This is a genomic window from Pseudomonas sp. DTU12.1 (genome assembly GCF_009873475.1).
Lineage (GTDB): Bacteria > Pseudomonadota > Gammaproteobacteria > Pseudomonadales > Pseudomonadaceae > Aquipseudomonas > Aquipseudomonas proteolytica.
Window position 1 is genome coordinate 2,320,001 of sequence record NZ_CP045254.1, and the last position, 115,343, is coordinate 2,435,343.

General features: G+C 62.2%; 58 protein-coding genes and 2 rRNA genes (2 of these 60 running past the window's edge). 27 read left to right on the forward strand and 33 right to left on the reverse strand.

All coding sequences use genetic code 11. From position 1 onward, the window contains the following. From GDV60_RS10380 to GDV60_RS10405, 6 genes are all read left to right on the forward strand, one after another. Positions 1–470, forward strand: a 23S ribosomal RNA gene (locus GDV60_RS10380); it begins 2,424 nt to the left of the window's first position. A 150-nt stretch (positions 471–620) separates the two neighbouring features. Beyond that, positions 621–736: ribosomal RNA gene (rrf, locus tag GDV60_RS10385) — 5S ribosomal RNA — on the forward strand. 222 nt (positions 737–958) lie between these two features. After that, complete coding sequence (gene mrdA / locus GDV60_RS10390; RefSeq protein WP_104912023.1) at positions 959–2,851, forward strand: penicillin-binding protein 2; 1,893 nt, start codon at positions 959–961, stop codon at positions 2,849–2,851. Between the two features lie 115 nt (positions 2,852–2,966). Beyond that, on the forward strand, positions 2,967–3,479 hold the full coding sequence (locus tag GDV60_RS10395) for a sigma-70 family RNA polymerase sigma factor (RefSeq protein WP_029293247.1): 513 nt from the start codon (positions 2,967–2,969) through the stop codon (positions 3,477–3,479). After that, on the forward strand, positions 3,476–4,450 hold the full coding sequence (locus GDV60_RS10400; RefSeq protein ID WP_159907047.1) for a FecR domain-containing protein: 975 nt from the start codon (positions 3,476–3,478) through the stop codon (positions 4,448–4,450). Before GDV60_RS10395 ends, GDV60_RS10400 begins: the two co-directional genes overlap by 4 nt. A 110-nt stretch (positions 4,451–4,560) precedes the next feature. Beyond that, positions 4,561–6,975, forward strand: coding sequence for a TonB-dependent siderophore receptor (locus tag GDV60_RS10405; protein WP_256679367.1), 2,415 nt, complete (start codon positions 4,561–4,563; stop codon positions 6,973–6,975). A 1-nt stretch (position 6,976) separates the two neighbouring features. On the opposite strand, the gene GDV60_RS10410 is transcribed toward GDV60_RS10405, so the two are convergent. The 6 genes from GDV60_RS10410 to GDV60_RS10435 all read right to left on the reverse strand — a co-directional run bounded on the left by GDV60_RS10410 (position 6,977) and on the right by GDV60_RS10435 (position 14,829). Then, positions 6,977–7,948 (reverse strand): cyclase family protein, encoded by a 972-nt coding sequence (locus tag GDV60_RS10410; RefSeq protein ID WP_159907051.1) that lies wholly within the window; start codon positions 7,946–7,948, stop codon positions 6,977–6,979. A gap of 28 nt (positions 7,949–7,976) precedes the next feature. Beyond that, complete coding sequence (locus tag GDV60_RS10415; protein WP_159907053.1) at positions 7,977–8,735, reverse strand: SDR family oxidoreductase; 759 nt, start codon at positions 8,733–8,735, stop codon at positions 7,977–7,979. A gap of 32 nt (positions 8,736–8,767) precedes the next feature. Continuing rightward, positions 8,768–10,216, reverse strand: coding sequence for an aldehyde dehydrogenase family protein (locus GDV60_RS10420; RefSeq protein WP_159907055.1), 1,449 nt, complete (start codon positions 10,214–10,216; stop codon positions 8,768–8,770). 2 nt (positions 10,217–10,218) lie between these two features. Beyond that, positions 10,219–11,325, reverse strand: a complete 1,107-nt coding sequence (locus GDV60_RS10425) for a tartrate dehydrogenase (RefSeq protein WP_159907057.1) — start codon at positions 11,323–11,325, stop codon at positions 10,219–10,221. Positions 11,326–11,441: 116 nt separating this feature from the next. Continuing rightward, positions 11,442–12,329, reverse strand: coding sequence for a LysR family transcriptional regulator (locus GDV60_RS10430; RefSeq protein WP_133715649.1), 888 nt, complete (start codon positions 12,327–12,329; stop codon positions 11,442–11,444). Positions 12,330–12,597: 268 nt separating this feature from the next. Further along, on the reverse strand, positions 12,598–14,829 hold the full coding sequence (locus tag GDV60_RS10435; protein ID WP_159907059.1) for a TonB-dependent siderophore receptor: 2,232 nt from the start codon (positions 14,827–14,829) through the stop codon (positions 12,598–12,600). Between the two features lie 227 nt (positions 14,830–15,056). On the opposite strand from GDV60_RS10435, the gene GDV60_RS10440 reads away from it, so the two are divergent. From GDV60_RS10440 to GDV60_RS10465, 6 genes are all read left to right on the forward strand, one after another. Next, entirely contained in the window at positions 15,057–17,414 is a 2,358-nt protein-coding gene (locus GDV60_RS10440) for a DNA polymerase II (RefSeq protein WP_159907061.1), read from the forward strand. Between the two features lie 51 nt (positions 17,415–17,465). After that, positions 17,466–18,098 carry a glutathione S-transferase N-terminal domain-containing protein gene (locus GDV60_RS10445; RefSeq protein WP_133715646.1) on the forward strand — a complete coding sequence of 211 codons (633 nt, stop codon included), beginning with the start codon at positions 17,466–17,468 and terminating at the stop codon, positions 18,096–18,098. A gap of 164 nt (positions 18,099–18,262) precedes the next feature. Beyond that, positions 18,263–18,817, forward strand: coding sequence for a DUF4174 domain-containing protein (locus GDV60_RS10450; RefSeq protein WP_104912034.1), 555 nt, complete (start codon positions 18,263–18,265; stop codon positions 18,815–18,817). Between the two features lie 155 nt (positions 18,818–18,972). Beyond that, positions 18,973–19,488, forward strand: a complete 516-nt coding sequence (locus tag GDV60_RS10455) for a sigma-70 family RNA polymerase sigma factor (protein WP_029293221.1) — start codon at positions 18,973–18,975, stop codon at positions 19,486–19,488. Further along, on the forward strand, positions 19,485–20,444 hold the full coding sequence (locus GDV60_RS10460; protein WP_159907063.1) for a FecR domain-containing protein: 960 nt from the start codon (positions 19,485–19,487) through the stop codon (positions 20,442–20,444). The genes GDV60_RS10455 and GDV60_RS10460 overlap by 4 nt, the downstream gene beginning before the upstream one ends. Positions 20,445–20,526: 82 nt before the next feature. Continuing rightward, entirely contained in the window at positions 20,527–22,947 is a 2,421-nt protein-coding gene (locus GDV60_RS10465) for a TonB-dependent receptor (RefSeq protein ID WP_070995577.1), read from the forward strand. A 264-nt stretch (positions 22,948–23,211) separates the two neighbouring features. On the opposite strand, the gene GDV60_RS10470 is transcribed toward GDV60_RS10465, so the two are convergent. The 12 genes from GDV60_RS10470 to GDV60_RS10525 all read right to left on the reverse strand — a co-directional run bounded on the left by GDV60_RS10470 (position 23,212) and on the right by GDV60_RS10525 (position 38,400). After that, positions 23,212–24,618 carry a lipid II flippase MurJ gene (locus tag GDV60_RS10470; RefSeq protein WP_159907065.1) on the reverse strand — a complete coding sequence of 469 codons (1,407 nt, stop codon included), beginning with the start codon at positions 24,616–24,618 and terminating at the stop codon, positions 23,212–23,214. Next, entirely contained in the window at positions 24,618–25,439 is an 822-nt protein-coding gene (locus GDV60_RS10475) for an acyltransferase (protein WP_029293213.1), read from the reverse strand. The genes GDV60_RS10470 and GDV60_RS10475 overlap by 1 nt, the downstream gene beginning before the upstream one ends. Further along, positions 25,436–26,839 carry an O-antigen ligase gene (locus GDV60_RS10480; RefSeq protein WP_070995580.1) on the reverse strand — a complete coding sequence of 468 codons (1,404 nt, stop codon included), beginning with the start codon at positions 26,837–26,839 and terminating at the stop codon, positions 25,436–25,438. The genes GDV60_RS10475 and GDV60_RS10480 overlap by 4 nt, the downstream gene beginning before the upstream one ends. Continuing rightward, a complete protein-coding gene (locus tag GDV60_RS10485; RefSeq protein WP_092235396.1) occupies positions 26,839–27,942 on the reverse strand; it encodes a glycosyltransferase family 1 protein in 1,104 nt (367 codons plus the stop codon). The genes GDV60_RS10480 and GDV60_RS10485 overlap by 1 nt, the downstream gene beginning before the upstream one ends. Beyond that, a complete protein-coding gene (locus tag GDV60_RS10490) occupies positions 27,933–29,147 on the reverse strand; it encodes a glycosyltransferase family 4 protein (RefSeq protein WP_159907067.1) in 1,215 nt (404 codons plus the stop codon). Before GDV60_RS10490 ends, GDV60_RS10485 begins: the two co-directional genes overlap by 10 nt. Positions 29,148–29,172: 25 nt before the next feature. Further along, positions 29,173–30,513, reverse strand: a complete 1,341-nt coding sequence (locus GDV60_RS10495; protein ID WP_029293205.1) for a beta-xylosidase — start codon at positions 30,511–30,513, stop codon at positions 29,173–29,175. After that, on the reverse strand, positions 30,510–31,691 hold the full coding sequence (locus GDV60_RS10500) for a glycosyltransferase (protein ID WP_133715641.1): 1,182 nt from the start codon (positions 31,689–31,691) through the stop codon (positions 30,510–30,512). The genes GDV60_RS10495 and GDV60_RS10500 overlap by 4 nt, the downstream gene beginning before the upstream one ends. Next, the gene (locus GDV60_RS10505; protein WP_092235408.1) at positions 31,691–33,670 is read right to left on the reverse strand and encodes an exopolysaccharide transport family protein; all 1,980 of its coding nucleotides are present in this window, start codon (positions 33,668–33,670) and stop codon (positions 31,691–31,693) included. Before GDV60_RS10505 ends, GDV60_RS10500 begins: the two co-directional genes overlap by 1 nt. A gap of 76 nt (positions 33,671–33,746) precedes the next feature. Further along, positions 33,747–34,580, reverse strand: a complete 834-nt coding sequence (locus GDV60_RS10510) for a polysaccharide biosynthesis/export family protein (RefSeq protein ID WP_133715640.1) — start codon at positions 34,578–34,580, stop codon at positions 33,747–33,749. Between the two features lie 6 nt (positions 34,581–34,586). Next, positions 34,587–35,498 (reverse strand): glycosyltransferase family 2 protein, encoded by a 912-nt coding sequence (locus GDV60_RS10515; RefSeq protein WP_029293197.1) that lies wholly within the window; start codon positions 35,496–35,498, stop codon positions 34,587–34,589. Further along, positions 35,498–36,961, reverse strand: coding sequence for a mannose-1-phosphate guanylyltransferase/mannose-6-phosphate isomerase (locus GDV60_RS10520; protein WP_133715638.1), 1,464 nt, complete (start codon positions 36,959–36,961; stop codon positions 35,498–35,500). The genes GDV60_RS10515 and GDV60_RS10520 overlap by 1 nt, the downstream gene beginning before the upstream one ends. Beyond that, a complete protein-coding gene (locus GDV60_RS10525; protein ID WP_092235420.1) occupies positions 36,961–38,400 on the reverse strand; it encodes an undecaprenyl-phosphate glucose phosphotransferase in 1,440 nt (479 codons plus the stop codon). Before GDV60_RS10525 ends, GDV60_RS10520 begins: the two co-directional genes overlap by 1 nt. Positions 38,401–38,895: 495 nt before the next feature. On the opposite strand from GDV60_RS10525, the gene GDV60_RS10530 reads away from it, so the two are divergent. Continuing rightward, positions 38,896–39,525: a LysE family translocator gene (locus GDV60_RS10530; RefSeq protein WP_029293185.1), complete on the forward strand. Its 630-nt coding sequence runs from the start codon at positions 38,896–38,898 to the stop codon at positions 39,523–39,525. A 124-nt stretch (positions 39,526–39,649) separates the two neighbouring features. Here GDV60_RS10530 and inhA read toward each other — a convergent pair whose 3' ends face one another. Beyond that, on the reverse strand, positions 39,650–40,330 hold the full coding sequence (gene inhA, locus GDV60_RS10535; protein ID WP_070995585.1) for an isonitrile hydratase: 681 nt from the start codon (positions 40,328–40,330) through the stop codon (positions 39,650–39,652). A 90-nt stretch (positions 40,331–40,420) separates the two neighbouring features. On the opposite strand from inhA, the gene GDV60_RS10540 reads away from it, so the two are divergent. Continuing rightward, on the forward strand, positions 40,421–41,389 hold the full coding sequence (locus GDV60_RS10540) for a GlxA family transcriptional regulator (RefSeq protein ID WP_159907069.1): 969 nt from the start codon (positions 40,421–40,423) through the stop codon (positions 41,387–41,389). 589 nt (positions 41,390–41,978) lie between these two features. On the opposite strand, the gene GDV60_RS10545 is transcribed toward GDV60_RS10540, so the two are convergent. Next, on the reverse strand, positions 41,979–43,805 hold the full coding sequence (locus GDV60_RS10545) for a glycoside hydrolase family 15 protein (RefSeq protein WP_092235426.1): 1,827 nt from the start codon (positions 43,803–43,805) through the stop codon (positions 41,979–41,981). Further along, positions 43,798–44,598 carry a glucose 1-dehydrogenase gene (locus GDV60_RS10550; RefSeq protein ID WP_133715635.1) on the reverse strand — a complete coding sequence of 267 codons (801 nt, stop codon included), beginning with the start codon at positions 44,596–44,598 and terminating at the stop codon, positions 43,798–43,800. The genes GDV60_RS10545 and GDV60_RS10550 overlap by 8 nt, the downstream gene beginning before the upstream one ends. 162 nt (positions 44,599–44,760) lie before the next feature. Here GDV60_RS10550 and GDV60_RS10555 point away from each other — a divergent pair, with 162 nt between their 5' ends. The 4 genes from GDV60_RS10555 (at position 44,761) to GDV60_RS10570 (ending at position 49,761) form a co-directional block, all read left to right on the forward strand. Beyond that, positions 44,761–45,507, forward strand: a complete 747-nt coding sequence (locus tag GDV60_RS10555) for a helix-turn-helix transcriptional regulator (protein ID WP_029293175.1) — start codon at positions 44,761–44,763, stop codon at positions 45,505–45,507. A gap of 114 nt (positions 45,508–45,621) precedes the next feature. Then, entirely contained in the window at positions 45,622–47,100 is a 1,479-nt protein-coding gene (locus tag GDV60_RS10560) for an efflux transporter outer membrane subunit (protein WP_159907071.1), read from the forward strand. Continuing rightward, positions 47,097–48,248: an HlyD family secretion protein gene (locus GDV60_RS10565; RefSeq protein ID WP_092235435.1), complete on the forward strand. Its 1,152-nt coding sequence runs from the start codon at positions 47,097–47,099 to the stop codon at positions 48,246–48,248. Before GDV60_RS10560 ends, GDV60_RS10565 begins: the two co-directional genes overlap by 4 nt. After that, entirely contained in the window at positions 48,238–49,761 is a 1,524-nt protein-coding gene (locus GDV60_RS10570; protein ID WP_092235438.1) for an MDR family MFS transporter, read from the forward strand. Before GDV60_RS10565 ends, GDV60_RS10570 begins: the two co-directional genes overlap by 11 nt. Before the next feature lie 171 nt (positions 49,762–49,932). Here the strand turns inward: GDV60_RS10570 and GDV60_RS10575 are convergent, their stop codons facing one another. Further along, on the reverse strand, positions 49,933–50,517 hold the full coding sequence (locus GDV60_RS10575) for a TetR/AcrR family transcriptional regulator (RefSeq protein ID WP_070995594.1): 585 nt from the start codon (positions 50,515–50,517) through the stop codon (positions 49,933–49,935). 142 nt (positions 50,518–50,659) lie between these two features. Here GDV60_RS10575 and GDV60_RS10580 point away from each other — a divergent pair, with 142 nt between their 5' ends. Further along, positions 50,660–51,832: an MFS transporter gene (locus GDV60_RS10580; protein ID WP_070995595.1), complete on the forward strand. Its 1,173-nt coding sequence runs from the start codon at positions 50,660–50,662 to the stop codon at positions 51,830–51,832. 1 nt (position 51,833) lies between these two features. On the opposite strand, the gene GDV60_RS10585 is transcribed toward GDV60_RS10580, so the two are convergent. Then, positions 51,834–52,199 carry a type II toxin-antitoxin system HicB family antitoxin gene (locus GDV60_RS10585; protein ID WP_029293163.1) on the reverse strand — a complete coding sequence of 122 codons (366 nt, stop codon included), beginning with the start codon at positions 52,197–52,199 and terminating at the stop codon, positions 51,834–51,836. Next, positions 52,196–52,447 carry a type II toxin-antitoxin system HicA family toxin gene (locus GDV60_RS10590; protein ID WP_029293161.1) on the reverse strand — a complete coding sequence of 84 codons (252 nt, stop codon included), beginning with the start codon at positions 52,445–52,447 and terminating at the stop codon, positions 52,196–52,198. The genes GDV60_RS10585 and GDV60_RS10590 overlap by 4 nt, the downstream gene beginning before the upstream one ends. Positions 52,448–52,643: 196 nt before the next feature. Between GDV60_RS10590 and GDV60_RS10595 the strand changes: the two genes are divergently transcribed. The 7 genes from GDV60_RS10595 (at position 52,644) to GDV60_RS10625 (ending at position 80,888) form a co-directional block, all read left to right on the forward strand. Then, a complete protein-coding gene (locus tag GDV60_RS10595; protein WP_159907073.1) occupies positions 52,644–64,940 on the forward strand; it encodes a non-ribosomal peptide synthase/polyketide synthase in 12,297 nt (4,098 codons plus the stop codon). Continuing rightward, entirely contained in the window at positions 64,933–70,671 is a 5,739-nt protein-coding gene (locus GDV60_RS10600) for a non-ribosomal peptide synthetase (protein ID WP_256679368.1), read from the forward strand. The genes GDV60_RS10595 and GDV60_RS10600 overlap by 8 nt, the downstream gene beginning before the upstream one ends. Next, complete coding sequence (locus GDV60_RS10605) at positions 70,668–73,838, forward strand: amino acid adenylation domain-containing protein (RefSeq protein ID WP_159907077.1); 3,171 nt, start codon at positions 70,668–70,670, stop codon at positions 73,836–73,838. The genes GDV60_RS10600 and GDV60_RS10605 overlap by 4 nt, the downstream gene beginning before the upstream one ends. A 125-nt stretch (positions 73,839–73,963) precedes the next feature. After that, positions 73,964–74,470, forward strand: coding sequence for an RNA polymerase sigma factor (locus GDV60_RS10610; RefSeq protein ID WP_224791175.1), 507 nt, complete (start codon positions 73,964–73,966; stop codon positions 74,468–74,470). After that, the gene (locus GDV60_RS10615; protein WP_159907079.1) at positions 74,467–75,411 is read left to right on the forward strand and encodes a FecR family protein; all 945 of its coding nucleotides are present in this window, start codon (positions 74,467–74,469) and stop codon (positions 75,409–75,411) included. Before GDV60_RS10610 ends, GDV60_RS10615 begins: the two co-directional genes overlap by 4 nt. Positions 75,412–75,518: 107 nt before the next feature. Continuing rightward, positions 75,519–78,044, forward strand: coding sequence for a TonB-dependent siderophore receptor (locus tag GDV60_RS10620; protein WP_177410437.1), 2,526 nt, complete (start codon positions 75,519–75,521; stop codon positions 78,042–78,044). Between the two features lie 336 nt (positions 78,045–78,380). After that, complete coding sequence (locus GDV60_RS10625; RefSeq protein WP_104912059.1) at positions 78,381–80,888, forward strand: TonB-dependent siderophore receptor; 2,508 nt, start codon at positions 78,381–78,383, stop codon at positions 80,886–80,888. A gap of 71 nt (positions 80,889–80,959) precedes the next feature. Here the strand turns inward: GDV60_RS10625 and GDV60_RS10630 are convergent, their stop codons facing one another. From GDV60_RS10630 to pvdM, 7 genes are all read right to left on the reverse strand, one after another. Further along, entirely contained in the window at positions 80,960–81,922 is a 963-nt protein-coding gene (locus GDV60_RS10630) for an alpha/beta hydrolase (protein ID WP_159907082.1), read from the reverse strand. Positions 81,923–81,979: 57 nt separating this feature from the next. Next, positions 81,980–93,787, reverse strand: a complete 11,808-nt coding sequence (locus GDV60_RS10635; protein ID WP_159907084.1) for a non-ribosomal peptide synthetase — start codon at positions 93,785–93,787, stop codon at positions 81,980–81,982. Continuing rightward, on the reverse strand, positions 93,787–106,116 hold the full coding sequence (locus tag GDV60_RS10640; protein ID WP_159907086.1) for a non-ribosomal peptide synthase/polyketide synthase: 12,330 nt from the start codon (positions 106,114–106,116) through the stop codon (positions 93,787–93,789). Before GDV60_RS10640 ends, GDV60_RS10635 begins: the two co-directional genes overlap by 1 nt. Before the next feature lie 354 nt (positions 106,117–106,470). Then, positions 106,471–108,120, reverse strand: coding sequence for a cyclic peptide export ABC transporter (locus GDV60_RS10645; protein WP_070995218.1), 1,650 nt, complete (start codon positions 108,118–108,120; stop codon positions 106,471–106,473). A gap of 138 nt (positions 108,121–108,258) precedes the next feature. Continuing rightward, entirely contained in the window at positions 108,259–109,137 is an 879-nt protein-coding gene (locus tag GDV60_RS10650; protein WP_159907088.1) for a formylglycine-generating enzyme family protein, read from the reverse strand. Between the two features lie 28 nt (positions 109,138–109,165). Then, positions 109,166–110,437: an aminotransferase class V-fold PLP-dependent enzyme gene (locus tag GDV60_RS10655; RefSeq protein ID WP_159907090.1), complete on the reverse strand. Its 1,272-nt coding sequence runs from the start codon at positions 110,435–110,437 to the stop codon at positions 109,166–109,168. After that, a complete protein-coding gene (gene pvdM, locus GDV60_RS10660) occupies positions 110,434–111,795 on the reverse strand; it encodes a pyoverdine-tailoring dipeptidase-like protein PvdM (RefSeq protein WP_159907092.1) in 1,362 nt (453 codons plus the stop codon). Before pvdM ends, GDV60_RS10655 begins: the two co-directional genes overlap by 4 nt. Before the next feature lie 194 nt (positions 111,796–111,989). Here pvdM and GDV60_RS10665 point away from each other — a divergent pair, with 194 nt between their 5' ends. Further along, positions 111,990–113,618 carry a PvdJ/PvdD/PvdP-like protein gene (locus GDV60_RS10665; RefSeq protein ID WP_159907094.1) on the forward strand — a complete coding sequence of 543 codons (1,629 nt, stop codon included), beginning with the start codon at positions 111,990–111,992 and terminating at the stop codon, positions 113,616–113,618. Between the two features lie 246 nt (positions 113,619–113,864). Here GDV60_RS10665 and GDV60_RS10670 read toward each other — a convergent pair whose 3' ends face one another. Then, complete coding sequence (locus tag GDV60_RS10670) at positions 113,865–115,265, reverse strand: efflux transporter outer membrane subunit (RefSeq protein WP_159907096.1); 1,401 nt, start codon at positions 115,263–115,265, stop codon at positions 113,865–113,867. Positions 115,266–115,272: 7 nt separating this feature from the next. Then, positions 115,273–115,343, reverse strand: partial view of a MacB family efflux pump subunit gene (locus GDV60_RS10675; RefSeq protein ID WP_029293127.1) — the 3' end only. 1,903 nt of this gene lie beyond the right edge of the window; only the last 71 of its 1,974 coding nucleotides appear in the window; its start codon lies off the right edge, out of view — the gene reads right to left on this strand; its stop codon occupies positions 115,273–115,275.

Sequence of the window (115,343 nt, forward strand, 5' to 3'; positions counted from 1 at the left end):
AGGTACTCCGGGGATAACAGGCTGATACCGCCCAAGAGTTCATATCGACGGCGGTGTTTGGCACCTCGATGTCGGCTCATCACATCCTGGGGCTGAAGCCGGTCCCAAGGGTATGGCTGTTCGCCATTTAAAGTGGTACGCGAGCTGGGTTTAGAACGTCGTGAGACAGTTCGGTCCCTATCTGCCGTGGACGTTTGAGATTTGAGAGGGGCTGCTCCTAGTACGAGAGGACCGGAGTGGACGAACCTCTGGTGTTCCGGTTGTCACGCCAGTGGCATTGCCGGGTAGCTATGTTCGGAATAGATAACCGCTGAAAGCATCTAAGCGGGAAACTAGCCTCAAGATGAGATCTCACTGGAACCTTGAGTTCCCTGAAGGGCCGTCGAAGACTACGACGTTGATAGGTTGGGTGTGTAAGCGCTGTGAGGCGTTGAGCTAACCAATACTAATTGCCCGTGAGGCTTGACCATATAACACCCAAGCAATTTGCGTCGAAAGGCCAGATTGCGGTGTGTGAAGACGAAACGAACCGAAAGTTCGATCTTGCAAAACACCGACTTCTATTACATACCCAATTTGCTGAAGCGAGGCCAACTGGCCACGACTCAGTACCCGAATTTCTTGACGACCATAGAGCATTGGAACCACCTGATCCCATCCCGAACTCAGTAGTGAAACGATGCATCGCCGATGGTAGTGTGGGGTTTCCCCATGTGAGAGTAGGTCATCGTCAAGATTAAATTCCGAAACCCCAATTGCGAAAGCAGTTGGGGTTTTGTTTTGGGCGGTAGAAAAGCAAAGGGTGCTCTTGACGCTGTTGGTACCCACTTGAACTGCCGTTCGGGTAATTCAATACAAAGTGTTTCGGCATTTTTGGTATGGTGCAGCACCTGTTCCAAGGACTGATCTTTGCACCGCAGGAAGCGGCATTGTCCCTGCTCAACGAGATGCTGTAGAAATGCCCGAAGCCATACCGATCAAAGACCACGAGAAAGAACATCGCCTGGTCAATAAACGCCTGTTGGCCTGCGCAATACTGGTGCTTGGCATCACCTGTGCCTTGGTCGCCCGCATGTATTTCCTGCAAGTGGTCGAGTTCGACTATCACTCCACCATTTCCGAAAACAATCGTGTCCATGTCTTGCCCATCACCCCGGCCCGCGGCCTGATCTACGACCGCAACGGCGTGGTCCTGGCCGATAACCGCCCCAGTTACAACCTGACCATCACCCGCGAGCGGGCTACCGATCTCAAAGGCGAACTGGATTCGATCATCACTCTCCTGCATCTGCCGCCCGAAGACCGCGCAGTTTTTGACAAGGCCTTGAAACAGGCGCGTCACCCGTTCGTGCCCGTAACGTTGTTCTATGAATTGACTGAAGAACAGATCGCCATATTGGCGGTCAACGAATTCCGCCTGCCAGGCGTGGATGTGGAGCCACAGTTCGTGCGTCACTACCCGTTGGGCGCACACTTCGCGCACTCCATTGGCTACGTGGGCCGTATCAACGAAAAAGAGTCAAAAGAACTGGATTCGGTCGAGTACCGTGGCACGCAATCTATCGGTAAAACCGGAATCGAGCGTTTCTATGAGGCGCAATTGCACGGCCATGTGGGTTATGAGGAAGTCGAGACCAATGCCCAGGGCCGAGTGCTGCGGGTGCTCAAACATACCGACCCGATTCCCGGTAAAAACATTGTCCTGAGCCTGGATATCAAGCTCCAGGAAGCCGCCGAAGAAGCCCTGGGCGACCGTCGCGGTTCAGTGGTTGCCCTGGATCCACAAACCGGCGAAGTCCTGGCAATGGTCAGCAAGCCCAGTTTTGACCCCAACTCGTTCGTCACCGGCATCAGTTTCAAGGAATATGCCGCTCTGCATGATTCCATTGACCGCCCCTTATTCAACCGGGTGCTGCGCGGGCTGTATGCGCCAGGCTCGACGATCAAGCCGGAAGTGGCCATCGCCGGTCTCGACAGTGGTGTCGTCACCGCACAGACACGGGTCTTTGACCCCGGTTACTACCAACTGCCCGACTTTGATCACAAATACCGCAACTGGAACCACAGCGGCGATGGCTGGGTAGATATGGACGCTGCCATCATGCGTTCCAACGACACCTACTTCTATGACCTGGCCCACAAACTGGGGATCGATCGCCTACACGACTATATGGCCGAATTCGGCCTCGGCCAGAAAGTCTCCCTGGATATGTTCGAAGAGTCGGCCGGCCTGATGCCGTCCCAGGCCTGGAAGCGTGCGACGCGCCGCCAGCCGTGGTTCCCGGGCGAAACCGTGATCCTTGGCATCGGCCAGGGCTATATGCAGGTCACGCCATTGCAACTGGCCCAGGCCACCGCGCTGATCGCCAACAAGGGTGTGTGGAATCGCCCGCATCTGGCCAAGACCATTGACGGTGTAGCGCCCGTGGATGAACACCCCATGCCCAATGTCGTGCTTAAGAACCCCCGCGACTGGGACCAGGTCAACCACGGCATGCAAATGGTGATGCACGATCCGCGCGGGATCGCCCGTGCATCGGCCGCCGGCGCGCAGTACCGGATCGCCGGCAAGAGCGGGACCGCACAGGTGGTGGCGATCAAACAGGGTGAGCGCTACAACCGTCTGAAGACTCGCGAGCGCAACCGCGATAACGCACTGTTTGTCGGCTTCGCTCCGGCGGAGCATCCCAGGATCGTGATTTCAGTGATGATCGAAAACGGCGAGGCGGGCGGCCGCGTGGCCGGCCCTGTGGTCCGCCAGATCATGGATGCCTGGCTGCTTGATCAGCAGGGCCACCTTAAGCCGCAGTACGCGGCGCCCGCCAAGGCTTCGGGTGATCCGCGCGTCTGAAAGAAGGTTTTACTCCACCCAGAGAGCGGGACCGCCCGGTAGATAAGCGATTGCATTTAGCCACAGCCTGCGCAGATAATGAGATGAATTATCATTAACGTCTGTGGCTGCCCGCGTGTCTACTCCTACCGATCCCAAGGCTCTTCTGGCAACGCTCTATGACGACAACCATCGCTGGCTACGCGCGTGGTTGTATCGTCAGCTCAAGTGCCCGCAGGATGCAGCGGACCTGACCCAAGATACGTTTATCCGCATTCTGGATGCGCGCCAGCTCAACCAACTCGATGAGCCCCGTGCGTTTCTCAGTACCGTGGCCCGCCGGCTGTTATTCAGTTTCTGGCGCCGCAAGCGCCTGGAGCAGACTTACCTTGACAGCCTGGCGCAACTGCCGGACGCCTATACACCGTCGGAAGAAGATCTGGCCCTGGTACGCGAGGCGCTCGAAAGTATCGACCGCCTGCTCAATGGCCTGCCGCCCCGTGTCCGGCAGATCTTTATGCTCAACCGTCTCGAGGGCTTGTCGCAACCGGCTATCGCCCAGCAACTGGACGTGTCGCTGGCCACAGTGGAGCGCGATCTGCGGCGGGCTTTCCTGCACTGTCTGGCCGAGTCGGCGGACCTGACATGAGCCAGTCCAAGGTTGACGCCACCACCCGCGCTGCCGTGGATTGGTTGCTGCGCCTGGAGGCGGCCGCTGATGATCCCTCTGTGCGTCAAGCCTTCGAAATGTGGTTGCGGGCCAACCCCCAGCATGCCATTGCCTGGCAGCGGGTCGGCAGTTTGCTGCAGCAGCCGATTGCCGACTTGCAGCGCGTCGAAGCCCGCAGCCCCGGTCAGTTACGTGCCGTGACCCAAGCCCTGGCAGCCCCGGATTCGGAGTCGCGGCGCAAGGTGCTGCGTGGTGGCTTGGCACTGGTGTTGTTCGGCGTCAGTGGCGCGGCGATCTTTGACCGCGACCAGCCACTCACAGGTCTGTGGGCCGACCGCCACACAGCCACCGGCGAGCGGAAGACCTTCGCCTTGGCCGATGGCAGTCGCCTGAGTCTCAACGCCCGTAGTTCGGTGGATATACAGTTCAGCGACAGCCGCCGCCTGGTACGTCTGCGCGAGGGCCAAGTGTTCGTCGATGTCGCCGCCGACCCGCGCCGACCGTTTGTCATCGCTACCGCCCAGGGAGAAGTCCAGGCCCTGGGAACACAATTCATGGTGCGCCAGGAGGCCGCCGGCAGCTTGACCTCGGTGCAACTGCATAGCGTGCGTGTCACCACGCTCGGCGGCAGCCAGCGCCGTGTAGAAGCGGGGGAGGCGGCGTGGTTCAGCGACAGCGATGTGCGTCCAGTACCGCTCTCGGTGCGCAGCCGGGCAGATTGGCGCGATGGCCGCGTCGACATCCGTGATGAACCCCTGGGCCTGCTGATCGACGCCCTGCGCCCGTATCGCCGCGGTGTGCTGCGGGTCAGCGAGCAGGCCGCAAAAGTACGCGTCTATGGCGTGTACCCGCTGGATGATCCGGCGCAAACCCTGGAGTCGCTGGCCCAGACCTTCCCCCTGCGCATCAGTCACTACGGTCCTTGGTTGACCCTGATTGATGTGCGCTGAGTGGCCGATGGGAATTATTTTCAATCAGCGTGAGGGGATCGCTGATCTCGCGAGTCAAGGTTAGGGAACGCCAACCTGACAATGAGCATCCTCACCCTATGGCACCCTTGATGATCCGTCCCTGCCTGTTGACCCTGGCCGTAACCCTGGCTGTGATTGGCCAGCCCGCTGTGGCCCTGGCCGACACCGCCGCCAGCGCCCAGCAATATTTCAATCTGCCCGCTGCAGCCCTCGGCGATAGCCTGAGCCGGCTGTCCCGGGAAAGCGGGCGCACGCTGTCGGTCACCCCGGCCTTGCTGCAAGGACGTCGCGCACCCGCATTGCAGGGCCAATACAGCCCGGAGCAGGCCGCGCAACACTTGCTGGCCGGCAGCGGCCTGGGCTTGACCGTCACCGAAAACGGCACATGGAGCCTGTATCTGCTGCCTGAGGGCGCGCTCAATCTTGGCGCCACCATGGTCACTGGCCAAGTCGCAGAAAATGCCTGGGGCCCCGTCGATGGCTATGTCGCGACCCGCAGCGCCACGGCCACCAAGACCGATACACCGATCCTGGAAATCCCGCAGACCGTCAACGTGGTCACCGCCGACCAGGTCAAGGTCCAGGGCGCGCGCAACCTGACCCAATCCCTGCGCTATACCCCGGGCATGGACACCAACGGCTACACCGACCGTAATACCATCGCCGATGAGTTGGGCAGCCGTGGCTTTTCTCCCACGTTGCTGTACCTCGATGGTGCCTACCTGCCTTACGCCGGCAGCCTCGGCGGTGCGCCACAAATCGACCCCTACACCCTGGAACGTATTGAGGTACTCAAGGGGCCGGCGTCGGTGCTGTTCGGGCAGAACCAACCGGGCGGGATGATCAACCTGGTGTCCAAGCGTCCCACCACCGAAGCGCGACACCAGGTCAAGTTCGGCGTGGGCAGCTACGACCGGGTCAACGGCGCCCTGGATTTCAGCGGCCCTATCGATGACGCGAAAACCCTGAGCTACCGCCTGATCGGCCTGGCCCGCGACGGCAACGAGATGGTCGACCACGCCACCGACAGCCGTACCTTGCTGGCCCCCAGCCTGACCTGGGCGCCGACCGAAGACACCGCCCTGACCCTCTACGCGCAGATCCAGCGCGACAAATCCCTGGCCGATTACCAGGCACTACCCGCCATCGGCACGCTCTATCGCAACTCCAAGGGCCAGCGCATCGACCGCGACACCTTCCTCGGCGATTCCGATTGGAACAACTACATCCGCGATCAATATGTGCTGGGCTATGACTTCTCCCACGCCTTCAACGACAACCTGGAATATCGCCAGACCGCACGGTTTACCGACGTCAACGATCGCTATAAAGGCTTCTACCTCAACCGCTTCGCCGAACTGCCCGACGGCAGCACCGACGATACCCGCGCCAGCCGCACCAAACTGGACTGGCGCCAACACAACAGCGCCTACACCCTCGATAACAACCTGCAGGCCAAGTTCGCCACCGGTGCCCTGGAACACACCTTGCTGGTGGGCTTCGATCACCGCGAGTTCACCCGTAAATACCAGGGTTACAACCTTTATGGCGCGGAAATCATCGACCTCTACAAACCGTCCAACTACCACACCTTTGGCCAGCCGCAACTGACCACCAAGTGGAACAACACGGTCAAGCAGACCGGCCTGTATGCCCAGGACCAGATCAGGTTTGATCGCTTCATCCTCACCATGGGCCTGCGTGAAGACTGGGCCGAAGTGATCAACCGCGACCTGCTGGACCGCAGCACGGTGTCGCAGAAAGACAAAAAACTCACGCGTCGCGTGGGCCTGACTTACCTCACCGACTTCGGCCTGGCGCCCTACGTCAGCTATGCCGAGTCGTTCCTGCCAAGCGTCGGCCGCTTGGCCCCGGAACGCGGTGGCGGCGCCTACAAACCGGTGGAAGGCGAGCAATATGAAGCGGGGGTCAAGTACCAGCCCAACGACCAGTCATTGCTGACCTTGTCGGTGTTCCAGATCAAACAGAAAAACGTCCTGACCGGCGATCTGGTCTATCGCGAATACCAGTTGCAGGAAGGTGAAGTGCGCTCACGCGGCGTCGAATTCGAAGGCAAGGCACGGTTCGGCCAGGTGGAGTTGATCAGCGCGCTGACGTACCTGGACGCGATCTATACCAAGAGCAACTACGGCGATGAGGGCAACCGCAGCGAGGCGCAAGCCCCGTGGAGCGGCAGCGTCTGGGCCGACTACCATTTTTCCAGTGATGCCTTGGCCGGCCTGACCGCAGGTGGCGGTGCGCGTTACACCGGGAAGAAATACGGCGACTCGTCCAACACCTTCAAGACCCCGTCGTTCGTGGTTTACGACGCTACGGTCAGCTACGACCTGAGCCGCCTGGGCCCCGCATTCAAGGGCGCCGAAGCCAGCCTCAACGTGCAGAACCTGTTTGATCGCGAGTATGTCTCGTCCTGCAACTACGCCTTTGGTTGCTATTACGGCCAGGAGCGCACTGCGTCCCTGGCCGTGTCCTACGACTGGTGAGCTACTTGATCACCACCGGGTTCACCGGCGCGCCGCTGCCACCGACAATCTTCAACGGTGCGGCGGTGTAGAGGAACTTCCACTGGCCGTCGTCGGCACAATCGGCGGCCAGATCCTCCAGCAGCACGATCTCGGTAAAGGCGATGCCGAGGTTGCGCATCAGCGCGCAATGCAATGGAATCTGCACCCCCGACACCGGATCGGTGATCACCTCATTGGCGATGGTGTCGGTCACCAGGTTGGGGATTTCCATGGCATGGAACCACTCCACCAACTCCCGGCTGTAGGTCAGGCCAGGCTCCACCAGGTCCTTGAAGAACTCAGTCTTGCCATACTCGTAGAACGCGCCCATGGAGCCGGTACGGATGATCAGGATGTCGCGTTTTTCGATGGTCACGCCCTGGGCCTTGGCGGCCGCCAGCAAGTCCAGGTGATTGAAGGTTTCGCCACGGCCCAGGTATTTCTTGCCGCGATGGCGGGCCATGTCGATCAGCACCGCGCGCCCGACCACGCCACGTTCGGCAATCGCCAGCACACTGGCCTTGGCCATGCCGCCGACGGTGCTCATGGCGTCGTAGCCGTTCCACAGTTGATTGTCGTACCAGGCATGCCCGAGGGCGTCGTACTGGGTCGAGCCTTGCAACTGCATGAAGATCACATCGTCGCAATACGCTGCGCCGCCGGTCATTTCGGGTTGCTTGCCGAAGTGATAGTGGCTGTGATCCAGGGTATTGAAGCGCATCGACGGGTTGCGTGCCGGCCACATCGGGTCGCCGCCCGGATGGCCGATCTGCACTTGCAACGTGAAGGTCTTGCCTTGGCGCACCGAGGCCACGCCGCGCAGTACTTCGGCTTCGGTCAGGTAATTGAGGGCGCCGACCTCATCGTCCGCTCCCCATTTACCCCAGTTCTTTGGCAGGCCATCGAGTAATTGCTTGGTGCTCGGTTCGTTCTTGTTATGTAAGTCACACATATCGACTCCGATCCCTATGGTCGTTGAGTTACACGCAGCGCCCACCATCGACTTCAAGGCAAGTGCCGGTGATAAAAGCCGCTTCGTCCGAGGCCAGGTACAGGCAGGCATTGGCCACGTCTTGCGGGGTGGAAAAACGTCCCAGGGGGATAGTCGCCATGAACTTCTGGCGGTTTTCCGGGGTGTCCGGCACACCCATGAACTCACTGAGCAGCGCCGTGGCGCCGACCACCGGGTTCACGCAGTTGACGCGGATATTGTCCGGGCCCAGTTCCGCTGCCATGGTCTTGCTCATGACCACCACCGCACCCTTGCTGCCGTTATACCAGACCAGCCCCGGGCGCGGGCGGATCGCCGCAGTCGAGGCAATGTTGACGAACACGCCGCCGCCCTGGCCGCGAAAGTGCGGCACAAAATGCTTGGCGCTGAGGAAGATACTTTTGACGTTGACCGCGAACACCCGGTCGAACTCGGCCTCGTCCACTTCCAGCATCGGTCGGTTGCGGTGGGTGGTGCCGGCGTTGTTGATGACGATATCCAGCCCGCCGAATTGCTCCAGGGTCGCCCGCAACAGGGCGCCCACGCTTTCGTCGTTGGCCACGTTGACCTCGACGAAGTGCGCATGGCCGCCGCTGGCCGCGATCTCATTGACTACCCGCTGGCCGCCGGTGGCGTTCATGTCGGCGACGATAACCCGCGCACCCTGTTGGGCGAAGGTCTTGGCGATGCCTTCACCAAAGCCGGAGCCGGCGCCAGTGACGATGGCTACTTTGTTTGCGAGACGCATGGAGTGTTCTCCTTTCTTGTTGTTGTAATGGCTTAGCCGTGTTTGATCGCAATGGTCTTCAAGGTGGTAAAGCCCAGCAGGGCCTCGAAGCCTTTTTCCCGGCCATAACCGCTGGCCTTGACGCCGCCGAAGGGCAGTTCAACCCCGCCGCCGGCCCCGTAGTTATTGATGAAAACCTGGCCGCAGCGCAGCTTGCGCGCCAGGCGCATTTGCCGGGCGCCGTCGCGGGTCCAAACGCCGGCGACCAGGCCGAAATCGGTGCCGTTGGCCAGGCGGATGGCCTCGGCTTCGTCGTCGAAGGGCATCACGGCCAGTACCGGACCGAAGACTTCCTCCTGGGCCAGGCGGCTGTCGGGCGGCACGTCACGAAACAGCACCGCTTCCTGGAAGTAACCGCCACTGCCGGCTTCCGCCACCACCTGGCCGCGCGCGGCAACGGTGATGCCGGCCTGCTCGGCTTCGCGGACGAACTCGCGCACCAGGCGTTGCTGCTTCTGGTTGATCAGCGGCCCCATATCCAGGTCCAGCGCCGAAGGCCCGGTGCGCAATTGGCGGAAGCGCTGGCTGAGCTTCTCCAGCAGCGTTTCATAAATACTGCGCTCTACCAGCAGCCGGCTGCCCGCCGAACAGGTCTGCCCACAGTTCTGCACAATGGCATTGACCAGCACCGGCAAGGCTTCATCCAGGTCCGCATCGGCGAACACCAGTTGCGGTGATTTGCCGCCCAGTTCCAGGGTCACCGGGCAATGCCGCTCAGCGGCCGCTTTCGACACCGCCGTGCCGGTGACTGTGGAGCCGGTAAACGAGATGTGATCGATTCCAGGATGAGCGCACAACGCAGCGCCGGCTTCATAGCCGTAGCCGGTCACCACATTGATCGCACCGGCCGGAAAGCCCACTTCGGCGGCAATCTGCGCCAGGCGCAGCAGCGACAGGCTGGCATCCTCGGCCGGCTTGACCACGCAGGCATTGCCCGCTGCCAGGGAGGCGCCGACGCTGCGGCCGAAGATCTGCATCGGGTAGTTCCACGGGATGATATGCCCGCTCACTCCATGGGGCTCGCGCACGGTGAGCACCGTGTAACCGTTCTGATAGGGCAGGGTTTCGCCGTGCAACTTGTCGGCCGCGCCGGCGTAATATTCAAAATAACGGGCGAGGGCAGTGGCATCGGCCCGTGCGACTTTCAGCGCCTTGCCGGTGTCCCGTGCTTCGATCTGCGCCAGCTCTTCGTGGTGTTCCAATACGGCCACGCCGAGCCTGGCCAGCAGGCGGCTGCGCTCCAGGGCCGACAATCTGCCCCATGGGCCATCAAAGGTCTCGCCCACGGCCAGGCGCGCGGCGCTGACGGCGGCGTCGATATCGGCGGCGGTACCCCGGGCGATGCTGGAGTAGGTTTCGCCGCTGCTGGGGTCGATCACCGGGATATCTTCAAGTGAGGTCGAGGCCTGCCATTGGTTGGCGATGTAGTGTGCATTGATCATGTTCAGCTCCTGTTCCCGGCGATGCATTCGGCGATGGCCACGCCCACTTCAATCGTACTGGCACTGCCGCCCATTTCCCGGGTGCGTGGACCCTCGGCAAGTACCGTCTCGATGGCCGAGACAATGGCGGCTGCGGCCTGTTGGTAGAGCGGGTTGCCATTGCCCAGATGCTCGATCATCAACGCAGCCGACCAGATCTGGCCGATGGGGTTGGCCACGCCCAGCCCGGCAATATCCGGTGCCGAACCATGCACCGGCTCGAACAGCGACGGGTAGCGTCGCTCGGGGTTGAGGTTGGCCGATGGGGCAATACCGATGGTGCCGGTACAGGCCGGGCCGAGGTCGGAGAGGATGTCGCCAAACAGGTTGGAGGCCACCACCACGTCAAACCAGTCCGGGTGCTGCACGAAGTGTGCACACAGAATATCGATATGGAATTTAGCGGTCTTGACGTCCGGGTAGCGCTGGGCGATCAGGTTCACCCGCTCGTCCCAGAACGGCATGGTGATGGAAATACCGTTGGATTTGGTGGCGGCCACCAGGTTCTTGCGCGGTCGCTGCTGAGCCAGTTTGAAGGCATAGTCCACCACGCGGTCCACGCCTTCGCGGGAGAAGATCGACTCTTGCACCGCGATCTCGCGCGGCGTGCCTTCCCACATCCGCCCGCCGACGCTGGAGTATTCGCCCTCGGTGTTTTCCCGCACCACGATAAAGTCGATATCCCCCGGCACACGGCCGGCGAGCGGGCAGGGCACGCCAGGCATCAGGCGTACCGGGCGGATGTTGACGTACTGGTCGAACTGGCGGCGGATCTTCAGCAGCGACTCCCACACTGCCGTGTGGTCGGCGATGATGTCCGGTGCGCCCACGGCACCGAAGAAGATCGCGTCATGGCTGCCGATCTGCTCGGCCCAGTCGTCCGGCATCATGCTGCCGTGGGCCAGGTAGTGTTCGCTGCACCAGGCAAAGTGATCGAACTCAAAGGCAATCCCGAAACGCCGGCTGACGGCCTCCAGTACACGCAGGCCTTCGGGCACCACCTCGCGGCCGATACCGTCGCCGGGAATCACGGCAATACGATGGGGGGGGCTGGTCGTGGAATTGGACACGCCGTGTCTCCTGTTTTTGTTGTTGTCAGTGAGGCGGGGACATTCTTGGCACAGGTGCAACGGTGGGGGAATTGCTGATTGTGGAAGTGGCCTTCGCAAAATTCGAAGGCCGGCGGTTATGCGCGATTACAGGCACCGAGGTAGTCGAATAATGCCAGGCTTGTAGGAGAGGGCTGTTGCTGGCGCATGCACAGGTACATCTGGCGGTCGGCCCAGGGGTCGTCGATTTCGATAAAGCGCAAGGCCATTTCCTTGCGAAAGATCTGCACGGCGCCCTGGGGCAGCACGCCAACCCCTTGGCCGGCGGCAATCAGCCGGCACACGGCTTCAAAGCTGCGTACCTGGACCCGCAGGCGCAGGGGCATGCCAATCGCCGCAGCGGCTTCGGTGATCAGCGTGGTGATGGCGGCGTTATCTTCCAGGCCGACAAAGTCGTAGCCCAACAAATCCTCAAAGCGCGCATGGCGCATCTTGAACGGATGATCATCGGGTACCAACAGGCACAGGCGGTCCTGGCAGTAAGGGACAAAGCGCAGTTCCTCGCCGCTGGGCTGAGTGGTGACGATCCCCACATCGGCCACGCCATCACGCACCGCTTGCAGGATTTCGCGGCTGCGTTCCTCGCGGATATCCAGGCGGATACCAGGATGCAGGGCGTTCCATTGGGTCAATTGGCTGGGCAGTTGCTGGCTCATCGCCGAGCTGTTGGCATACAGGCACACGCGGCCAGTGGCGCCCTTGGCGTAGTCGGCGAGGTCGGCATGCATTACGTCGACCGCCCGCAAGATCGACAACCCATGCTCCACCAGCACTTCCCCGGCCGCCGTCGGTGAGACGCCGGTCGAGGAGCGGTGCAACAGGGCGACCTTGAAATGCTGTTCGAGCAACGACAGACGCCGGCTGGCCGCCGACAGCGAGAGGTGCGACTGCTCGGCAGCCCGGGACAGATTGCCCAGCTTGACCGTCTTGAGGAACAGCTCGATGGAGGTGAGGTCGGGGGCCATGCCAGAGTCCTTGTGCGCGGTCTGTGAAAACTACGCAGTTGGGGCCGGGCTGTCCAATAGCCTGCCAACTCAACATACTTTGTGAATGCTGTTTTCGGCCTGATACAGACCAAAATGTGGGAGCTGTCGAGCGTTAGCGAGGCTGCGATAGCGGTGGCGCAGGCGATATTTCTGGTACCTGTGCCGCCGCTATCGCAGCCTCGCAGGGCGAGACAGCTCCCACAGGAGCTTAGCGCTGGATCCGGGATTTCAGTCTGTAAGGTGGGGCTCAGAATTCAATGCTTGCCGACAGCTTGGCCACCCGCGGATCGCCTTGGGTCAGATAGCCGCCCATCGCCGATTCCCAGTATTTGGTATTGGCCACGTTGTCCACGGTAAGTCCCAGGGTGACGTCGCGCTGGTCCATCTTGAAGTTGTAGCGTGCACCCAGGTCAAAGCGGTTCCAGGCCGGCAGGCTGAGCTTGTTGGCGGCATCGACATACTGCCCGCCGGTGCGCAGCATGCGCCCGCTGAGGGTCACGCCTTGCAGGCCTGGCACATCCCAATCCACCCCCGCATTGAGCTGGAACGACGGCACGCCAATCGCGCGGTTGCCGTCGTTGGCGCCGTTCTGTGTGCCCTTTAGCTCGGTTTTCATGACTGTCACACCGCCCAGCAGGCGCAGGCCGGCCAGCGGTTCGCCGAATACGTTGAGTTCCACGCCCTTGTTGATTTGTTCGCCTTCACGCACGAAACGCGCGGTGGTGGCGTCGATGATCTCGCTGTAGCCGGCGCCGGGCTGCTCGATGCGATACACCCCCAGCGTTGCGCCGTAGGTGCCCATGTCGACCTTGACCCCGGCCTCGACCTGCTTGGAGCGTGCCGGGGCGTACACCAGACCAGCGTTGGTCACCGTGCGAACACCTAGTTTCTCTGGTGCGGTCGGCCCCTTGGCCAATCCTTCAATCCGATTGGCATACAGCGACACATGCTCCCAAGGCTTGAACACAATGCCGTACACCGGCGTGGTAATCGACTGATCGTAGTTGGCGGTGCGGCTGGCGCTCATGTAGTTGTAGCCCTGCACCACCATTTGCTGGCGGCGCAGGCCGAGCGTGACCAGCAGGCGATCATCGACAAAACCAAAGGTGTTGGAGACCGCCGCGCTGCGCACGAAGGTCTTGGCGGTGATGGTCGGGTCGCTGAAGTCGGTGCCAGGGGTATTGCGTGGGCTGTTCAGGCGCGGTTCGGCGCCGGTCACCGGCTGGTAGATATTGGTGGGGGTCTTGGCGCTGTCGAACACATAGGCGTTACGTGCCTCGGTCCAGATCCCCGCCAGGCCGAAGTTCAGGCGATGGCTCACCGGGCCGGTCTGGAAGTTGCCGTTCAGGCCGGCCATGGCGCTGCTGTTGTCTTCTTCGTGGGCGATGGTCGAAGCGCTGGTCTGGGCGTTGCCCAGGTTGTCGTTGATGGTCACCGATGAGTACTGGCCCATCTCCCGAGTGTGCTTGACCCCGCCCGCCGCGTAGGCGGTCCAGTTGTCGTTCAGGTCATATTCGGCGCGCAGCATGCCCAGGGTGTCTTCAATATTGGTCGCACTCCAGCGCGGTGCATAGTTGGTGTCGGCCGACGGTGCGTCGGGTACCTGGGTCACGGCTGTCCCCAGGAACACCGAGTTGCGCCCGCCATTGACGCGCTGCTTCTGATACGCGAAATCCCCCGACAGACGCAGTGCATCACCCTGGTAATCGAGGCCCGCGGCAAACAGCTTGGAGCGCTGGTTTTCATTGTCGGTGCCGGTATCGCCTTCACGCTGGGACAGGTTCACCCGTGCGCCAAAACGATTGTCTTCGCCAAAGCGCTGGCCGATATCCAAGTGCTGGCCAATCCGGCCTTCGCTGCTGATATCGGTGCTGAAGCGGCGCAGCGGTTCATCGCCGGCGCGCTTGGGTTGCAGGTTTACGCCGCCGCCGATACCCGAGCCGGAGGGCGTTACCCCGTTGATAAAGGCGTTCGGGCCCTTGAACACTTCCACCCGCTCCAGAGCGTCGGTGGACATGATCTGCCGGGGTAGGATGCCGTAGAGGCCGTTGTAGGAAATATCATCGCCATTCAGTGGCAGGCCACGAATCACGAACAGTTGCGACTGGTTGGCGTAACCCGACGCCTGGCGCACGGATGAGTCGTTGAGCAGTACATCGCCCACGGTCTCGGCCTGCTGGTCGCGAATCAGTTTTTCGGTGTAGGAGGCCATGCTGAATGGCACGTCCATGATGTCCTGGTTGCCCAGTACCCCCAATTGCCCGCCGCGCGCCACTTGGCCGCCGGCGTACACCGGGGGCAGGGCGCCGGGGATGATTGATTCGGCGCTGATGCTGGTTGCCCCCAGTTCCAGGGCCTGGCCGTTGCTCGCATCCTGCGGGGTTGGTTGGGGGGCGCTGTGGGAGGCAAAGCTCAGGGAGCAGCACAGGGCGAGCAGGGTCGGGCGAAACGGCACGGCAAGTCGGGCACAGGTGGGCATGGTCGATCCGGACGGTGAACCGTCAGTGTGAGGAAGGGGGCAATGGCGTTGCGCTTCCTCATTGCGCGAATACGACTCCGGTGCAAATGATAATAAGTGCTAAATGGTGTTTTACAAACTGTTTTGTGCTGTCCGACTTTTCTGAAGGCCAGAAAATTTCTATTAAGGCCTTACGGCGGATGCCGAGTAGAATCGCGCCCTGAAAGCGATTCCTGAGGTGCGGCAAGGTGGATTTACAGCAGGGTTTTGTCCTGACCCGGCATTGGCACGACACCCCGGCGGGCACGCAGGTCAGCTTCTGGCTGGCCACCGACCAGGGGCCGCGGTATATCCGTCTACCGGTGCAGCCTTCGGTGATGTTTATTCCCGTGGCCCATCGTGAGCACGCGCAACGCGTGCTCAAGGGTGAGCGCGATGTGGATCTGCGCCCGCTGCAGTTGTGTGACTTCCATCACCGCTCGGTCCTGGGCCTCTATACCCGCCAGCATCGCCAGGCCATGGACCTGGAAAAACGCCTGCGCCAGGCCGGCGTGGATGTCTACGAAGGCGATGTACGCCCGCCTGAGCGCTACATGATGGAACGCTTTATCACCGCGCCCGTGGCGTTTGACGGCACACCGGGCGAGGGCGGGACGCTGCTGGAGGCGCAGATGAAGCCGGCGCCGGACTACCGTCCGGCGTTGAAGCTGGTCTCTCTGGATATCGAAACCACCGCGCGCGGCGAGCTGTACTCCATCGCCCTGGAAGGTTGTGGTGAACGCCAGGTGTATATGCTCGGCCCGCCGAATAAAACCGACGCGGTGGATTTCCAGCTCGAATACTGCGACAGCCGCGCCCAACTGCTGGAGCGCCTGAACCAATGGCTGGCACAACACGACCCCGACGCAATCATTGGCTGGAACCTGGTGCAGTTCGATCTGCGGGTCCTCCATGAGCATGCCAAGCGCCTCAACGTGCCATTGCTGCTCGGCCGTGGCGGCGAGGCCATGGCCTGGCGCGAACATGGCAGCCGTAACCATTACTTCGCCGCTGCTGCCGGGCGACTGATCATCGATGGCATCGAAGCCCTGCGTTCGGCCACCTGGACCTTTGAATCCTTTAGCCTGGAAAACGTCGCCCAGACCCTGCTCGGCGAAGGCAAGTCGATCTCCACGCCCTACCAGCGCATGGACGAGATCAACCGCATGTTCGCCGAGGACAAGCCCGCGCTGGCGCGCTACAACCTCAAGGACTGCGAGCTGGTGACGCGGATTTTCGAAAAGACCGAACTGCTCAAGTTCCTGCTGGAGCGGGCCAGCGTCACCGGCTTGCCGGCGGATCGCAATGGCGGTTCGGTGGCGGCGTTTACCCATCTGTATATGCCGCTGATGCATCGCCAGGGCTTTGTCGCGCCGAACCTGGGGGACAAACCGCCCCAGGCCAGCCCCGGTGGTTTTGTCATGGACTCGCGGCCCGGCCTGTACGAGTCGGTGCTGGTGCTGGACTACAAAAGTCTCTACCCGTCGATTATCCGCAGCTTCCTGATCGACCCCGTGGGCCTCATCGAAGGCCTGCGCCATCCCGACGACAGCGAGTCGGTGGAAGGCTTTCGCGGCGCCCGTTTTTCCCGCACCCGGCATTGCCTGCCGTCGATTGTGGCGCGGGTCTCCGAAGGCCGCGAGGTGGCCAAGCGCGAGCATAACGCGCCGCTGTCCCAGGCCCTGAAAATCATCATGAATGCCTTCTACGGCGTGCTGGGTTCCAGCGGTTGCCGGTTCTTCGACACACGACTGGCCTCGTCCATCACCCTGCGCGGCCACCAGATCATGCGCCAGACCCGCGAACTGGTCGAAGCCCAGGGCTATGAAGTGATCTATGGCGACACCGACTCCACCTTCGTCTGGCTGGGTAGTGCCCACTCCCAGGAGGAGGCCACACGCATCGGCCAGGGCCTGGTGCAGCACGTCAACCAATGGTGGCGCGAACGCCTGCAGAGCGAATTCGGTCTGCAAAGCGCCCTGGAACTGCAATACGAAACCCACTTCAGCCGCTTCCTGATGCCGACCATTCGGGGTGCGGAGGAGGGCAGCAAGAAGCGTTATGCGGGCCTGGTGACCCGGGCCGATGGCAGTGAAGAAATGATCTACAAAGGCCTGGAAACCGTGCGCAGCGACTGGTCGCCCCTGGCCCGCCAATTCCAGCAGGAGCTGTATCAGCGCATCTTCCATCGCCAGCCCCACCAGGATTACGTGCGTGACTACGTGCGCCGCACCCTCGACGGCGAACTCGATGAACTGCTGATCTACCGCAAGCGCCTGCGCCGGCAACTGGGCGACTACGAGCGCAACGTGCCGCCCCATGTGCGCGCCGCGCGCCTGGCGGATGAGTACAACGACCGCCAGGGTCGTCCACGGCAATACCAGAACGGTGGCTGGATCCGCTATGTGATCACCGTCAACGGCCCCGAACCCCTGGAGGTGCGCCAGGCGCCGATCGACTACGACCACTACGTCACCCGGCAATTGCAGCCGGTGGCCGATGCGATCCTGCCGTTTGTCGATGACGATTTCAGCACCTTGGTCGGTGGTCAGATGGGCTTGTTTTAACGGCGGGAAAGCGTTTCACTCTGGACGCTGAACCGGTCGGAGGAACGCCCCATGTACACGCTCTACGGCACGCAAAGCTCAGGCTCATGCATCGTTGAAATCGCCCTGCAACGTTGCGGCGTGCCCTGGCAACAGGTCGATGCCAGCCCCTGGGGCGACACGGCGGGGATGGAGGCTCTCGGGCAGATCAACCCGCTGCGACAAATCCCCACCCTGCAACTGCCCGACGCCAGCGTGCTGACGGAAAGCGCGGCGATCCTGATCCATCTGGGCCTCGAGTATCCGGCCAGCGGACTGCTATCTGGTAACCGCGCCCAGATCATTCGCGGCCTGGTGTACATCGCCGCCAACTGCTACTCGGCGATCACCATCATTGACTACCCACAACGCTTTCTCGACGACGCCGACGAGACGGTGCAGGCGCAACTGATTGCGGGCACGCAACAGAAACTGCATCGAACCTGGCAGGTATTTGCCGAGCAGTTTGCCGGGCAACTTTTTACCCCGCAGGGGTTGCCCAATGCCCTGGGCATCATGGCGGCCGCCGTGTCCCGTTGGGAGGGCGTGCGGGACGTCCTGCAGCATTCCCACCCCGCGTGCGCCCAGGCTCTGGCGCGGGTGGATGGCGATCCGCAGGTGGCTCCGGTCTTTGCCTGGCACTGGCCGGATTGGCCCGCGCAGTGAGCCCTGGCAATCAGAAGAAACAATGAGGCCCGATGGGCCTCAAACCCTTGCGTCGCGGGCGTCCTAGCCTACTCTTTCTGATAGTCGCGTAGGAATCATCCTTGAAATTGACTGTCGCAGACATGAAACTCAAAAACTCTGCATGGAATTGGAAGGAGGTACGCATGCTCGTCCGGTCGCTGACCCTGGCTACCTTGATGGCGTTTACGGGGCCGTTGTTGGCTGCGGATAACCGAGGCCCGCTGGAACAGGATCAAGGCAAATTTCGCCCGCTGATCGTGATTGCACCCAGCTCTATCGACCCGACTCAGGTCCAACTCAAGAAAGATCTTGAACAGCCTGAGAACAAACAGAAGTTCGCCGAGCGCAACATGGTGCTCTACACCGTGAACTACACGAGCATCGGCACCGTCGGCCAGCGCGACGGCAAGGACCTCGGCGCCCAGGACACCAACGCGCTGATCCGTGCCCTCAAGCTTGGCGCAAGCGCCGGTACCAAAGTGATCCTGGTGGGCAAGGACGGCGAGAAGAAAGTCGAAAAGACCGTACCCCCCGATACCCTTGACCTTGCAGAATTTTTTGCCGCAGTCGACAAAATGCCAATGGCCGAAAAAGAAGCCGCCGCACCCGCCGAACCAGAACCTGCCGCACCGGCTGCGGGCAAGCCTGGCGCCAAAGCCAAGCCTGGCAAGCACGCGCCGCAACCCCTGGAAGATTGACGCTTTCGGAACAACCCTTTGTAGGAGCCGGCAAGCTGGCTCCTACAGTGGACACGTTGGCAAGCCCTACAAGCCGTGTGCCACTTGCAGGCATTGCGCCATGAAGCATATGATAACCGTTATCATTTACGGCTTACCTCCTGTGCGCGTCCTCCATGCCTCCGATTCCTGCGACAAGCCCCACTGACCTCGCCACCCTGTATCAGCAGCAACACCGCTGGCTGCAGCACTGGTTATGGCGTCGTTTGAACTGTTCGCAGAGCGCTGCTGACTTGGCCCAGGACACCTTTCTGCGCCTGCTCGCCAAGAATCAACCCCTTGAGGTCCAAGCCCCCCGCAGCTTTCTGGCGAAAGTCGCACAAAGCGTGCTGTCCAATCACTTTCGCCGGCAAAAGCTGGAAAAGGCCTACCTGCAAGCCCTGGCGCTGTTGCCAGAAGAGGTGGCGCCCAGCGCCGAGACCCAATGGCTGCTCCTGGAAACCCTGATGGCCCTCGATGAAGTGCTCGGCCGCCTGGCATTGCCGGTGCGCCAGGCCTTCCTCTGGTCGCAGCTCGATGGCTTGAGCCACGGCGAAATTGCCGAGCGCCTGGGCACCAGCATCACTACGGTCAAGCGCTACATCGTCAAGGCCGGTGCGCAGTGCATTGTGCTCGACAGCCAGCGCCCATGAATCCGTTGCCCCTGACCCTGGAAGCTGCTGAGCAGGCCATGCACTGGCAATTGGAGTTGCAGGCAGCGGACGTTACTGAACAGACCCGCGCGCAATGGCTGGCCTGGCGCCAGCTAGATCCTCTCAACGAGCAGGCATGGCAGCATTCCCAGCGGTTTTTCCAGCGCATGCACGAGGTGCGAGACCCCGCGCACCAGGCTCTGGTCAGCGCCACCCTGTTACCGGCGCTGTCCCGTCGTCGGGTCCTGAAAAACCTGGCCCTCTTGCTGGCCGCCGGCAGTGTGGCGTGGACCGCCCGGGATGCCGGGCTGTTGCAGCCCTGGACCAGCGATTTCAGCACCACCGTCGGTGAGCAATGGCGTATCGACCTGGCGGACAATACCGAGATCCAGCTCAATACCGACACCGCTATCGATGTGAACTACAGCCCCGACCAGCGCCTGATCCATCTGTTGCGCGGGGAGATCCTGGTAGTACCCAACCCGTTGGACGCCCGCCCGCTGTGGGTGAAAACCGCCGAAGGCCTGACCCATGCCGCAGGCGGGCGCTTCAGCGTGCGCCAGCGCGATGGGTTTACCCAGTTGGGGTCCGACCGGCAGCCACTGGCGGCGCAGATTCCATCGCGCAGCCTGAGCCTTTCGCCCGGCGAGATCGTCAGCTTTGACCAGCAAACCCTGTTGGCGCGACGCCCGCAGCGCGCCGGCGAACTGGCCTGGGGCCGCGGCATGATCGTCGCCGAGGGCCTGCGCCTGGAAGACTTCCTCAATGAATTGAGCCGCTACCGACGCGGGCATCTGGACTGTGACTCGAGCGTGCGCGAGCTGCGTGTGTCCGGCACCTATCCGTTGGCCGACACAGACCGCATCCTCACTGCGCTGCAACACACCCTCGAGCTGGACGCGCAGCATTTCACGCGGTTCTGGGTCACGCTTAAACCGCGTCGGGCGCAGGTATGAATTTATTTTGCATGCATGTGGTCCGTTTCCGAATCTCACGAGACTTATATCCCCAGACACTCACTTATCTGGGGAACAGCGCATGCATCCGCAACGCACCATTCGGGCAACACTGAAAAAATCACTGGCTGTGGCCGTCGTCCGCGGCATTGCCAGCTTTGCCGGGGCAGCACCGTTGTTGCTGGCGCCCGCCTGGGCCATGGCGGCGCCACAGCAGGAGTTCGACATTGCCCCAGGCTCCCTGGCCGGTGCGTTGAACCAGTTTGGCCAGGCCACGCATATCTTGCTGTCCTACCCGGCCGCGCTCACGCAAGGGCAGACCAGCCCCGGCCTGCAAGGGCGACATGACCTCGACACCGGCCTGGCAATCCTGCTCAGTAACAGCTCGCTGCAAGCGGTGCGCGGCAGCGGCGATAACTACTCCCTGCAACCCCGTCCTGCCGACGGCGCATTGCAACTGGGCACCGTATCGATCTCCGGCAAGGCGCCGGGGTCGACTACCGAGGGCACCGGCTCCTACACCACGCAGTCGTCCAGCAGCTCAACCCGCCTGAACCTGACGCCCAGGGAAACCCCGCAATCATTGACCGTCATGACCCGCCAGCGCCTGGACGACCAGCGGCTGACCAACCTGTCGGACACCCTGGATGCCACCCCCGGCATCATTGTGTTGCGCGACGGCCTGGGTTCGGAAAGCGACGCCTATTTCTCCCGTGGCTTTCAGATCCAGAACTTCGAAATCGACGGTGTGCCCACCGTCACCCGCATGGACAACTACACCCAGAGCATGGCGATGTACGACCGGGTGGAAGTGGTGCGCGGCGCCACCGGCCTGATCAGCGGCATGGGCAACCCCTCGGCCACCATCAACCTGATCCGCAAGCGCCCGACAGCCGAGGCGCGGGCTAGCGTAACCGCCGAAGCAGGCAACTGGGACCGCTACGGCAGCGGCCTCGACGTATCCGGCCCCCTGACCGAAACCGGCAATGTGCGCGGGCGCTTGGTGGCCGACTACAAGACCGAACACGCCTGGGTCGACCGCTACAAGCAGCAGACCCAGTTGCTGTACGGCATCACTGAATTCGACCTGACCGAAGACACCTTGCTGACCATGGGCTTGAGCTACCTGCGCACCGACGTCGACGCCCCGGCGCGCTCCGGTTTGCCCACACGCTTTACCGATGGTTCGCGCAGCAACCTCAGCCGCTCCCTGAATACTGCGCCGGCCTGGTCCTATAACGACCATGAGCAGACCAGTTTCTTTACCTCCATCGAGCAGAAGTTCGACAGCGGCTGGAGCGCCAAGGCTGAATTCACCCATTCGCAAAACAAGTTCGATGAGGTGTTCAACTACGTCAACGGCAGCCTCAACAGTGATGGCAGTGGCACCACCCAGTTGCCAGTGCGATTCTCTGGTACCCCGCGCCAGGATAATCTCGACCTGTACGCCACCGGCCCGTTTGACCTGCTGGGCCGTGAGCACGAGTTGATCGCCGGCGTGACCTTGTCCAAGTACAAGGAAAACGTGCCCAGCCATGGCGGCTGGAACTATGCGTATTCCGGCTCCCCGGCGGGCGCCATCGACAACCTGTTCAACTGGGACGGGCACTCGGCCAAGCCGGACTTCCCGGTGACCGGCAAATCCTCGGTGGATGAAAGCCAGTACGCCGCCTACCTGAGTACCCGCCTGCGCATGACCGACGATTTGAGCGTGATCCTCGGCAGTCGGGTCATCGACTGGAAGCGCGACACCCAGGACAGCCCCTACGGCGGCGTTGCCACCCGTACCAGCGAGTCGGAAACCGGCGTGTACATTCCCTATGCCGGGGTGGTCTACGATCTGACCGACAATTGGTCGGCCTACGCCAGCTACACCAAGATCTTCAATCCCCAGGCCAGTTGGGTGCGCGACATCAACAACAAGGCCCTGGAACCCATGGAAGGCAAGGGCTACGAGCTGGGCTTGAAGGGCAGTTTCTTCGACGAGCAGTTGAACACCAGCCTGGCGCTGTTCAAGTTGGAACAGGACAACCTGGCGATCTGGATCGACACGCCGGGCGGCAACACCTATCGCAACGAGAAGGGCACCACCACCGAGGGTGTCGAACTGGAACTCAACGGTGAGCTGGCCGAAGGCTGGCAAGCCTCGGCGGGTTACGCCTATGCGGTCAGCACCGATGCCGACGACAAACGCATCGTCACCACCTTGCCGCGCCAGAGCCTGAAAACCTTCACGACCTACCGCCTGCCGGGAGCGTTGAGCAAGGTGACCGTGGGGGGGGGAGTGAACTGGCAGAGCAAGGTCGGTGAAGACCTGCACACGTTCAGCCAGGGTAGCTACGCCATCACCAACCTGCTGCTGCGCTATGACGTGACGCCGCAGCTAAGTACCTCGGTCAACCTCAACAACCTGTTCGATCGCGAGTACTTCAGCTATGCCGGCAACCACGGAATGTACGGCGCGCCGCGTAACCTGATGACCAGCATCAAGTACGACTTCTAACCCTGCCCCCGATCCCCTGTAGGAGCGGGCTTACCCGCGATAGCAGTAGTTCAGGCGCTGTTACTGTCGACTGACACACCGCCATCGCAGGCAAGCCAGCTCCCACCTTTGATTGGTGTCACGGCCAAAATACTGCACCCGACAAATATCCCCTGTAGGAGCGAGCTTGCTCGCGATAGCGGCGTATCAGCCACCGAATCTATTGGCTGATCCACCGCTATCACAGGCAGCAGCTCCGCGCGTTGCCTTTTTGCTATGCGCAGCTCACGCCTTCCACGGCTTGAGCCACAGCCCCAACCCCAGCAGCACTCCGGCGCCTGCCAGGGTGCTCAAGCCCAGTTGCCAGCCATCGCTGTGCATTGGGTGCAGGACCAGCGCCGCTGCTCCCAGCAACACCACACTCAGCCCCCACTGCAATGGCCAGCCCAGTTGCCCGAGCAGGTGTTGGCGTTGCATCAGCAGCAGGTTGGTGACGATCACCCCACCCAAGGCCGCCAAGGCGATGCCCGGCAGGCCGAAAAAGTACGGCAGCACTACCAGCAGGCCGGCATTGACCAGGCTGCCCAGCAGTTCGCACTTGAGCGGCAGGCGCGTATCGCCGCTGGCGTAGGCATAGCGGGCGAGCATGGCGTTCCAGGCGCCGAACACCAGGGGCGTGGCGAACCAGGCAAGCAGGGCGGGCAGCGGGCCGTCGGCACTTTGCGCCGGCATCAGCAGGTGAATCAGCACGGGGCTCGCGCCAATCAGGCCGAGGGCGGCCGGCAGGCTCAGTAGGGTTGCGGCATCCAGGCCACGGCGCAGCAAGGCCAGGCGTTGTTGGCCCTGTTCGCCGCTCATCAGCCCCAGCAGCACCTGGTTGAGGCTCATCAGCGCAATCAATGGCAGGTTGATCAGTTTGCGCGCCAGGTTGACCCAGGTCACCGCGCCTTCGCCCAGGTAGCTGGCGATCAGCCGTTCGAGCAAGGCCAGGCCCTGGCTGGCGACATTGCTTGCCAACAGCGGCCCGATACGTCCCAGCAGCTCGCGGCCGGCCTGGGCATCGCCCTTGAGCTGCCAGGGGCGCCAGCCGAACGACCAGACCGGTGCCAGCAGCGGCAGGCACATCAACACGCTGCCGGCAAAAAAACACAGCGCCAGTTCTTCGCTGTCGCTGGCCGTGCCCTGGATAAACAGGTACAGCACCGGCGGCAGGTTGAACAGTAACGAACCCAGCCCCGGCAGCACAAAGCGCTGGCGCGCCTGCAACGGAATACTGAACAGGCCATGCATCACCAACCCCGGCGCACAGGCGGCCAGCCAGCGCAGGTTGGCCGCGGCCTGGTCGTGGGCGGCGGCATCCAGCCCCGGGCCGATCAGCCGTACCCACAATGGCGCGCCCAGTGCCAGCAGGGCGAACAGACCCAGGCCCACGCCGAGCAGGCGCGGCGACAGGCTGGCCAACCACGCTTGCTGGCGTTGCCCATCACGTTGTTGATAGAGGGGCAGGGCAGCCGCTGCGAGCAAGCCGGCAGCCAGGGTCATGCGTAGCGCTTCGGGCAGAAACACCGCCACCAGGAACCCATCGCTGCGGCTGCCCGCACCCCAGGCCGCGACCAGCAGCCATTCCCGGGCAAAGCCGGCCACCAGCCCGGCGAGGGTCGCCAGGGTCAGCCACAGGGTGCTGCCAAACATCAGTGCAACAGGGTGAACAGGCCCTTGCCACCCACCTTGTAGTTCAGCCCGCGAACGCGTTCGCCCATGACTTTGGCACCGGTGCCGCCGACAATTTTGTACGGCGCGACGGTTTTGGCCACCACGGTATTGGCGGTCACCACCGAGCCTTCGCACAGATGGGTGCCGAAACCGATCAGTGCCCGGCTGCCAATCCACACGTAGTCGTCGATGTAAATCGCCCCGGAAATCGACCAGAACTCCGGCGCCTGCAAGTCATGGCTGCCGGCGATGATCAGCACATGGGAGGCAATCGCCACATGGTTGCCGATCACCAGGCCAGAGCGCGCATCCACCTGGCAATGCCAGCCGATCACGGTGTCGTCGCCCACTCTGAGGTTGTGGATGCCCAACACCTCGGTGTTGCGCCACAGGCTGGAGCCCTTGCCGATCTTCGCGCCGCCCAGGCGCAGCCAGCCGATACGGATGTGGTGGCTGGGGATCTTGTTGATCAGGATGTTGTAGGCCATGTCCCAGGCGCTGCGCCAGCGGTCCTTGAGGGTTGCCCAGTTCTTGCCATAGATCGGCAGGAACTGCGCCGGGATATCCTGTTTCATGCGATGGAACAAGCGGCGTGCCACCGGATGTCCAATGGTCGGCTCCACGTCGAAAGAGGTCATCCAGAAGAGTTTGTTGCTGCCTTCGCCTTCTTCAAAAACCACCTCGTTGGCCAGGCACCAGGCCAAGCCATCTTGCAAGTCTTCCAGGCTCACACCGAGTTCGCTGGCCAAGGCGGGCAGGCGGTCACGCAGGTCGGGGGAGTGAATAGTGCGATGTTTCATGGTTGGCTATCCTTTGGCACGGAAACAGGAGCAGAAGCGGTCACGGTCGGGTTCAGGCGCACCTGTTGCAGGCTGATGCCCATCAACAGCCAGAACAGCGCGATCAATACAAAGGTGAAGCTGAAGTAGTGGTCGAAGATCCCGGTCAGCAGCGCCGCCAGTACACCGCACACACAGCCCAGCCACAGTGCGTTGTCGGCGGTGACTTTACGCACCGAGCCCAGCGGCCGAACCTCACGCCACCACAACACGGTGACGGCGATAAACAACAGCATCCCGGGAATGCCGATCTTGTAGATGAAGTTCAGCCACAGGTTGGAAATCCCCAGCAAGTTGCTGCCCGGCACCGGTGGGTCGATCTTGAAGCCGATGCCCAGCGGGTACTTGGCCATGACATCGGGGAACCCGGCGTACTCGTCGAAGCGGATCTCGGTACTGGCGTTGGTGGTCGAGAACATCGTCATCAAACGGTCCTGCAACGGCGGATAGAACATCACCAGGGCGATCACAAAAGCGACGCCGATGCCGATAATCCGCCCGCTGTGGGGCACGCGCTTGTAGGTCAGCCAGATCAGGATCAGCGCCAGGGCCACAATCGCGCCCCGGGAGATGCTCAGCAGCAGGCCGGCGCAACCGAGCACCGCCACCGCCAGGCCCAGGGCACGGCGCCAGCCGGTGCGGGTCCAGCCGTAAAACAGCGCCAGAGGGATGAACAGCACCAGCACGCCACCGGTCAGGTTCGGGTGGACCCAGGGCGAGGCCATGCGTTTGTAGTTGGCCGAGAAGATGTCCTTCACCGCCTCGGGGTGGGCGTATTTGAGGTCGGTGAGGATGTCGATCATCGACATCGCATTGCGCGTCTTGAGGAACATGAAGATCGACAGCGACAGCATCGCCAGGTTGCCCAGCAGCAGGGCGACCACCACTTTGTCGCGGTCGGCATCGGTGCGCAGCAGCAGCGGCACGATAAACAGCAGCGACAGGTTCATCAGCCAGCGCACCCAGTTGACCGGCCCGTTGCCCTCGGCGTGGATGATGATCATGCCCCAGATAAACGGGATGGTGCTGAACAGCATCAGCCACATCAAGGCCCGCTCCGTGGGGCGCCAGACCATGAAGCCACGGGTCTTGCCGATAAACGATTGCCAGAACACCCCGGCCCAGGTCAGGCCCAGCACCGCTTCGCTGATGGTGGTGCGGATCCCCAACTGCAAGGTGGTGTAGGGAATACTGGTGGCCAAGACGGCAAAGATCAGCAGCCCCCACAGGGGTTTGCGGATCAAGGTCAGCGCCACGCCCAGGCCGACCACGATCATAAAGACCTTCATCGGCGGCAGTGCCAACAGCAAGCCACCGAAGATCAGGCCCAGGAGCAGACTAACGAGTTTTCCTGGCAGCATTAGCGGTTCAATTCCTTGAGCAGTTTATCCAGGCGCAGGCGGTAGGCCGGTTCGGCAAATTGCCGGGCCCACGTGCGTTGCAATTCGGGGTCGGCCTTGGTCCCGGGCGCTGCCAGTGACACCATCAATGTTTGCAGTTGCCCGGCGTCGTCGGGCGCAAAGCGCGCCGCCGTGGGGGGCGCCACTTCATCCAGGGCCGAACCACGGGCCACCGCCACCGGCGTGCCGACACTCAGTGCTTCCACCACCGGCAGGCCAAATCCTTCGGCATAGGAAGGCTGCCACAGGTACGCGGCATGCCGGTAGAGCGCCTGCAACTGGCCGTCGGACAGACCGTTGCGCCAATGCAGGCCGGGCAAGTCGCCGAGGGGCGCCGGCACATCGCTGGCGTGGCCGACCAGCACCAGGTCCGGCACGTTCGGGTCCCTGGCGCGGCTGGCTTGCCATTGCGCAAGAAAGAACGCCATGTTCTTGCGTGGCTCACGGGTGCCCACCACCAGCCAGTAGCGCGCGGGCAAGCCCTCGGGCAGCGGCTCGGGGGCTTCGGTGAACTGCGGCACCAAGTTGTGCAACACCCGGAACTTGGCCCGCGCCCAGGGGAACAGGCGCGCGGCTTCATCGCACGAAAACTGCGACGGGCACCACACCCGGTCCGCCTGCCACACCGACCAGGCAATCGACGCGCCATCGATCAGGCGGTAGGCCACGGCCTTGAGCCGGGAGCGATGGAAGTTGCGATGGGTCAGTTGGAACAGGTCGTGCAGCACCAGCACATAGCGGGTGCCGGCGGGTTTGCGGCACAAGGGCAAGCCCATATTGGCGGTGGCGATGTACAACTCGATCCGCTGTTCGTGGATCCCCCGGGGCAAAAAACCGCGTTCAAAGCGCAGCCGTACCTGGGGGCGTTGCAGGCCTTCCAGCGGGCTGGCCCAGGGCGGGCAAACCGCTGTGTCGCGCTGGGGATGATCCAGCGGCGCCTCGCTGAACAGCACCACTTCAGTGTTGTCCCGGGCGCGCAAGGCTTGCTCCAGGGCCAGGACCTGACGGGCGATGCCCGACGAAGGCGCGACCGTGGCGGGGCGGTAATCCAGGGCTACGCGCATGCTTGGGGCTCCTGATGGGTGGGCAAGGTGCGGTAGATCTGCTCCAGTTCGTTACCGGCCACCGCCCAGTCGTGATAGTTGCGCGCGTAGTCCCGCGCGGCATCCGCCAGTTGGCTGGCCAGCGCCGGCTCGTCCAGCAGGCGCACAATGGCGTCGGCCAGGGCTTCGGTGGTTTCGCCAGGCAGATAGTGTGCTTGCGCCTCGACCGCCAGCCCGGACACGCCCTGGGCGGTGCTCACCAGCGGCAGCCCGGCGGCCATTGCCTCCAGCACTTTGAGTTTGGAGCCGCCGCCATGGCGCAGGGCGGCGACAAAACCTGCGCAGCGGCGTTGCAAGGCGGTCAAGTCGGGGACAAAGCCCTGCCATTCAATACGTTCGTCCGGCCAGCGCTCACGCCAGTGCTCGGGCAAGCCAAAGCCAGCTACCGCCAGGCGGGCGCTGGGGCACTGCAACCAGACCCTAGGGAAGATTTCGTCGAGCAGCCACTGCACCGCATCGAGGTTCGGTGCGTATTCGTAGTTGCCGACAAACAACAGGCGCTGGCTCTGCGCATCGGCGCTGACCGTGCTGAACGCACGGCTGTCGACCCCGTTGACCACCACGCTCACCGGGGTGGCGGTCAGTTGGCCGATGGCCTGGGCGTCGGCCTGGGTCACGGCCACCACATGGCACGCCGCATCAAACGCCTTGCGCTCCCACTGCCGGCAGCGCCACTGGTCGTAGCGCACGAACGGCCCGGCCCACTTCGGGAAACGGTCATAGGTGGCGCCGCCCAGGCTGGATTCCAGGTTGTGCTCGGTGAGCACGAAGTCCCGCGATTGCTGGCGCAGGACACTGAAGTACGGTTGCAGGCTGTAGCTGTGCTCGACCTGGATCACATCCCAGGTTTCGTCCAGCAGTTCGCCAAAGCGCGCCTGCAACACCGGTGACAGGCCGTTGACCGTGGTCAGCAACGGCCAGGGCGCAAACACTCCGGCGAGCAGGGTCATGGGGTGTTTGAGCGGTCGGCGTGGTACCACGATCAAGCGTTCGAGCAAGGGCTCGAGGGCGGCGTGCACGGCGGCGTCGGCCGGCGTCTTTGATTGCACCAGCAAGGTGATGCGGTGCCCGCGCTCACTCAAGGTACGCAGCAAATGGTACTGCCGGGTCTTGCCGCCGCTGGTCATCGGCCACGGCAGATAGGGCACAATCCACAGGATTCTCACGTGCAGCTCTCCATGCCTGGGCGTGCTACCACACCAGTATCTGCAACGACGGTTTCACCACGGGGCGAATGCCGTTGTAATCGTTAAGGGCCTGCCTGGCGCCGGTCAGCGGGTCCAGCAACTCGGCGCGCTGTACCTTGGGCAAGGTGATGCTGGTGCCTTCAGCGCTCCAGTACATCAACAGGTGTTTGCCGTCTTCGCGGGTCCAGGCCACGCTGTAAAAAGTCTTGGGTACGTCTTCCAGCACCGGGGTGACGCCCGGCTTGAGCGTCGGCCCGGTGATCTCGAGGAAGCGGGCGAGGGCGCTGTAGACCGGCTTGGGTTCGCCGTTGAGGTCGAGCAGGCCGTAGTGCTGGTCACGCACGGAGGCGCGTTCATCCAGGTCGGACAGGGCAAACAGGAAAATCTTCTGGTAGTCCTGGGACGCCATCAACGCCAGGCGGCGCAAGGTGAAGTCGGCCTGGCCGTCGACGCCGATCAGGTCCTGCATTTCCTTGGGCCCGCTATAGCTGGACCAGCCCCACTCGGTGGCCCAGACATCCTTGACCCCGGCACCGTGCAGCACCGCATTGAGCTGGTCGCCGCGCAGCAGGACTTCGTTCTTGCCTGGTTCGTCGGTTTCAGGGGTCATCGAATACGGGTGATATGCCGCCACCATGCCCAGGGTTTGTACGCCCATTTTGCCGAGGGCTTCAAACATCAGGGTTTTGCCGCGCGGCGGCATCTGGCTGTAGTAGGCCATGCCGCCCATCACCTGGATTTTGTCCGGGGCGGCGATATTCAGTGCCTGGTGACTGGCCAGCAGCAAGCGCGCGTATTCCTCGGCATTCACTTGCGGGCGCCAATTGTTCGGCAGGTTCTGTTCGTTCCACACCTGCCAGGCGTTGATATTCGGGTAGCGCTTGGCCAACAGCGCCAGGCGCAGGGCGTACACGTTGGCATCCCGTGGGCGGTACTGGTCCTGGAATTCCGCGCCCCTGGGGGCTGTGGTGATGAACGGCGCCGAGCCCACCAGGTAGAACACCGAGCGGATCTTCTCGGCGGTCAGGGTGCGGTCCAGTTCATCGAAGGTGCTCAGTTGATAGTCTTCCTCCTTGGGTTCCAGGCGGTCCCAATGCAGGTCGACGCGCACCCAGTCCAATCCCAGTTTCTGGTATTGGCGGATCTGCTTCTGGTACTGCTCGGGCTTGAACCACAGAAAGTGCGCGTTCACCCCCAAAAACTCGCGCCACACCACGGTGCGCTGGGGCGCCAAGTTGACCGGCTCTGCGTCGACCTTTTCACTGAGCAGCAGCGCGCCGCCCACGGCCAGGGCAATGACCAATGGCAAGTAGCGCCACATCGGGCGAGTAGAGGACGTGTTCATCGCAAAGGCTCCTTGACTACGGCCTGGAACAACTCGGCAAAGCGTTGGGCGGTGCTGGCCCACTGGCGCTGCCGGCCGATATCGGCAGCGTGGTCGGCCCACTGGCGGGCCTGTTGCGGGTCGAGGATCAAGCGGCTCAAGGCATCGCTCAACGAGGCGATATCCCCCTGTTGATAGGTGATGCCATTGCCACCGGCGACTTCTTCGGCGAAGGCGCGGGCGTTGGAGGTAATCACCCCGCGCCCGCAGGCATTGGCCCAGGACAGCGCGCCGCTGGTGCCGCGCATCTGGCCGAGGAAGCCGAGCTTTTTCGATTCGCGGTAAGGCAGCACCATCACATGGTGCGCCTGGATCGTGTGCGGGATATCGGCCGAAGGCAGGTCCAGTTGCCAGTCCACCACATCGCCCAGGTGCAGGGTGGCGATCAGTTGGCGCAGGCCATCGAGGTAGTTGCCGGCCGGGTCGAAGGTCATTTCCGGTGCGGTGCCACCGGCCAGGGTCAGGCGCACCTGGCCACGGCATTGCGGGTGGGCGGCCAGGGTGCGGGCCAGGGCCTGTAGCAGGTCTTCGATGCCCTTGCCCCGGTAGATAAAGCCGAAGTACAGCAGGCGCAGCGGTTGCAACGGCGGCAAGGCCACGGGGGCGATGGGCAGGTTGCCGTGGGCAATCACCGCCACTTGCTCGGGCTTGAGGCCCATGCGCTGGCGCAGGCAGTCGCCGCCCAGGCGGGTGAGGGTGATCAGGCGGCGCATGCTTTTGGCCAGGCGCCGTTCTTCGTAAAGGGTCAATGGATCGGCCAGCAACGCCGTCGCCTGGGGCAGCGGGTGGGGCAGGCGTTCGAGCAGGGTCAGCGGGAAAAACAGCTTGGCCCGGCGCCAGATCAGGCGTTCCGGGTCGTGCACGGTGGCGGTCAGCGGCAATTGCGGTTGGGTGCGGCGCAGGTAGTTCAGGGCCTGGAACTCGGCAAAGCGCCCGCCGCCCAGCTCGGCATGCACCAGGTCCACGCCGCGCCAGTCAAAGGCTTGCAGGCGCTGCAGCTGTTGCGCCAGGTCCAGGCAACCCTCCAGCGGCGTCAGCACCTCCAGGCCTTGTTCGCGCAACGCGCTGCGCAAATGCGCAGCGTAGTCGGCGATCCCGGTCTGCTCCGGCGGCAGTGGCGCCAGCAGCGCAATGCGCATCAGGCCGCACCGCGCCAGCTGTTGATCCGCGCCAGGACATTGGCCGGCACTTCAAAACGGCGGCGGTTGAGGATCATCCCGTCGACTTTGCCGAACGCGGTGGTCAGCAACGACAGGGCGTTCTCGATGGTCGGCACGGTACTGGTGCGGGCTTCGATCACCAGCACAATCTGGTCGGCGCGGCGCAGGGTGAGGAATGCCTGCGGGTTGGACGACAGGGCAGACGCGTCCAGCAGCAGCACTTCACCCGGCTTCGCGGCGTCGCTGCCGTTGACCGAGACCCGGTGGCCGCGTTCTTCCAGCAGACGCTTGAGTTGCTCGATGATAAAGCTTACGCCTTCGCCATGCCGTGCCGAGGTCAGGCCCAGGGCAAAGCCCTCGCTGGCGATGCGCTCGGCGGGCAGCAGGCTGTACAGGCGATAGATGCTGGCGGTGAGGGCTGCCGGCGTGGCGTGTTGCACATCGGGGATGCTGCTCCACAGCGGTACACCGAACACTTCCTGCAAGCGCGCACCATCGTGGATGCGCTGGTCCAGCAGATACAGCACATAGATGGTCAGCAAACCGACGGCCAGGCCGGCGGGAATGGTGAACAACAGAATCAGCAGGCTCTTGGGAAACACGCGCGCCGGGTTAAGGGTGGCGTGTTCGATCAGGGCGATGTTGCTGATCTGGCTGCTGTCCAGTTCGTGGTCGATGCGCGCCTGTTCGAGGTTTTCCGAGTACAGCGCGTAGCTTTTCTCGGCGGTGCGCAGTTGCTGGGTCAGCTTGTTCAGTTCGGGTTCATCGGTCATCGCCTGGTCACGCTGGGCGCGCAGTTCGGCGAGGGTCTTGTCGTAGTTCTCGATTTCCCCGGCCAGTTTGCGCTCCTGCAACTGGGCGTCGATGATCTGCTGCTTGACGTTGATCACCAGGCTGTTGGGCGCGGTGTTTTGCGAGCGTTCCAGGCGTGTTGCTTCCTGGGCGCTGAGAGCTTCCATGTCGCGGATGTTCTGCTCGATCTGGTTGACCTGCGGCGTACCTGGCAGGTAGGTGCGCAGCAGGCGTGCGCGTTCCACTTGCAGGGCGTTGAGCTGGCGCTTGAGGTCAAGCTGGGTCGGGTTGAGGCTGGTTTCCCGGGCCGTTACCACTTCCGCTGGCTGGTTCTTGATCTGCTGGCTGGCGTTGGCCAGGAAGCTGCGGATCCCCGCGATCTGGTTTTGTGCGGTGACCTTGGCGTCGGTGACGCGGTCGATCTGGTTGGTCAGGTTTTTCAGACGCGCGTCCACGCTGATCGAATCGATCTGCTTCAAGCGACCCTGCAGTTCATCCTTGAGCCCCTGGATGTTGGTGGCGACCTTGGTGCGCTCGGCTTCATAGAAGGTATGCAGGCTCTTGCGCCCGAGAATCCGCGCCCGCTCTTCGAGGTAGGCATCGACCCAGGTCTCGACGACCTTTTGCGCGATGACCGGATCGTCCCAGGTGAAGGAAATCTCGATCACCGAGGAGCCTGGTTCGTGACCGGCTTCGAAGTTCTTCTCCAGCTTGGTCGCCAGGCGTTCCAGCGGGCTTTGCTTCTCGGCAAGACCCACGAATTGCAGGACGCTGCGCACCGCATCGAGCACTTCACCCGCGGCTTTCTTGACGTAGAACTTGGTGACTTTCCAGAAGCCCTGTGGCGGCTCGGACGTCATCGCCAGGTAGCGCTCGGCAACGATATGCACGATGGGCCGGCCGGTGAGCATCTTCTCCTCATCCACGATCGGATCGTGTTGGGTGCTGGGTGCAATCAGCGTCTGGCGGTTGGCGGCTTCGATCGGCAATGTGGTGTTGTCCCGCCCTGGCTTGACCAGCAAGCGCGCGTCGGACTCGTAGCGAGCCGGCAGCAGGAAGGCACCCAACACGGCCACCACAATCGTGGTGATCACGGCCAGTTTGAATTCGCGGCGGAAGATGAAAAACAGCCGCAAGAGGTCGCGTAGAGAGCGGATTTCGATCACAGGATCACTCCATTGATAGGGAGGTGAAGATGGGGCTTGGGTGCAGGCATCGAAGTTTCAAAGACGCGTTCCATTGCTAAGGGACCCCAGGGATGTTGACGTTGTCGATGCTGGTGTTGTTGGTCGTATTCCCGCTGTTCTTCACGCCGCTGTCGTTGAGGTCGTAATTCAAGCCAATACCAATACCCTTGTTGATCGGGAACAGGCGGGTGAAGTACATGTCCACCGCCTCCACGGTTGCGCCAATGCCCGACTGCGGCACAAAGATCAAATCGCCACGTTGCAGCGCAACCCTGGGATGGTTCGGGTTGGTCAACATGCTGTTCAGACTGATGAAGTACGTCCGGTACTTGCCATCCGGGCCGGTGCGCATTAACGCCACATTGGAGCTGTCCGCTGATGGCAATACCCCGCCGGAACTCAGCAACGCCTGCTCCACACTGACATTCCCCGCCAGGTCGAAAAACGCCGGATTAGGCACCGCACCACCGATAAACACCTTATTGCTTGGGGCACTGGCGATGTTCACCGTCACTGCTGGCTCGCGGTAGATGCGCTTGTACTTGTCGGTAATTTCCTTCCCAAGGTCTTCAGGCGTGCGCAATGCCGCCTTGATCCGACCGATGTTGGGCATTGAGATCACCCCGTCGGGACGCACGACAAATACCGTCATGTCGTCGGCTGCCGCGGGCTCCTGCGCATCGCGCACGATGCGCAACAGGTCGCCACTCTGGATCAGCACCTGTGGGGGCGGCAGGTCGGCCAAGGTCAGCGCCGCTTGATGGCCGGCCTTGAGCGTATTGTCATCAGGAAGCGGCACCCGCGCAGGGGTCGAACAACCAGCCAGCCAGATCGAGGCAGTCAACAGGCTGAACAGGGTAAGACGGGAACGTCGGTTGGTAGTCTTCATGACGGCTCAAGTCCAGTAGGTGGAAAACATGCCCAGGCGCTGCTTGAGCGATTTGGGCAGGTAGCGTTCAAGGTGGCCGAGGCGATAGCCCAGCAATTTAAAGGCACTGCGCACCACCACTTCGGGGGCGCGGTGCAAGGCGTTGGCCTCGCGCAAGGCACGTAATTCGGCCAGTACATAGCGTTTACCTTCGCCGCCGGCGTCGCCGAACGCTTGGCGAATCCACGGCTCGCGGCCGTAGAACACACCAATGTCGAAGTAGCGGTGAAATTCATCCATGAGTCGGTAGTCGTGGGAGTGATAAACCCGGGCGCTGGCCGCGTACTGCACCTTCCAGCCTGCCAGCAGCATGCGCGCGGCGACGTAGGCGTCCTCGCTGCCGATCACATCGGCCGGAAACCCGCCCACGGCCTGCAGGGCGCTGCGCCGGTACACGGAAAACGAGTCGGAGCTAAAGCACGTCTTGATCCCCAACTGCGGCGCATCGGCCAGGCTTTTGCTGCGGCTGTGCGCCGGGTAATTGAAGTGCCGCGACTGCGCACCCAGCACCCCGGCACCGGGGTGCGGCAGTTGCCGGCCGTAGGCAACACCATTGAGTGGGTCCAGTTGCAGCTCTTCGAGCAGCTTGGCGAACGTCTCGGGTTCGGCCGGGATCGCGTCCTGGGTCATCACGATCAGGGCGTCGCCGCCCACCTGTTCGCTGGCCCAGCGCCGCGTACCGCCGTGGTTGAAGTGGCGGGCGTCGATCACTTCGACACGGGCGCCGAACTCGCGAAAGCGCGCCACCGTGTCGTCGCTCGATGCGCTGTCGACCACCAGCATTTCGTCGGGTTGCACGGTTTGCATGCGCAGCGCCGGCAGCAGCCGGTCGAGGTGGCTGGCGGCATTGCGGGTCGGGATGATCAAGGAAGTACGCATCAGGGCTGGGGCTCGCTGCCGGGCGCGCGGCCGTAGATATCATCGAAGCGCACGATGTCGTCTTCGCCCAGGTATTCGCCGCTCTGCACCTCGATCATTACCAGATCGATGATGCCGGGGTTGGTCAGGCGGTGTTTGTGCCCGGCGGGAATGTAGGTGGACTCGTTCATGTTGAGCAGGATCTCGCGCTCACCATTGGTGATCATGGCGGCGCCGCTGACCACTACCCAGTGTTCGCTGCGGTGGTGGTGCATCTGCAAAGACAGCGAGCCCTTGGGCTTGACCACGATGCGCTTGATTTTGAAACGGGTGCTTTCCTCCAGCACTGTATAGGTGCCCCAGGGCCGGGTGACGGTGCGGTGCAGGCTGAAGGCCGGATGGTTCTGGCGCTTGAGCTCGGCGACGATATGGCGCACGTCCTGGCTGCGGTTGGCGTCGGCAATCAGCAGGGCGTCGGGGGTGTCGACGATGATCAGGTCACGCACCCCGACCGCCCCCAACACGCGCTTGGGTGAGTCGATGTAGCAGTTGTGCACGTCGTGCAGGATCGCTTCGCCATTGATCTGGTTGCCGTTGTCGTCGCTGGGGGTCAACTGGCGCACGGCCTCCCAAGAGCCGATATCGCTCCAGCCAATGTCACAGGGCACCACGGCGACCTGGGCGGATTTCTCCATCAGGGCCACGTCGATGGAGATGTCCGGCGCGGTGCCAAAGCCTTGCGGGTTCAGTTCGCGCTGGCGGCTGCTGCTGTTCTGCAGGCTGGTGCTGTGCGCCAGCGCGGCTTTGGCGGCGTCGAGCACGGCTGGCGCGTGGGTCGCCAGCTCGTCGAGCACGGTGGCGGCCTTGAAGCAGAACATCCCGGCATTCCACAGGTGCTTGCCGCCGTCCAGGTAGCCTTGGGCGGTGGCCAGGTCGGGTTTTTCGACGAAGCGCTGGACGCGAAAACCCTGTGCCAGGGCCGAACCTTGTTCGATATAGCCAAAGCCCGTTTCGGGGCGGTCGGGCTGGATGCCGAAGGTCACCAGGTAACCCGCTTCGGCCAGTTCGCGGGCCTGGGCCACGGCCTGGGCGAACGCGCTTTCATCAAGGATCAGGTGGTCGGCCGGCATCACCAGCAACTGTGCGTCGCCGCCGAAAAACTCTTGCACATGCAAGGCCGCGACCGCGATGGCAGCGGCGGTATTGCGGCCAAACGGTTCGAGCAACAGGTCCAGGCCCAATTGGGCCGTGTTGACCGCGCGGTAATCGTCGAGGGTGCGAAACAGCAGGTCGCGGTTGGTTACCGTCAGCACGCTGTCGACCCCCGGCAGGTTGCTGGCGCGCAGGAAGGTTTTCTGCAGCAGGCTCTGGTCGTCGCGCATACGCATGAACGGTTTGGGCATGTTCTGCCGCGAAACCGGCCACAGCCGCGTGCCCGAGCCACCGGAAATGATGCAGGGAATCAATCCGTTGAGGGTGTTCATCAATAGACTTCCTTGGTGGAAAGGACGGCCGGGACCGTCATGAAAACGATGTACAGGTCAAACCACACCGACCATTTGGCGATGTATTCCAGGTCGTATTCGACCCGTTTCTGAATTTTGAACAGGGTGTCGGTTTCACCGCGGTAGCCATTGATCTGCGCCCAGCCGGTGATGCCTGGCTTGACCCGGTGGCGCGAGCTGTACTCGCTCACGGCTTCCTCGAAAGGAATCCCGGCGGCCTTGGTGGCAGTGGCATGGGGGCGGGGGCCGACCATCGACATGTTGCCCAGCAACACGTTGAACAGTTGGGGCAGCTCGTCGATGCTGGTCTTGCGGATAATCCGCCCGACGCGGGTGATGCGCGGGTCGAGGCGGGTGGTCTGGCATTCGGCATTGCGGTCGGTCTGGTCGACGTACATCGAGCGGAACTTGAACACCCGGATCAGGTTGTCGTTGTAGCCAAAACGCTTCTGGCGAAACAACACCGGGCCCTTGGAATCGAGCTTGATGGCGATGGCCGTCACCAGCATGATCGGGGAAAACAGCAGCAGCCCGGCACTGGCCAGCAACAGGTCTTCGCAGCGCTTGATAAAGGGTGACCAGCCGCGCAGTGGCAGTTGCGAGGTGTTGAACATCAGGATGCCGCCGACATCGGTGATGCGGTTGTGGCCATAGCGCAGGGCAGCCATGTCGGGCACGAGCATGACGTTGACCGACATCTGCCGCAGGCGCTTGACCAGCCCGTTGATGCGCTGCTCGGCGGCCCAGGGCAGGGTGATCATCACCTGGTTGACCTGTTCGGACCTGATCAGCTTTTCCAGGTCGCGGGTGTTGCCCAGCAACGGCAGGTTGCTCAATTCCTTGGGGATGCGTTCGGTACGGTCGTCGATAAAACCGATCAGGCCGGAACGGATATCACTGTTGCGCGACAGGTGTTCGGCCACATGCACGGCGGTGTCGGTAAAACCGAGGATCACCGTGCGCTGCAGGAACTTGCCGTTCTTCATCAGGTTGCGATACAGGCGCAGCATCAGGATGCGTTCCACGCCAAACAACATCAGGCTCAGGGTGAACCAGAACATCAGGTTGCGCGGGCTCAACTGCGGGAATAGCAGCAGGATCTGGTACATGAACAGCAGGATGCAAAACGCGGAAATCCAGGCGACCAACATCACGCGAAAACGCAGGCGGTTGCTGAACAGATCCTCGGAGTACACCCCCAGGGCCTGGAACAGAATGATGGTAAGAATCGCAAAGAACAGTAGCAGGCCAAGGTAGTGGCTACGCATTTGCGGGTCCACCGGATCCGGATAGAACAACAGGATCATCGCCGGCAGGACCGCCGTCAGGCCGTGCAGTAATTTGACGAAAACCACGAAGAATTCAACAAAGCCGGTACGAGTCAGAAACAGGCTGTCGACTGACGACTTGTCACGCATAAATCATCCCTCAATGCACCACCAGGACTTCCCTGTTCGTATGCTCATCCATAAGGCAGGTTTGCTTTATAAGTGGTGCAATGCGAACGACTGCTTTCGCTGGGTAAAACGCAATTACCTGTCTGCTCGCAGGTATTTTTGCTCGGTAATGTCTAAATGATGGCTCCTTCTGATAGGTTCGTCAAGGTTTTGACTTTTATCAGGGTTCTCGCCGTCGAGCTTCATAAGATACTCTTGTTGTGACGGTTTGTTGACATGTTTTGTGGGGGTTCTCAGATTTATCGAGAATAAGTGATGGCTTTTTGGAGTGTAGGAACAAAAACGGGAATTTTCCTGCGGGGAGGGAAATCCATTTTTTGACGGAGTGTAGGAGGGGCCCGGGCCGAATTTTGGGCTGGCGCCTACCGTTACGGTTTCGGGGGCGGTATCGCCTGTGCTGGTATCGGTGGCTGGGGTAGGACTAATCTACGGTTTTCCCTGGCGGATGAGCTGAGCATGATCGATCTCGCAACCCTGGCGGTTTTCTCTGGTTCCGTGTTGCTGTTGTTGCTGTCGCCCGGGCCGAACATGGCCTTTGTCATCAGCCATGGCGTGAGCTACGGCTGGCGGGGTGGGGTGGCGGCCGGCCTGGGGATCGGCGTGGCGGACCTGCTGCTGACCGCGTTGACTGCTACGGGCGTCACCGCCCTGGTGGCCAGTTGGCCTCCGTCCTTTGATTTGATTCGCTATGCCGGCGTGGTCTACCTGCTGTGGCTGGCGTTCAAGACCCTGCAGAAAAAGCCGTCCCTGGACACCGCCCAGGTTGTGCGGGTGCGCCTGGGCGGGGTGTTTATGCGCGCCATGCTCAACAGCTTGCTCAACCCTAAGGCGCTGTTGTTTTTCATGGTGTTCCTGCCGCAATTCGTCAAGCCTGAGGCCGGTCCCATTGCCCTGCAATTGGTGCAATTGGGCTTGGTCCTGACGTTGATTGCGGGCGTGTTTCACGCGGTGCTGGGAATTTTTGGCGGGGCGATCAGCCGGTTTTTTGCTGGCAGTGAGAAGACCGCAGGCCTGCAAAAATGGGGGCTGGCCACTGTGTTGACGGTGCTGGCCGTGCGCCTGGCGTTGATGCCGCGCACGGTGTAGATGGCGCGCAGGTGTATCTCCTTGTGTGAGCGGGCTTGCCCGCGATAGCGGTGGGTCAGCCAATACATTCGGTGACTGACACGACGCCATCGCGGGCAAGCCCGCTCCCACACTAGTTCGGCCTTCAGCCCAGCCGCGCCGCTGCCCGTGCGGTAATTTCGCCGCGGGTCTTGCGTGATTGCGCGGTGCGCTTGTTGGCCTCGTCCAGCACAGGCTGTGGTGCGCTGTCTGGCCGCCCGGCGTTGAAGGGCGGGGCCGGCGCATATTCGAGTTGCAGTTGCACCAGTTGCGCGGCCGCCTCGCCGTACAACTCGGCGGCCAGGGTCAGGGCAAAATCAATCCCCGCCGTGATGCCGCCACCGGTAAACAGGTTGCCGTCGCGCACCACGCGCTCCTGCACCGGGATCGCGCCCAGGGTGGCCAGCATGTCGTGATAGGCCCAGTGCGTGGTGGCCCGCCGCCCGCGCAGCAAGCCCGCCGCACCCAATACCAGCGAGCCGGTACACACCGACGTCACATAGCGTGCGGTCTGGGATTGCTGGCGCAGAAAGCCCAGGGTCGGCTCATCTTCCATCAACGGTCCTACCCCTGAACCGCCCGGTACGCAGATCACATCCAGCACCGGGCAGTCGTCGTAGGTGATGGTCGGGCTGAGCACCAACCCGCTGCTGGAGGTCAGTGGCGCCAGGTCTTTCCAGATCAGGTGCAGCTTCACATCCGGTAATGACGCCAGCACGTCGTAGGGGCCGGTGAGGTCCAGTTGCTGGATGCCGGGGAACAACACAAAGCCGATCTGCAAGGTCATGGTGAAACTCCAGGAAAGAGGATGGACGGCTTCACTCTAGTGGCCTAGGCTTTGGCGCATACGCCATTGAGCCCACGAATCACGCCAATCATGCCGAAAATCATCCACGTACTCGCGTTTGCCAATGTGCAGGTGCTCGACGTCACCGGCCCCTTGCAGGTGTTTGCCTCGGCCAACGACCTGGCGCGCCAACAGGGTTTGCCGTTGCCCTATGCGGTCAACGTGATTGCCGCCCAGGCCGAGCCGGTGATGACCTCTGCCGGCCTGGCCCTGGTGGCCGAGCCGTTGCCTGGCGCCGAGACGCCCTGCGACACCTTGGTGATCGCTGGCGGCTGGGGAGTGTATGGCGCGGCCGAAGACCCGGACCTGGTGGCCTGGGTGCGGGACAAAGCCAGGCACTCACGGCGCGTGACGTCGGTGTGTACCGGCGCCTTCCTGCTGGCTGGCAGCGGCCTGCTGGACGGCTGCCGTGTCGCGACCCACTGGACGCGCTGCGAGGAACTGGCGCGCAAATACCCGAGTCTGCAGGTCGAGGCCAATCCGATTTTTATCCAGCAGGGGTCGGTCTGGACCTCGGCGGGGGTCACCGCCGGTATCGATTTGTGCCTGGCCCTGGTGGAAGAGGACCTGGGCCGCGCGGTCGCCCTGGAGGTGGCGCGGCACCTGGTGGTATTTCTCAAGCGCCCCGGTGGGCAGTCGCAGTTCAGCGTCACCCTGTCCCTGCAAAAGGGCGGCAGCCGCTTCAGCGAGTTGCACGCGTGGATTGCCGAACACCTGCACCTGGACTTGAACATCCCGACCCTGGCGGCGGCGTGCGGCATGAGCGAACGCAGCTTCGTGCGCCATTACCGCGCCGAGACCGGGCAAACTCCAGCGCGAGCAGTCGAGTTGATCCGCGTGGAAACCGCACGCCGGCAACTGGCCGACAGCGCCGTAGCAATCAAGCGCATCGCCGCGCAATGTGGTTTTGGCAGCGAAGAGACCATGCGCCGCAGTTTTCTGCGCGCCTTGTCGATCACCCCGCAGGTTTACCGCGAGCGGTTTTCGGCGCCGGCTTGAGTCAGCTCAATGCTCGTGTGACAGCAGTGACCAGGTAAGGCGGCCGCATACCCGTCGGTCGCGGCACGCCAGTCGGGTACGTGGATGAGGATGGAGAGAATGGGGGACAGCCGAGCATTATCGGGCATCATGTTTCTTCCTTGAACACAGGAGGAGCGGTATATACCTGGCTTTTTCCGATTATGAAAGAAGTCGAGGTTCTGCGATGCCAATGGCAAGCGGGCTTATTGTGGCGAGCTGGCTTGTCGTGGCGAGCGGGCTTGCCCCGCGCTGGGCTGCGAAGCAGCCCCAATAGGGCCACCGAGTTCCCTCAGGCAGATCGCGAAAACAGGTTTTGGGGCTGCTTCGCAGCCCAGCGCGGGGCAAGCCCGCTCGCCACAACAAGCCCGCTCGCCACGGCCAGTAAGCTGCAGCGCTGTAAAGCCAGCGGATCAAGGCGGCCACACTGTTTTCTCTGCACTCAGCTTGCGATCCGTTGCCTGGTTTAAGTTGAAATTCTGATGGCAAGCACACTTATTGTGGCAAGCCCGCTCGCCACAACAAGCCCGCTCGCCACAGCCAGTGAGCCCAGCGCTGTAAAGCCAGCGGATCAAGGCTGCCACACCGTTTTCTCTCCACTCAACTTGCGATCCAGAAACGTCGCCGCGCTGATCAACGCCAAATGGCTCAGGGCCTGTGGCGTGTTGCCCAGGTGTCGCGCCTGGCTGTCGAATTCCTCGGCATACAACCCCAGCGGGTTGGCATAGCGCAGCAGTTGTTCGAATTCCAGGTGGGCCTTTTCCACTTGGCCTGCGCGAGCCAGGCATTCGACATACCAGAATGAGCAGGCAGTAAACGCCCCCTCAGTGCCTTGCAGGCCATCAATCTGGCTGTCGTCATTGCGATAGCGGTACACCATGCCGTCGCGCACCAGGCTTTTCTGGATGGCCTCCAGGGTCGACAACCAGCGCGGGTCGGTGGCTGCCACGAAGCGCACCAGTGGCATCAACAGCATCGAACCATCCAGGGCGGTGCTGCCGATGTGCTGCACGAAATGCCCGCGCTCCTCGTTCCAGAAGTTGCTCCAGATATCTTCATAAATCGCCTGGCGGGTCTGGTCCCAGCGGGCAAAAGGTGCCGGCAGCGAACGCTTGGAGGCCAGGCGGATCGCGCGGTCGAGGGCGACCCAGCACATCAGGCGCGAGTGCAGGAAGTGATGTTGCTCGCCTCGCATCTCCCAGATGCCGACGTCTTTCTGGTTCCAGGTCTCGCACACCTGGTCCACCACTTCCAGGGTATGTTTCCAGCCCTCATGGGAGATGGCTTCGCCGTACTTGTTGACCAGGTACACCGCGTCCATCAGCTCGCCGAAAATATCCAGTTGCACCTGGTCAAAGGCCTCGTTGCCAATGCGCACCGGTTGCGCGCCGCCATGGCCGCTGAGGTGGGTCAACTCGGTTTCCGGCAGCTGTTGGCGGCCGTCGATGCCATACAGGATGTTGATTTTCATCGGCTGCCCGCAGCAGTCGCTGACGCGCCCGCGCAACCAACGCATGTAGTCATTGGCTTCCTGGACAAAACCCAGGCGCATAAAGGCGTAGACGGTGAACGAGGCGTCGCGGATCCAGGTGTAGCGGTAGTCCCAGTTGCGTTCGCCACCTGGGGCTTCCGGCAGGCCGAAGGTGGCCGCAGCGAGGATCGCGCCGTGTTTGCGTGAGGTCAGCAACTTCAGGGTCAGGGCCGAGCGATTGACCATTTCCCGCCAGCGCCCGCGATAGTTGGACTGGGCCAGCCAGCCGCGCCAGAACGCCAGGGTGTGCTGCAGGCACAGGTCGGTGCCGCTGCTGTCGACGCGCACATCGTCCAGGCCGCCCAGGACAAATTCGGCACCTTGGTCCTGGTCCAGGGTAAAGCAGGCGACGGCGGCGTCATTGTCGATCTGCAAAGGCTGGCTGCTGGCCAGGCGCAGGCCAGGCAGGCCCGCTGCTTCGAAGCACACATCAGCGTTATCGGCCGTGGCCCGCGTGGGTGCCCTGGCATAGTCATGGCGCACCGCGCAGCGCATGTGCAGGGTGGCCTTGCCGCTCACCACGCGCACACGGCGGATCAGCAGGGGCAGGTCGTCGACATCGTCGCTGATGCTCAGCAGGTCGGTGATTTCCACCACCGCTTCATCGCTCAACCAGCGGGTTTGCAGGACATTGGTGTCCGGCAGATAGATCTGTTCCCGACGCGCCTGGGGCAGGTCCGGCGTCAGTTGGAAGATCCCGGCGGCGGGGGAGTCCAGCAGTGAGCAGAAGATCGACGGGCTGTCGAATTCCGGCCAGCAGAAAAAGTCGATGCTGCCCTGGTCGTTGATCAGTGCCGCACTGCGCATGTCGCCGATGATGCCGTGGGCATCGATGGCGCTTTGAGCTTCGTTTTTCAGATCAACCATTGTCTTTGAACTCCGGGTAGAGGCTCATGCCGCCGTCGATAAACAAGGTGCTGCCCACCACATAGTCGGAGGCATCACTGGCCAGCCAGACCACGGCGTTGGCCACATCTTCGACGTCACCGACGCGGCCATAGGGGATCAGTTTCAGCAGCGCCTGCTCGGCATCGCCCTCGGTGGCGGCGCGGTTGATGGCCGTGCGGATCGCCCCCGGCGCGATGCCGTTGATGCGGATCCGTTGGTGGCTGACTTCTTGGGCGAGGCTGCGCATCAACATCTCGACGCCGCCTTTGGACGCGGCGTAGTTGACGTGGCCGGCCCATGGGATCAACTGGTGCACCGAGCTCATGTGGATGATTTTGCCGGCGGCCCGGGATACGCCTGCTCGCACGCCCTGGCGGTTGAAAATGCGCAGGGCGGCGCGGGCGCAGAGGAACTGCCCGGTGAGGTTGACGCCGATCACCGTGTTCCACTGCTCAAGGGTCATGTCGCTGATGGCGGCGTCTTTTTGCAGGCCGGAATTGGCCACCAGAATGTCGAGATGACCGAAGGCGTCGAGGGTCTGCGCAAACAGGCGCTCGACATCGTCCTCCCGGGACACATCGGCGCCGATGGCCAGTGCCCGGCCGCCACTCTGGTTGATCTGCGCCGCCAGGGCCTGGGCGGGCTCTGCCTGACGGTTGTAGTTCACCACCACCGCCGCGCCGGCCGCGGCCAAAGCCCTGGCGGCGCCCGCGCCGATGCCGGAGCTGGCGCCGGTGACCACGGCCACTTGTTGTTCCAACGAGATGCGCATTGTCCACCCAACCTTTATTGCGGGAGTCCATTGAGCTGACTGACGGTGCGCGGCACAAGTTCAGTGGCTTGTCCGAAATGCGACGATGGCTGTCTATATCTATCGTTTTCGCCATTGGGCTTTTGGTTAGAATCACTGGCTTAACGACGTGAGACGCTGCCCATGACAACTGCGCCCCGGCCTTGGCTTGAGGCTTATGCCGACAACTACCGCAACGACGAAGTGGTCCATCCCCATTGTCATACCCAGGCGCAACTGATTCACGGCGTCACCGGGGTAATGGTGGTGAGTACGGCCCAGGGCAGTTGGCTGGTGCCGTCCGGGCACGCGTTGTGGGTGCCCGCCGGGACGCCCCACGAAATTCGCATGGCCGGCGAGGTGCACATGCGCACCTTGTTTCTCATGCCTGAGGTGGAGCCTAGCCTTGGCCGCACGTGCCAGGTGATCGAGGTGTCCGCGCTGTTGCGGGAGCTGATCGTGGCCGCCACGCTGATCGCCGGTCAGGTCAACAACCCGCGCCTGCTGGCGATGGTGGAGTTGATCCGCATGGAGTTGCTGGCCGCGCCGGTGGTGGCGATGCACGTACCGGTGCCCGGCGACGCACGGCTGGCCAGGTTGTGTACGCGGTTCATCCGCAACCCGGCCGATGACAGCAGCCTGGAGTCCTGGGCCGACACCCTGAATATGAGCGCACGCACCCTCAGCCGGATTTTCCAGCGCGAGCTGGGCATGAGCTTTGGCGAGTGGCGCAAGCGTGCGCGCCTGGCGTTGAGCCTCAAGTTACTGGCCCAGGGCGCCTCCATTCTGGAAGTAGCGCTGGAGCATGGTTATCAAAGCCCCAGCGCGTTCAGTGCGATGTTCCGTCGTTCGCTGGGGTATCCGCCGAGTCATTTCCGCCCTGGGGCCTGATGTTGCTTCATGTAACCCTATTGTCCATTTGGCGACGATACATGGCCCTGGCGCGGGCGAATCCGCCAGGGCGCATGCCTAATCTGCAAAGCTCATTCTTCAGCGAGCTTTGTGATGCCCAGCCTTGTCGTTCATCCCCCCACTAGCAATCGATTCCCGGCAGCCCTGACGCTGCTTCTGCTGGGCGCGCTGGCCGGATGCAGCGGCCTGCCCGACGAACCTGCAGCGCCGTTGGCGGCCCAGGCGATACCGCAATTGTCCAGCGGGTCGGCAACCCAGGCGCTGCCCCAGCGCTGGTGGCAGCTTTACCGCGACCGGCAACTGGACCTGTTGGTCGAGCAGGCCTTGCGCCACAACAAAGACCTTGAGGCCGCCGCCGCGCACGTCGATGCGCTGCTGGCCCGCCTGGAGCAGGTCGACCGCCAGCGCCAGCCCTCGACCTTGCTGACCTACGGCGTGGGCTATGGCCGCAGTCGCGACGACCAGACCCTGGCCCAGGCCACCGGTGAACATGCCGATGCCGAGTGGAGCCATGCTCCCGGATTCTCCCTGAGCTACACCCTGGACCTGTGGGGCGAGGTGCGTTACCGCCTGGCTGCCGCCCGCGCCGATGCGCAGGCAGCGCGGGCGCTGGAGGACGAGTGGCGGGTGACGGTGGCCGCGCAAACCACGCGGGCCTATGGCCAGGCGTGCGTCTATGCCTTCAGCAGCCAGGTGCAGCGTCATTCGGTGCAGGTGTTGGAGCGCAGTGTCGAAGTCACTCGCAAACTGCAGCAGGCCGGTGCGGCCACCGCTCTGGACCTGGCGCGCCTCAATGGCCTGCTGGAAGAAACCCGTGCGCCGTTGCCCATGTTGACTGCCCGCCATCAGGCCGCACTGTATGAATTGGCGGTGCTAAGTGGCATGCGGCCCCAGGACGTGGCCCGCAACAGCTGTGCCCAGCCCCCGCAATTGCAGGCGCCGCTGCCCGTGGGGGACGGCTGGGCGCTGGTGCAACGGCGTGCCGATATCCGGCGTGCCGAGCGCCAATTGCAGGCGGCCACGCTGGCCATTGGCGTCGCACGCGCCGAGTTGTACCCGCGAGTGACGTTCGGTGCTGCACTTGAGTCTTCGGCGAGCAGCCTGGGCAAGTTGGGGGACAGTGAGGCGCTGGTGTATTCCGTGGGGCCGTTGTTGTCCTGGCGCTTTCCCAACCGCGGCGTCGCCCAGGCCCGGGTGGGCCAGCGCCAGGCCCAGGCGCGCGAGGCCCAGGCGCGTTTCGACGCCACGGTACTGAGCGCCTTGAAACAGGTCGAACAAGCCCTGGCGCTGTACCAGGGCGAACAGCAGCGTCGTCAGGCCCTGCAAGCCGCGCTGGACAACAGCCAGCAGGCGTTTGAACTGGCCACCCGCAGTTATCGGGCCGGTGCCCTTGATGCCCTGCAATTGCTCGACAGCGAGCGCAGCCTGGTCAGCCTGCAGGCCACCCTGGCCCAGGCAGACCTGCGCTTGGTCAACCGCCAGATCGAGCTGTTCCAGGCTCTGGGTGGCGGCTGGCAACGTGACGATCAACCTCAACCCTTACCCCTTGCTGCCCTTGGAGCCAAGCCATGAACCAGGCTGTTGAACCCGCCATCCTGCAATCCACTCCCAGCTTGATGCAACGCCATCGCCGCGCACTGCTCACAGGCGCCTCCCTGGCGACGCTGCTGGGGCTGGGGCTGTTTGCCGGGTATTGGTGGCAGTGGGGGCGGTTCCTTGAAGAGACCGACGATGCCTACGTCCGTGCCGACTGGGTGGCGGTCAGCCCGCGCATCGCCGGCTACGTGGCCCAGGTGCTGGTGGAGGACAACCAGCCGGTGAAGGCGGGCGATGTGCTGGTGCAGTTGGATGACCGGGACTTTATCGAGCAGTTGCGCAGCTCCGAGGCGAAGTTGCAGCAAGCCCGGGCAGCGGCGACGGCGCGCCAGTCCAGCCTGCATACCCTGGACGCGCGGCTGGCCGAGCAGCAGCAACGCATCGCCCAGGCCCAGGCGGCCTTGCATAGCAACGAGGCCGAGGCCCATCGTGCGCGCCTGGACTACCTGCGTTATCGCGATCTGGTGGACCAGCAGATCGCTACCCGTGAGCGCCTGGAAACCGCCAGTGCCGGCCAGGCCAAGGCTCTGGCGGCGGTGACCGAAGCCCGTGCCCAAGTGGCCCGGCAGCAGGCTCAGTGCCAAGTCTTGCAGGCGCGTCGCCAACAGGCCCAAGCGCGCATCGCCGAATCCCAGGCCCGGGTGGGCGAGGCCCAGGCCAATCTGGCCCTGGCCCGCAATGCCTTGAATGACACAGCAATCCGCGCGCCGTTCGACGGGGTCGTGGGCCAGCGCAAGGTCCGTCGCCAGCAGTACGTGATGCCGGGCCTGCCGTTGCTGGCGGTGGTGCCGGTGGAGCAGGCCTATGTGATCGCCAATTACAAGGAAACCCAGTTGCAGCACATGGCGCCGGGGCAATCGGTGGATATTGCGGTGGACAGTTTTGCCGGCCAGCGCTGGCGCGGCCAGGTGGAAAGTATCGCCCCCGGTTCCGGCGCGGTATTCGCCTTGTTGCCGCCGGACAACGCCACCGGCAATTTCACCAAGATCGTGCAGCGTTTTCCGGTGAAGATCCGCCTGGTCGCGGACGAGGTCAACGGCCCCGCGATCTTGCCGGGAATGTCAGTGATCGCCACGGTGGATACGCGTCCGGCCCGCCAGCAGGACAGTTCCCATGGCGGCTGATGCGCGCAGCACTTCGACGGTATCGTTTCGCGCCTGGGTCGCGGTGATCGGTGGTCTGTTCGGTTGCTTCATGGCTGGCATGAACGTGCATGTCACCAGTGCCGCGTTGCCGGAAATCGAAGGGGCCCTGGGCGCTACGTTTGAGGAGGGATCGTGGATTTCCACGGCCTACCTGGTGGCGGAAATCATCATGATCCCGCTCACCGCATGGCTGGTGCAGGTGTTCTCGTTACGGCGGGTAATGCTGTGGGGCTCCGGGGTCTTTCTGGTGGCCTCGGTGGCCTGTTCGATGGCGCCGAACCTGCCGGTGATGATCATCATCCGTGTGATCCAAGGGGCCGCAGGAGCGGTGCTGATTCCGCTATCGTTCCAGTTGATCATTACCGAGTTGCCCGCCAGCAAGATCCCGCTGGGCATGGCGCTGTTCAGCCTGGCCAACAGCGTGGCCCAGGCCGCAGGGCCGTCTATTGGTGGCTGGTTGACCGATGTCTATTCGTGGCGCTGGATCTTCTACCTGCAGCTGTTCCCCGGCATCGCGCTGTTGGCGGCAGTGGCCTGGTCCATCGATCGCCAGCCGATGAACCTTGGGTTGTTGCGCCAAGGCGACTGGCTGGGCATCGCGTGCATGGTGCTGGGCCTGGGCGCGTTGCAGATCGTGCTGGAGGAGGGCGGGCGCAAGGATTGGTTCGGCTCGGCCTTTATTGTTTGGATGAGCCTGGCGGCGGTGGTCGGGCTGGCAGGGTTTATCGGTCGCCAATTGTGGGGCAGCAAAAGCTTTATCAACCTGCGATTGTTGGCGCACTACAACTTTGGCGTGGCCAGCGTGGCGATGTTTATCTTCGGTGCCAGCACCTATGGCCTGGTATTCCTGGTGCCCAACTACCTGTCCCAGATGCAGGGCTACAACGCCAGCGAAATCGGCATCAGCCTGATTGCCTACGGCATGGTGCAACTGGTGCTGGCGCCGTTTTTGCCGCAGCTGATGAAGTGGTTTAGCGCGAAAATCCTCGTGGCTTCAGGTTTCGCGATCATGGCCCTGGGCTGTTGGATGGGCGCGCATTTGTCGGCCGACAGCGCCAGTAACGTGATCATCCCCTCGATCGTGGTGCGCGGCATCGGCCAACCATTGATCATGGTGGCGCTGTCGGTGCTGGCGGTGCATGGGCTGGCCAAGGCCGAGTCTGGCTCGGCCTCGGCGGTCTTCTCGATGTTGCGTAATCTGGGCGGCGCAGTGGGTACGGCCCTGCTGGCACAGTTGGTGGTGGTACGCGAGCAGGTGCATTCGGCGCGGATCGGTGAATCGCTGAACATTTTCGAGCCGGCCTTGCAACAACGCTTGCCGGGCGGCGGTTTGCTGCAGGAACAATGGCCGCAGCACCAGCAGGTGCTGGGGTTGCTGGATCAGGGCGTACGGCACCAGTCCTTCTTGATGGCTTACAGCGACGCGTTCTACCTGGCGTGTGTGGCGCTGACGTTGTGTGCGGTGGCGGCGCTGTTGTTGCGGCGAACCTGAGCCTCGTTTCCAGGGGTAGTTGTAGTTAGGGGCCTACTGTGGAGAGGGGCCCTGTTGTGGCGAGGGGGCTTGTCCCCCGCTGGACTGCGCAGCAGGCCCATTTTTTGGGGTCGCTGCGCAACCCAGCGGGGGACAAGCCCCCTCGCCACTGCAGCCCCCTTTGCTAGGGGCTCAGGCCACAGGCTTCAACCCCCGAAGCAGCAAATCCAAGCCTTGCAGCGCTTGCTCCAGGCATTCATCCGGGCGTTCGGCATGGGCAATCCATTGCGCCGTATCCACCAGGCTGCCATTGATCAATCGGGCCAGCGCCAGGCTGGGGGCCTGTTCAATCAATCCGACCTGCATCAATCCCTCCAGGAGCCGACGCAGTGAGTCGATGCATTGCTGCTGGGCGCCGACGTCAGCACCCAGCACTGCCGGCGCATCTTGCAGCACAATGCGCTGGATTTCCGGATCCTGGGCCATGCGCAAATACGCGCGACAGCGTTCGCAAAAACCCTCCCAGGGGTTTGCGGCCTGGGCGCTGATTTGTTGCAGGTGCTCATCCATTTCGCTGTCGAGTTGCGCGACCACCGCTGCCAGTAAGCCTTTTTTGTCGCCAAAGTGATGGTACAGCGCCCCTCGCGTGAGGCCGGCGCGCGCGGTGAAATCGTCCATGGAGGTATGGGCAAAACCTTGGGTCGCAAAGGCGTGGCGGGCGCTGGCTAGCAAGCGGGCGCGGGTTTCTTCGATCATCTCGGCGCGGGCTCGGCTCATGGAAAATGCTCGTCCTGGTCAGGTGGGTAGTTGACATACGCCGCGTATGTTACTCATGATTTGTCACATACGCACCGTATATATTTCGCCCGGATTGCCTTGAATGGCAAGCTCCAGGGCTCCCAGCAAGAGGACACGCACCATGGCAAACCCCTACGCCGAGCTGTTTCAGGCGCCAGGTTCCAGGGCTTTTGTATCGGCCGGCATGCTCGCGCGCATGCCGATTTCCATGACCGGTATCGGGTTGATCACCATGTTGTCCCAGGTCCGCGGTGGTTATGGGCTGGCGGGCGCAGTGGCGGCCACCTTTGCCTTGGCTACGGCGTTTTGCGCGCCGCAGGTTTCACGGCTGGTAGACCGTTACGGCCAGGGCCGCGTATTGCCGGTGGCGGCCGTGATTGGCGGGGGCGCGCTGTTGATGCTGTTGTTGTGTACCCGCTTGCAGGCACCGGACTGGACGCTGTTTATCTTCGCCGCCCTGGCCGGTTGCATGCCCAATATGTCGGCCATGGTGCGTGCGCGCTGGACCGAGATCTACCGTGGCCAGCCCCGCTTGCAAACCGCCTTTGCCCTGGAGTCGGTGCTGGACGAGGTGTGCTTTATCCTTGGGCCACCGATATCGGTAGGGCTGTGCGTGCTGCTGTTTCCCGAAGCCGGCCCGCTGGTGGGGGCGATCTTGCTGGCGGTCGGCGTGACCACCTTCGTCCTGCAAAAACAGACTGAACCGGCTATTCACGCTCAGCTTGAGCAGCAGGGCCGCTGGTTGATTACCCAGCCTTCGGTATTGGTGCTGATGATCCTGCTGATGGCCATGGGCACCATTGTCGGTGTGGTGGACGTGGTCAGCGTAGCGTTCGCCCAGCATCAGGGCCAACCGGCAGCCGCGAGTATTGTGCTGTCGGTGTATGCCATTGGCTCGTGCCTGGCGGGGCTGGCCTTTGGGGCGTTGAAATTGCACATGCCGTTGCCCCGGCAGTTCCTGCTCTGTGGCCTGGCCACGGCGTTGACCACGCTGCCGTTGTTGTGGGTGGGGGATATCCTTGGGCTGGCGCTGGCGGTGTTTGTGTCCGGGCTGTTTTTTGCGCCGACGCTGATTGTGTCCATGGCGCTGGTGGAGCAGGTCGTCCCCCCCAGCCGCTTGACCGAAGGCATGACCTGGCTGATCACCGGCCTGAGCATCGGCGTGGCCATCGGTGCGGCAAGTTCCGGCTGGATGATCGATCAATTCGGCGCCCCCAGCGGGTTCTGGGTGGCGCTGGTGGCCGGGGCGGTGGTGCTGGCGGCCGCCGTGCTGGGCTACCGCCGCCTGGGCTAAGTCACCCCAGGGCGGGGTGACTGTCTGCCGCATGATGACGCAGGAACTCGTTCAAGGCCTGGCGCGTCAGGTCGTTGAGTGTGACCTTTTTCTGCGTCGCCGCCAGGGCTGCGGCCAGGTGCAGATCATGGCCCACCCGTACATTGAATGAGCCTTTGCAGGGCTTTTCTGGTGCCTGGCCCAAGGTCTGGCACGTAGCCAGGTAATCCTCCACCGCCTCGCGAAAGGCGGCTTCCAACTGGGCCACGGTCTGGCCTTCGTAGCTGACCAGGGCGCGGATAAACAGCAGCTTGCCGAATAGGCAATTGTCCTCGACGCTGGCTTCTATGGAGCCGATGTAGCCTTTGTATTTCAACTGGTTGCTCATTGAAGCAAGCCTCCTGATTCCAACTGTTCAATGATCTGGCGCCGAATGTAGTGTTTCAGCTCATTGCCAGGGTGGGGCTTGTGCAAGGTGATCATTGCACTCGGGTCGCCGATGTCGAACTTGACGCGGCTCCCAGCCCCTTCGATTTGTCGATAACCCAGCCAGCCCAGCAATGTGACGAGCTCAGGCCAGGTGAATGCCATCTGCAGGTTGAGCAGTTTGGCGAGCAGCTTTTCATTTTTGGACACGGCGTTCCCTGCGTGTAACTAAATGTAGTTGCAAATATGGTTGTGCGTCAATGATAGGACCGCTTTGCGGACTTCTCCCGGCTTTGATGTAACGCCTGATGACTGCACCCGCCTGCGCTAATTTTTCCCGTCTGGATTCGTTTTATAGGGACGACGTGCCTTTGTGCTTCCTGCCTATTGCTCCGGATCCCAAGAAATGAACGCTGAAGACTCCTTGAAACTTGCTCGCCGGTTTATCGGGTTGCCCCTGGAAAAACGCCAGATGTTCCTCCAGGCGCTGCAAAAAGAAGGGATCGACTTCTCGCGTTTTCCGATTCCGGCCCAGGTCGAGGCCGAGGATCGCCAGGCGTTGTCCTACGCCCAGCAGCGGATGTGGTTTCTGTGGCAACTGGATCCGGCCAGCGCCGCCTACAACCTGCCGGGAGCGGTGCGTCTGAAGGGGCGTTTGAGCCTGGCGGCGATCGAGCAGGCGTTTGCCAGCCTGATCGCGCGACATGAAACCCTGCGCACGGTGTTCCAGCGCCAGGCCGATGAGCGCCTGTTGCAAGTGCCCTGCGAGCCTGCGCTGGCGATCGAACCTCTGGATCTTTGCAACTTGCCGCCGGCCGAGCGCGAACAGGCGGTGATGGCCGCCGCCACCGCGCAATCGCTGCAGCCCTTCGACCTGGCCACCGGCCCGTTGCTGCGTGTGCAATTGCTCAAGCTTGCCGAGCAGGAGCATGTGTTGCTGTTGACCCTGCATCACATCGTCTCGGACGGCTGGTCGATGAACGTGCTGATCGACGAGTTCATCCGTTGCTATGACGCCTTTGAACGCCAGCAGTCGCCGCAATTGCCGGCCCTGCCGATCCAGTACAGCGACTACGCCCTGTGGCAGCGCCGCTGGCTGGAAGCCGGGGAGCAGGCGCGACAACTGGATTACTGGCGCGAGCAACTGGGCGATGAGCACCCGGTGCTGGAGTTGCCCCTGGACTTTGCGCGTCCAGCCGTGGCCAGTCATCAGGGCCAGCGTTTTGAGTTCGCGGTGCCGGCGCAATTGGCCGAGGGCGCGCGCTTGCTGGCGCGCCAGCAGAACGTGTCGTTGTTCACGGTGTTGCTGGCCGCCTTCAAGGTCCTGCTGTTTCGCTACACCGGCCAGACCGACCTGCGGGTGGGCGTGCCGATTGCCAACCGGCACCGGGGTGAAACCGAAGGCTTGATCGGCCTGTTCGTCAACACCCAGGTCATGGCGGCGCACGTCGATGGGCAGGCGCGGGCCAGCGACTTGCTGCAGGTACTCAAGGACGTGGTCAATGGTGCCCAGGCCCACCAGGACCTGCCGTTCGAACGCCTGGTCGAGGCCCTCAAGCCAGAGCGCAGCCTGAGCCACACGCCGCTGTTCCAGGTGCTGTACAACCACCAGCCGCAAGTGGCTGATCTTGAGGCGCTGGTGCTGGAGTCCGGCCTGTCCCTGAGCCTGGTGGAGTGGCAAAGCCGCACCACCCAATTCGACCTGAGCCTCGACACCTGGGAGCAGGGTGGCACCCTGCGCGCCGCGCTGACCTTTGCCACGGACCTGTTCACATCCGCCACCATCGAACGCATGGCCCGTCATTGGATTCACATATTGGGCGGCATGGTCGACAACGTGCAGCAGCGTGTGGCCGAGTTGCCCATGCTGGATGCCGCAGACTACCAGCAGCAGATTCATGACTGGAACGCCACCGCCTCTGAGTACCCGCAACAGCGCAGTATTCATCGACTGATCGCCGAGCAGGTGGAGCGCCAGCCCGACGCCCTGGCCCTGACCTATGGCGCCAAGACCCTGAGCTATCGCCAACTGGACCGCCAGGCCAATCAACTGGCCCACAAACTGATCGAGCTGGGCGTGGGCCCCGAAGTGCGAGTCGGCGTGGCCATGCAGCGTTCCGACGCCTTGATCATCGCCTTGCTTGGCGTGCTCAAGGCCGGTGGCGCCTATGTGCCGCTGGACCCGGATTACCCCGCCGACCGTGTCGCCTACATGCTCGAAGACAGCCGCGCCCAGGTGCTGCTGACCGAGGCCGAGCTGCTCGCAGACTTGCCCGAGACCCAGGCCCAGGTGCTGTTGATGGATGACCTGGCCGACTACCCGCTGACGGCACCCGTCACGCAGGTCGAGCCCGACAACCTGGCCTACGTGATCTACACCTCCGGGTCCACCGGCAAGCCCAAGGGCGTGGCGATTGCCCATGGCAACGTACTGGCGCTGATCCACTGGTCGCAGCAGGTCTACAGCCGTGAAGATATCCAGGGCGTGCTGGCCTCGACCTCAGTGTGTTTCGACCTGTCAGTGTGGGAAATTTTCGTCACCCTGGCCAACGGCGGCTCGCTGATCCTCGCGCGCAATGCCCTGGAGCTGCCGGACTTGCCGGCCCGCGACCAGGTGCGCCTGGTCAACACCGTGCCGTCGGCGATCAATGCCTTGCAGCGTGCCGGGCAGATCCCCGAGAGCGTGCGCATCATCAACCTCGCGGGTGAGCCACTGAAGCAGTCGCTGGTCGATAGCCTCTATCAGCAGCCGTCGATCAAACAGGTCTATGACCTGTACGGCCCCTCCGAAGACACCACCTATTCCACCTGGACGCCCCGCGAAGCCGGGGGCCAGCCGTGCATTGGCCGACCGTTGAGCAACACCCAGGGTTACATCCTCGATGCCGACTTGCAGCCCGTACCCACCGGGTCCGCTGCCGAGTTGCACCTGGCCGGTGCCGGGATCACCCGGGGTTATCTCGGCCAGCCAGCCTTGACCGCCGAAAAGTATGTACCCAACCCATTTTCCACCACCGGCGAGCGCCTGTATCGCACCGGCGACCTGACCCGTTACCGCCCTGACGGCGTCATCGAATACGTCGGGCGCATTGACCATCAGGTGAAGATCCGCGGCCTGCGTATTGAACTGGGGGAAATCGAGGCACGTCTGCTCAGCCACCCGCAGATCAAGGAAGCGCTGGTGATCGCCCAGGATGGCCGGTTGCTGGTGGCCTATGTGGTGCCGGCGGCCATGCCGCAGGATCAAGCGGCGTTCGAACAAACCTTGCGCGCGCACCTGGCCGACACCCTGCCCGAATACATGCTGCCCACGGTGATCATGGCCTTGGCGCAATTCCCCGCGACCCCCAACGGCAAGCTGGACCGCAAGGCCTTGCCACGGGCCGGCGAGGCCAAGGTGCAGGCGTTCAGTGCGCCTCAGGAGCCCCGGCAGTTGCTGCTGGCCGGGATCTGGCAGGACATTCTGGGGCTGCCGCAGATCGGCCTGGATGACAACTTTTTCGAGTTGGGCGGCGACTCCATCGTGTCGATCCAGGTGGTCAGCCGCGCCCGTCAGGCCGGCCTGCAACTGGCGCCCAGCGACCTGTTCCGCCACCAGACCCTGCGCAGCCTGGCCGCGGCTGCCCGCGAAGTGTCGTCGCTGACCATCGAGCAAGGACCGGCCCAGGGCCCGGTGTTGCTGACCCCGGTCCAACAATGGTTCTTTGCCCAGGATATTCCGGCCCGCGAGCACTGGAACCAGTCGCTGCTGCTCACCCCCCGGCAGCCGGTCAACGTCGCGGCACTGGCGGCCGCGTTGCAGGCACTGGTGGCCCAGCACGATGCCTTGCGCCTGCGTTTCGTCGAGCGCGGGGAGGGCTGGGAGCAGGCGCACGCGGAATCGGCCACGGTGGACTTGTGGCAGCGCCAGGCCGCCAGCGTCGAGGCCTTGCGTGAGCAATGTGATCTCGCCCAGGCCAGCCTGGATCTGCAACGCGGCCCATTGATGCGGGCCATGCTGGTGGACATGGCCGACGGCAGCCAGCGCCTGTTGCTGGTGCTGCATCACTTGGTGGTGGATGGGGTGTCCTGGCGTGTGCTGCTGGAAGATCTGCAGCGCGGTTACGCCCAGGGCGTGGCCGGCGAACCCCTGGTGCCGGCGCACAAGACCAGTGCCTACCAGCAGTGGGCCGCGCGCTTGGACGACTACAGCCGCAGCCCGGCGCTGCTGGCCGAGTTGCCGTACTGGCGCGAGCAATTGCAGGGCCTGGCAACCGACTTGCCGCGGGATAACCCGCAAGGCCGGCAAACCCAGGCAGTGGCTGAGCATATCCGCCTGCGCCTGGGCCGCGAACAGACCCGGCAACTGCTGCAACAGGCGCCTGCGGCCTACCGCACCCAGGTCAACGACCTGCTGCTGGCAGCCCTGGCGCGCACGGTCTGCCAATGGACCGGCCAACCCTCGGCGCTGATCCAACTGGAAGGCCACGGTCGCGAAGAACTGTTCGACGATATCGACCTGACCCGCACCCTGGGTTGGTTCACCAGCCTGTATCCATTGCGCCTGACTCCCAGTGGCGAGCTGGGCGACACGCTCAAGGCGATCAAGGAGCAATTGCGCCAGGTGCCCCACAAGGGCATTGGCTACGGCGTGCTGCGCTACGGCGCTGCGGCTGACGAGTTGGCGGCGCTGGCCCAGCCACGGATCACCTTCAATTACCTGGGGCAGTTCGACCAGCAGTTTGGCGAGGATGCGCTGTTCGTGCCGGCCAGCGAAGGCGGCGGCCAGGCCCAGAGCCTGGAGGCGCCCCTGGCCAACTGGCTGAGCGTGGAAGGGCGGGTATACGCTGGCGAACTGGAACTGGACTGGAGCTTCAGTGGCGAAGTGTATCGTCGCCAGACCATTCAGGCCCTGGTGGACCACTGCGCCCAGACCTTGCACGAGTTGATCGAACATTGCCTCGATCCACAACAGGGCGGCGCCACACCTTCGGACTTTCCCCTGGTCAGCCTCGACCAGGCGCAACTGGAAGGCTTGGGCCTGCCCCTGGCGCAGATCGAGGACCTCTATCCGCTGTCGCCGATGCAGCAGGGCATGCTGTTCCACAGCGCCTACGACGCCGGTGGCGACGCCTATATCAACCAACTGCGCCTGACCATCGATGGCCTGGACGTGGAGCGGTTTGGCCAATGCTGGCAAGCGGTGCTGGAGCGCCATGAAGTATTGCGCGCGCGCTTCGTCTGGGAAGGCCAGGCGCAGGCGTTGCAAGCGATCCAGCGCTCGGTGCAACTGCCGCTGACGGTGCTGGACCAGGCCCCCGACGACCTCGACCGATTGGCCCTCGAACAACGCAAACAAGGCTTCGATCTGCATCAGGCGCCGTTGTTGCGCCTGGTGTTGGTACCGCTGGCGGGCCAGCGTTATGAGCTGATCTACACCAGCCATCACATCCTGATGGATGGCTGGAGCAACGCGCAGTTGCTTGGGGAAGTCCTGCAACGTTACGCAGGGCACGTGCCTGCGCCGGTCAGCGGGCGCTACGCCGACTATGTGGGCTGGCTGCTGGCCCAGGACGCCCGCGCCAGTGAACAGTTCTGGAGCGCGCACCTGCAAGCGCTGGCCGCGCCGACCTTGCTGGCCAACGCTTTGCCGGCGCCGCGCTCAGGCAGCGGCCATGCCAGTCACCACCTGTTGCTGGATACCCACACCACGGCGCGCCTCGGGGCGTTTGCCCGGCACAACAAAGTCACCTTCAACACCCTGCTGCAAGCGGCATGGGCGATTTTGCTGCAACGTTATTGCGGCCAGCCAAGCGTGGCCTTTGGCGCGACGGTGGCCGGACGTCCGGCCCATTTGCCGGGGATCGAGCAGCAAGTCGGGCTGTTTATCAATACATTGCCGATCATTTGCAGCCCGGATGCCACCCATAGCGTCGCCAACTGGCTGCAACAGGTGCAGGCGCACAGCGTGGCCCTGCGTGAGCACGAGCACACGCCGCTATACGACATTCAGCGCTGGGCCGGGCAGCCCGGCAGCGCACTGTTCGACACCTTGCTGGTGTTCGAAAACTACCCGGTGTCCCAGGCGCTGCAAGCCGGTGCTCCTGCCGGCTTGAGCTTCAGCGGGCTGCACAACCATGAACAGACCAGCTATCCGCTGACCCTGGGCATCGAGTTGGGTGAAACCCTGAGCCTGGATTTCAGCTACGCCCAGGCCGACTTCAGCCCGCAACAGATACACGCTATCGGCACGAGTCTGCTGCAATTGCTTGCGCAGTTTGTCGAGGATAACGGCCAGGCATTGGGCAGCCTGAGCCTGCGCGATCCAGCCTTGGAGCAAGGCGCAGTGCAGCCGGCGCTCGACCCACTGCTGGCGCACCAGCGTATCGAACGGCGTGCCGCGGCGACCCCGGATGCCCTGGCCTTGATCAGCGGTGACGAGCGCTGGACCTACACCGAACTCAACCAGCGCGCCAACCGCCTGGCCCACCGCCTGCGCGAGCAGGGTGTGATGCCCGGCCAGCGAGTCGGGCTGGCGGTGCGTCGCGGAGGGGCGATGATTGCCAGCCTGCTGGCGATCCTCAAGGCGGGTGCCGCCTATGTGCCGCTGGACCCTGATTACCCGGCCCAGCGCCTGGCCTACATGATTGATGACAGCGCCATGGACTTGCTGCTGCGCCAGCCTGGTGTGCTCGACGACGCCCTGGCCGATGCCCGCGTGCCGTGCCTGCTGCTCGACGGTTCGGAGCGCGACTACCCGTGTACCAACCTCGTCAACCTGGCGCTGGCCGAGCACCTGGCCTACGTGATCTACACCTCCGGCTCCACCGGGCAGCCCAAGGGCGTGTCCATCGCCCATGGCGCGCTGCGCGAGTTCTGCACGATCGCCGCCGAATACTCGCAACTCACCCCACAGGAGCGGGTGCTGCAGTTCGCCACGTTCAGCTTCGACGGGTTTGTCGAGCAATGCTTCCCACCGCTGTGCGAAGGCGCCTGCCTGGTGCTGCGCGGTGACGACACCTGGGACACCGCGACCCTGTACGAGCAGATCATCGAGCATGGTGTGACCCTGGCCGACTTGCCGGCGGCGTACTGGTTCCTGCTGGCCCAGGACTGGGCAGCGGACCCGCAGCGCAGTCGCGGGCAATTGCGCCAGGTGCATGTCGGTGGCGAAGCAATGTCGGTGGAAGGGCTCAAGCTCTGGCACGCCGCCGGCCTTGGCAGCGTGCGCTTGCTCAACACCTATGGCCCGACCGAAGCCACGGTGGTATCCAGCACCCACTTGTGCCAACGGATGGATGCCGACGCGGCCAATGGCGTGCCGATTGGCCGTGCCTTGCCGGGGCGGGCGCTGTATGTGTTGGATCGCGACGCCAACCCGCTGCCCGATGACGTGGTCGGTGAGTTGTGCATTGCCGCGTGCGAGGGCTTGGCCCAGGGTTATCACCAGCGTCCGGCATTGACTGCCGAGCGCTTCATTCCCGACCCATTCGCTGCCGTGGCTGGCAGCCGCGTGTACCGCAGCGGCGACCTGGCGCGCCGGGACGCGGCGGGCGTGGTGCACTACTGCGGGCGGATCGACCATCAGGTGAAGATCCGTGGGTTTCGTATCGAGCTCGGCGAAATCGAATCGCGGCTGCTGCAACAACCCGGTGTCCGTGACGCAGTGGTGCTGGCCCATCAGGGCGCAAGCGCCCAGCAACTGGTGGCCTATATCGTGCCGGCGCAGGCCGAGCCGGCCTTGCGCGAGCGGCTCAAGGCCAGTCTCAAGGCGAGCATGCCGGACTACATGGTGCCCACCTACTGGATGCTGCTCGACCACTTGCCGCTGACCCCCAACGGCAAACTCGACCGCAAGGCCCTGCCAGCGCCGGACGCCAGCTTGTTGCAACACGATTACGTGGCACCGGTCACGGCGCTGCAACAGCAACTGGCGGCTATCTGGCAAACGGTGTTGAACCTGCCGCGCGTGGGGTTGAACGACAACTTCTTCGAACTGGGCGGCGATTCGATCCTGTCGATGCAGGTGGTCAGCCGAGCCCGTCAGGCGGGCCTGCACTTTACTGCCAAGGCGTTGTTCGAGCAGCAGACCATTCACGGCCTGGCCACTGTAACCCGCAGCGGCGATGGCTTGCCGAGCATCGATCAGGGGCCGGTGGCCGGTGGCATGCCGTTGCTGGCGGTGCAGCAGGCCTTTTTTGACGAGGATATTCCCCAGCGTCAGCACTGGAACCAGTCCGTGCTGCTGACGCCCCAGCAGCCTTTGGACAGCGCACGACTTGCCCAGGCCTTGCAGGTGCTGGTTGCCCATCACGATGCGTTGCGCCTGAGGTTCCAGCACGACGGCGAGCAATGGCTCGCCAGCCACGGCGAGGCGTCAACCCCCGCGCTGCTGTGGCAGCACCGGGTCAACGATGAAGCCGAGCTGCAGGCGCTGGCGGATCAAGCCCAGGCCAGCCTGGACCTGCAACACGGCCCGCTACTGCGCGCGGTATTGTTCGATAAGGCCGATGGCAGCCAGCGCCTGCTGGTGATCATCCATCACCTGGTGGTCGACGGCGTGTCCTGGCGCATCCTCCTGCAAGACCTGCAGGGCGCGTACCGCCAGCCCGCTGTGGGCCTGCCGGCCAAGACCACCGCGTTCAAAACCTGGGCCGAGCAACTGCAGGGGCTTGCCCGCAGCCCCGCGCTGCAAACCGAGATCGCGTTCTGGCAATCACTGCACGCAACCGCCAACCCTCTGCCGGGCGCCAAGCCTGGTGCCAGCCTGCGCAGTCGCGATGGCGTGACGCTCGACACCCGCCTGGATGCCGACCTGACCCGGCGTTTGTTGCAGGAGGCACCCGCGGCCTATCGCACCCAGGTCAATGACCTGCTGCTGACGGCATTGGCGCGGGTTATCACGCGCTGGACCGGGCGCCACGAAGTGCTGATCCAGCTCGAAGGCCATGGCCGTGAAGAGCTGTTCGACAACCAGGACCTGACCCGCACCGTGGGCTGGTTCACCAGCCTGTTCCCGGTACGCCTGGCACCTGCCGAGGCGCTGGGCGATTCGATCAAGCAGGTCAAGGAGCAACTGCGCGCCATTCCCAATCGGGGCGTAGGCTTTGGCGCCTTGCGTTACCTGGGCGACGCTGCCGTGCAGCAAACCCTGGCAGCACTGCCGGTGCCGCGTATTACCTTCAACTACCTGGGCCAGTTCGACAGCAGCCTCGAAGGCGGGCAAGCAGCCTTGTTCGTACCCAGTGGTGAACACGCCGGGCTGGAACAGCATCCGGATGCGCCACTGGGCAACTGGTTGACCCTCAACGGCCAGGTGTTCGACGGCGAGCTGTGCCTGGGCTGGACCTTCAGCCAGCAGATGTTCGACGCCGCGACCATTGAGCCACTGGCCGATGCCCTGGCCGTGGAACTCAAGGCGCTGATTGAGCATTGCACGACCCGTGGCGAACACGGCGTGACGCCGTCGGACTTCCCGCTGGCGGCGTTGACCCAGGTGCAAGTGGATACGCTGGCTGACGTGCCTGTAGCCATCGAGGACATTTATCCGCTGTCAGCCATGCAGCAAGGCATGTTGTTCCACAGCCTGCTGGAGCAGGGCGGCGGCGATTATGTCAACCAGATGCAGGTCGGCATCGATGGCCTCGAACCCGAACGCTTCCGTGCGGCGTGGCAGGCGGTGGTCGATGCTCACCCGATCCTGCGCACGGCCTTCGCCTGGCAGGGTGGTTTGCCGCAGCCGGTGCAGGTGGTGCACAAGCAGCTTGAAGTACCGTTCAGCGTGCTCGACTGGCGTGACCGCAACGATCAACCGGCGGCACTGCAAGCGCTGGCCGCTGCCGAGTTGGCCCAGGGCTTTGCGTTGAACCAGCCAGGGCTGTTGCGCCTGGTGCTGGTGCGCCTGGATGAGCGTCGTAGCGAGCTGCTTTACACCCACCACCACATCCTGATGGATGGCTGGAGCAACTCCCAACTGTTGGGCGAAGTGCTGCAACGCTATGACGGCCAGGTGCCGACGCCGTCGGTGGGGCGCTATCGCGATTACATCGCCTGGTTGCAACGCCAGGATCAACAGGCCGGCCAACAGTTCTGGAGCGCCAACCTGGCGGCACTGGAAGAGCCGACCTTGCTGGCCCAGGCGGTCAGCGCCCCGGGGCCGGCGCTTGGCAGTGGCCATGGCGATCACTACCTGACGCTGGATGCGGAGCAAACCCGCCGTCTGGGCGAGTTTGCCCGCCAGCAGAAAGTCACCCCCAACACCCTGGTGCAAGCCGCGTGGCTGCTGCTGTTGCAACGCTATACCGGGCAGGACTGCGTGGCCTTTGGCGCCACGGTTGCCGGCCGCCCGGCAGACCTTGCGGGTATCGAGCAGCAGGTTGGATTGTTTATCAACACCTTGCCGGTGATTGCCAGCCCGCGCGCCGAGCAAACCGTCAGCCAATGGCTGCACGCCGTACAGGCGCAAAACCTGGCCCTGCGCGAACATGAGCACACGCCATTGTTCGATATCCAGCGCTGGGCCGGGCACAGCGGTGACGCGCTGTTCGACAGCCTGCTGGTGTTTGAAAACTACCCAGTGGCCGAAACCCTCAAGCGCGGTGCGCCCCAGGGGCTGGTGTTCGGTGAGGTACGCAGTGTCGAGCAGACCAACTACCCGCTGAGCCTGCTGGTCAGCCTGGGTGAGACGCTGACGGTGCATATGCGCTTTATCCATGCGCATTTTGGCGTCGGCACCATCGACGAACTCAGCGAACATTTGCGTCACCTGCTGCTGGGCATGCTCGATCAGCCCGAGCTGGCGCTGGGTGGTTTGTCGATGCAAGGCGCTGCCCGCCAACGCCAGGTGGTCGCGCAATGGAATCCACCAGCGGTGGATTACCCGCGCGAGCAGTGCATTCATCAGTTGTTCGAGGCCCAGGCGGAGCGCGCGCCCGATGCCGTCGCCCTGGTATTTGGCCAACAGTCGCTGACCTATGGCGAGCTGAACCGCCAGGCCAACCAACTGGCCCACCGGCTGCTGGCCGAAGGTGTCGGGCCGGACCATCTGGTGGGGATTGCGGTGGAGCGTGGCTTGCCGATGATCATCAGCCTGCTGGCGATCCTCAAGGCCGGTGGCGCCTACGTGCCGCTGGACCCGGCTTACCCGGCCGATCGCCTGGCGTATATGATGCAAGACAGCGGCCTGGGCTTACTGATTACCCAGGCGCCGCTGCTCGGTGCGCTGCCGATTCCGGGCGGTGTGCAGGCACTGGTGCTGGAGGGCGAGGCGGGCTGGTTCGCCGGTTATCCGAGCCACAACCCTCCCGCGTCGGCGGGGCCGGACAACCTGGCCTATGCGATCTACACCTCCGGTTCCACCGGCAAGCCCAAAGGTGTGATGGTGGCCCATGGCGCCCTCGGTAACTTCATTGCGAGCATGGCCCGCGCACCGGGGCTTGCGGCGGGTGAGCGGATCCTCTCGCTGACAACGTTCTCGTTCGACATCTTCGGCCTGGAGATCTACCTGCCGCTGACCGTCGGCGCCTGTGCGGTGCTGGTGGACAAAGACACCACCCTCGACCCGGACGCGATCCTCACCACGGTCGCGACCCAGCGCGTCAACACCCTGCAAGCCACGCCCTCGACCTGGCGCATGTTGCTCGACAGCCCGCAGGTGGCGGCATTGCAAGGCTGCACCTTGCTCTGCGGTGGCGAAGCCCTGGCCGATGAACTGGCGGCACGCATGCTCGCCCTCGGCGGCGTGGTGTGGAACCTCTACGGGCCGACCGAAACCACCATCTGGTCGGCCGCCCATCGCCTCGACGGCCAGCCATGGCTGGGCCGGCCCATCGACAACACCGCGTTGTACATCCTCAGCCAGGACGGCGCGCTGGCCCCGGTCGGCGTGCCCGGCGAGCTGTTGATCGGCGGCGATGGCCTGGCGCGCGGCTACTTCCAGCGCCCCGGCCTGACTGCCGAGCGCTTCCTGCCAGACCCATTCGGTGCCCCCGGCCAGCGCCTGTACCGCACCGGCGACCTGGCGCGTTATCGCGTCGAAGGGGTGATCGAGTACCTCGGACGCCTGGACCACCAGGTGAAAATCCGCGGCTTTCGTATCGAACTGGGGGAAATCGAGGCGCGCATCCAGGCCCAGGACACGGTGCGCGAAGCGGCCGTGGTGGCCCTGGACGGCCCCAGCGGGCCACAACTGGTGGGCTATGTGGTGCTCGCCGAAGCTACCGATAGCACCGAACAACACGCAGCGTTGCGCGAGTCGATCAAGGCCGGCCTCAAGCAGCACCTGGCCGACTACATGGTCCCGACACACCTGGTGTTTGTCCCCCAGATGCCCCTGACCCCCAACGGCAAGCTGGACCGCAAGGCCCTGCCGGCCCCGGACGTCAGCCAGATGCAACAGGCCTATGTGGCGCCGGTTACGCCGCTTGAGCAGCAACTGGCCGAGATCTGGCAGCAAGTGCTCACGGTCGAGCGCGTGGGGCTTGGCGACAACTTCTTCGACCTCGGAGGGCATTCCCTGCAAGTGGTGGTGATGCTGTCCCGGGTGCGGGCGGTGCTTGGGGTGGACGTGGCCGTGAAGGACTTTTATGCCCAGGGCAGCCTTGGGGCGTTGGCCCAAACGTTGGCCGACGCGGTCCAGGACGACGGCCTGGGAGATGACTTTGACCTGATCTTCGATGCCCTCGATGAGCTGGAGCAGGAAAACCTGGAGGAAAGCAATGCTTAACAAAACTGCGGAACTGGTGGCGCGCATCAAGGACTTGAGCGCACCCAAGCGCGCGCAACTGTTCAGCAAGCTGGAGCAACAGGGCGTCAACGTCGCGCGTTTTCCGATTGTGCCGGCGAGCGAAACCGGGCCTCAGCAACTGTCGTATGCCCAGCAGCGGCAATGGTTTCTCTGGCAGTTCGACCCTCAGGGCAGTGCCTATAACATCTGCGCGGCATTGCGTTTAAAGGGCCAGCTGGATGTCGAGGCGCTGCAATGCAGCCTGTCGCAGCTGTTGGCGCGCCATGAAGGCTTGCGCGCCGGCTTTGTGCAGCAGGATGAGCAGGTGCGTTGCATTGTCCGGCCCATCGAAGCGCTGGAACTCGTGGTAGAGGACGCTGCGGCGGGCGACCCCGTGTCCGCAGTCAAGGCCTTTGTCCAGGCGCAGAGCAGCCAGCCGTTCGACCTGCAACACGATCTGCTGCTGCGTGCCGCACTGTTGCGCCTGGCGGACGATGAGCATGTGCTGGTACTGACGCTGCACCACATCATCACCGATGGCTGGTCGATGCAGATCATGATCGATGAGCTGCTGGCGCTGTACATCGCCCAGGTCACGGGTACGCCCTGTGAGTTACCGGCGCCGGTCATTCAATACGCCGACTACGCCGCCTGGCAACGACAGTGGCTGGAGGCCGGGGAAGGGCGTCGGCAGCTGGATTATTGGCGCGCCAAGCTGGGCAGCGAGCACGTGTTGCTTGAGCTACCGGTGGATCGCCCACGCCTGGCGCCGCCGGACCAGCGCGGCGCGACACTGCCGCTGGCGTTGGACCGCGCCTTGAGCGACGGCCTCAAAGGCTTGGCGCAGCAGCAAGGGGTGAGTCCGTTCATGCTGTTGCTGGCGTCGTTCCAGGTGCTGTTACACCGCTACAGCGGCCAGTCGGATATCCGGGTCGGCGTGCCCACCGCCAACCGCAACCGGGCCGAGACGGAGCGGGTCATCGGCTTTTTCGTCAACACCCAGGTGATGCAGGCCACGCTCGACAGCCAGCAGCCGTTTGCGGACTTTGTGCAAACCGTCAAGGCCGCCGCCCACGAGGCCCAGACTTGGCAGGACCTGCCGTTCGAGCAATTGGTGGAGGCGCTGCAACCCGAGCGCAACAGCCTGCACACGCCGTTGTTCCAGGTCATGTTCAACCACCAGATGGAAGCCGGGCGGTTTGCCGATGGCCAGCCCTTGGGGGGGCTGCTGTGTACACCCGTCGACTCGGAAAACCTCAGTGCGCCGTTCGACCTGACCCTCAACACCTTCGACGGCCCCGACGGCCTGTCGGCGGCGCTCACCTATGCCACCGATATCTTTGACGCCTCGACCGTCGAGCGCATGGCGCGGCACTGGCAGGCCTTGTTGCAGGGCATGGTCGATGATCCCCGGCAGCGCATCGGCCAATTGCCGATGCTCAGCGCCGCCGAACAACACCTGGCGCTGCAAACCTGGAACGCCAGCGCCGCCGACTACCCCCGTGACAGCGCCATCCACTCGTTGATCGAGTCCCAGGCTGCCCGTACGCCGGATGCGTTGGCGTTGGTGTTTGATACCCAATCGCTGACCTTTGCCCAGCTCAACCAGCAGGCCAACCGCCTGGCTCATCGCCTGATCGAAAGCGGTGTGGGCCCGGATGTGCTGGTGGGCATCGCGGTGCAGCGCAGTGTCGACCTGGTGGTCGGGCTGCTGGCGATTCTCAAGGCCGGTGGCGCTTATATCCCGCTGGATCCGGCGTACCCCGAGGATCGCCTGGCCTACATGATGCAAGACAGCGGCCTGGCCCTGCTGCTGACCCAGGCACCGTTGCTCGCGCGCTTGCCGATCCCGGCCGGGGTCACTGCGCTGGCCCTGGACCAGCCGGGTGCGTGGCTCGATGGCTACAGCGTGGAAAACCCGCTGCCGCGCAGCACCGCCGAACACCTGGCCTACGTGATCTACACCTCCGGCTCCACGGGTAAACCCAAAGGGGTGATGGTGCGCCATGGCGCCCTGACCAATTTCGTGTGCAGCATGGCCCGCCAGCCGGGGCTGGACGCCCATGATCGGTTGCTGTCGCTGACCACCTTTTCGTTCGATATTTTCGGCCTGGAAATCTACGGGCCGCTGCTGGTCGGCGCCACCCTGGTGTTGACCGGGCAGGACATCAATCTCGACCCGCAAGCCTTGCTCACCCTGGTCAAACAGCAGCGCATCAGCGTGTTGCAGGCCACGCCTTCCACATGGCGCATGCTGCTCGATCACCGCCAGGCGGATGCCCTCAAGGGCTGCAAACTATTGTGCGGCGGCGAAGCGCTGCCCCTGGAACTGGCGACCCGCCTTTTGGCGCTATCGCCCCAGGTCTGGAACCTCTACGGGCCGACCGAAACCACCATTTGGTCGGCGCAGTACCCACTCGCGCCAACCCAGCCACAGCCGTGGCTCGGCGGGCCGATTGCCAATACCAGCCTGTCTATCCTCGACGATAACCTGGCGCCGGTAGCGGTCGGGGTCGCCGGCGAGTTGTTGATTGGCGGCGACGGCCTGGCGCGGGGTTATTTCCAGCGTCCGGCACTCACCGCCGAGCGCTTCCTGCCCGACCCGTTCGGCGCTCCCGGTGCGCGCCTGTATCGCACCGGTGACCTGGCGCGCTACCGCGCGGATGGGGTGATCGAGTACATCGGTCGGGTGGATCACCAGGTGAAGATCCGTGGGTTGCGGATCGAACTGGGGGAAATCGAAGCGCGACTGCTGGAGCAACCTCAGGTGCGCGAAGCGGCCGTGGTGGTGCGGGACGTCGCAGGCCATCCGCAGTTGGTGGCGTACGTGGTCGCCATGCACGCGGTGAGTGATGAGCAGGCGCTGCGTGACGCTTGCAAGCGTCAGCTCAAGGGCGACCTGCCGGAATACATGGTGCCCAGCCATTGGGTGTTCCTTGATAGCCTGCCGCTGACCCCCAACGGCAAGCTCGACCGCAAGGTGTTGCCGGCGCCGGATGCCAGTGCCTTGCAGCAGCACTACATCGCGCCGCGCAACACCCTGGAGCAGCAGATCGCCGAGGTCTGGCAACAGGTGCTGGGCCTGGCACAGGTGGGGGTGAGCGACAACTTCTTCGAGTTGGGCGGGCACTCACTGCTGGCCACCCAGGTGATCGCGCGGCTCAAGCCCATCCTGGCCAGCAGCCCGGGTTTGCGTGACCTGTTCAATGCCCCGGTGCTGGAAGACTTTGCCGCATTGCTGGCAAGCCGCTCGGCCGCACCCCCGGCGCAGATCGCCTTGCACGCCCATGGCCCGCGCAGCACTGCGCCCTTGTCCCTGGCCCAGCGCCGCTTGTGGGTGGCCGAGCAGTTTTCGGCCGGCAACGGCGCGTATGGCATGCCGTTGGCGTTGCGCTTGCGGGGCGAAGTCTCGGTGCCGTTGCTGATGGAAAGCCTAAAGTGCGTGGTGCAACGCCATGAGGTGCTGCGCACCGCTTATGTCGCCGACGATGACGGCGATCCCCTGGCGGTGATCGCACCTGACGTGACGGTGGACTTCGCTCTGGTCGACCTGTCGCACATGGACCGTATCGAACAGGAAGCCCAGGTCGCCCAGGCCACTCTCGACAACACCCGGCGCCCGATCAACCTGGCACAGGCGCCGTTGTTCCGTGGGCAGATCCTGCGCCTGGGCGCCCATGAACATGTGCTGCTGTATTCGATGCACCACATCATCTCCGATGGCTGGTCGATGGCGGTGCTGGTGGGTGAGCTGGTGCAGCACTACGCCGCGCTCAAGCAGGGGCGTGGCATCGATCTGCCGCCGCTGCCGGTGCAATACAGCGACTATGCCCAATGGCAGTTGGAGTTGGAACAGGCCGGGGTGTTGCAGCAACAGGCCGGCTACTGGAAGGACGCCCTGGCCGGTCACCCTGGGCAACTGCTGCTACCGACAGACTATGCGCGGCCGCCGATGCCGTCGTTCGAGGGCTCCAGCGAGTCATTCAGCGTGCCGCCGGCGTTGGGCGAGGCACTGAAAAGCCTGTGCGCACGCCAGGGTGTCACGCCTTACACCACGTTGTTGGCCGCATTCCAGGTGTTGCTGCACCGCCTCGCCGCCAGCGACGACCTGCTGGTGGGCGCCGATGTGGCGGGGCGTCAGCATGCCGAGCTGGAAGGCCTGATTGGTTTCTTCGTCAACATCCTGCCCCTGCGTTCGCGCTTCGACGCCAAGGCGCGGTTCAGCGATTTCCTCGCTGCTGCCCGGGAAACCACGCTTACGGCCTTCGAGCACCAGGACTTGCCCCTGGACATGATCGCCGAAGCCAGCAACGTGCCGCGTCACAAGGGCTTCAACCCCTTGGTGCAAGTGCTGTTTGTGATGAACAACCTGCCGGTGCACAGCGCGGGCCTGGCGGACATTGCCGTGGAAATGGTGCCCAGCCTGGGCGGCTATTCCAAGTTCGATATGGCGCTGTTTATCGACGAAGAGGCTGGGCAGTGGCAAGGCACCTGGCAGTACGCCAATGACTTATTCAAACAAGAGCGCATCACCGAACTAGTGAGCGCCTGGATGGGAATTCTTCAACAGATTGTCATGGATCCAGACATCCGATTAGGGGACATCATCATGCCGTCGAATACCGCTGTTGCTCCTGCCACTCCTGCCAGCCCGAAGGCCGACAAGCTGGGCAAGTTCCTCAAGAAACCGTCGAGCCCGGTGGCCAGGGCGCCGCTGCCGGTCATGCGCGAGTCACTGTTGAACGCCGACCAGGTGTTCCCGTTGCTGATGGAGCCCAACGACCCGGGGCTCGACCTGGTGACCTGGGTCCAGGCCAATCGCGCCCTGGTCGAAGAGAAACTCGCGCGGCACGCGGGGATCCTGTTCCGTGGCTTTGCCATGCGCGATATCCACGATTTCGAGGCCTTTGCCGAAGCGGTCCAGCCGGGCCTGTACGGCCAGTACGGCGACTTGCCGAAGAAAGAGGGCGGCAAGAATACCTACCGCTCCACGCCGTATCCGGAAAAGAAAATGATCCTGTTCCACAACGAGAGCTCGCACCAGGATCGTTGGCCGCGCAAGCAACTGTTCTTCTGTGAACAACCGTCGCCCGTGGGCGGGGCCACGCCGGTGGTCGATTGCCGGCTGATGTACCAGCGCCTACCGCAGGCGTTGCGCGATACCTTCGAAAGCAAGGGCCTGCTGTATGTGCGCACCTTCGCCGACAAGCTCGACGTGTCCTGGCAGCACTTCTTCAAGACTGAAGATCGCGCCCAGGTCGAGCAGCGCTGCGCCCTGGCCGGCATCCAGTGGACCTGGCTGGACAACGACGAGCTGCAAATCCGCACCCCGTGCCCGGCGATCATCACTCACCCGAGCACCGGCGAAAAAACCTTCTTCAACCAGGTGCAACTGCACCATATCTACTGCCTGGATCCCGACGTGCGCGACGACCTGCTGGGCCTGTTCGGCGCCGAGCGCATGCCGCGCCACGTGTATTACGGCGACGGCAGCCCGATTGAAGACGAGGTGATGCAGCAACTGGGCGAACTCTACGAGGCCTGCGCGGTGCGCTTTGACTGGCGCAAGGGCGATGTGATCCTGCTGGACAACATGCTCGCCGCCCACGCCCGCGACCCCTTTGAAGGCCCGCGCAAAATCGTCGTGGCCATGGGCGAAATGATCGAACGGCGCGACCTGGAAACGGTAGCGCCCTCCACACGTATGCAAACTGAAGGGACTGACGCATGAGTACGCTTAACGATGCAGGCCTGGCGCTGCTCGCGGAACAGCAACAGCGGGTACTGGACGCCCAGGACGGCGCGAGCTGGGGCGATATCGCGCACCTGCTGACGATCCAGATCAGCGGCGCACTCGACGTGCCACGCCTGCAAGCGGCTATCAACGGGTTGCGTCAGCGTCACACCGCGCTGGCCGCGCGTTTGGCGAACGCCCCCGGTTACCGTGGCCTGCGGCAGTTCTTTGATGCCGGTGCGGCGAATGACGCATTGACGGTGGATGAGGCCAGCAACACCGCGCAGGTCTTGGCGCTGTGGTGCCAGCGCCCGGTGAGCCTGGCGTCGAGGCTGTTTTTCGAGGGCCTGTTGCAGCGTATCGACACCCAGCAGTGGCAACTGACCCTGGGCCTGGCGGGTTTTGTCGGCGATCAGGCGAGCCTGGGGATCCTCTATCAAGACCTGTGCACAGCCTATGAGCAGGGCAGTTGCAGTGTGGACGAGGAACTGGGGCAGTTTGCCCAGTACCTGGAGTGGCACGCAGAAGTGGTGCTGGACGAAGACGCGCACACTGCCAAAGCCTATTGGCAAGCCTACCTGCCGGGAGCGGGCGCGCTGGCACCGGACTTGCCGGGCCGCTACGCCAATACTGTGCAGGGCAACGCTGCAGGCCAGTCCTTGAGCAGCGACCTCGACCCGAGTGTGTTGGCGCGCCTGGGCTCGCTCGCCACCCAGCACGACACCCAAGTGACCACGCTCTTGCAAGCCGCGTGGTGGGTGCTGCTGGCGCGGATCAGCGGCCGCGAAGGGTTTGTCGCTGGCCTGCGGCATGACGCGCGCCAGGACTATGAGTTCTTCGCACCGACCGTGGGCCTGCTGGAAAGAACCCTGGCGCTGAACCTCAACCTGGCGCCGACGGCCTCGTTCAGCAGCGTATTGGCGCAGTTGGCGGGCGTGCTGGACAGCCATGGCACCTGGCAGGAATATGCGCCGCTCGACGCGGGCCTGCCGCTGACCCACGGCTTTGGCGTGCGCCAGCAACCGGCCCCGCGCACGCAGGGCACCAGCGCCTGGCGCTGCGCCTACCGTGCTGATAGTCGGCCGCTGTTCGAACTGGCGTTGACCGTCAGTGTGGAGGAGGGCGGTGCCGTCTGCGGCCTGTCGTTGGACTATGCCGCGGCCGTGTACAGCCAGGCCGCGATGCAGACGCTGCTGGCACAGTATCAAGTGCTGCTGGCCAGTTTGCTGGCGCAGCCAGACGCAGCCATCGCCACCCTGAGTCTTTTGGGTGAGGCGGAACGCCAACGCCTGTTGGCCTTAAACCCAGCGCCGCAAGTGCTGGAAGAGCGGGTGCTGTTGCCCGAGCATATTCGCAACTGGGCCGAAATCACCCCGGATGCAGTGGCGCTGGTCGCGGGCGATCAAGCATTGACCTATGCCGAGCTGGAGGGCGGGGTGCGTCAACTGGCCAGCCGCCTGTGCGAGCATGGCGTGACCGCGGGGAGCATCGTCGCCCTGGCCTTGCCGCGCGGTGTCGCGCAGGTGCAGACCATTCTCGCCGCCTGGCGCACAGGTGCCGCCTACCTGCCCCTGGACCCGAGCTGGCCGGCGGCGCGCCAGGCCCAACTGGTGGAACAGGCTGGCGCGCAATTGCTCGTCACCCAGGGCACGGCGCTGGCTGGTTTGGGCTGCGCAGTGCTGGACCTCGATCAACCGCTGCAGCAGCCATTGCCGGAAGTGCCCAGCGCCAACCTGCAAGGCCACGACGCGGCTTACGTGCTGTTTACTTCCGGCACCACCGGTGTGCCCAAGGGCGTGGTGGTGGAGCATCGGCAATTGCTCAACTATGTCGCGGGTGTCAGCAGTGAACTGGACCTGGCCGCCTGCCGGCACTTCGCACAGGGCTCCACGGTCGCCGCAGACTTGGGCAATACCAGCCTGTTCGGCGCGCTGTACAACGGTGCCACCTTGCATATCGCTGATGAAGCCACGATGCAGGACCCGCAGGCCTTTGCAGCATTCATCCAGACCCAGGGCATCGACTGCCTGAAGATCGTCCCGTCCCATCTCGCCGCCTTGCTCGAGGCGCCGCAGCCGCAAGTGCCGGCCACCCTGATCCTGGGCGGCGAAGCAATCGGCCAGGGGTTGGTGGAGCGCATCTTCAACCTGCGCCCCGATTGCCGCCTGTTCAACCACTACGGCCCCAGCGAAACCACCGTCGGCGTCGCTGTGCATGCGATCCGCCCGCAGGACTTGCAGCAACTGGGCGTTCCCCTGACTCGGGTCCTGCCCAACAACCAGCTTTATATCCTCAACGAGGACCAGCAACTGCTGGCCAGCGGTGAACTGGGTGAGCTGTATATCGGCGGGCAGCAATTGTGCCGTGGCTATCTCAACGACCCGGCGCAGACCGACGCAGCGTTTATCAACAGCCCGTTTGCCCCTGGCGAGCGCCTCTACCGCAGCGGCGACCTGGCCCGCTACCTGCCCCAGGGCGGTATCGTGCTGTATGGCCGGCGCGACCATCAGGTGAAAGTGCGTGGGTTCCGTATCGAACTGGCAGAGATCGAACAACACCTGCTGCGCGCCCCTGGGGTGAGCGAAGCCGTGGTGTTGCTGGCGCAGGATGAGCCGGTAGCCTTTGTACTGCCAAGCCAGGACGCGCCTGCCGAGTGGCTGCCAACCCTCAAGCAACACATGACCGAGCACTTGCCGGCGGTGATGGTGCCGCGTCAGTACCAAGTGGTGCAGCACATGCCCCGCCTGGGCAATGGCAAAGTCGACCGCCAGGCCTTGCAGCGCCTGGAACTGATCGAAGAAGACGACAGCTTCGTCGAACCCCTGGACGCCCTCGAGGCCCTGCTGGCCAGCCGCATGGCCCAGTTGCTGGGCCGCGAACGCCTGAGCCGCGACCGCGACTTCTTTGCCGCTGGCGGCCATTCGCTGCTGGTGATCAAGTTGGTGGCGGGGATTCGCAAACTGCTGCACTGCGAAGTCCACCCTGGCATCGTGTTCGACCACCCAAGCCCCGGTGCACTGGCCCAGGCCCTGCGTGCCCAGGAAGACAGTCCCGGCCAACTGGAGAAACTGGCCCAGGCACGTTTGCGCCTGGATGCATTGAGCCCAGAAGAGAAGGCCGCATTGCTGGAAAGGGCGCGCCAACAGGCGGCGGTGCAGAGCTAAGGCAGTGGCGGGCGCTGGCGGTCAATCAGCGCCCGCTAATTTTATGCTGTTGCGAACGATTCTCATAAATTGTAATCTAGCGCCCCCTATGTGTGCCCTGCACACGGATGCTCATGGAGTGTGCATTGGATCATCTGGATCGGTTGTTTCGCCTCTATCATCGCGAACTGCAGCAGATTGCCTACCGGCGCCTGGGTGACCGGGAAATGGCGGCAGACCTGATGCAGGACGCGTTCGTACGTTATGTCGGCCTTGACCGGCAGCAGCGCACCCATACCATCACCAATCCGCGGTTCTTCCTGATTCGCGTCATGCGCAACCTGATCATCGACCTGGGCCGCAGCCGTACGCGGCGTGGGCCTATGGATTCGCTGGAAGATGTGCAGCACGAGCTGCTCGACCCATGCCCGGGCCCTGCCGCACTGGTGGAGATGCGCCAGCAGTTGCAGCTGTTGCAACAGGCGTTGGGAGAATTGTCCGATAACAGCCGCCAGGCTTTGCTGCTCAACCGCCTAGACGGCTTGGGCCATGCGGCGATTGCCAAGCAACTCGGGGTGTCTCCCAGCATGGTCAGCAAATACATCATGAGCGCGGTGCTGCATTGCGCCCGGCGTCTTGGGATGACCGAGTGACGCGCGAGCCTGCCCCGGATAAACCTTCGCCGCTGCTCACCGAGCAAGCATTGCAATGGTTGGTCGACCTGCATTCGGGCACCGCCGAGGCACCTACCTGGGACGCCTACCTGCAGTGGTGCGAAACCTCGCCCGAACACCAGCGTGCCGCCCACGCGGCGGAACGCTTGTGGGAGAGCCTGGGCAGCGCACTGGAGCGTCCACCCGGCTCATCACGCCGCTTGCTGCAACTGGGGCTGGTCGTCGCATTGGGCCTGGCCGGCGGTTTGTCCTGGCAGGCAGAACACCAAGGCTGGATGGCGGACCAAGTGACAGGCCTGGGCGAGCACCGCCGCGTGACATTGGCCGACGGCTCGCACCTGGAGCTGGCGCCGCGCACCCGCGTGGATATCGACATGCAAGCGGGTCGCCGGGTGTTGCATTTATATAGCGGCGAGCTGTTCGTCCAGGTCGCCCCCGACACCCAGCGCCCATTCGAAGTACGCGCCGGCCGTGGCAGCCTGCGCGCGCTGGGCACCGGCTTCGACGTGCGGCGCGAGGGCGAGCAAGTGCGCATGGTCGTCACCGAACACACCGTGCGCGTGACATTGGACGGCGACCCGCAGACCACCGATGTGGACGCCGGGCAGGCCGTGCAATACGGCCCGGACGGCCTCTCGCGCAGCCAACCGGTTGACGTCGCCACCGCTACCGCCTGGCGCCGCGACAAACTGGTCTTCAACCGCCAACCCCTGGGCGAGGTGCTGGAACAACTCGGCCGCTACCATCGTGGCGTGATCTGGGTTCGCGACAACAGCCTGCGCGACCTGCCCGTGACCGGCATCATCGCCACCGACGACACCGACGCCCAACTGAAACTGCTGCAACGCACGCTGCCACTACGCGTGCGCCTGCTGCCATGGCTGACCGTGATCGAACGCGACGACTCGCCGCGCCAGTAACCCCGGGTTTAAAAAATACGCTGGCTGCCGCTGTCGGGTTTCAGAAGGCTGACGTCTTTCCTGTTGAGATTGATTTTTATTTGGCTGATTTCAGCAGGGGGAGCGTTATGCAGCATCTGATCAGGCACACCGCCTTGAGCCTGGCACTTGCCACGGCCAGTGCCGTGGCAATGAGCCTGCCGGCACAGGCCGCGCAGCAACAGAAGACCGACACCCGGACCTACGACATCGAAGCCGGCCAACTGGACCAGGTACTGACGCGCTTTGCCGAACAATCCGGGTTGCGGTTGATGGTCGTCAGCGAGTTGGTCGCTGGTCAGCAGTCGGACGGGCTCAAGGGAAATTATCCGGTGCAGCAGGGGCTTGATCGGTTGCTACTGCGCAGCGGCTTGAGCGCCCGGGTCAGTGATGACGTGATCCTGATTGAAAAAACACCGGCGCAGGGAGGGGCGGTGGAGTTGGGGGCTACGACCATTCAGGGGCAGGGGATGGGGGAGATGACGGAAAACTCCGGCTCCTACACCACCGGACTTGTCAGCGCCGGTTCAAAAACGCCTACCAGTCTGAGGGACACACCGCAGTCGGTGTCTGTCATCACCCAACAGGTCCTGCAAGACCGGCGCATTGTTGATCTGTCCGATGCCATGCGGCGCACGCCGGGCATCACCGTCAAAAACGCCAACTACCGCCTGCCGCAGTTCATTTCTCGTGGTTTCCGTATCGATAACATTCAGATTGATGGTGCCTCGCCGATGGATATCGGCTCTGGTATCGGTACCTTCTACGCCAACAAAACCTATGACATGGCTGAGTTCGACCATATCGAAGTGTTGAAGGGGGCATCCGGCCTGTTCGGCGGTACTGGTGATCCGGGTGGCATCATCAACGCCGTGCGTAAACGTCCGCTGGACTACTTCCAGCTCAAGTTCAATACATCGGCAGGTTCCTGGGACAATTACCGTACTGAGGTCGACGTGACGGGGCCAATGGCCTTTGACGGTAAATTGCGTGGGCGTGTGGTGGTCGCCAATACCGATCGCCAGTACTTCATGGATAACCGTAGCACCGAGAAACCTTTCATTTACGGCGTGTTGGAGGCTGATGTAACAGACACGGCGCGGGTTACCGTCGGAGGGCGCTACGAGAAAATTCATGAAAACGGCACTGGCGACGGTTTGCCACGCTTCAGCACCGGGCAGGACTTGAAGCTCAGTCGTCGCACTTGGTACTCACCGAACTGGGCTTATAGCGATAACAGCTCCCAGGAAATCTTCGCCAAGTACGACCAGGAATTGGCTGACGACTGGAAGTTGAACGTGTCCTTGACCAATACCTTCGATAAAACCGAGACCAAAGGTGCATTCCTGTGGGGCTCACCTGATCCGGTAACGCTTGAAGGTGCTACCTGGGGAGGGAGTTACATTAGAAACTGGAGCGAACAGACGCTGTTCGATGCCAACGTTTCCGGAAAATTTACGGCGTTCAATCGTGAGCATGAACTGCTGATCGGTGCTGATGCACAGAAGGTGACCAGCCGTTGGCGCTCAACGAAAGCTATGCAGGGCTTCTATCCTGTTGATGTCTACAATCCAGACCTCACGCCTCTACCTTCTGACAGCATTGGCAACAAGCTTGAGCGTGATTACAGCCCCAATACCCGTAAGCAGTATGGTCTGTACTCGACCTTGCGTTTACAACTGACAGATCCGCTCAAATTGATCATCGGCGCCAGGGTGCAGCGCTATAAGTTCGAACAGACCTACATGGCCGTAAAGGCTGATACAGGTGCATGGGGTATTGAGTCCCAGAGCAATCATCGTGAACCGACCAAGTTAGTTCCCTTCGGTGGTTTGGTTTACGCCCTCGATGATGAATGGTCGGCGTACGCCAGCTATTCGGAAATCTTCAAGCCCCAGGCCCAGCAACTGCAAGGCCCAAGTACTTCTGGAAAAGCCCTGGAACCCATGGTTGGCAAGACTTACGAAACCGGCATTAAGGGTGAGCTCTACGGCGGAACGCTGAACGTATCGGCTGCGCTGTTCTATACCAAGCGCGAGAAAGAGGCGATTCAAGATCCGCGGTACGTGGCTGAATCAGTCTTGTATGGCGGCAGTTGCTGCTATCTGGCTCAAGGCGAAATCATCAGCAAGGGTCTTGAACTAGAAGCCAGTGGTGAGGTGTTGCCTGGGTGGATGGTGATGGGCGGCTACACCTTGAACCTCACAGACAATGGCACCAAGGACACTTTCCTCACTACGGTTACACCCAAGCATTTGGCGAAACTGTGGACCGTTTACACATTGCCTGATCGCCTTTCTGACTGGAAAGTAGGTGGTGGCGTCAACATCCAGAGCGCCAGCTATGCCAGCGGAACTGCTTATCGGGTCGATGGAAAAAATCCTACAGGCAACTACTACGATGTTTCCCGTGAGACGCCTTTTGACTTCGCTCAAGGCGGCTACGCCGTATGGGACGCAATGGTCGAATACAAAGTCGACGAAAACTGGACCGTTGCCCTCAACGGCAACAACCTGTTTGACCGCAAGTACTTCGAGACCCTGAAGACTTCCGAGTACGGCAATTACTACGGTGAACCGCGCAACTACATGCTGACTGTGCGGGGTACGTTCTAGGCTTTCCTTTCGTCGTAAAAAATCACCTCACCTGAGGTGATTTTTTTTGCGTGCGCCAAGCTCGCCAATGATTTAGAGGTGAGTGCGCCCCTGCGTGCCTGACAAGATGAGGTGTGGACCTAAGGCAAAGGTTTTGCGACTGTTACAAAGTGATTGAGAATCCTTCTAAATTATTTTTATCCCGAACGTTCATTAATGGCTCGACACCGATTCAAGCCAAAACCGTCCCTCTGCAACAGGGAGTGGGGTCCGGACGGTTTAGCTAAATTCAGGTCATTCCGCCTCAAGAGTGGAAGGCCTTCGACATTAATGACATATCTGGGGCTTAACCAAACAATGAAACGCGAGAGCAAAAGGTTCAGGCAAAAACTCTTCAATACCCCTTTGGCGTCCTGCCGCAGCTGCGTGTCGGTGGCGGTCCTGGGGTTGGCCCTCAGTGTCTGCGGCGGGGCTTTCGCCCAGCCCATGCAGGTGAATGTGCCAGCCCAGTCCCTGGACAAGGCCCTGACCGAGCTGGGTAAGCAGACTGGCCTGCAAGTGCTTTTCGGGCCGGATATGGTTGCTGGCAAGAAGTCCACCGCCGTCAAAGGCACCCTGGAGCCCGAGGCAGCTCTTGAAGCATTGCTCAAAGGCGCGGGGCTGACTTTCCGGATTGAAAACAATACCGTCATCCTTGGCCCCGACAATGGTGCGAGTTCAACTATTGAGCTGGGCGCCACTACCATCCAGGGCCAGGGTATGGGGGAAATGACGGAAAACTCCGGCTCCTACACCACTGGCTTGACCAGTATCGGCTCGAAAACCCCGACCAGTCTGCGGCAGACGCCACAGTCGGTGTCGGTGGTGACGGCGCAGGTCCTTGAAGAAAAACGCATGACTGACCTGGCTGAAGCCATGAAAGTGACGCCAGGCATCACGGTCACTAACAACAATTTCCGTTTGTCGGACTTCTCGTCGCGCGGCTTCAAGATTGAGAACATTCAAATCGACGGTGCTGCCCCGATGGCATTGGGCACTACGTCTGGCAGCTTCTACTCCAACAAAAACTACGATCTGGTTGAGTTCGACCATGTTGAGGTCCTACGTGGTGCTTCCGGTCTCTTTGGCGGTACCGGCGACCCGGGTGGCATGATCAACCTGGTGCGCAAACGCCCGCTGGATGCCTATCAGTTGAAAGTCGATATGTCGGCGGGCAGCTGGGACAATTATCGCACCCAAATGGATGTCACCGGTCCGTTGGGCTTTGATGGCAAGCTGCGTGGCCGGATGGTCGCAGCTTACACGGACCGTCAGTACATGCTGGATGATCGGGGTACAGAGAAACCGATTTTCTACGGGATTCTGGAAGCCGATATCCTCCCGGACACACGCCTGACCTTGGGTGGACGCTCGGAGCGTATTCATGAAACGGGGTCGGGGATCGGTTTACCGCGCGATGTGAACGGCAAGGACCTTGGTCTGTCCAGAAGTACCAGCCTGACCCAGAAGTGGTCGTATCTGGACGGTCGATCCCAAGAAATTTTTGCCAAGGTCGACCATGAGTTTAACGATGACTGGAAGCTCAACGTTTCTTATACCCAAACGCTGGATTCCGGGTTTTCGAAAGCGGCTTTCAGTTTCGGCGCTGTCGATCCGGTGACACTCACTGGTCCGAGAACTGGCGGCACTAACAATCAGTATCGCAGCGATCAGAAGCTTCTTGATGTAAACCTGGCTGGGAAATTCGAATACGCAGGCTTGCAGCACGAGTTGCTGGTCGGCATGGATCATCAGAAAATCACCAGTCAGTGGGAGGGGACTACCTCATCCAACGGGGTTGGCAATCCGGTTAATGTATTTGACCCGGATGCGACGCCCTGGCCACAACCTGGAACAGACAAGAACTTTATTCGCAACTACAGCCCCAACAGCCAGACACAATATGGCCTTTACTCTACATTGCGTTTGCAACTGGCGGACCCACTTCACTTGATCATTGGTGCTCGTGCACAGCGGTACAAGTTTGATCAGTTGTACCAGGCGATCGAAGAGGGAGCCTGGAAGGTGCAGTCGGATGTCTCGACCCGTGAAGCAACCAAACTGGTTCCCTACGGCGGTATCGTCTATGACCTGACGGATGAATGGTCGACCTACGCCAGCTACTCCGAAATTTTCAAGCCTCAACAAAGCACAATGCAGGGGCCATTGCCAGGAAGTTCCATGGAACCTATGACCGGCAAGACTTACGAGACTGGCGTCAAGGGCGAGTTGTGGGGCGGAGCTGTCAATACTTCCTTTGCGTTGTACTACACCTCGCGAAAAAACGAGGCAGTGCTGGATCCACGCTACGAAGAGTCCAATGTACTTTTCGGCGGCAACTGCTGCTATTTGCCTCAGGGTGAGGTCGTCAGCAAAGGCGTCGACATGGAGTTTACCGGTGAAGTCTTGCCGGACTGGAACGTTCTGGCGGGCTATACGTATAACCACAATCGCAACCGCACTGCGGCGAAGGTATTCAGCAGTATTACGCCAAAACATCAGTTTAAACTATGGTCCACCTACCGGTTGCCAGGAATACTCAACGACGTGAAAATCGGCGGTGGCGTGAATTTGCAAAGCGCTACCTACGTCAGTGGGACCACGTTCGTGAACGATGTGGAGCAGAACTACAAGTACGTTCAGGCGGGTTATGCCGTATGGGATTCCATGGCCGAATACCGAGTTAACGAAAACTGGAGTGTTATCTACAACGCCAACAACCTGTTTGATAAGAAGTACTACAGCAAACTGGGGTCCTCGGCATCGGGCAACTGGTATGGCGATGAGCGCAACCACATGCTGACCTTGCGCGGCACCTTCTGGTAACCGTAGCGTGAAATAAAAAGGGACATCGCCAGGTGTCCCTTTTTTATGCCTTACGGAGCAACACAGCACATTCAGTCCGTGCGCTCTTTCAACCACCCCTCGACTGCCGCATAAATCCCGCCAATGTCCGCACTGATCCCCGACATCCGCAGGAAGTCATGGGTCAACCCACGCTGAGTCAACAAAGTAACGTCAGTCCCGGTATCGCGAAGCAACTGGGCATATTCAAGTCCTTCGTCATACAACGGGTCGTACTCGGCCAGGCTGACGTAGGCCGGTGCTAGAGGACCAAGGTTGTTTGCCAATAACGGTGATGTACGCCAGTCGCCACGTTGCTCTACGTCGGGGGTGTAGTGCCTGTAGAACCACTGCAAGGTCTCGCTTTCCAGCAGATAGCCTTCGGCATACCGCTGGTGGGACGGGCGCGTACGTTGAGTGTCGGCCACCGGGTAAAACAGCAACTGAGTCTTGAGTTTTAGCGCAAGGTGCTCGGGTGCCTGCACGGCGCTGATGGCCAGTACCGTAGCCAGGGTGGCGCCGGCGCTATCACCGGCGACGCTGACATTGTCCGGGTCCAGATTCAGGGTATGCGCTTCGCGAGCCAGCCAGTTGGCGCAATCCAGGGCGTCGTTGACGGCCGTGGGGAAGGGATGCTCCGGAGCCAGTCGATAAGCCGGGGCCAGGACCGCTTGGCGTCCGCTTGATGCCAGGCGGCGGCAAATCGAGTCATGGGAGTCAAGGCTGCCGACCACGTAGCCGCCGCCGTGGAAATACAGAATGCTTGGCTGTGAAGGTTGGACGTGATGTGCCGAGCGGTATAGCCGGGCTTCAATCTTTGCGCCGTCGCGTGTCGGGATGTGCAAGGTTGTAATCGTCAGGCTTGCGGGTGGCGAAGGGTCGAGGATCTGCGAGCTCAACTCGAACTCCTGCCGTGCCTGACTCACACTCAAGGCATGCATGGGCTGACTCTTGCCACTCAGGCGACCCATTTCAGCCAACTCCAGAAAACCTTCGAGATCGGGGTCCAGGGGCATTACGTGTTCCTTATTGATTCAATACAGTGCCGCCCCTGTGCAGGGGCGGCGTTGGGTTCAGTTGGTCACGGCTTCGTTTTGCGGCAATTGTTGCAGGAGGTCATGGAGCCAGTCCGGGTTTTTCAGGATGTCGTAGTGACCGGCGGTAATCAGTTCGTCGCTCTGAGCACCAGGCACCGGGCTGATGAAGTCCGCTTGCGGCGTGCTGGCCCACCAGCAATGAGGACGGCAGCCGGTATCTGGTAGTACCTGCAATTGTTCGGACAACGCCTTGAGTTTCATCGCCACGATAAACGTGTGGGCCAATTCTTCGGTGCTGATGCTGCTGTATGCCGAGTCGCCAGCGACATTGCTCTGCACCGATGCGATCAACTGTTCCAAGCGTGCAATGTCGCTGCCCGCTGGAATTTCAATCGCCGGCAAACGCTCGCCAGCCACATCGAAGATGACCGCGAGGAAACCGCGTAAGTCATCGCTCCAGTCGTGTTCAGGCTGCGCTTGGCCCTTGGTCGGGGTGAAGGCATCGACCAACCCCACAAACTCCACGACCTGGCCCTGGCTTTCCAGCTCCTGCGCCACCAGCAACGCCAATGGACCACCGAGGGACCAGCCCAGCAGGTGGTACGGACCATCGGCCTGTTTCTGCCGGATGTACTGTGCATAGTCGATGGCCATGGCCTGCAAGGATTCATCCTCCCAATCGCGGTCCAGCAGCATCCGGCATTGCAGGCCATAGACACTGCGCTGGCCGTCCAGGCGCCGGGCCAATGGCTCGTAGTCGAACACCGTGCCGAAACCGGCGTGCAGGCAGAACAGCGGCGCGGCATTGGCCACCCGATTGTTGAGCAGCAACAGTGGGTCCAGGTTCTGTTCGCCCGCAGCGTAGCCCGACAGTTCGGCAATGGTCGGTTTGCCCATCATGTCGCGCAGCTTGAGGCTCAGCCCCAGCTCCGGTTGACTGCGTACTTTGGACAGCACTTTAAGCACCCGAAGCGAGTCGCCGCCCAGTTCGAAGAAGTTGTCGGTGACCCCGACTTGCTCTACCTCCAACACCTCTTGCCAGATCACTGCCAAGGCTTTTTCCAGTGCGTTGCGCGGGGCGATGAATTCGCGTCCCTTGAAGTCCGGGTCGGGCAGGGCCTGGCGATCCAGCTTGCCGTTCGGGTTGAGCGGGAAGCTCTCTAGCACGAGGATTTGCACCGGCACCATATAGTCCGGCAGATCCTGTTGCAGTTCGCCACGCAGGCGCTCACCGAGGCCGGCGACTTCGCTGGCGACCACATAACCGATCAGCTGTTTGCCTCCGGCAGTTTCCCGGGCAACCACCACAGCATCCTGAACGCCTGAGAGGTCGCGTAAACGTGCTTCGATTTCTCCCAGTTCAATACGGAATCCTCGGATCTTCACCTGATTATCCAGGCGCCCCAGGTAATCAATCACTCCGTCGGCTCGTTGGCGCACCAAGTCGCCGGTGCGGTACAGGCGTGCGCCGGTAGTGGAGAAGGGGTCAGCGACAAAACGCTCTGCGCTCAATCCCGGGCGCTGGTGATAGCCGCGCGCCACACCTTCGCCGCCGATATACAACTCACCGGCCACTCCATCCGGCACGGCATTGAGGGCATCGTCCAGCACATAGAGAGTACGTTCTCCGACACGCTCGCCGATCGGCGCATAAACCGCGCCACACACGGCGTCTACCGGGACTTTCCACAGCAGTGGGGTCACCACGGTTTCAGTCGGACCGTAACCGTTAGTCAAGTACTGCGGCTTGAGGGCACGCTTGACCAGTTCGAAGTTGGCGTCGGCCACCGCATCACCGCCAAAGCAGTAGATGCGTACCGGTGGCGGCGCCTGCTCCTGAGTCTGGGCGAACTCTGCGAGTTGCTGCAGATAGGCTGGCGGGAAGCAAGCGATGCTGATGGCATGCTGGTGCAGCGCGTGCCAGGTTTCTTCTGCGGTCCACAGGCGATTGTCGCGCACCACCAGGCGAGCGCCGCTGGCCAACGTCGAGAGCCAACGCTCCTGGGCACCGTCGAAGGCAAACGACATAAACAGTAACTCGCGGGTGTTGGCGTCCATGTCGTAGCGCCGGGCAATGGCCTGGCAATGCATGCGGATCTGCCCATGGCTGACCGCCACGCCTTTGGGCTTGCCGGTGGAACCTGAGGTGTAGATCAGGTAGGCAAGGTTGTCATCCAGTACGGCGCTGGCAGGGCAGTGGTCGGGCTGACTGTCCAGGCTCAGGCCGTCGAGCGCGATCAGTGCCGGAGCCCATGGTTGATTGAAGCGCGAATGCAAACTCTCGTGGGTGATCAACAAACTCATGGCCGAGTCTTCGACGATCCACTGCACGCGTTCCTGGGGATAGTCGATGTCCAGCGGCACATAAGCGCCTCCGGTTTTCATGACCGCGTAGAACGCGACGATGACGTCAACCGAGCGCTCCAAGGCAATCCCGACAAAACTTTCCGGACCTATTCCCTGGGCAATCAGGTAATGGGCCAGGCGGTTGGCGCGGGACTCCAGTTCTCCATAGGTCAACTGAGCGTCGGCACATACCACTGCGACGGCGCCTGGTGTGGCTGCTGCGTGGCTTCGGATGACCTCGGCCAGCAACGGCGCCGTTTCCTGCAAAGGGGCCAGTATGTTGCGTTGGTTGAGGCGTTGCTGCTCGTTGTTGCTGAGCATGGCCAGGCTGCCGAGGGTTGCGTCGGGGTTGTCGAGCATGGCGCACAGCAAGGTTTCGAAGCTTGTGCGGATTTGCTCGGTCGCTTCTGGGGTGAAGCGGTTGCGCAGGTACAGGAACTCGATGGTCAGCGTATTGCCGAGGTTGATGGCCAGGTCCATTGCAAAGTTAGTGACGTCGCGGGTGCTGATTTCGCCGAAACGTAACTGGTTGTGCTCTGCCTCTTGCAGGCGTTCATCCACCGGATAGTTCTCGAACACGACAATGCTGTCGAAGAGTGGCGTTCCACCCTGACCCGACCAGCGCTGAACGTCGGCGAGAGAGGCGTGTTCGTGGTCGCGTATTTCCAAGTTGTAGTTTTGCAATGCTTGTAGCCACTGTCGCGCAGAGGCTTGTGGGTTTGGAGTTTGAATGATGGGAAGGGTGTTGATGAACAGCCCGAGCATTTCATCAGCGCCGGGCAGACTTGCTGGCCTACCGGCGACGGTGGCGCCAAAACAGACGGTGGCTTGCCCGGTATAGCGCTGCAAGAGCATCAGCCACGTAGCCTGGATCAGCGTGTTGGGCGTAACGCGCAGGCGCTGCGCGCACTCACGCAGATACTGGGTTCGATCCGCATTCCAAATCATGTATAGCGCCGCATGACCTTGGAGATCTGATGGCGCACGCGGGACGATGCTGTTTGCCAGATTCGTCGAACCACTGAACCCTTCCAGCTTGCCTCTCCAGAAAGTTTCCAGATCAATCAGGGACTGATTTCTCAGCCACTGGATGTAATCGCGGTAACTGCCTCGCTTAGCCGCTGGAGTTTGGCCATTGTAGATTTGGAACACTTCACCCAGCAGTCGCGAACTACTCCAGCCGTCCATCAGAATATGATGGCTGGTCCAGATAAGATGCATTCGCTGCTCACCGAGCTTGATCAATGTCAGCCTGACCAGCGGTGCGTGTAATAAATCAAAGCCTTTGCCTAGGTCATCCCTGGCTAACTGTTCAAGGTCTTGCGGCGTGACGGCTCGATTCTGCCAATCAATGATCTGAACGGGCAATCGGGCCTTGCGGTAGACAATTTGCAGCGGTTCAGCCAGATCGCTGGAGGACCAGAAACCCGTTCGCAGGATCTCATGGTGCTGGATTACGCTGTTCCAGGCGCTGATGAAACGGCTACTGTCCAGGCCTTCAACGGGTACCGACATCTGGTTGATGTAGAGCGCAACCTGCGCAGACTCTTGCGTATGGAACAAAATCCCCTGTTGCATAGGAGAGAGCGGATAGATGTCCTCGACGTCTTGCGAGGCTACAGGAAGCGTATTCAGGTGCTGCTGACTGAGCGCGGCGAGTGCGAAGTCTGATGGTGTCACGCCCGAATAGTGGCCATCGCAGCAGTGCTCAATGAGGGCTTTAAGTTCGCTAGCGTATTCATCCGCCAGGTGCTGGATAGTGCTTTCCTTGAACATCTGGGCGCTAAAGCCCCAGTTAAGACTTAATTCACCGCCATACACTTGGCCGTTGATGCTCAACCAGTTGTCCAGCGGGGCCTGCGGACTGCGTTCGGCGCCAGCGCTGTCGTCGCAGGGTGAGAAAAGCGCGTCTTTAGCATGGTCAAAGCTGCTGTCGAACTGACCCAAGTAGTTGAAGGTGAGTCGCGGAACGGGCAGTGCGCTCAGTGTTTGGCGTGCATGGTCATCGCCCAGATAACGTAGTGTGGCGTAGCCAATACCCTTGTCAGGAATGCGGCGTAACTGTTCTTTGACATGGGTAATGGACTCTCCCAAATCGCTGGTCGTAGAGAGTTTTACCGGGAAAACACTGGTGAACCAACCGACAGTACGGGTCAGGTCGACATCATCAAACAGATCTTCACGACCATGGCCTTCGAGTTGGATCACGCAGTCGGGACGCGCGGTCCATCGTGCAATGACGCGGGCCAGCGCTGTAAGTAACAGATCATTGATCTGAGTCCGATATGCAGCCGGGGCATCTTGCAGCAATTGACGGGTGAGTCGAGCGTCCAATCGCGTTTGTACACCACGGCCATGAGAACGCTCCAGGCTACCGGCACTATCATCGCAGGGTAGGGCAACGAAGGCATCACGCAATTGTTCCTGCCAGTAGGACAGTTGCTGACGCAAGGCATCGCTATGGGCATGATTGCTTAGTCGCTCGCTCCAGGTTTGCACCGAGCTGGTTTTTTTGGGCAATGTCAGTGGTTGTGCGGCTTGCAATTGTTGGTAGATGGTTTGCAGATCCTCGAACAGGATGCGCCAGGAAACACCGTCGATCACTAAGTGATGAACTGCCAACAGCAAACGTTGACCGCCATCGTCCAGATTAATTAAAAGCGCGCGCAGCATAGGACCATTGGCCAGGTCCAGGCTACGCTGCGCGTCGGTGCACAGCCGAGCAATCTCATCGCTATCGTGGGCGGTAATCTGTTGAACGACGGCCGGAACTTCGCCACTGGCTTGGAAACTTGCCTGCCAGCCGTGGTCGCTTTCCCGGAAGATCAGTCGCAATGCATCGTGATGCTGGATCAGAGCGTGCAAGGCGCGCTCCAGTAAACCAGCCTGAAGCATTGTGCTCGGTTTTAGCAGCACGGACTGGTTCCAATGATGTCGCTCTGGTATCTCAGTCTCGAAGAACATATGTTGAATTGGTAACAGTAGTGCTGTTCCGCTGACGGCTCCTTGGTCGACTGATACAGCCTGTGTGCCAGCCTTTGCTACCCTAGCCAAGCCCTCGATGGTCTGATGCTGGAACAGTTCTTTTGGGGTAAAACCAATTCCTGCCTGACGGGCACGACTGACTACCTGAATGGAAATGATCGAGTCTCCGCCCAGCTCGAAGAAGTTATCGTTCATGCCGATCTTTTCGAGCTTGAGGACATCCTGCCAAATGGCAGCGATGCGTTGCTCCATCTCGCTTTGAGGTGCGATGTAGGTTTGTTGCAGCAGGCCGGTATCTGGTGAGGGCAGGGCGTTACGGTCGAGTTTACCGTTGGCCGTCAGCGGCAAGTGTGGCAGGAACAGCAGGTGGCTTGGCACCATGTAATCGGGCAGGTGCTCTTTCAGATGCGCCTTGATAGTTTCGCGCATGCTGTCTTGGGTTGTGATTTGGTCTGGGACGATATAGGCAACGAGCTGCGCCTGTCCGCTTTGGCCCTTTTGCGCCAAGACGACGACTTGGCGCACGGCCTCCAGATTCGACAGAACGGCTTCGATTTCTCCAAGCTCAATACGGAACCCGCGAATCTTTACCTGATGGTCAATGCGCCCGATATATTCGATTACCCCGTCCGTTCGGTATCGGGCCAGATCTCCGGTGCGGTAGAGGCGCGCACCGCTGCGGGAAAATGGGTCGGCGATAAAACGGGTTGCGCTCAGGTCTGTTCGGTTGAGGTAACCACGTGCCAAACCTGCGCCGCCTACATATAGCTCTCCGACGCACCCTTGGGCTACAGGATTGAGGTCGGCGTCCAGCAAATACCATGATAAATCATTCAGTGGCCGCCCGATGGGGCTGGTGGCGTCGCTCGATAGGTCGGCCAGGCTGAGCGGTCGGTAGGTCACGTGTACCGTGGTTTCGGTAATGCCATACATGTTGATCAATTGCGGTGAGCTATCGCCGAACAGTTCGAACCAAGGGCGTAGGCTCTGAATCTCCAACGCCTCACCACCAAATATGACGTAGCGTAGTGCCAGCTTTTTGTCTGAGTGCGGCGTTGCACAGACACTGTGCATGAGTTGCTTGAACGCCGAAGGTGTCTGGTTAAGTACGCTCACCTGCTGTTCGCACAACAATGTGTAGAAGTCTTCCGGTGAGCGGCTGACTTCATGGGGCACGATAACCAGCCGGCCTCCGTACAATAGAGCACCAAAAATCTCCCACACCGAAAAATCGAAGGCGTAGGAGTGAAAAAGGCTCCAAACATCCTGGGCGTCGAAGGAAAACTCTTTCTCGCAGGCGCTGAAGAGTCGCAGAACATTCTGATGGGCAAGCAGAGCGCCCTTTGGGTGACCAGTCGACCCCGAGGTGTAGATGACGTAGGCGAGACTCTCTGCCTCTACCGGGACCCGTGGGTTCTCCACGCTGTAGTGATTTTGCTTGTCGGACTCCAGCAGAAGGATGCGTACATTGGACGGCACCGGTAGCTGTTCAATCAGGGAGGCCTGCATAAGTACTAGTGCCAGGCCACTATCTTGGATCATGTAAGCGAGTCGATCATTCGGATAGGCTGGATCTAGAGGCACATAGGCACCGCCTGCCTTGAGAATCGCCAGCAAACCGATGACCATCTCCAGGCTTCTTTCACTAGCCAGTCCCACCATCACTTCGGGACCTACACCCTGCTCGATCAGTTGATGGGCCAACTGATTCGCGCGTGTGTTGAGTTGTTCGTAGGTTAATTGGCGTGTGCCCAGCGTCAGTGCTATGGCGTGCGGCGCACGTGTGGCATGACCTTCGATGAGCTGATGCAGACAACCAGTCTCAGGATATTGCGTGACACGAGGGTTCCATTCTTCAAGCGTCTGCTGCAACTCGTCAGCACTGTGTAGTGCCAACTCAGCGATACGCTGTTGGGGCGATTTGATAATACTCTGCAACAACGTTTGCCAGTGTTTGACCATACGTTCGATGGTTGCCCGCTCAAACAGGTCGGTGGCGTAAGTCAGGGCAGCGGAAAAACCATTAACTGACTCGAAGGTACTGAGGGTCAGATCAAACTGTGCAGTCCGGGTCTCCCATTTCAGGCTCTCAACGGAGAGTTTCGTCAGGTGTTCCTTGGATGGTTGTCCGCTGTTCTGATGATTGAACAACACCTGGAATAATGGGCTGTGACTCAGGGTGCGTTCCGGGCGTAGCGCCTCGACCAAGTGCTCGAAAGGCAGGTCCTGATGCGCTTGTGCCTGCAATGCCGTGTGCTTGACCTGTTGCAAAAACTCACTGAATGGTAATTGACCATTCACATTGGCTTTAAGTACTTGAGTGTTGACGAAGAAACCGATGAGCCCTTCAGTTTCCAGGCGATTGCGGTTGGCGATAGGCACTCCGACACATATCTCGGTTTGTCGGCTATAGCGATGCAGCAGCGCCTGGAACGAGGCTAACAGCAGCATGAACGGTGTCACGTTTAATTGCTGGGCGAGCTGTTTGAGCGACAGACTCAGTGAGTCGGATAAGGAGAACTCCACCTTCGCGCCACGAAAGCTCTGTTCGAGCGGGCGTGGACTGTCTAGAGGCAGTTCCAGCAGTGTTTGTTCGCCTCCCAGTTGTTGTGACCAATATGCGAGTTGACGCTCGCGTTCACCAGCATCCATCCACTGGCGCTGCCAGATCGCGTAGTCGGCGTACTGCACTGGCAATGCCGGCAACGCAACATTCAGACCCTGAATCTGGCCGGTGTATAGCTCAATCAGCTCCCGCACCATGACTTGTATAGACCAGGCATCGGAAACGATGTGGTGTTGAACGATAACCAGCACGTGGTCGTCCGTAGCTAGTTGCAGCAGTTTCACTCGCAGGAGAGGACCTGATTGTAGGTCAAACAATTTTTCAGTCTGTGTTTCAACATACTTCTTGATCGCTTGTTCTAGCTCATCGGTGGGTGCCAGCGTGTCCAGGGTTATGCTCAAAGGTGTCGCCTGAGCGATGACTTGGACGGCCTGTTCGCCTTCAAGGAGAAAACGGGTGCGCAAGGTTTCATGACGTTCGATTAGCGAGCTGAAACTACGCTCCAGAGCTGGGACGTCGAGATCACCTTTGAGGCGCAGGGCTGCCGGAATATGGTAGGCAGCACTATCAGGGGCCAGTTGCCAAAGGAACCACTGACGTTCCTGAGCATATGACAATGGCAGGGAGGTACTGCGTTCTTGTGCTACCAGCGGGACATGCACACTAGACGATGTCTTAAACGCTTGCACGAACGCCTGCAGCTCACTGTGTTCAAACAGACTTTTCAGGGCGACATCGCACTTGAGAGCCTGCCGGACCCGCGATATCACCTGAGTCGCAAGTAATGAGTGTCCGCCTAGTTCGAAGAAGTCATCCGTCATACCGACCTGATCGATCTTCAGCACTTCTGCCCAGATATTGGCCACCGTGCGCTCGATATCATTTTGCGGCGCAATGTAGGTTTTGCGCAGTTGATCGGCATCCGGGTGAGGCAGGGCTTTGCGATCAAGCTTGCCGTTGGGAGTCAGTGGCAGTGCGGGTAAGAACATCCAGTGAGGCGGGACCATATAGTCCGCCAGGCTCTGTTTGAGATGCAGCTTGAGGATTTGACGCAGTTCACTTTCAACCCGTAGTGAATGGGGGACGAGGTACGCTACCAGTTGTGTCCCCCCCGGACCTTCTTGTGCTAGTACAGTGGCTTCGCGTACCTCTGGATGCTCAAGTAATCTCGCTTCGATCTCACCCAATTCAATTCGAAAGCCGCGAATTTTCACCTGATGATCGAGGCGGCTGATGTATTCAACTACACCGTCGTTACGGTATCGGGCCAGGTCCCCAGTGCGATACAGACGTGCTCCCGGAGCCCCAAATGGATTAGGCACGAAGCGTTCTGCAGTCAGCGCCGGTCGCTGGAAGTAGCCGCGAGCCAGGCCTTCTCCGCCGATCAACAGCTCGGCGCCTACGCCTATAGGTACTGCACACAGGTCATCATCCAGCAAAAACAGTGCGGTATTTGCAATTGGACGGCCGAGGTAAGGTTGGGTATGTGTTCGATCCAGAGCGTGGAGAGCGGACCAGATGGTTGTTTCCGTGGGGCCGTAGAGGTTCCATACCTGATCCGACAACACGAGCATACGTTGCGCGAGTTCTTCAGGCAGCGCTTCGCCCCCGCAGAACAGCTTGCAGCCCTGCAGCACCAGACTGTCGGGGCTGTCGAGCAGCATTCGCCATGTAGAGGGGGTGGCTTGCAGAACCGTTATCTCTTCTTCGTGCACCAGCTTGAGCAACGAGTCAGGGTCTTGATTGATCGCCTGGCCGGTCAACGTCACGAGGGCGCCAACGGAGAGCGGCACATAGATTTCCAGGCCAAAAATATCAAACGAGAATGTTGTCAGCGACAAGACTCGGTCTTGACTGGAAACCCCGGGTAATCGCGACATGCTGGTGACGAAATTGCTCAAGGCTCCGTGGGACACCATCACGCCTTTTGGCTTGCCCGTCGAACCAGAGGTGTAGATTACGTAAGCCAAATGCTCCGCAAAGAGGGGTTGTCGTGGATTGACGTCGGGATAATTTTCCAGCCAGTTTTGTGCCTGATCCAGATTCAACGCCTGAACACCATTGGGAACAGGCATCCGGGGTAGCACGAAACTCTGGGTCAGCAGCAAGGCGATCCCACTGTCCTGCATCATGTAAGCCAGGCGGTCTTCGGGATAGCTAGGATCAAGTGGCACATATGCGCCGCCGGCCTTAAGCACAGCCAGCAACCCGATAATCATCTCCACGCTGCGCTCGACGGCGATGCCTACCAGTACGTCTGGCCCGACACCCAGTTCGATCAACCTGCCTGCCAGGCGGTTGGCGCGGCTGTTGAGCTGTTGGTAGGTCAGTCGTTGCTCTGCGAATACCAATGCACTGGAGTTGGGTGAGAGTTTGGCCTGGTTTTCGATTAGCTGGTGAACCCGCAGTTCGCGGGGGTAGTCGACGGAACTTCTGTTCCATTTCTCAAGTATTAGCTGCTGTTCTGCAGTGTCGAGCATTGGCAGCTGAGCGACAGATTGCAGGGGGTTGGCCACGACCGCCGTCAGCAGGCATTGCCAGTGGCGGCTCATGCGTTCGATAGTGGCGGGTTGGAATAAGTCGGTGGCGTAGGTGAAGGACCCGCAGAACCCTTGTGGGGTTTCTAGCGCAGTCAAGGTCAGGTCAAATTGTGCGGTCGGGTTTTCCCAGCTCAGTCCTTCCATCATCAAACCGGAAAGTTGACGGCTGCGCTCATCATGATCGGTGACGCTAGCCTTCTGATGGTTGAACATCACCTGAAACAGCGGGCTATGGCTCAGGCTGCGCTCTGGATGGAGTGCTTCGACGAGTTGTTCGAAGGGCAACTCCTGGTAAGCCTGGGCGTCAAGGGATGTTTGTTTGACTTGGGCGAGCAATTCGCTGAAGGGGCCGAGGGGTGAGATGTCCGCCTTGAGCACCTGGGTATTGACGAAAAAGCCGATCAGCCCCTCGCTCTCGACGCGGTTGCGATTGGCGGTTGGCACGCCCACCCGGATGTCCGTTTGTCGGCTGTAACGATGAAGCAAGGCCTGAAACGAGGCCAGTAGGACCATGAACGGAGTGACATTGTGCTGTTGAGCCAATTGTTTGATGCCTGTTCCCAGTGCATCGCTCAGCTCAAATGAGCACTGTGCCCCACGAAAACTCTGCACCGCCGGCCGCGGATAGTCCGTCGGTAATTCCAGTACCGGCTGTTCCCCGCCCAACTGCTGGTTCCAGTACGCCAGTTGCCGCTCGCGCTCGCCCGCTTCCATCCAGTGTCGTTGCCAGATGGCGTAGTCGGCGTACTGGATCTGCAGCGGCGCCAGGGTGATGTCCTGTCCCCGGACGAAGGCGCCGTAAACCTGCACCAGTTCGCTGACCATGACTTGCATGGAGGCGCCATCGGAGACGATGTGGTGTTGAGTCAGTACCAGTACGTGGTCATCGTTGGCCAGGTGTAGCAACTTGACTCGCAGCAGTGGGCCGTTGTGCAGGTCGAAGGGTTGCTGGGTTTCGTGTTCGACGAAGTCTTTGATCTGCTGCTGCTGTTCGCTTTCACTCAGGTGGGTGTCTAGGCGGACTAATTCCACCGCGAGGGGCATGTGAGGGGCAATGACTTGCACCGCGCGCTCATCGATTTGCTGGAAGGTGGTGCGCAGGCTTTCATGACGCGCCACCAGGGCGTTGAAGGCGTGTTCCAGTGCGGGCACGTCCAGCACGCCGCGCAGGCGCAGGGCGGTGGGGATGTGGTAGGCGGCGCTGGTGGGGTCCAGTTGCCAGAGGAACCATTGGCGCTCCTGGGCAAACGACAGCGGGATCACCTCGAATTCGCTGCGCACTTCGGGGATCGGCAGGTTGGCGGACGAGACGCCTTCGGCCAGCATCTTTTCCAGGTACAGCTTGCGCTTGTCCAGGGGCAGGGTGATGAAACGCTTGGCGATTCGGGTGGCGACGCTCTTGTCCATTACAGTTGCTCCATATCGTCAAGCAGCGCTTCGAGCTTGCTCAATTTTTCGGTATCGAATTGCCCACCGCTGCTTTGCAGTTCACTGACGAAAGCGCCCAGGGTGGGGAATTGAAAGAGTTGTTGTGGGGTCAGTTGCATGCCCAGTTCCAGTTGGGCGCGTGAGACCACGCGCACGACCAGCAGGGAATGCCCGCCCAGTTCAAAGAAGTTGTCGTCCAGGCCCACGCGCTCCAGTTCCAGGACTTGTTGCCAGATATCCGCCATCTGTTGTTGCAACGGGGTCTGGGGGGCGACAAAGGCGCGTTGCGACTGGACCACCTCAGGCGTTGGCAAGGCTTTGCGATCCAGTTTGCCGTTGGGCGTTAGGGGTATTTGATCGAGGAACAGCAGGTGCGCAGGAACCATGTAGGCCGGCAGGTTTTCCTGGAGCCGGGCCTTGATCAGCGTGCGCAGTTGATCCTGGGATGCTGCGTCTGGGAGCGACTGCCGAGTGACGACGTACGCCACCAGTTGCTGGCCGTCCAGATGCTCCTGGGCCAGTACCACGGCTTCGCGCACCTCAGGGTGTTGCAGCAGGCGGCTTTCGATTTCGCCCAGCTCGATACGGAACCCGCGGATTTTCACCTGGTGGTCGATGCGACCGATGTATTCAATCACCCCATCCTGGCGGTAGCGGGTCAGGTCGCTGGTGCGGTAGAGGCGCTCGCCACTCCCTGAGAACGGGTTGGGCACGAACTTTTCAGCAGTCAGCGCTGCACGGCCCAGGTAGCCCCGGGTGATGCCGGCACCGGCCAGATACAGCTCGGCCGCAACGCCTAGGGGAGCGGGTTGCAGATCCTGGGTGAGCAGATAGCTGGCGGTATTGCCGACCGGGCGGCCGATGTTGGCCGAGCCTGCGACTTCGCGGCGGGTCCAGGTGGAGTAGGTGGTGTCCTCTGAAGGGCCGTAGAGGTCGTAGATGTGGGCGACGCTGGTCTGTGCGTAGAGCGTATCCACCAGTGCCTGCTTCAGTGGTTCACCGGCGAGGTTGATGATGCGCACGCTGGCGGGGATTTGCCCGGCGCGCTGCAAGGCATTGATCGCCGACGGCACGGTATTGATCAGGCGCACCTGATCGCGTGCTGGCAGGGCTGGCAGTTCCAGCGCATTACGCGCCAAGACGATAGAGCCACCGCAGGCCAGGGTCACGAACAGCTCCCACACCGACAGGTCGAAACAGATCGAGGTCGAGGCCAGCACCCCTTGCAGGTCGTCGCGTGAGTACACCTGTGCAGACCAGCGAACCAGGGCTGAAACGTTGCGATGGGCAATGGCCACGCCTTTGGGCAGGCCAGTGGAACCCGAGGTGTAGATCACGTAGGCCAGGTTCTCGGGGGTTACCGTAGTGACAGGCTGCTGCCCGCTGTAACCGGCCAGCCAGGCATCACCGGGCTCGATGGTCAGCACTTGAGTGGTGGCGTTGGCACGCAATTCATCCGGTAGCTGTTGGCCAACCAGCAGCAGGCGCGCGCGACTGTCTTCGAGCATGTAGGCCACGCGGTCGGCCGGGTAGTCGGGGTCCAGCGGCACATAAGTGCCGCCGGCCTTGAGTACCGCCAGCAACGCTACCAGCAGGTCGCTGGTACGTGGCATGGCCACGCCGACTCGCACTTCCGGGCCTACCCCCAGCTCAATCAGCTTGTGGGCCAGGCGGTTGGCGCGCTGGTCCAGTTGCTGATAGCTCAGGTGTTGATCACCGTCAATCAGCGCCAATTGCCCTGGGGTTGCCTGGGTCTGACGGTCGATCAGGTGGTGAATACACTGTTCATCGGCAACCGACAGTGGGGCACTGTTCCATGTATTGAGGATCAGGGTTTGTTCGGCCTTGTCCAGCAGGTTCAACGAGCCCAGTGCGCGATCGGCGTTGTCCATCAAACCGTTCAACAGTTGATCCATGTGGCGGGCGATCTGCTCGATCAGCGCATCGCTGAAATTCGCCCGCACATAGCTGTATTGCAGAGTCAGGCTGGCGCCCAGGCCCACACTCAAGGTCAATGGGTAGTTGGTTTGTTCGTGGCTATGCACCGGACCAAAACGCAGACCCTGCGGTGCGCCTTGCTCCAGCGCTTCGGAGATTGGGTAGTTTTCGAACACCAGGATGTTGTCGAACAGGCTTTCGCCGCCCACACCTGCCTGGCGTTGGGTTTCGAACAGGGGTGTGTGTTCGTGCTCACGCAAGGACAGGTTCTGTGCCTGGACCTGCTGCAGCCAATGCGCAACGCTTTGCTCGGGGCGCGGGCTGGCCGCCACGGGCAGGGTGTTGATGAACAGACCGATCTGTTGCTCTACGCCGTTGAGCTGTGCCGGGCGCCCGGCCACGGTGGCACCGAAGCACACCGTGGCTTGGCCGGTGTAACGCTGCAACAGGAGTAGCCACGCCGCTTGCACCAGGGTGTTGGTGGTCACTTTCTGTTGGCGGGCAAAGGTGTTGAGGCGCTCGGTAGTGGCAGGGTCAATGACCTTGCGGTATTCGCCATGGCCTTCTCCAGGTACTTGCGCCACGCTTTGACCGAGCAGGGTCGGCGACTCCAGGTCGCGCAGCTGCTCTTGCCAGAAGCGCTGGCTAGCGGCGCTGTCTTGCTGTTGCAGCCAGGCAATGTAGTCGCGATAGCGCCCGGTATTGGCGGTTACGACTTGCCCGCTGTAATGCTGCAACACCTGGCCTATGAGCTGAGAGTTGCTCCAGCCGTCCATCAGGATGTGATGAACGGTGTAGATCAGGTGATAGCGCTCGGCGCCGGTCTGTACCAGAACCAGGCGCAACAACGGCGCTTGATCCAGTTCGAACGGCCGCTGCAATTCGGCCAGGGCCAGCGCGTCGAGTTGCGGTGCATCGTGGCTGCCCAAGGCGTATACGGTGAACGGTACCTGCGCTTGCTTGAGCACCCATTGCAATGGGTGCTCCAGCCCTTGCCAGACAAAACCGGTGCGCAGGATGTCGTGGTTATCCATCGCCGCTTGCCAGGCTTGCTGGAAGCGTTGCGGGTCGAGCCCATCGATATCCACGCGCAGTTGGTTGATGTAGTTGCCGGTCCCGGTCCCGGTCCCTTGTTCATACAAGCTATGAAACAACATACCCTGCTGCATCGGCGACAACGGATAGAGGTCAGCGATCTGCGCGGCAGGTACGGGCAAGCGATCCAGCTGTGCCTGGCCAATTGTCGCCAGAGGCACATCCGAGGGCGTCAGGCCGCGGTGGGCCGGATCAATGCAATGGGCGACGAGGGCGCGCAGCTCAGCAGCGTAGTCATCAGCCAGGTGCTGGATGGTGGCATCGTCGAACATCTCACGGCTGAACAGCCAGTTCAGGCTCAACTCGCCGGCGTAAATCTGGCCGTTGAGCGTCAACCAATTGCCCAGCGGCGCCTCGGGGCTTTGCTCGGCACCAGTACCTTCGCCGGCCGGGCTGAACAGCGCCTGTTCATCGGCGCTGAAGCTGCCATCGAACTGGCCCAGGTAGTTGAAGGTAACGCGCGGCTCAGGCAGGGCGGCCAAGCGTTCGCGGGCCTGGGCGTCCCCCAGATAGCGCAAGGCGCCAAAGCCGATTCCTTTGTTGGGGATGGCCCGCAGTTGTTCCTTGATCTGCTTGATCGACGCCCCCAGGTCATCGGCAACAGGCGCCAGCGCCACCGGGAACAGGCTGGTGAACCAGCCTACGGTGCGCGTCAGGTCCACGGGTTCGAACAGCTCTTCACGGCCATGGCCTTCAAGCTGGATCAAGCACTGTGGGTGGTGGGTCCAGCGACTGATCACCCGTGCCAGCGCCGTCAGCAGCAGGTCATTGATCTGGGTGCGGTAGGCGGCGGGAGCTTCTTGCAGCAACTGCCGGGTAAGGGCCTTGTCCAGCCGGGTATTGACGCTATGTCCATGACGGTTTTCCAGGCTGGCGTCGCAACGAGCACCGGGCAGCGTGCCCTGGGCATCTTTCAACTGGGCCTGCCAGTAAGCGAGCTCTCCCGCCAGGCTACCCTGGGTGGCATGGCGTTGCAGATGCTCGGCCCAGGTTTTGCTTGAGTGGGTTTTTACCGGCAGGCTGATGATCTGCCCTGCGCAGGCTTGCTGGTAAGCGGTCTGCAAGTCTTCCAACAGGATGCGCCACGACACGCCATCGATCACCAAATGGTGGGCTACCAGGAGCAGGCGCTGGCTGTTATCGGCCAGGGTCACCAGTACTGCCCGCAGCAAGGGGCCTTGGCTCAGATCGAGACTGGCCTGGACCTGGTTGCACAGTTCTTCCAGTTCCGTGGTGGTGTGGGTGCTGGCTTGTTGCAGGGCAGGAGCCTGTTGCCAGTCCTGCTGCTGTTGCGCGACTGAACGATAGTTGGCCTGCCAACCTGCGGTGTGTGCGCTGAAGCTCAGGCGCAAGCCGTCATGATGGAGGAGGAGGGCCTGCAGCGCCTGTTCAAGCGCATCGGCCTGCAATGGTGCGTGGGCAGATAGCAGTACCGCCTGATTCCAGTGGTGACGCTCGGGAATCGCCCGCTGGAAAAATGCCTGCTGTACCGGCAGCAGCGGTGTCGGCCCGGTGAGCGGTTGTTGATCGATTTCCTGCGCGGGCGTGCCGGTGCGGGCCAGAGTGGCCAGTTGTTGCACGGTCTGGGCTTCGAACAGTTCCTTGGGGCTGAACTGAATGCCGGCCTGCCGCGCTCGACTGACCACCTGAATGGAGATGATCGAATCGCCACCCAGTTCGAAGAAGTTATCGGTCAGGCCGACATTCTGTACCTTCAGCACGTCTTGCCAGATATTGGCGATTTGCTGTTCCAACTCGCTCTGCGGGGCAACGTACCGGACCTGCACCTGGCTGGCATCTGGTGCCGGCAGGGCGTTGCGGTCCAGCTTGCCGTTGGGGCTCAGCGGCAGGGCATCGAGGAACACCCAGAGTGCCGGGACCATATAGTCCGGCAGGTGCTCCTTGAGGGTGTGCCTGAGGGTGTCGCGCAGTGCTTCGTTGGCGTTGGCGCTTGGTACCACGTAGCCGACCAGTTGCAGGCCGCGACCGCTGTCCACCGCCAGCACGGCGGCCTCACGAACCTCGTCCTGCTCCAGCAGGCGTGCCTCGATTTCTCCCAGCTCAATGCGCAGACCACGAATCTTCACCTGATGGTCGACACGGCCGATGTACTCGATCACGCCATCGGCTCGCTGCCGCGCCAGGTCGCCGGTGCGATACAGGCGCTGGCCTTTGGTAAAGGGGCTGGCAACAAAGCGCTCGGCAGTCATGCCCGCACGGCGGTGGTAACCACGGGCCAAGCCTTCACCGCCCAGGTATAACTCGCCCACCAATCCCACCGGTAATGGGGCCAGCTCGCTGTTGAGAACAAACGTGCTGAGGTTGGCGATGGGCTGACCGATCGGTACGGTGTGAGCCTGTTCCTCGCGGCAGGTCCAGTGCGTGACGTCGATGGCAGCTTCAGTGGGGCCATACAAGTTGTATAGGCCGGCACTCGGCAGGCGGGCGAACACCTGTTGTTGCGTATCCACCTGCAAGGCCTCGCCGCTGCAGATAATCCGGGTCAGGCCGGTGCAGCGCTCACTGCTATCGTCCTGCAGGAAGGCTTGCAGCATCGACGGTACGAAATGCAGGGTCGTCACCTGATGCTCGGTGATCAATTGCACCAGTTTTTGCGGGTCACGATGATCCCCAGGACCGGCCACGGCAAGGCGGGCACCGGTCATCAAGGGCCAGAAAAACTCCCACACCGATACATCAAAGCTAAACGGGGTTTTTTGCAGCACGGTGTCGCCGCCGCTCAACCCATAGGCTTGTTGCATCCAGCACAGTCGGTTGGTCAGGGCACTGTGGCGGTTGCCGGCACCTTTGGGTTTGCCGGTAGAACCCGAGGTGTAGATCACGTAGGCGAGGTTTTCCGCTGCCACGCTAATACCTGGGTTGGTGTCCGGCAAGGCATCCAGTGCCAGGGTATCCAGGCACAAGGTATGGAGCGTTGCTGGCAATGGCAGGGTGCTGAGCAGCGATTGTTGGGTCAGCAGCAGGTCGATACCACTGTCGTCGATCATGTAGGCCAGGCGATCAGTCGGATACTCAGGATCCAGCGGCACATAGGCCCCGCCCGCCTTGAGGATGGCGAGCAAGCCAACGACCATTTCCACGCTGCGCTCGAGCGCAATCCCCACCAGCCGGTCCGGGCCTACGCCCAGGGCGATCAGATGATGGGCCAGTTGGTTGGCCCGGGCGTTGAGTTGGGCGTAGCTGAGACGAACATCTGCGTATATCAGGGCCGGCGCGTCGGGAGTCTGCTCGACCTGGTGTTCGATCAGCGCCTGTACCGGCCGTTCCAGCGGGTAGTGCCTGGCGGTATCGTTCCAGCGATGCACAACCTGCGCGCGTTCGCTGTCGTCCAGCAAGTTCAGCTCGCCGATGGCTCGGTCCGGCCGTTCGGTGAGGCGCAATAGCAAGTTGTGCAGGTGCTGCGCCATCCGTTCGATCACGGCTTCGCTGAAGGCGTCGTGGGCAAAGCTGTAGTGCAGTGACAGGGTTTCCCCGGCATTCACGGCCAGAGTCAGCGGGTAGTTGGTCTGCTCGTAGGTGTCGACGTGGCCAAACTCCAGACCTTTGGGGGCCTGTTGTTCAAGAGCGTCGGCGATCGGGTAGTTTTCGAACACCAACAGCGTGTCGAATAACGCTTCGCCGTTGTGCCCGGCCCAGCGTTGAATATCAGCCAGCGAGGTATGTTCGTGTTCGCGCAACGACAGGTTCTGCGTTTGCACGGCCTGTAGCCATTGATCGACCCGGGTTTGCGGGTTGACCGTGGCAATCACCGGCAGGGTATTGATGAACAGTCCGACTTGCTGCTCGATACCGGCGATTTCTGTCGGGCGCCCGGCGACGGTGGCGCCGAAGCACAGGCTGTCCTGTCCAGTGTAGTGATGCAACAGGAGCAGCCAGGCGCCTTGCAGCAGAGTGTTGAGGGTGACTTTCTGACGACGGGCAAACTCGTTGAAGTAACGGGTCTCGACGATACCGAAGTGCTGGTAATGGTTACCGTGGCCGGTGGCGGTGGTAGGTACGCTGACCAGGCTGCTGGCAAGGCGGGTGGGCTCTTGCAGTGTCGCCAGTTGAGCTGCCCACCAGGTTTGGCTGGCGCTGCTGTCCTGGCGTTGCAGCCAGGCGATGTAGTCGCGGTAGCGCCCCATTCTGGCCGGCAAGGTCTGGCCGGCGTAGCGTTGGAGGATCTCGCCCATGAGTTGGGAGTTGCTCCAGCCGTCCATCAGGATGTGGTGTACGGTGTAGATCAGATGATGCTGGGCTTCCCCGGTCTGAATCACCTGCACGTCCAATAGCGGCGCACGAGCCAGGTCGAAACGCTGTTGCAAACGCTCCCGGGCCAGTTTATCCAGTGCCGGTTGCAGGTCTGCGCGTTGCTGCCAGTCGTGGCAGACCATGGGCAGTGTCAATTGCTTATGGACCACTTGTACCGGTTGTTGCAGCTCACCTTGCCAGACAAACGAGGTACGCAGGATATCGTGGGCGTCCATCGCCTGTTGCCAGGCGTCACGCAAGCCTTGCGGGTCGAGGCCGGTAACGTTCAGGCGCATCTGGTTGACGTAGGCGCCCACGTTTTGCTCGTAAAGCGAATGGAACAGCATGCCCTGCTGCATCGGCGCCAGCGGGTAGATGTCGTCGATCTGTGTGACGGTTACTGGCAGCGCGTCCAATTGCGCTTGGTCGAGGTGGGCGAGGGGGAAGTCCGAAGGCGTTACACCACGGTTATGTGGAGCGCAGCAATGCTCGATCAGTTGTGCCAGTTCCTCGGCGTAGTCATCGGCCAGGGCTTGCATGCGTGCAGGTTCGAACATCTGCGCACTAAAGGTCCAACCCAGGCTCAGTTCGCCGTCGTACACCTGGCCGTTGAGGGTCAACCAGTTACTCAGCGGTGCCTCTGGGCTGTGTTCAGCACCGCTGCTTTCAGGGGCTGGAGCAAAGAGGGCATCGTCGTTGGCGTTGAAGCTGGTGTCGAACTGGCCCAGGTAATTGAAGGTGATGCGCGGCACTGGCAGCGCCTGTAACACTTGCCGCGTCTCGGGGTTGCCCAGGTAGCGCAGGACACCGAAGTCCAGGCCCTTGTTCGGGATGCTGCGCAATTGCTCCTTGATCTGTTTGATCGTGGTGCCGTGGTCGGACTGGGGTGTCAAGCGCACCGGGTACACCGTGGTAAACCAGCCCACGGTGCGAGTCAGGTCGATGTCGTCGAACAAGGTTTCGCGGCCATGGCCTTCGAGTTGGATCAGCACCTGTGGCTGGGCGGTCCAGCGGCTGATGACCCGTGCCAGTGCAGCGAGCAACAGATCGTTGATCTGTGTGCGGTAGGCGCTCGGGGCATCTTGCAGCAGACGTCGGGTCAGATCCTGATTGAGATGGGTATTGACGGTCTGACTGTCTGCTTTCCTCAGGCTGGCGTCAGCGCGTATCACCGGCAGTTCGGCGCAGCCGTCGGCCAGTTGTTGCCAATAGGCGATCTGTCCTTGTAGTTCGGTACTTTGACCGTAGTCCAGCAACCGCTGGCCCCAGGCTTTATAGGCGCTGGTTTTCTCCGGTAAGGAGAAACCTTGACCCGCTTGCACCTGCCGATAAGCCATCTGCAAATCATCAAACAAAATCCGCCACGACACCCCATCCACCACCAGGTGGTGAATGGCCAGCAGCAACCGCTGGCTGCCGTCCTTCAAACCCACCAGCACCGCGCGCAGTAGCGGCCCATGTTGCAGGTCGAGGCTGCGTTGGGCTTCGTCGCCCAAAGATTGCAACTGTGTGGCGTCGTCGATGCGGGTTTGCCACAGCACCGACTCGGTCTGCGGGCGGTATTCAGCGTTCCAGCCAGAGTCGGTCTGGGTGAAGCGCAGGCGCAGGGCGTCGTGGTGTTGGATCAGGGCGTTGAGGGCCTGTTCCAGCAGGTGTGGGTCCAGGGTTGTGGCGGGTTTGAGCAGCACGGACTGGTTCCAGTGGTGGCGCTCGGGGATGTCGGTGTCGAAGAACAGGTGTTGGATCGGTAGCAGCGGTGCCAAACCCGTGACCGGGCCCTGGTCGATCGCCAGGCCCTGGCCCTGGTTTTTCGCCACGCTGGCCAGGCCCTGGATGGTCTGGTGTTGGAACAGGTCCTTGGGGGTGAAGTGGATGCCGGCCTGGCGCGCGCGGCTGACGACCTGGATGGAGATGATGGAGTCGCCGCCCAGTTCGAAGAAGTTGTCGTTCAGGCCGATTTTTTCCAGTTTGAGCACGTCTTGCCAGATGCCTGCGATGCGCTGTTGCACTTCGTTTTGCGGGGCCACGTAGGCGTGCAGGGCCTGGTTGGCATCGGGGGCCGGCAGGGCCTTGCGGTCGAGCTTGCCGTTGGGAGTCAGGGGTAATTGCGCCAGGATCAGCAGGTGGCCGGGGACCATGTAGTCCGGCAGGTGTTCGCCGAGGTGGGCCTTGAGGGTGTCGCGCAAGGCGTCTTGGCGGGTGATGTCCGTTGCCGGTTCTGTTGGCACCACATAGCCCACCAACTGCGCGCCGCCCGGGGCTGGGTGGGCGATGACCACGGCTTCGCGCACCGTCTGGTGTTGCAGCAGTTGCGCTTCAATTTCCCCCAGTTCGATGCGCAAACCGCGGATTTTGACCTGATGGTCGATGCGCCCGATGTAGTCGATGACCCCATCGGCGCGGTAGCGGGTCAGGTCGCCGCTGCGATACAGGCGCGCGCCATTGCCGGCAAACGGGTCGGGAATAAAGCGTTCGGCGGTCAGGCCCGGGCGCTGGTGGTAGCCCTGCGCCAGGGAGTCGCCGCCGATCAGCAGCTCGGCGTGGGTGCCCACCGGGCACAACTGCAGGTCGTGATCGAGCAGGTAGGTGCGCACGTTGACGATGGGGCGGCCGATAGGGGCGATGGCGCCCTCTGGCAGGCGGTCGACATCAAACAACGTGGTGTCGATGGTGGCTTCGGTTGGGCCGTAGAGGTTGCACAGGCGGCCGTTCCAGCGCTCGCGCAACTGTGTCACCAACGCGGTGCCCAGGGCTTCGCCGCCGAGCAGCAGCAAACGCAAGGATTGCATCTGCGCGCCCTGTTCATCGGCGAGCAAGGCTTGCAGCAGCGAAGGGGCCATTTGCAACACGCTGATGCGCTGGGCGGCCACTTGCGACCAGAGCATCGACAGGTCTGCGGACAGTTCGCTGGACGCTAGGACCAGCTGCGCACCGTTGAGCAATGGCAGCCAGAATTCCCACACCGAGGCGTCGAAGCTGAAGGCGGTTTTTTGCAAGACCCGGTCCGCAGCGCTCAGGCCCAATTCGCCCTGCATCCACAGCATATGATTGGTCAGGGCGCCATGGCGCACTTGCACGCCCTTGGGCTGCCCGGTGGAGCCGGAGGTGTAGATCATGTACGCCAGGTGATCGGCGCTGACCGTGACCGGTGGGTTGGCGCTGTCATAACCTTCCAGCCAGTCGCTGTCCTGGTCCAGGCTCAGGGACGGCAGGCGGTCCGGGACGGGCAATGCCAGGCTGCTTTGGGTCAGCAGCAGGCCGATGCCGCTGTCATTGATCATGTAGGCCAGGCGGTCGGCGGGGTAGGCCGGGTCCAGCGGGACATAGGCGCCACCGGCCTTGAGCACGGCCAGCAGGGCGATCACCATTTCCAGGCTGCGTTCCAGGCCAAGGCCCACGCAGGTATTGGGGCCGACGCCCAGTTCCAGCAGCTTATGGGCCAGTTGGTTGGCGCGGCGGTTGAGCTGGTCCAGGGTTAGTTGCTGCTCGCCGAACTCCACGGCCACGGCATGGGGCAGGCGTTCGGCTTGGTCCGCGAACAAGACATGCACCGGTGCGGCGTTGGCGTAATGGACCGCCGTGGCGTTCCACTGCGCCAACTGCTGGCCACGCTCCTCGGCGCTGAGCATCGGCAGTTCGCCGATCCGTGCCTGGGGCTGCTCGAGCATCGCCTGCACCAGGTTCTGGAAGTGCCCGGCCAGGGTGGCGATGGTCGCCGGGGCGAAGCAAGCGGCGTCGTATTCAAAATGCGCAGTGATCTGCTGCTGGCTGTATTCCACATCCAGCGACAGGTCGAACTTGGCCTGCAGCGGGTGGCTGTCCATAAAACTCAATTGCAGCGGGCCCAGGTGCAGGGCCGCCTCCTGCACGGCGCCGACACGCCAGTTGAACAGGGTCTGGAACAGCGGGTTGGCCTGGGGGCTGCGTTGCAGGTGCAGGTCTTCGAGGATCAGCTCGATGGGGTAGTCGGCATGTTCCAGGGCAGCGAGGGATTGCTGGCGCAGGTCCTGGAGGAACGCGCTGCAGGTTTGTTCGGGCGCCAGTCGCGCGCGATACACCTGGCTGCTGACAAAAAAGCCCACCAGGTCCTGGATCTGCGCCTGGTTGCGGGTGGCGTTGGGCACGCCGACGGTGAAGTCGAATTGGCCGCTGTAGCGCCCCAGCAGCAGCTGCCAGGCACCCAGGAGCACCACGAAGGGTGTCAGGCCCTGTTGCTGGCAAAAAGTCTGCAGGCGCTCGCTCAACAGGGCGGGCAGCGCGTGCCCATGATGGCCGGCGCCTGCGTGTTGTTCCAGGCGCTCGCGGGGCAGCTCCAGGGTGGGGATCTCGTCGCCCAGGCAGGCTTTCCAATACTGCGCAGCTAAGCTGTGTTGCGGCGTCAGCGGGTAGTCCTGGCGCTGCCACTGGGCGTAGTCGGCGTACTGGATGGCCGGGCGCGGCAGGGCCTGGCCCGGTTCGCGCAGGGCGCTGGCCAGGTCGTGGATCAGGATCGGATTGGACCATGCGTCCGAGACGATGTGATGCATGTTGAGCAGCAGCACGTAGTCCTGCTCGGCCTGTTTGAGCAGGGTGCTGCGAATCAGCGGCGCCTGGCGCAGGTCGAAAGGTTGGGTGGCGTGCTGGCGGATGCGCTGTTGCAGTTGCAGGTCGCGCTGCTGGTTATCCAGGGTGCTCAGGTCCTCTTCCAGCAGGGTCAGGCGCGCGCCGGGTTCGATGACTTGCAGGGGTGTGCCGTCGGTGTCGCGAAAGGCCGTGCGCAGGATGGCGTGGCGATCGATCACCCGATTCAGGGCCGCTTCCAGGGCGCGCGCGTCCACCGGGCCCTTGAGGGCAATCGCCCGTGGCAGGTTGTAGGCATGGCTCTGGGGATCGAATTGTTGCAGGAACCACAGGCGCTGCTGGGCGAACGACAGCGGTACCGGGTCATGCCCGGCGAGGCTCTGGATGGACTGCCCGGCGCCGGCTTCATCGGCCAGCAACAGGGCCAGCAGGTCGTCGTCGGGAAGTTGGTTCAATTGGTTCATGATCGATCTCGTCGCCGTCGGCAGAGGAAATAAGCTGTGTCAGGAAGACGAAGATCGATCGATGAGATTTAGGCGCAATGGCCTGTGGCTAGGGAGCTGGTTTGTGGTGGCTGGAGCTTGTCCGTGGTGGCTGGAGATTGTCTGTGGTGGCTGGAGATTGTCTGTGGTGGTGGGAGCTTGTCCGTGGCGAGCGGGCTTGCCCCGCGCTGGGCTGCGAAGCGGCCCTAAAACCAGGCGCCTCGGTTTGTCTGAATAAACGCGGGGCGTTTAGGGGGGGGCTGCTACGCAGCCCAGCGCGGGGCAAGCCCGCTCGCCACAGGCAAGCTCATTGCCACAGAAGGCCTGCCTCAGGTATCAGGCAAAGGCTTTTTCGCTGATGACGCGCCCGGCCTGCATGCGCACCAGTTGGTCAGCCACATCGAAGTAACGGTCGTCGTGGGAGATGACGATGATGGTCTTGCCCAGGCGCTTGAGGTCCGGCAGCAGCTCGGTGTAGAAAATCCGCCGGAAGGTCGGGTCCTGATCGGCCGCCCACTCGTCAAACACCAGCACTGGGCGCTCATCGAGCCAGGCGTTGACCAGGGCCAGGCGCTTGCGTTGCCCGGTGGACAGGTCGGTGGTGGTGAAAGCACCGTCGCGCACGCTGACCTTGTGCGCGATCTCCAGGCGCTCCAGGTATTGGGTGGCGTCGTCGGGCAGGGCCTTGTCGTTCTGCACCAGGTCGTCGAACAGGAAGTAGTCGGCAAAGATCGTGGTGAACATCTGGCGGTAGTCGTCCAGGCCCAGTGCGTCCACGGGCAGGCCGTTGAGGCGGATTTCGCCTTGCTGCGGGGTGTACAGGCCCAGCAGCAGCTTGATCAGGGTGGTCTTGCCGCAGCCGTTTTCGCCGACGATAAACAGGATTTCCCCTGGCTCGATGCTCAAATTGACCGGGCCCAGCTTGAACGGCTCGCTGCCCTCCACGGGCGGGAAGGCGTACTGCACGTTGCGCAGTTCCAGGTGCTTCATCACCGGCACGCTTTTGTCGGCGTCATCGAGCAGCAGGTGCGGTTCCGGCGAGGAGAAGCGCTCCGACAGGTCGGCAATGCGGCGGAAGGCAATTTGCGCGCGGCTGATGATCGGCAGGTTGCCGATCAGGTTTTCCAGCGGGCCTTTCATGTACAGCAGCACCAGGACAAAGCCGCTCATCACCGCCGGGTCCGAGCTGGGCCAGAACTGTTGCAGGGTCAGCGCCAGGCCAATCACCACAAAAAACAGCATCGAGCCCAGGCTCTTGGCGATCACGAAAATATTGATCGAGCGGATATGGGTATCGCAGATATGGTCGGCAGTGCCCTGGATATTGCGGGTGTGCATGGCGTGCCGGCGCGGGCGGTGGATACGCAGTTCCTTGGCGCCCTCGGCAATCGCCGAGTAGTGTTTTTGCAGGTTGTCTTCGGCGTCGCGTGCCGCGTAGAAGCCCTTGATGCCTTTGCTTTGGGCCACGAACTGCACCGCCGAACCGATCCCGATGGCCAGCAGGGTCATCAGGAAGATCGGCCAGGACAGCACCGCCAGGTAGCCCAGGCAGCCAAGGATCACTGTGGTGGAAATCGCCAGCGGGGCGAAAGCGAAGGCGAAGTCGCTGATGGTGTCGACGTCGTGGGTCAGCACCGGGATCAGGCGGTGGGTGCGATAGCGCTCGATCTGCTCGATGGGCGCGGCGAGCACCTTGGCGCCGAGGTCCTTGCGCAGTTTGGCAATCACCTTCTGCCCGACGAAGTTGGTGCCGATATCGGCGCCGATACTGCTGAGCAAGGCCAGCAGGCACAGCCCGGCGAAGGCCAGGACCACGCCGGTACCCATGCCGTCGGCGCTGTGCAGGCCGCGGTTGACCGTGGCCAGCAGCGCGGTGACGCTGAGGCCGCCGATGATGCCCAGGGTGATGGAAGAAATGACAATCCGTCGATAGGGCTTGAGCAGGCTCAAGAGTTCGCGAATGGCGCTGCGCGGTGCTGCGGTCATGAAACTACCTCGATCGCGACGTGGCTACGTGCTGTGGGCAAGTGAAGGCCTGCGTGCGCAGGTTTACCGCTGGCAGGCCGATAGTAGGAGGACGAGTCGGGTGGGGCGCGATTTAGCCTCGCGCCGAGTTGCGCAGGCTCACAGGTCCCGTGCCACCCGCAAGCCCAGCCAGTCGCCACGCACATTGGAGTAGAGGCTGTTGCGGTTGCCGGAACGGGAAAAAATCGGCGCTTCGCCCCAGTCGTTGCCGCGAATCTGCCGCACCTCGCATTGCCCGGTCAGCCAGGCGCTGCCATCGCTGGGCGCGCCCACATAGCTGTCGTGTTCACAGTCTTCGACCCATTCATAGACGTTGCCGTGCATGTCATACACACCGAACGCATTGGGCGCATAGCTGCCGGCGGGCGAGGTGTAGCTGTAGCCATCCGCCGGCCCGTAGGTATTGGCGTGCTTGGCGATGCCGTATTTCTCACCCTCGTCGAACGGGAACGGGAAGGGCCCGGAGGTACCGCCCCGGGCGGCGTACTCGCGCAGGGACTCGCTGACCAGGCGGTAGTGCTTGCCGGTTTTCTTCGACAGCCAGGCGACATAGGCATTGGCTTCGGCAAAGTCCATGCACACGGCCGGATGCTTGGCGGTGATGGGGTAGCTGGGCTTGCCAGCCGTGCATTTGCGCCCTGGTCGGTCGTCGCCGTCGGGCATTTTATAGCCGGTCTCTCGTATAAAACGGTCCCACTCGCCGGCCAGTATCTGGAAGCGGCTGATGGCCACGGGTTTAGCGAAGGTCACGTCATGGATCGGCCCCTCATCGGGCTGGCGGCCGACTTCATCGTCCGGGGTGCCCATCTTGAAGGTGCCGGTGGGCAGCACCACCATTTCCGGGCAGTGCTTGCAGTCCTTGAACACGGTGCCGGGCTTGGGCGGTGTTGCAGCCTGGGCGGCTGGTGCCAGGCAGGCCATCAATGCCGTCAGGGCCAGGGACTTGAGCAGCGTTGGGGTGAGCGGTTCATCGTTCATGAGTCGTCTCGATAACAAGAAAAAGGCGTCAAAGGGTTTTGTCGAGCAGCGCCAGGAAGCGGTCGACTTCATCTTCGGTATTGAGCAGGCCCGGCGCAGTGCGCACCACCGGGCCGACATCGCGGTCCACCGCGTCGCTGATGACCCGGTTGCGCATCAGGTAGGCGGCCACCTTGTCGCTGTCCTGGCCCTTGACCCGGAAGAAGCTGAAACCGGCCGACAGTTGCGGGCTGGCGGGGGTGACCAGCTCGATGTTCGGGCGTGCCTGCAAGCGGTCCTTGAGGTAGGTATTGAGGCTGTGAATGCGCTGCTGGACCTCGGCCTTGCCCAATTGCAGGTGCAGCTTGAAGGCCTCATCCAGCGCCCAGCGGTGCTCAAAGGCGTGATAGCCGCCGGGGGAGAAGGAGGTAGCAAAATCAGTGTCTTCGGAGAACGTCGGCAGGCTGGGGGTGAGGCTGGTCACTTGCTCCGAGGCGGCGCATACCAGGCCGGTGCCCCGTGGCCCAAACATCCATTTATGGGTGCCGGCAATAAAGAAGTCACAGTGCATGTCCGGGAAGGCCAGGTCTTCGACGCCAAAGCCATGCACGCCATCCACCACGTAGAGAATGCGGTCCTTTTCGTCACGCCCCTGGTTGTGGCGCTTGACCAGTTGGCCGATTTCGCCGATTGGCAGCTTTACGCCACTGCCCGACTGGACCCAGGTCATGCCCAGCACCCGGGTATTGGGGCGGATACTGCGCTCTATGCTCGTCAGCACTTCATCGACCGACACGTGGTGGGCGTTGGCGAACAGCTTGATCTTGCGCACTTGGGTGGCGTCACGCTGGGTGCGGAACGCGAGGATGCTGTCGGTGGAAAAGTGTTCGTGCTCGGTGGTCAGGATTTCCTGGTCGGGGCGCACGCGCAGGCCGCCGTAGATCATCGCCAGCCCTTCGGTGGTGCTGCCGGTGAGGGCGATCTGGCCGGGCTTGGCCTGTAGATAGCGCCCGGCCCATTCACGCACCTGGCCTTCGCGTTTCCAGGGTTCCTGCAGGTCCCAATCCATGGTCAGGCCGGGGTTGCGGTCGATGGCGGCGCGGTGACGCTCGATGGCCTCGCGTACCGGTCTTGGGTGGGAGGTGATCAGGAAGTTGGAGAAGTGGATGTAGTTCGGGTCCTGGTCGAACAGTTGGCGCAGGCCGGCCCACTTATCGGCGGGTGCCTTGGCGCTGGCGGCCTGAACGTCCAGGCTGGCCCCCAGCGGCAGGCTGGCGGCGAGGATGCCAGCCTGTTTGAGAAAGGTGCGGCGGTCGCTCATGGCGTCTGCTCGCTTGGCGGCACGCCGGGCTTGGCGGACTGTTGCACCTGTTCCCAGACCCGCAGGAAATTGCCGCCCCACAACTTGGCGATATCGGCTTCGGAGTAGCCACGGGTGAGCAGTTCGGCGGTCACGTTGCGCACCTCACTCACATCGTTCCAGCCCTTGACGCCACCGCCTTCGTTGAAGTCCGAGGCGATACCGACGTGGTCGATACCGATCTTGCGTACGGTGTAGTCGATGGCATCTCCCAGGTCCTTGAGGCTGGCCTTGGGCTCCTCTTCGAGAATGGCATAGAGCTCGCTGGCGTATTCGCCGAACTTCTGTTCCGGCCAGGCGGCAATGATCGGGTCGCCGGGCATCAGGGCCATCGCCAGGTTGGGCAGGGGCGGCAGGTCGAAACGCGCGCGCAGTGCGTTGAGCTTGTCCTGGATCGGTTGGCTCAGCGGGCGCAGGTACCCGCCGAACGCCACCACTTGCACCACGCCGCCGCTGTTCTTGATCAGTTGCAGTTCTTTGTCGCTGAGGTTGCGCGGGATATCCACCGAGGCGCGGGGCGCGGAGTGGGACGCGACCATGGGCGTGCGGCTCAACTGCGCCACTTGCTCGAGGGCGGTGGTGGACATTTGCGACACGTCGATGATCACGCCCAGGTCGTTCAGGCGCTGCACCGCTTGCTTGCCGATGGGTGAGAGGCCGCCGAGGGCGTCCGGCGAGTCATTGAAAAACGGCAGCGGGCGCGAAGAGTCGGCCCAGCTGTTATTGCCGATGTAGCTGAAGCCGAACATGCGCATGCCTCGCGCCGTCCACATGTCCAGCAGGTTCAGGTCATTGCCCAGGGGGTAGGCGTTGAGCATGCTGATAAAGACCGCAAACTTGCCCTCGCCATGCAGGCGGCGCAAATCGGCCGGGGTGTAGGCAATGCCCACCTGGTTGGGAAAGTCACGAACCATGCCGGTAATGATCTTGTAGCGCACCTCTTGCTGGTTTCGGGCCTCGTCGACAAAGCCTGCGGTGGGTTTGTGCGGCGCGTTGGGGCCATTCCACAGTTCGGGCCAGCCGAAAACCGTCAGCGCCGCCCCCGACAGGCGCCCGCGACTGGCCTTGGCCAGGTCGAACTGGCCGCTGCCGTCCTTGTCTGCTTCATGCCCGGCGGTGCCGAAGTCCAGGGGCACGGTGATATGGCTGTCGAACGAAAGCAGGCGGTCCTGCAGTTCATTGGCCTGCTTGATCACTTCCAGCGAATAGCCGGCGTTGCCGCGAAACCAGTGGTCCCAGGCAAAGCCTGCGCCGGCAGCGATGGCCAGGGCCAAGGGCAGGCCGATGTATAGAGCCTTTTTCGAACGTGGTTTTGTCATTGCCATCTCAGTCGGTTCGCCTTTGAGGTGCAGGCGCAAGGGGCCTTTGCTATCTGGGAAGAACGAGCGCAGGCCCGGAAAATTTAAGTATCCCCACCATCAACGGTGGGAGCCGGCTCCCACAGTAAATTTGCTGTCCGGCAAAACGTTCTAGCTTGGATAAAGCCTGCTCCAAGGCTGACACAGGTAGGAACATGACGATTTCTCGACGAGGGTTTATCGCAGGCCTGGCGCTGACCGGCGCCGCCGTACCTGCAGCCTTTTATGCCCATCGCGAGTTGACGCGTGAGGAGTTCCCCATCACGCCCGAGGAAGCCACGGTGGATCTGGCGAGCACCGCCGGCCAGCAGTTGGCGAACAGCCTGCGCGGGATCTGGAGCCTGCGCCTGGAAGGGCGTGATGCCGGGCTGCAAGGCTTGCCCCTCGATGATCTGCAACTGTTTATTGATATCGCACCGCGTGGCCGCGGCGTGCGCGGCTACCTGGACACCGCTGGGCACCTGCGGGGGCCGGATGAGCCGCGCTATCAGGTCCTGGGTGATCTGGTTCCGGGCAATGCAGCGCTGCTGTACTGGCGCCTGATCGACCGCGACTCGCCAGATGGCATGCCGGCCTATGAATTCAAGATGAGCCTGGACGAGGTATGGGACAGTTTCGGCAATGCTGGCAGCGGCACCCTCAGCGGGCAGATCCTCAACCTCGACCGGCCCCTGGCAGCGTTGGAGCTGGATAACCGGTTTGTCGCCACCAAGCAGTTGTTCCCCGAAGCCCGCGAACGAATCGGCCTGAACCCTGCGCTACTGGCCTGGTTGATTGCCCCCGAGCACCGCCTGTTCCACCAGCTCTGGCACGCCTCGCGGGACCAGTGGCACAAGCTGCCCGAAGACAAGCGCAATGCCCTGCGCGGTATCGGTTGGCAGCCCGGTCCACGGGATAACGAGCGCGACGCCCGTGGCCCGCGCAAGGATCGCAATGGTTCGGGTATCGACTTTTTCTTCATGCACCGGCACATGCTCGGCACCGCGCGTTCCCTGCAGGACTTACCGTCCTGGCCGCGCTTCCCGCAGCCCCAGCCAGAGCTTGAGCGTGATCGCCAGGGCTTTGCGCGCTACTTCGACAATCACGATGGCTTCGCACTGCCGCCGACCTGGACGGCCAGTGGCGACGAGCAGTACAGCCAGTGGGTCAGTGATATCAAGGCGGCCGAGACCTATCACAGCAACTTTCAGGTGTGGGAGTCGCAGTACCGCGACCCGCGTTACCTGGCCAAGTTGACCCTGGGCCAGTTTGGTTCCGAGGTTGAGCTGGGGCTGCACGATTGGTTGCATATGCGCTGGGCGTCGGTACCGCGCGACCCGTCCAATGGCGCGCCGGTGCCCTTTGCCCGGGATCCGGCGGATTTTGCGGCGCGTTGGTATGAGCCTGAGAATGACTTTTTGGGCGACCCGTTTTCCTCCCATGTAAACCCGGTGTTCTGGCATTTTCACGGTTGGATCGATGATCGCCTTGAGGATTGGTTTCGCGCTCATCAACGCTTTCATCCAGGTGAGCTGAACCGCCTGGAGGTCAATGGTGTGCCATGGTTTGCGCCTGGGCGCTGGGTTGAGGTGGGTGATCCTTGGCTGGGGCCGGATACCCATGGTTGCAGCACCACCCCGGGACTGCAGATGGGCCGCACCGTGGAAATGGACCCAGAAACCATGAAACTGGCGTTGCGCATCACCTTCGGTGCCGATGACGAAAAACTGCAGGACTTGTTCCGCAAGGTGCCCAAGCGGCCGTGGTATGCGCGACATTTGAAGGTCAAGGAACGCACGATTTGACCGCCGCGTGTGTGGGCTTTTTGTGGCTAGCTGGCTTTTTGTGGCGAGCGGGCTTGTTGTGGCGAGCGGGCTTGCCCCGCGCTGGGCTGCGAAGCGGCCCCCCCCTAAACCTCCCCGCGTTTATTCAGGCAGACCGAGGCGCCTGGTTTTAGGGCTGCTTCGCAGCCCAGCGCGGGGCAAGCCCGCTCGCCACAACAAGCCCGCTCTCCACAGCAAGCCCGCTCTCCACAGCAAGCTCGCTACCTGTTAGATATCGGACGCCTGCCACCCGCCGCCCAGCGCCTTGTACAGCGCAATACTCGCCGCCAACCGCGCTTGACGCAGTTGCACGTTCAAATCCTGGGCGGCATACAGCGTGCGCTGGGTTTCCAGTACGGTAAGCAAGTCCTCCGCGCCAGCCTCGTAGCGGCTTTGGGCGATGCGGAATGCGGTCTGCGCCTGATCCAGTTCCTCGCGCTGCCACTGGCGCTGTTCGTCCAGCCGGCGAATGCTGCTCAGGGCTTTTTCCACATCGGCAAAGCCATTGATGATCGCTGCGCGATAGGTTTGCAGCAGTTCATCCTGGCGTGCCGTGGCCTTGTCACGTTCGGCGCTGAGGCGGCCGTTGTTGAAAATCGGTGCGATCAGCCCGCCCGTGAGGTTGTAGAACGGGTTGCGCAGCATATCCGCGGCGCGGTTGGCGCCGGAGCCCAGGTTGGCGGTAAGGGTGATGCTGGGCAGCATGGCAGCGCGGGCGACAATGATGTCGGCCTGGGCGGCCGCCAACTGCGCTTCGGCACTGGCGATGTCCGGGCGGCGGCTGAGCAGGTCGCTGGGCACGCCGGCAGCGATGCTCGGCCAGCGCAGTTGATCAAAGGTCTGTGGCGTCAGTTGCAGCGCCTGCACTGGTTGGCCGAGCAGGGCGGCCAGGCTGATTCGGGCAGCCTCGGCGCGCTGGCGTACTTCGGGCACTTGGCGTTGCTGCGCGGCGACCAGGCTCTTTTGCTGGGCCAGTTCAAGCTGGGTGGCAGAGCCGGCTTCATAACGGGTCTGCACCAGCTTAAGGACGTTCTGCGCATTGGCCAGGTTGAGTTCGGCGATGCGTTGTTGCTCGTACAGGGCCAGGAGCTGGGTGTAGGTGGTGGCCACGCCGCTGAGCAGGGTCAATTCCACCGTGGCCCGCTCGAATTCACTGGCGCGCACCGCCAGTTCGGCACTGTCGCGCGCGGCGCGCTTGCCACCCCAGAAATCGATCTCGTAGGTGGCCGTCAGGCTGGCATTGAAGTAGTCCACCGCGTCATTGTTGTTGTCGGCGTCCAGTTCGCTGTAGCCCTTGCCGCGCAGCAGTTTCTGGCGGTTGGCGTTGAGTCCGCCCTTGAGTTCGGGCAGCAACGGCGCGCCGGCCACCACGGCGCCGGCCTGGGCCTGACGCACTCGCGCCACGGCGCTGGCCAGGTCGAAGCTGCCCCTGCGAGCCTGTTCGATCAGTTGGTCGAGCTGCGGGCTGGCGAAGGCTGTCCACCATTGCTGGTTGGCGTGCAGGGCGCTGGCCTGGTTTGCTGTGGCCCAGGCAGGGGGTGGTTGCAGGCCGCTGTCCGGGCGCTGCGCCGGGCTGCTGCACGCGGCCAGCAGCAGGCTGGCGGCGACAAGGGTCAAGTGCGCTTTCATAGGGCGATCATTCACTGGTAAGGGCCGTGACCGGGTCGAGCCGGGCTGCTTTGCGGGCGGGCATAAAGCCGAAGATGA

What these genes read in the sequence shown, in the direction of transcription:
- GDV60_RS10435 (WP_159907059.1), bottom strand. Translation starts at nt 14,829, where the DNA reads ATGCCCACCTGTGCCCGACTTGCCGTGCCGTTTCGCCCGACCCTGCTC.
- GDV60_RS10500 (WP_133715641.1), bottom strand. Translation starts at nt 31,691, where the DNA reads ATGCGCATTGCGCTGCTGGCGCCACTGCCGCCGGAGCAGACCGGGATC.
- GDV60_RS10540 (WP_159907069.1), top strand. Translation starts at nt 40,421, where the DNA reads ATGCCGAAAATCATCCACGTACTCGCGTTTGCCAATGTGCAGGTGCTC.
- GDV60_RS10645 (WP_070995218.1), bottom strand. Translation starts at nt 108,120, where the DNA reads ATGACCGCAGCACCGCGCAGCGCCATTCGCGAACTCTTGAGCCTGCTC.
- inhA (WP_070995585.1), bottom strand. Translation starts at nt 40,330, where the DNA reads ATGACCTTGCAGATCGGCTTTGTGTTGTTCCCCGGCATCCAGCAACTG.
- GDV60_RS10580 (WP_070995595.1), top strand. Translation starts at nt 50,660, where the DNA reads ATGGCAAACCCCTACGCCGAGCTGTTTCAGGCGCCAGGTTCCAGGGCT.
- GDV60_RS10525 (WP_092235420.1), bottom strand. Translation starts at nt 38,400, where the DNA reads ATGCGTGACAAGTCGTCAGTCGACAGCCTGTTTCTGACTCGTACCGGC.
- GDV60_RS10640 (WP_159907086.1), bottom strand. Translation starts at nt 106,116, where the DNA reads ATGAACCAATTGAACCAACTTCCCGACGACGACCTGCTGGCCCTGTTG.
- GDV60_RS10595 (WP_159907073.1), top strand. Translation starts at nt 52,644, where the DNA reads ATGAACGCTGAAGACTCCTTGAAACTTGCTCGCCGGTTTATCGGGTTG.
- GDV60_RS10430 (WP_133715649.1), bottom strand. Translation starts at nt 12,329, where the DNA reads ATGGCCCCCGACCTCACCTCCATCGAGCTGTTCCTCAAGACGGTCAAG.
- GDV60_RS10405 (WP_256679367.1), top strand. Translation starts at nt 4,561, where the DNA reads ATGATCCGTCCCTGCCTGTTGACCCTGGCCGTAACCCTGGCTGTGATT.
- GDV60_RS10465 (WP_070995577.1), top strand. Translation starts at nt 20,527, where the DNA reads ATGCATCCGCAACGCACCATTCGGGCAACACTGAAAAAATCACTGGCT.
- GDV60_RS10650 (WP_159907088.1), bottom strand. Translation starts at nt 109,137, where the DNA reads ATGAACGATGAACCGCTCACCCCAACGCTGCTCAAGTCCCTGGCCCTG.
- GDV60_RS10485 (WP_092235396.1), bottom strand. Translation starts at nt 27,942, where the DNA reads ATGCGCGTAGCCCTGGATTACCGCCCCGCCACGGTCGCGCCTTCGTCG.
- GDV60_RS10570 (WP_092235438.1), top strand. Translation starts at nt 48,238, where the DNA reads ATGGCGGCTGATGCGCGCAGCACTTCGACGGTATCGTTTCGCGCCTGG.
- GDV60_RS10635 (WP_159907084.1), bottom strand. Translation starts at nt 93,787, where the DNA reads ATGGACAAGAGCGTCGCCACCCGAATCGCCAAGCGTTTCATCACCCTG.
- GDV60_RS10565 (WP_092235435.1), top strand. Translation starts at nt 47,097, where the DNA reads ATGAACCAGGCTGTTGAACCCGCCATCCTGCAATCCACTCCCAGCTTG.
- GDV60_RS10410 (WP_159907051.1), bottom strand. Translation starts at nt 7,948, where the DNA reads ATGTGTGACTTACATAACAAGAACGAACCGAGCACCAAGCAATTACTC.
- GDV60_RS10545 (WP_092235426.1), bottom strand. Translation starts at nt 43,805, where the DNA reads ATGGTTGATCTGAAAAACGAAGCTCAAAGCGCCATCGATGCCCACGGC.
- GDV60_RS10655 (WP_159907090.1), bottom strand. Translation starts at nt 110,437, where the DNA reads ATGAGCGACCGCCGCACCTTTCTCAAACAGGCTGGCATCCTCGCCGCC.
- pvdM (WP_159907092.1), bottom strand. Translation starts at nt 111,795, where the DNA reads ATGACAAAACCACGTTCGAAAAAGGCTCTATACATCGGCCTGCCCTTG.
- GDV60_RS10470 (WP_159907065.1), bottom strand. Translation starts at nt 24,618, where the DNA reads ATGTTTGGCAGCACCCTGTGGCTGACCCTGGCGACCCTCGCCGGGCTG.
- GDV60_RS10480 (WP_070995580.1), bottom strand. Translation starts at nt 26,839, where the DNA reads ATGCTGCCAGGAAAACTCGTTAGTCTGCTCCTGGGCCTGATCTTCGGT.
- GDV60_RS10510 (WP_133715640.1), bottom strand. Translation starts at nt 34,580, where the DNA reads ATGAAGACTACCAACCGACGTTCCCGTCTTACCCTGTTCAGCCTGTTG.
- GDV60_RS10550 (WP_133715635.1), bottom strand. Translation starts at nt 44,598, where the DNA reads ATGCGCATCTCGTTGGAACAACAAGTGGCCGTGGTCACCGGCGCCAGC.
- GDV60_RS10450 (WP_104912034.1), top strand. Translation starts at nt 18,263, where the DNA reads ATGCTCGTCCGGTCGCTGACCCTGGCTACCTTGATGGCGTTTACGGGG.
- GDV60_RS10420 (WP_159907055.1), bottom strand. Translation starts at nt 10,216, where the DNA reads ATGATCAATGCACACTACATCGCCAACCAATGGCAGGCCTCGACCTCA.
- GDV60_RS10560 (WP_159907071.1), top strand. Translation starts at nt 45,622, where the DNA reads ATGCCCAGCCTTGTCGTTCATCCCCCCACTAGCAATCGATTCCCGGCA.
- mrdA (WP_104912023.1), top strand. Translation starts at nt 959, where the DNA reads ATGCCCGAAGCCATACCGATCAAAGACCACGAGAAAGAACATCGCCTG.
- GDV60_RS10475 (WP_029293213.1), bottom strand. Translation starts at nt 25,439, where the DNA reads ATGAAACATCGCACTATTCACTCCCCCGACCTGCGTGACCGCCTGCCC.
- GDV60_RS10400 (WP_159907047.1), top strand. Translation starts at nt 3,476, where the DNA reads ATGAGCCAGTCCAAGGTTGACGCCACCACCCGCGCTGCCGTGGATTGG.
- GDV60_RS10670 (WP_159907096.1), bottom strand. Translation starts at nt 115,265, where the DNA reads ATGAAAGCGCACTTGACCCTTGTCGCCGCCAGCCTGCTGCTGGCCGCG.
- GDV60_RS10630 (WP_159907082.1), bottom strand. Translation starts at nt 81,922, where the DNA reads ATGCCCCTGGACCCCGATCTCGAAGGTTTTCTGGAGTTGGCTGAAATG.
- GDV60_RS10445 (WP_133715646.1), top strand. Translation starts at nt 17,466, where the DNA reads ATGTACACGCTCTACGGCACGCAAAGCTCAGGCTCATGCATCGTTGAA.
- GDV60_RS10495 (WP_029293205.1), bottom strand. Translation starts at nt 30,513, where the DNA reads ATGAACACGTCCTCTACTCGCCCGATGTGGCGCTACTTGCCATTGGTC.
- GDV60_RS10530 (WP_029293185.1), top strand. Translation starts at nt 38,896, where the DNA reads ATGATCGATCTCGCAACCCTGGCGGTTTTCTCTGGTTCCGTGTTGCTG.
- GDV60_RS10555 (WP_029293175.1), top strand. Translation starts at nt 44,761, where the DNA reads ATGACAACTGCGCCCCGGCCTTGGCTTGAGGCTTATGCCGACAACTAC.
- GDV60_RS10520 (WP_133715638.1), bottom strand. Translation starts at nt 36,961, where the DNA reads ATGAACACCCTCAACGGATTGATTCCCTGCATCATTTCCGGTGGCTCG.
- GDV60_RS10625 (WP_104912059.1), top strand. Translation starts at nt 78,381, where the DNA reads ATGAAACGCGAGAGCAAAAGGTTCAGGCAAAAACTCTTCAATACCCCT.
- GDV60_RS10585 (WP_029293163.1), bottom strand. Translation starts at nt 52,199, where the DNA reads ATGAGCAACCAGTTGAAATACAAAGGCTACATCGGCTCCATAGAAGCC.
- GDV60_RS10515 (WP_029293197.1), bottom strand. Translation starts at nt 35,498, where the DNA reads ATGCGTACTTCCTTGATCATCCCGACCCGCAATGCCGCCAGCCACCTC.
- GDV60_RS10665 (WP_159907094.1), top strand. Translation starts at nt 111,990, where the DNA reads ATGACGATTTCTCGACGAGGGTTTATCGCAGGCCTGGCGCTGACCGGC.
- GDV60_RS10455 (WP_029293221.1), top strand. Translation starts at nt 18,973, where the DNA reads ATGCCTCCGATTCCTGCGACAAGCCCCACTGACCTCGCCACCCTGTAT.
- GDV60_RS10460 (WP_159907063.1), top strand. Translation starts at nt 19,485, where the DNA reads ATGAATCCGTTGCCCCTGACCCTGGAAGCTGCTGAGCAGGCCATGCAC.
- GDV60_RS10600 (WP_256679368.1), top strand. Translation starts at nt 64,933, where the DNA reads ATGCTTAACAAAACTGCGGAACTGGTGGCGCGCATCAAGGACTTGAGC.
- GDV60_RS10620 (WP_177410437.1), top strand. Translation starts at nt 75,519, where the DNA reads ATGCAGCATCTGATCAGGCACACCGCCTTGAGCCTGGCACTTGCCACG.
- GDV60_RS10605 (WP_159907077.1), top strand. Translation starts at nt 70,668, where the DNA reads ATGAGTACGCTTAACGATGCAGGCCTGGCGCTGCTCGCGGAACAGCAA.
- GDV60_RS10415 (WP_159907053.1), bottom strand. Translation starts at nt 8,735, where the DNA reads ATGCGTCTCGCAAACAAAGTAGCCATCGTCACTGGCGCCGGCTCCGGC.
- GDV60_RS10575 (WP_070995594.1), bottom strand. Translation starts at nt 50,517, where the DNA reads ATGAGCCGAGCCCGCGCCGAGATGATCGAAGAAACCCGCGCCCGCTTG.